Source organism: Microbacterium sp. ZW3a, assembly GCF_057167165.1.
In genome coordinates this window covers 2,675,670-2,791,012 of the sequence record NZ_CM169903.1, presented here as the reverse complement: position 1 = coordinate 2,791,012, position 115,343 = coordinate 2,675,670, and the positions used below count along the sequence as shown (strand labels likewise).

The following is a 115,343-nucleotide window of genomic DNA, read 5'->3' as shown; positions in this document are numbered from 1 at the left end:
CCGATCGCGTTGCTCGACGAGCCCACCGCGAGCCTCGACATTCGTCACCAGCACCGCGTACTCGCCCGCACCCGCGACCGGGTGAACGCCGGGGGAGCCGCGATCGTCGTGCTGCACGACCTGGGCCTGGCCGCCGCCTACGCCGACCGGATCGCGCTCCTCGAAGACGGGCGCGTGGCAGCGGTCGGTCCGCCGCGGGATGTGCTCGAGCGCGAGCTGCTCACGCGGGTCTACCGGCATCCGATCGACGTCGTCGACGGACCCCGCGGAACCCTGCTCGTCCTCGCCGACGCCTCGCCCGTCCCGTCCGCCGACCCCGGAGAACAGCTCGCATGACCCCCCGGCCCCGCCTCTTTCTTGCCACCGTGACCGCCCTGGGGATCACGCTCGCCGGTGCTGTCGTCGCCACGCCCGCCTGGGCCGCGGGGACGGTGTCGGTCGCCGGTCCCGACGGCACGGCGACCGCCGCCGAGGACCACGCCACCGATGTCACGGTGTCGGGGTCGGGGTTCCAATCGATCCCCCACGGGTTCGGCGGCGTCTACGTGCTCTTCGGCTGGGTCGACGACCCCGCGGGCGGATCGTGGCGCCCGAGCGCGGGTGGTGTGGTGGGCGAGGACTACCGCTACGTGCCCGACGCCGAGGCGGCCGACAACAACGGGTACCAGCGCTTCCTGGCCTTTCCCGGCAGCCAGACCGAGAGCTCGGCGAACGGCACGGTCGGCGCTGACGGGGCGTGGTCGGTCGGGATGGTGATCCCCGGCGCGGTATTCGAGAGTCAGGACCGCGACGGTCGCGTCACCTCCGTCGACTGCCGGCGCGTCACGTGCGGCATCATCACGATCGGCGCCCACGGCGTGAAGAATTCCACCAACGAGACGTTCACGCCGATCTCGTTCGCCGCCGTCGAGCCGGCGGCCGAGGGCGCGCCCGGGGTCGCGCCCGAGGTCGCACCCGCGATCCCCGGCGCGGTGCGCGTCGGCGTCGAGTCGGGCACGGTGGCGGCCGGGTCGTCCATCGTCTTCACGGGCCAGGGCTTCACCCCCGGGGAGCAGGTGGTGGCGGCGCTCGACGGCGGCCTGACGGCGGTGGGGCCCCTGACCGCGGGCGCGCAGGGCGAGGTCGCCGCGGCGCTGCCGGTGCCCCGCGACATCCGCAACGGCACCCACCTGATCACGCTGCGTGGCGCCGGTTCGGGCGGCGTCGCCGAGGCCGAGGTGAGCGTCACCGGCGGCACCGCCGAGGTCGTCGCCACCGCTCCGGCGGTCCCGGCCTGGTCGCTCGTGCTGCTCCTGGCCTGCATCGCGGTGTCGGCGGTGCTCGTGATCGCCAGTGTCGTTGCGGCGCTCGTGCGGGCCCGCGCCCGGCGGCGGGCGCGTCGCGCGGCCCGGGTGGCCTCGCCCCCGGGCGTCCCCGCCGAGGCATCTGCCGCCGAAGCATCCGCCGCCGAGGCATCCCCCGCGGAGGCATCCCCCGCCGCGGCATCCCCCGTGGCTGCCGCGCCCGCCGCGGCATCCCCCGCCGCAGCCTCTCCCGCCGGAGCGGCACGATGAGGCCGGGGGCGCTGCTGCGCGCGGGCCTCGCCGTCGCTCTGGCGCTCGTCGCCGCGGGTGGCGCGTCGCCCGCGACCGCGGTGGGGCCGGACGACGTCATCGTCACGGTTCCGGGGCCGGGCGGAACCTCCGGCGCAGACGGCACGATCACGAACGCGCAGCTCCGCTGGGGGCTCAACGCCGAGTCGGGCGGCGGGGCGTTCGCCGGCGGATGCAACTTCTTGAGCGCCGGGCGCGCGGGCGACGCCGGAGGATCCCGGGTGTGGACCCGCGACGACGGCCTGTACCGCGTCGAGGACGGCCGCGTGCGGATCGAGAAGCCCACCGCCGCGGGCGGGTGGACCCCGGCCTCGTGGGAGTCGAAGTGCCTCGACCCGAGCGGATCCGCCGTGTCGGTGGCATCCCCCACCCGGACGACGGGCAACCAGGTCGTCATCGACGGGGGAACCGGTCAGCGTCGCGACGGCCAGATCGACATCCGCTGGTCGGGGTCGTTCACCGTGGCCTTCTACGGCGGCATGACGTACTGGAGCGTGACCGACCCGCGGTTGACCCTCGACGCGACGGGCGCGGGGCGCCTGGTCGGCACGGCGAGCGGATACGGCGCGTCGATGGACGATGTGACGACGTGGACCCCGATCGCCCCGCGCGAGGTCGTCCTCGCCGAGATCCGCTCGGCCGATTCGTCCGCCGACGGCGGTTTCTCGGTCACGCCCGAGTATCTCGGGGTCGCGACGACAGGCGCCGGCCAGGTCGCCCGTTCCGGCGCCAACGCGGCCTTCTGGGGGTCGTTCCCGCAGTCGTTCGTGGACTTTCACCGCCTCACGGGTCAGCAGGGGTACTGGCTCACGACCGGGGGCATTCGGGATGCCGCGAAGCCGGCGACCCCGATCACGGTGAGCTTCGACGCCACCGCGCCCATCGCCGCCCCGGCGCCGAGCGGGGCGAGCGGGGGCGCGCCCGCCGGGGCGCCGAACACTCCCCTGCGGCGCGCACCGGCCGCCGTGGATCCCGCGATGCCCGCGCGCGCGTTCTTCGCCGCGAACACCCCGCTCACGACGCAGCCCGCCGCCCCCGGGCTGGTTCCGTCCGCCGGGGGCGGTCTCCCGCCGGTGGTGCCGCCGTTGCTCGGTTCGGCCGCGGCCCTGAGCGTCGCGATCGTCGCCGTGCTCAGCATGATGCGGGTTCTTCCCTGGCAGCGTCGGTCCGTTCGCTAGCCCGCGCGGGTGGCGGTCGCTTCCGTGCCCGGCGCGGCGTGTCCCGGCTGGACCCGCCCGGCCCGCGGCCCGCGCCCCTAGGGTGAAACCCATGGAATTCGGCATCTTCGTCCCGCAGGGTTGGCGTTTCGATCTGGTGGGCATCGAGCCCGCCGAGCAGTGGCGTGTGATGAACTCACTCGCGCAGAGCGCCGACGAGGGGCCCTGGGCCTCGATCTGGGTCTACGACCACTTCCACACCACGCCGGTCCCCAGCGCCGAGGCCACGCACGAAGCATGGACCCTCATGGCCGCGTTCGCCGCCGTCACCGACCGCGTGCGTCTGGGCCAGATGTGCACGTGCATGGGCTACCGCAACCCGGCGTACCTGGCGAAGGTCGCCGCGACCGTCGACCTCATCTCGGGCGGGCGCGCCGAGATGGGCATCGGCGGCGGCTGGTACGAGCACGAGTGGCGCGCGTACGGCTACGGCTTCCCGCCGATCGCCGAGCGCCTCGGGCGCCTGCGCGAGGGCGTCGAGATCATGCACCAGGCGTGGACGACCGGGTCGGCCACGCTCGCCGGAAAGTACTACGACGTCGACGGTGCGATCGTGCAGCCCCAGCCGCTGCAGGCCGGCGGGGTTCCGCTGTGGATCGCCGGCGGCGGCGAGAAGGTGACGCTCAAGATCGCGGCGCAGTACGCGTCGTACACGAACTTCGGCGGCTCGCTCGAGGAGTTCGACCACAAGTCCGAGGTGCTGCGCGGGCACTGCGAGACCCTCGGCCGCGACTTCGGTGAGATCACCCGCTCGACGAACTTCAACACGATCGTCGCGGCGACCGAGTCCGAGGCCGACGACCGCCTGGCCGCCGTCGTCGCTCGGCTTCGGCCCCACGTCGGCGACGAGCAGGCGGATGCCATCGAGGCCGACTACCGCTCCTCCGACACGTTCGGCACCCCCGAGCAGATCGTCGAGCGTCTGCGCGAGCGCGCCGCTCACGGCCTCGGCTACGCCATCCAATACTTCCCCGAAGCCGCGTACGACACCTCGGGCATCACGCTGTTCGAGCGCGAGGTGGTTCCCGCTCTCCGCGCGTGAGGTGCCAGGTTTTGTCGCCTGCGCGGGCTCGCCGGCGACAAAACGTGGCGACTCACGCGAGCGGGGCGACGTCGGCGTAGGCGTACGGGACGACGGGCGGGGTGGATGCCGGGGCTCCGAACACGCGAGCGCGGCGGGCCCTGGCATCCCAGGTCGGCCAGCCCGGGTCGCCGTCTCGGACGAAGGCGACCGCCGCCGCATGCATCTCGGCGGCGAGGTTCGTCGGCGGCGCGTCGCCGGCGATCGCGGCGACCCCGTCGACGGGAGCCTGGGCGAACGGGATGCCGAGGAACACCGCCGTGCCATCGCGCGCGACCCCGCGCACCGCCCCGCGTGACGTGGTGACGAGGGGAGCGGCATCCATCCCCTCATCCTGCCCTTCTGTGCGCGTGAGTCGCCAAGATCTGTCGCTTCACTCGATCGCCAGGCGACAAATCCTGGCGACTCGCGCGCTCGGCCTGCCGCCTCAGGCGTCGCGGCGGGCGCCCTGCGACGGCGTCACCGTGAAGACGTTCGGGGCGCGGAATCCGGATGCCGCGAACGCGGCGTGCACGGCCTCGGTCGCCGCCGGCACCAGCTCGGTGGGGATCAGGGCGATCGCCGCTCCGCCGAAGCCGCCGCCCGTCATGCGCGCGCCGAGGGCGCCGGAGGACAGGGCCGTGTCGACGGCGAGGTCGAGTTCGGGCACCGAGATCTCGAAGTCGTCGCGCATCGAGGCGTGCGACGCGGTCAGCAGGTCGCCGATCGCGCGCGGGCCGTCGGCGTCGAGGGCGGCGACGGTGTTGAGCACGCGCTGGTTCTCGGTCACGATGTGCCGCACGCGGCGGAAGGTCACGTCGTCGAGGATCTCGGCGGCGCGGGGCAGGTCGTCGACGGTGAGGTCGCGGAGCGCGGGCACGCCGAACGCGGCGGCGCCCTGCTCGCACGAGGCGCGGCGTTCGCGGTAGCCGCCCGAAGAGTGCGCGTGCTCGACGAGGGTATCCACGACGAGGATCGCGAGCCCCGTCTCGGCGAAGCCGAGCGCGACCGGGCGGGTCTCGAGCGTGCGGCAGTCCAGGAACGTGGCCGCGTCGGCCACGCCGAGCATGGATGCCATCTGGTCCATGATCCCGGTGGGTGCGCCCACGGCATCGTTCTCGGCGGTCCGGCCCACGCGGGCCAGCGCGACCTTGTCGAGGCCCGCGCCCCAGACGTCGTTGAGGGCGGAGGCCACGGCCCCCTCGATCGCGGCCGACGACGAGAGCCCGGCCCCCACCGGCACCTCTGATGCCAGGGCGATGTCGACGCCCCGGGGCTCGGCATCCGGAGCAGCCCGACGCAGCGCCCACGCCACCCCCAGCGGGTACCCCGCCCAGTCGAGGCCACCGGCGGCGATGCGGGCGTCGAGGTCGGCGAGCGGCACCTCGACGGCCTCGTCGGCAAAGGTCGAGCGCACGCGGATCACGTCGTCGGAGCGGACGGCCACCGCGGCGGCGGTGCGCTGGGCGATCGCGAAGGGCAGCACGAACCCCTCGTTGTAGTCGGTGTGCTCGCCGATGAGATTGGCGCGGCCCGGAGCCGACCACACCCCCGCGGGGGTGGCATCCGTCAGGGTGGTGAGCAAGGTGCGGGCGTCGTCGACGGCGGTCATGCCGTCACCTCCGGAACGGTGTCGAGGGCGGCGCGCAGGCGCTCGGCCTGGGCCTCGGGGGTCACATCGCCGATCCAGGCGCCCATGGCGGCCTCGGATCCGGCGAGGTACTTCAGCTTGTCGGCAGCGCGGCGGGGCGAGGTGATCTGCAGGTTCAGGCGCACGGCGTCGCGCGCCCGTCCGACCGGGGCCTGGTGCCACGCGGCGATGTAGGGCGTGGGGGTGTCGTACAGCGCGTCGATGCCGCGGAGAAGCCGCAGGTAGAACGGGGCGAGCTCGTCGCGCTCGGCCTCCGTCGTCTCGGCGAGGTCGGCGACGTGCCGGTGGGGGAGCACGTGCACCTCGATCGGCCAGCGCGCGGCGAACGGCACGAACGCCGTCCAGTGCTCACCGCGCAGCACGACCCGCTCGCCCGCGCTCTCGAACTCGAGGATGCGCTGGAAGAGGTCGGGTGAGGTGCGCGCGACCGTGTCGAGCAGGCGGTGGGTGCGCGGGGTGACGTAGGGGTAGGCGTAGATCTGCCCGTGCGGGTGGGGGAGGGTGACGCCGATCTCCTGCCCGCGGTTCTCGAACGGGAACACCTGACGGATGCCGGGAAGAGCCGACAGCGCGGCCGTGCGGTCGGCCCACGCCTCGATGACGGTGCGCGCGCGGGTGCGCGAGAGGCTGCCGAACGAACCCTCGTGCTCGGGGCTGAAGCACACGACCTCGCAGCGCCCCACCGAGGTGCGGGTGCGCCCGAGACCGGGGAACTCCAGGTCGTCGTCACCGCGCGGCGGGTCGATCGCGGCGGGGGCGTCACCGGTGGCCGTGTCGAGCGCGGGGCCGAACGACGGCGACTTGTTCTCGAACACCGCGACGTCGTAGCGCGACGGGATCTCCGACGGGTTGGTCGGCGTCTGCGGAGCCAGCGGGTCGAGGTGCGCCGGGGGGAGGAACGCGCGGTTCTGACGATTGGATGCCACGGTGATCCAGTCACCCGTGAGCACGTCCTGTCGCATCGTCGCGGTGGCGGGGCGCGGGTCGAGCGCGCGCGCATCGACGGAGCGCTCGGAACCCAGCGTCGTGCCGGGATCGTCGAAGTAGATGAGCTCGCGGCCGTCGGCGAGGCGCGTGGGGCGCTTGACGACTCCGGCGCCGAGCGTCACTGCGGGAGGGCTGTCCGTGTTCACGATAACACGCTACAGATCGGGCGTGATATCGTCAACATGGAGGGGGTGGCATGCGCGTATCGATGGCCGATGTGGCCGCAGCGGCGGGGGTTTCCGCTCAGACCGTCTCGCGCGTCGCCAACGGCAGCGCGCGCGTGGATCCTGCCACCCGTGCCCGCGTCGAGAAGGCGATGGGCGACCTCGGCTACCGGATGCACCGCGCGGCGCGAGCGCTGCGCACGGGGCAGACCTCCACGATCGGACTGGTCGTGTCGACCCTGGCATCCGTCGGCAACTCCCGCATGCTGCAGGCCATCTCCGAGGCGGCCGCGGCGCGCGATTACGCCCTCGCCGTCGTGACGGTGGGGGAGCGGGGGGTCCGCGACGCCTTCGCGCGGCTGCGCTCGCAGGGGGTCGACGGTGCGGTCGTGCTCAACGAGGCGACCGAACTCGTCCGTGACACCGACCCGCCGGGCGACCTGCACCTCGTCGTCGTCGATTCGCCGCCCGACGAGCGGTTCTCGATCGTGCATACAGACCACGCCGGCGGCGCCCGCGTCGCCACGGCGCATCTGCTCTCCCTCGGCCACGCGAGCGTGCATCACGTCGCCGGGCCCGTCCGGTCTTTCGCTGCGGCCGAGCGCGAGCGGGGGTGGCGCGACGCCCTCGCCGCCGCCGGGGTGTCGGCGCCCGATCCCGTCCGCGGCGACTGGACCTCGGCATCCGGTCATGCCGCCGCCCTCACGCTGTCGGGGGCGACCGCGGTCTTCGTCGCGAACGATCAGATGGCCCTCGGCGCGCTGCGGGCGTTCGCCGACGCCGGTCGCCGCGTGCCCGACGACGTCGCGGTGGTCGGCTTCGACGACATCGTGGATGCCGCCGAGTACCGGCCCCCGCTCACCACGGTGCGCCAGGACTTCGACGCGCTCGGCGCTCGCGCGGTCGCGGCGCTGATCGACGCGATCGAGGGCGGTGCGCCCGTCGCCGAGGCGGTGCCGGCAGCGTTGGTGATCCGCGACAGCGCGCGCTGATCGCGGCGTCCGGGGCGCGTTCCGTGCGGTGGGGCGGTCATCGAGCACCCCACCGCACGAATCCCGCCCCGAACTGCGCCGACGCGCCTACTCCTCGAGCGGCCCCAGCGCCGGCGCGGCGACGAAGCGGGCCACGGCCTCGAGCGCCTGCTCGAGTTCGAGCACCACGATCTCGTTGTTGCCCGCGCGCGTGGCGGGCCCGGGCACGTACAGCGTTCGCTGCGGCACGTTCCGCCAGTACCGGCCGAGGAAGAAGCCGTTCACGAACGCGAAGCCCTTGCCCCAGGCCGCGGTGTCGAGGAACAGGTCGGCGGGGGCGTCGAGGTCGAAGGTGCCGCGCAGCAGCGCCCGCCCGACGGATCCCGAGCCCGACCCCGAGCCCGAGCCCGACGCCGCGGCGAGGTCGACCGGCGTCGCGGTCCAGCCGGTGAGCGGTGCGCCGTCGAGCGTCGCCCCACCGATGAGCCCCTTGGCCTCGCCGAGACGGTCGGCGTAGTTCACGCGGCCCTGGTCTTCGACGAGCACGGTGAGCCGTGACCCCGCGGGGATCGCGAGCGCCCGCTCGTGCAGGCTGCGTGACAGGCGGCCGACGAACGCGCCGTCGACGTGCACCCACGCCAGGTCGCGCACCTCGCCGAACGCGAGCACGGCGCGGTCGCCGCCCCCGGCGGGCAGGTCGACGTCGTAGCGCACGAGCGCGCCGAGGTGGCCGAGCTCCTCGAAGGTGGCGGGCGCCTCGGTCGAAGAACCGGTGGATGCCGGCATCCACTCGCCCTCACCCGAGAGCGGCACTTCGAACGCGGGGGCGTCCGGACGCGGGACCGGTACGTCGGCGGGCACCGGCGCGTACGTGGCGATGACGTCGCGGAACGCGTGGAACTTCGCCGTCGGGTAGCCCGACTCGTCGATCGGGGCGTCGTAGTCGTAGGACGTGACGATGGGGTCGTACCGGCCCTTGTCGTTCGCGCCGTTCGTGGTGCCGAAGTTCGTGCCGCCGTGCACCATGTAGATGTTCACCGACGCCCCCGCCGCGAGCAGCACGTCGAGGTCGTGGGCCGAGGCCGCCGGGTCGGTGGTGTGGTGGATGCTGCCCCACCAGTCGAACCAGCCGTCCCAGAACTCCGAGCACATGAGCGGCCCGGTCGGCTGGTGCTCGCGGAGGGTCGCCAGGCGCTCGGCCGAGCGGGAGCCGAACGAGCCGGTCAGGTGCAGGTCGGGAAGGCTGCCGTTCTCGAGCATCCACGGCATCGGCTGGTCGACGGTCGTCAGCGGCACGGTGATGCCCGCGTCGCGCGTCACGCGCGCGAGTTCGCGCAGGTAGTCCTTGTCGGAGCCGTAGGCGCCGTACTCGTTCTCGATCTGCACCAGCACGACGTTGCCGCCCCGGTCGATCTGGCGGGGTGCGACGATCTCGTAGACCCGCTCGAGATAGGCCGTCACGGCCGCCAGGTACTGCGGCTCGGATCGGCGCAGGCCGATCCCGGGCATCGAGGTGAGCCACACCGGCAGCCCGCCGTTGTGCCACTCGGCGCAGATGTAGGGGCCGGGGCGCACGATCGCGTGGAGGCCCTCGGCGGCGACGAGGTCGAGGAAGCGTCCGAGGTCGTTCCAGCCCGTGGCATTCCACTGCCCCTGCACCGGCTCGTGGGCGTTCCACGCGACGTAGGTCTCGATGGTGTTCAGGCCCATGGCCTTGGCCGTGCGAATGCGGTCGGCCCAGTGCTCGGGGTGAATGCGGAAGTAGTGCAGTGTGCCGGAGATGACCTGGAAGGGCTCGCCGTCCAGCAGAAAGTCGGTCTCGCCGATGGTGAAGGTGGTCACGGTGTCTTTCGGTATCAGGGGGCCAGCTGAACGCGGACGCGCGCCCAGGCGAGCGCCGGGAGGGTGAAGCGCAGGATGCCGTCGACGACCTCGACCGGGAGGGCCACGGGCGCCACCGGCTCGGCGTCGGCGGAGTTGGTGGTGTGCCGGTCGCCGCCCGGGGGCACGGTGATCACGACGGCGTCGACGGATGCCACGGGGCCGAGGTCGAGCGCGATCTCGGTCGCCGCGTCGAGCGAGCGGTGCGCGAGGAAGACGTGGGCGACGTCGCCGTCGACGGTGGCGATCGCATCCACCGCGTCGACCTCGCCGTGGCGGGCCGTGGCGATGCGAGCGCCGTCGACGCGGACGGGCACGACGCGACCGGTCGCGGCCTCGGCGGTCAGGCGGAAGGGGTGGAACGTCGTCTGGCGCCACGCGGGACCGCCGCCGGGCTCGGTGCGGATCGGGGCGATGACGTTGACCAGCTGCGCGAGGTTCGCCATCGAGACGCGGCCCGCGCGGCGCAAGAGCGTGATCAGGAGGGACCCGACGACGACGGCGTCGGTCACGGTGTAGTCGTCCTCGATGAGGCGGGGCGCCACCGGCCAGTCGCCGGTGAAGACGCGCGGTTTGTCGACCTCGTTCCAGCGGGTCTGGTTCCACACGTTCCACTCGTCGACGCTGATGCCCACCGGCGCACCGCCGGGAGTCCTGGCATCCATGTCGTCGATGAGGTCGACGACCTCGCCGATGTAGCGGTCGAGGGCAGCGCCGCTGGCGAGGAAGCTCTGCGGGTCGGCGGGGTCTTCTTCGTAGTACGCGTGCACGGAAATGTGGTCGACGAGGCCCGCGGTGTGCCGCAGCACGGTGCGTTCCCACTCGCCGAACGTCGGCATCTCGTGGTTGGAGCTGCCGGCCGCGACGAGCTCGACGGTCGGGTCGATGAAGCGCATCATGCGCGCCGTCTCGGCGGCCAGGCGCCCGTACTCGTCGGCGGTCTTGTGGCCGATCTGCCACGGCCCGTCCATCTCGTTGCCCAGGCACCACAGTCGGATGCCGAAGGGCTCCGCGCGGCCGTTCTCGCGGCGGCTATCGCTGAGCGCCGTGCCGGCGGGGTGGTTGGCGTACTCCAGCAGGTCGGCGGCCTCGGCGACGCCCCGCGTGCCGAGGTTCACCGCCTCCATGACCTCCAGGCCCGCGGCATCGGCCCACTCGGCGAACTCGTGCAGGCCCACCTGGTTGGTCTCGGTGCTGTGCCAGGCGGCATCCAGGCGCACCGGTCGCTCGGCGCGGGGGCCGACGCCGTCTTCCCAGCGGTACCCCGACACGAAGTTGCCGCCGGGGTAGCGCGCGACCGTCGCCCCGAGCTCGCGCACGAGGGCGAGCACATCGGAACGGAAACCGGTGTCGTCGGCAGTCTCGTGACCGGGCGAATGGATGCCGTCGTACACACAGCGGCCCATGTGCTCGACGAACGTGCCGAAGAGGCGGCGGGGCACCTCGGCGCCGACCTCTCGGCGGTCGACGGTGATGCGGGTGGGGGAGGTCATGCGGCTCTCCTGGAGCGGGAAGAAAAGGGGGCGGGTCGCTCACTCACGATGCGACCCGCCCCGCTCATCGGCTTACTTGTTGACGCTGAAGCCCTGGTCGTTGCCGTACTGGACGAGCTGGTCCTGCCACGCGGTCAGACCGGCGTTCAGGTCGCCCTGGGTGGCGTAGGCCTGGCCCACGGTGTCGCCGAAGATGCTGTTGGCGTACACCTGGAACGGCAGGTAGCTCCAGCCCTCACGGACCTCGCTCGAGGCCTGCGTGAGCACCTGGTTGATCTGCTGACCGCCGAAGTACTCCGACTCCTGGTCGACGAAGGCGGGGTCGCTCAGCTGGGCCGTGGTGGAGGGGAAGCCGCCCGACTCGGCGAAGATCTCGAGGCTCTCCGGGTCGTTGTTCAGCCACTTGAGGAACCCGGCCGCGAGGGCGGGGTTCTGGCTCTGCTTGGTCACGGCCTGGCCACCGCCACCGTTCTCCGCCGTCACGGGCGTGCCGTCGTAGGTGGGGATGGGCGCGACGGCCCACTTGCCCGCGCCGTCGGGAACCGACGACTCCAGCACACCCGGCATCCAGGCGCCGATCACGAGCGAGGCGATCGAACCGTCACCGAGGCCCTTGAACCACTCGTCGCTCCAGCTGGGGGTGTCCGACAGCAGACCACCCTCGATGAGACGGTTCCAGTTGTCGGCGAAGGCCTTGGAGCCGTCGTCCTGGAGGTCGATCGTGACGTCGGTGCCCGAGGTCTGGAACGGCGTTCCGCCGGCCTGCCAGATCATGCTCGTGGTGAAGCCCGAGTCGCCGGTGTCGGCGGTGATGAACTTCGTGGGGTCGGCAGCGTGCAGCTTCTCGGCCGCGGCGACGTACTCGTCCCACGTCGTGGGAACGGCGATGCCGAACTGGTCGAAGACCTCCTTGTTGTAGAACAGGGCCATCGGGCCCGAGTCCTGCGGGAGACCGTAGATCTTGCCGTCGAAGTCGACCGAGCCCCACGTGCCGGGGCTGTAGTCGCCCGAGAGGTCGCCGAAGCCGTACGGCGCCAGGTCGAGGAGCGAGTCCGAGAGGGCGAACTGCGGGAACGCGTAGTACTCGATCTGCACGACGTCGGGGGCGCCGGAGCCGGCCTTGATCGCGTTCTGGAGCTTGGTGTACTCCTCGGTGTTGGTACCCGCGTTGACGTAGTTCACCTTCACGTTCGGGTACTTGTTCTGGAAGGCCTCGACCTGAGCCTCGGCGGACGGCGTCCACGACCAGTACGTGATCTCGCCGCCCTCTTCGAGCGCCTTCTCGATGTCTTCGGGGCTGCCCCCGGTGCTGCCGCCGCCGGTGCTGCCGCCGGAGCACGCGGTGAGCGCGCCCACGGAGAGCGCGGTGGCGGCCACAGCGAACACGGCCCGCCGGGCGGCGGTGCCCTTGCGCATGAATGTCATCGGGTTTCCTTCACTTCGTTGTTGTGGATGGTGGTGCGGGAGTCCGGGGCAGGGCGCTCCGGGTTTCGGGAGGGAGCTTTCGTCACTGCTTGACGCTTCCGGCGCTGAGGCCGGACTGCCAGAAGCGCTGGAGCACGAGGAACGCCGCGACGATCGGAATGATCGAGAGCAGGGCGCCGGTGATGACGAGGTTGTAGATCGGCTGGGCGCCGACACCGGTGGCCTGGGCGTTCCACTGGTTCAGGCCGACCGTGAGGGGGTACCAGGCCGGGTCGCTGAGCATGATGAGCGGCAGGAAGTAGTTGTTCCAGGTCGCCACGACCGCGAAGAGCAGCACCGTCACGATGCCGGGCGTCAGCAGCCGGATCGAGATCGTGAAGAACGTGCGGAACTCGCCGGCCCCGTCCATGCGAGCGGCCTCGAGCAGCTCGGTGGGGATGGCATCCGTCGCGTACACCCAGATGAGGTACAGGCCGAACGGGCTGATGAGCGAGGGGATGATGATCGCCCAGGGGGTGTTCGTGAGGCCCAGCTGGCTGAACAGCAGGAAGGTCGGGACGGCCAGGGCCGTGCCGGGGACGGCGATGGCGCCGAGCACGACCGCGAACACGGCCTTGCGCCCGCGGAAGTTGTACTTGGCCAGGCCGTAACCGGCGAGGGTGGCCAGCAGCGTCGCTCCACCGGCGCCGACGACGACGTACAGCAGCGTGTTGCCGAGCCAGCGCACGAAGATGCCGTCGCGGTAGGTCAGGGTCTGGACGATGTTGTCGCCGAGGGCGAAGTCGTTGCCGAACCACAGGCCGAACGTCGAGAAGAGGTCGGGCTGGGTCTTGGTCGCGTTGATGAGGAGCCAGAACAGCGGCACGAGCGTGTAGAGGAGGTACAGGCCCATCACGACGCTGAGGACGAGCGACTTCTTGCTCTGCGTCGGCGACGTGCGCGCGAAGCCGCGGTGCGAGCGCGTGCGCGAGGTAGTCACGGCGACGGTGTCGGTGCGGGGTGCGGTCGCGGTGGTCATCGCGCCTCCTGACGAGAGCCGCGCAGCTGCACGACGTAGGCGATGATGGCGGTGATGACGCCCATGATGATGGCGACCGTGGCCGCGTAGTTGTACTGCTGACCGGCGAACGAGAGGTTGTACGCGTACATGTTCGGCGTGAAGAACGTCGTGATCGTGTTCGGGGCCAGGGGCTTGAGGATGTTGGGCTCGTTGAAGAGCTGGAAGCTGCCGATGATCGAGAAGATCGTGGCGATCACGACCGCGCCGCGCACGGCCGGGATCTTGATGGAGAAGATCGTGCGCCACGCGCCGGCCCCGTCGATGGATGCCGCTTCGTACAGCTCACCGGGAATCGTCTTCAGCGAGGAGTAGAAGATGAGCATGTTGTAGCCCACGAACTGCCACGTGACGATGTTCCCGATCGATACCAGCATCCACTCGGGTACGAACGGCTGGATGACCGATCCGCCCAGCAGGTCGTTGAGGTTGCGGGTGAGGCCGAACTGATCGCCATAGATGTAGCCCCACATGAGCACCGCGACCACGGCGGGCACGGCGTAGGGCAGGAAGATCACCATGCGGTAGAAGCCGGCCGCGTGCAGGCGCGCGCTGTCGATGGCGAGGGCTGCGGCCAGCGCCAGCACGAGCATGATCGGCACCTGCACGACGAGGAAGAGCGAGACGCGGCCGAAGCCGTCCCAGAACTTCGGGTCGGAGAACGCCGCGATGTAGTTGTCGAAGCCGACGAAGGCGTTGCCGCCGACGAGCTGGTCGCGGAACAGGCTGAGGTACAGGGAGTACGCCAGCGGCGCGAGGAAGACGAGGGCGAAGACGATCGCGAACGGAGCGACGAAGAGCCACCCGCGATCATCGATTCGTGCGCGTCGCCGGCGGCGCGGCGTGCGCAGGGCGGGCGGGGGTGCCGCGGTGGTCGTCATCGTCCGGTTGCCTCTTCGTTGGTGCACATCTCGGCCGGGTCGCCGCGATGTTGACGTAAACATAACTCGCCGGCGGTTAGCATGTCAACGTCAACACGAGGAGGCAGACGTGAGCGAGACGACCGCGGTGTCGATGCCCGCACGGGGGCGCGGACGACGTCGCGAGGTGTCGATGGCCGACGTCGCGGCCGCGGCCGGCGTCTCCGGCCAGACGGTTTCGCGCGTCGCCAACGATCGCGCCAACGTCGACCCCGAGACGCGTCAGCGCGTACTCGACGCGATGGCCTCGCTCGGCTACCGGCCTAACAGTGCCGCACGCGCGCTGCGCTCCGGGCGCTTCCGCAGTATCGGCGTGATCATGTTCTCGCTGAGTTCCTACGGCAACACGCGCACCCTCGACGCGCTCGCGTCGGTGGCGGCGGCATCCGGATACTCGATCACTCTCATCACCGTGCAGTCGGCCTCCCAGTCCGACGTGTCGGGGGCGTTCCTGCGCCTGCACGAGCACGCCGTCGACGGAATCGTGATTCTCATCGAGACGCATCGGCTCGGTGAGAACGAGCTCTCGATCCCCTCGGGGCTGCCGGTCGTCGTGGTCGACTCCAGCGCCGACTACCCCTACGCGGTCGTCGACAACGACCAGGCGCAGGGAGCGCGGCTCGCGACGGAGCACCTGCTCGATCTCGGGCACGAGACCGTGTGGCACGTGTCGGGCCCGCCGGAGTCGTTCGCGGCCGAACGCCGTCGCGACGCGTGGCGCGCGGTGCTCGAGGAGCGGGGTTGCTCCGTGCCGCCCCTGCAGATCGGGGAGTGGACGGCGGAGTCGGGTCATCGCATCGGTACCGAGCTGGCGCGCGACGCGGGGGTCACGGCGGTGTTCGCCGCGAACGACCAGATGGCCCTCGGGGTGATTCGCGCCCTGCACGAGGCCGGACGTGATGTGCCCGGCGAGGTGAGCGTGGTCGGTTTCGACGACATGCCCGAGGCGGCGAACTTCTGGCCCCCGCTCACGACCGTGCGTCAGCGCTTCGAACGCGTCGGCGAAGAGGCGATGAGCGCGCTGATCGCCGACATCGAGGGTCCCGGAGGCGAACACGCGCGCACGCTCGTGCCGACGTCGCTCGTGGTGCGCGAGAGCTCCGGCCCCCGCGCCTGAACGAGCCGCGGTCCTCGACGCGGGGCGAGCGGAGGAGATCGGGCGAGCGGAGGACCGACGTCTCGGCATCCCTCCTCCCTCCGCCGCTTCTCCTCCGCTGGCCACGCGCGCGGAGCGCCGCGCCCGGGGCTCCACGCCCGGGGGTGAATCGTGGTCGCACGCTCGCGGTGTCGGGCGGGGAGTCCGCCGGCTGAGCGGATTCGAGCGTTGTGCCGCGGAGCCCGACTCCGCTAGGTTCGATGTTGACGTCAACATGTTGACGTCAACATTTCCCCTCACGAGGCCGCAGTGCTGCGGCCGGATCGGAATGACGATGAAGTCAGCTCGACTGCTGTCGATGGCCTGTGCCCTCGCCCTGGCCGCCGGTGGGATCGCGGCGCCCGCTGTCGCGGCGCCCGCTGTCGCGGCGGGGTCGGATGCCGTCCGCATCACCCCGAACCCCGCGTCCGCGGCGGAGCCCTTCGAGGGCTGGGGGACCAGCCTGGTCTGGTTCGCCAACGCCACCGGCAACTACCCCGCCGACGTGCGGCAGAAGCTCTTCGACGCCGTCTTCGGCGAGGAGGGGCTGAACCTCAACATCGCGCGGTACAACGTCGGCGGCGGCAACGCCTCCGACGTGCCGCCGTACCTGCGGCCCGGAGGCGCGGTCCCGGGGTTCTGGAACCCCGATCTCCCGGCCACCGACGCGCAGGGTGAGATCACCTCCACCTACGCCGACCGCGCACGCTACCGCGACGCGTGGAATCCCGACGACCCGACCCACTACGACTTCGACGCCGACTCCGCGCAGCGGTGGTGGCTCGACGCGCTGAAAGACAAGGTCACCCACTGGGAGGCCTTCAGCAACTCCCCGCCCTACTTCCTCACGCAGAGCGGATACGTCTCGGGTGGCATCAACAACGCCACGAGCGAGCAGCTCGCTCCCGCCGACATGGACAAATTCGCCGGGTATCTCGTGAGTGTCGTGGACGAGCTCGAGAAGGAGCACGGCATCCGGTTCGACACCATCGACCCCTTCAACGAGCCCAACACGAACTACTGGTCGACGCAGATCCCGAACGGCGCCACATGGCCCACGGGCGGACGCCAGGAGGGCGCGCACATCGGGCCGCAGGCGCAGGATGCCATGGTGAAGGCGCTCGCCGCCCGTCTCGCGCAGCCCGGGACGAGCACGGATGCCGTGATCTCGGCGATGGATGAGACCAACCCCGGCATCTTCGCGACGAACTGGAACGCGTGGTCGCTGGAGTCGAAGGGGCTCGTGGATCAGCTCAACGTCCACACCTATGGCACCGGCGGGCGGCAGGTCGTCCGCGACATCGCCAAGGCCGCCGACAAGCCGCTGTGGATGAGCGAGGTCGAGGGCAACTGGACGGCCCAGAGCCGCGGATTCGTCACCAACGACATCGAGAACGGTCTGGGCATGGCCCAGCACATCGTCGGCGACCTGCGGGAGCTGGAGCCGGAGGCCTGGGTGTTCTGGCAGCCCGTCGAAGACCTCTACAACATGGAGAAGGTCGAGAAGCTCAACTGGGGCAGCGTCTTCATCGACTTCGACTGCAACGCCGAGGGCAATTCGCTGCGGCGCATCGCCGACGGCGACGCCGACCCGTCGTGCCAGGTGCTGACGAACGAGAAGTTCAACACCGTGCGCAACTTCACGCACTACATCGCCCCGGGTGACCGACTGATGCCGACCGACAATGCGCAGTCGACGGCGGCCATCGACGCGGACGGTGACGGTGCCACCATCGTGCACGTGAACTCCGAGGCCACCGACCGGACCGTGCAGATCGACCTGCGCGACTTCGGCACCGTCGCCCCCGGCGCGACCGTCACCCCCATCGTGACGACGCAGTCCACGGCGGAAGAGCCCTCGATCAACGCCCTCACGGAGGGCGAGAAGGTCGTCGTGGATGCGGCATCCCGGACCGCCACGATCACGGTGCCCGCGAAGTCGGTCACCACGTTCCTCATCGACGGCGTCTCGGGTGTCTCCGGCGACGCCGCCGCCTTCCGGGACGGCGACTCGGTGCAACTCACGGGCCTGCAGAGCGGTCTGGCGCTCGATGGCAGCGAGAGCCTGACGCTTGCCGCGTCCGCCACGACGGCCGACGAGGCGCGGACGCAGACCTGGACCGTTCGCAGCATCGACGGCGAGGGCACGAACCGCCACCGCTTCACGCTGCAGAACGGCGCGGGGGCGTTCCTCGCCTCGCGCAACGGGGGGACCGCGCTGGTCGACTCCGACCCGGCCGCTGCGGCGGCCGACCCGGCCCTCCAGTGGATGGCATCCACGACCGACGGCACGTACTCCTCGGTGCTCAATGTCGCGAGCGAACGGGTGCTGGACGTCAACGGTCAGAGCACCTCGCCCGGAGCCGCTGTCGGGCTGTACACCTCGAACGGCGGCTACAACCAGCAGTGGCGCATCTCGACCTCCCGCATCGTCGGTACCGAACCGCTGTCGGTTTCCACGGCCGTGGGCGTCGCCCCCGAGCTCCCCGGTGACGTCACGGTCCGCTACGCCGGGCGCACGCTGCGGTCGGCTGCGGTGACCTGGCGCCTCGACGGTCTGGACTGGTCGCGACCCGGCACCGTGCAGGTGCGGGGGACGGGCACCGACCTCTTCGGCTCGACGTTCGAGGCGACGGCATCCGTCGAGGTCGGCGCGTACACCGCGACCCGGCCCGCGTCGACGACCGTTCCGGCGGGCAGCGCCCTCGAGACGGTGAAGGGGCTGGGCGACGGGAGTGTGCAGGCCGAGCTGCGTCCGTCGGGGTCGGGCTACTGGATCCCCGTCGAATGGGCGTGGGACGGTGTGACGGACGCCGACTTCACCGAGCCCGGCACCGTGTCGGTCGAGGGTGTGGCGACCGGGCCGAGCGGGGAGCGTCTGGCGGCGACGCTGACGGTGATCGTCACCGAGGCCTCGGAGCGCAATGTCGCTCCGGAGAGCACTCCGTCGGCGACCTTCACCGAGAGCTCCCAGTACAGCGTCGCCAACACGATCAACGGCAGCTCGACCGACAAGGGCTGGTCGAATTGGAGGTCGGGCACCAAGAACGCCCAGGACACCCTGAGCTATGCGCTCGCCCAGCGCGAGACCGTGACGGGTGTGTCGGTGCAGTTCTACCGCGACGGCGGCAGCCTCAGCTGGCCCGCGACGATGCGCGTGGATCACCGTGTCGAGGGCGGCGAGTGGGTCCAGGGCGACGTGGTCACTGTGCCCGAACCCTCGAGCGGGGCTCCGAAGGTCGACGTGCCCGTGGGGGCCGCGGCCGATGAGGTGCGCGTCGTCATGAACGCCCGTTCGCAGACGCACATGATCGTGTCGGAGGTGGAGATCTTCGCCGCGTCGGCCGCCCCGGCCGGTATCGCCGATCTCGCGCGCCTGACCGTGGGCGACGAGCCGGTCGAGGGCTTCGCCCCCGACGTGTTCGCCTACACGGCCGCCTCGACGGGGGCCGCATGGCCGACGCTGCACGCGCTCGCGGTGGACGAGGACGCGAGCGTCGTCGTCACCCCGCCGGGCGACGCCGAGGGCGCCGGATCGGTGCGCATCACCGCACCCGATGGCACCGAACGCACCTACACGGTGACCATCGCTCGCACGGTCGGGCTCGACACCCCGGTGATCGTCGGAGAGCCCCGCGTGGGGTCGACGGTGCGCGCGACGGTCGTCACCGATCCGGACGACGCGGCGCTGGCCTACGTCTGGCTGCGCGATGGCGCGCCGATCGCCGGAGCGACCGCCGACGCGTACGCGGTGACTCCCGCGGATGAGGGACGCCGGATCGCCGTCGAGGTGACCGCGGTCGCCGACGGCTTCGCCGCGGGTGCGGCCCGCTCGTCGGCGATCGTTCCCGCTGCGGCATCCGTCGACCCGAACCCCGGCGGCGGAACCGGCGGGGGTAACGGCTCGGGCGGGGGCTCGGGGGACGGGTCCGGAGCGGGCGGCGGATCGTCGACGGGCGGCGGTTCGGGGGCGGGTCCCTCGGGCCCGTCGACCGGCGCCTCGACGGGTGGTCTCGCGACCACCGGCCTGAACGCCGAGGGCGTCGCGGCCACGGTCGCCGGTGCGGTGCTGCTGCTCCTGCTGGGCGGGGGGCTGGTGCTCCTCCGCCGCCGCCGCCGGACGGAGGCCTGAGCCCTCTCGCCTCACGGGGCCGCGTCGGTCGCCTTCGGGCGGTCGGCGCGGCCCCGTCGTTCTCGGCCCGTCCGAGCGGTCTGCGCGGGGCCGCGCACCGTCAGCGTCGCCGGGCCGCGGGAAGGTCGATCGGACCGGTGACCGACAGCTCGTTCTCCCAGACCTCGATCCCGCGAACCCCGGGCATCCGCGCCTGGGTGAAGACCGGGTCCAGCCCCTCCCGTCGCTGCTGGGTGTAGTCCTTCAAGAGCAGGAAGGCGACGCGCGAGAGCAGGGCGATGGCGACCAGGTTGACGATGGCCATGAATCCCATCGCTCCGTCGGCGAAGTTCCAGACGACGTCGGCCGAGACCAGGGCCCCGGCGAACACGGCCGCGATGGCGAAGAGACGGTAGCCGAGGAGCGCCGCCGGGCTCGAGGTGATGAATTCGATGTTCGTCTGGCCGTAGTAGTAGTTGCCGAGGATCGAGCTGAACGCGAGCAGGAAGATGATCACGATCAGGAGGATGTTCGACCAACTCCCGAGCGCGCTGACCACTGCCCCCTGCGTCAGCCCGATGCCGCGCTCGGCGCCCGCGAGGTCGGGGACCGAGACGAGGATCAGGAATGCCGTGATCGAGCACACCAGGAACGTGTCGAAGTACACGCCGAGGGTCTGCACGAGCCCCTGCTTCACCGGGTGCGTCACGGCCGCACTCGCGCCGGCGTTGGGCGCCGAGCCGAGCCCGGCCTCGTTCGAGAACATCCCCCGCTTGACGCCGGTGAGGATGATGTAGCCGAGCGCGGCGCCGACGACCTCGTTCGGGCCGAACGCGGAGGTGAAGATCAGCGCGAAGACGCCGGGAAGGCGCTCGATGTGGATGGCGACGATTACGAGCCCCAAGAGCAAGTACAGCAGCGCCATGACCGGCACCAACGTCTGCGTGACCGAGGCGATGCGGCGGACACCACCGAAGATGACGAGCCCCATGAGGACCGCCAGAGCCACCCCGATGGCCAGCGGGAGCCACGCCGCAGACTCCTCGCCGAAGCTCCCCGAGATGGTGGCTTGGATCGTGTTCGCCTGCAGGGAGCTGAAGGCGATGGGGAAGCAGATGATCAGGATGACGGCGAACAGCACGCCCATCCACCGTGCGCCGAGTCCGCGCTGCATGTAATAGGCGGGGCCGCCGAGGAATCCGTCCTTGTCCCGCGTCTTGTACAGCTGCGCCAACGACGACTCGATGAACGCCGATGCGCCACCGACGAACGCCATCAGCCACATCCAGAAGATCGCGCCGGGGCCGCCGATCGCGATGGCCGTTCCCACTCCCGCGATGTTGCCGACGCCGACCCGGGAAGCCGCCGAGATCGTGAACGCTTGGAACGACGAGATGGACTGCGGCTCACCGGTCTCGGTGCGCGGCGTCCGGTCCTTCAAGGTGCGGAACATCTCGGGGATCATCCGGAACTGCACGACGCCGGAGCGGACCGTGAAGTACACGCCGAGAACGACGACGATCGGGAGGACGATCCACGTCCAGAGGTTGTCGCCCCAGGTCAGCAGCCACGCATTTACAGATTCCATCCGCACAGTATGGTGACCGCGACCGCCGCTCGCCAGTTCGCCGACGGCGGGAGCACCCATGCGCCCTGCCGTGAGGGGCCCCTCGGACGACGCGAATTCACTGCGCTGGTGGCATCCCCCGTTCGCCGATCTCGCCCTGCGCGCCTCGAACCACGGAAGGATGGAGAGGTTCGACATTCCCCTCTCCGAGGAGCCCCATGCACGTCAACGCTTACGCGGCGTCTTCCGCCACGTCCCCCCTCGAGCCCACGACCATCGAGCGTCGCGACGTCGGCCCCGCCGACGTCCTCATCGACATCGCCTACGCCGGCATCTGCCACTCCGACATCCACACCATCCGTGGCGAATGGGGTGCGGTGCCCTACCCGCTGACCGTCGGTCACGAGATCGTCGGCACTGTTTCCGAGGTGGGCTCCGACGTGACCAAGTACGCCGTCGGCGACCGCGTCGGCGTCGGCTGCATGGTCAACTCGTGCCGCGAGTGCGAGAACTGCCGCGCCGGTGAGGAGCAGTACTGCCTCAACGGCAACATCGGCACCTACGGCGCAATCGACCGCGACGGCACCGTCACCCAGGGCGGCTACGCGCAGAAGATCGTCGTCGACCAGGACTTCGTGCTGCGCGTGCCCGAGTCGATCCCGTACGAGGCGGCCGCGCCGCTGCTGTGCGCCGGCATCACCACGTACTCGCCGCTGAACCACTGGAACGCCGGCCCCGGAAAGAAGGTCGCGGTCGTCGGTCTCGGCGGCCTCGGGCACATGGCCGTGAAGATCGCGGCGGCCATGGGCGCTGAGGTGACGGTGCTCTCGCAGACGCTCAGCAAGAAGGACGACGGCCTCGCGATGGGCGCCGCGCATTACTACGCCACGAGCGACCCCGAGACGTTCGAGACGCTCGCGAACACGTTCGACCTCATCATCAACACCGTCAGCGCCCCGCTCGACCTGAAGCAGTACCTCGGCACGCTGACGCTGGACGGCACGATGGTCAACGTCGGGGCTCCGCCCGAGCCCCTGCCGATCCAGGTCTTCACGCTGTTCACCAACCGTCGCTCCTTCGCGGGGTCGACCATCGGTGGCATCCGTGAGACCCAGGAGATGCTCGACTTCTGCGCCGAGAAGGGCATCGCGCCCGAGGTCGAGGTCATCCCCGCCTCGGCCATCAACGAGGCGTACGAGCGCGTCCTGAAGAGCGACGTGCGCTACCGCTTCGTCATCGACGCCGCGACCCTCGCCTGACCCCGGATGCCACGGCCCCGGCGTTCTTCGGAGCGTCGGGGCCTCGGCATCCGCACAACCGTCTCGATAAACGCGATCCGCGGCGATACACGCGACGTCGTCGCGTTTCCCGCCGCGGATCGCGTTTATCGGATGCCCACGGCCGCGCGCGCAAAAGGGGCGCCGATCCACACGGAACGGCGCCCCTTTTGCGTGCGGGTCAGGCCTGGCCGAGGGCGGCGGAGACGACCGCGCGGGCCTCCTCCTGCACCTCGCGCAGGTGCTCCTCGCCGCGGAGCGACTCGGCGTATAGCTTGTAGACGTCTTCGGTGCCCGAGGGGCGCGCGGCGAACCACGCGGACTCGGTCTGCACCTTGAGGCCGCCGATCGCGGCGCCGTTGCCGGGCGCGTGCGACAGCTTCGCGACGATCGTCTCTCCGGCCAGCTCCGTCGCGGTCACGGCCTCGGGCGAGAGCTTCGACAGCGCCGACTTCTGCGCGGGCGTCGCGGGAGCGTCGACGCGCTGGTAGGCCGACGCGCCGAACTGCGCCTCGAGCTCGGCGTAGCGCTGCGACGGCGTCTTGCCGGTGACCGCGAGGATTTCGGCAGCGAGCAGGCACAGCAGGATGCCGTCTTTGTCGGTGGTCCAGACCGTGCCGTCTTTCCGCAGGAACGAGGCGCCGGCCGACTCCTCGCCGCCGAAGGCGACCGAGCCGTCAAGCAGCCCCGGCACGAACCACTTGAAGCCGACCGGAACCTCCAGCAGGGTCTTGCCGAGGGCGGATGCCACCCTGTCGATGATCATCGACGACACGAGGGTCTTGCCCACCGCGGCATCCGCGGGCCAGCCGGGACGGTGCGAGAAGAGGTAGTCGATCGCGACGGCGAGGTAGTGGTTGGGGTTCATCAGCCCCGCGTCGGGGGTGACGATGCCGTGGCGGTCGGCGTCGGCGTCGTTGCCCGTGAGGATGTCGTACTCGGCACGCGCGGCGACGAGCGAGGCCATCGCCGAGGGCGACGAGGGATCCATGCGGATCTTCTCGTCCCAGTCCAGCGTCATGAACTTCCAGGTCGGGTCGACCTCGGGGTTCACGACGGTGAGGTCGAGGCCGTACACCTCGGCGATGAGCGCCCAGTACTCCACCGACGCGCCGCCCAGCGGGTCGGCGCCGATGCGGACGCCGGCGTTCCTGATCGCGTCGACGTCGATGATGGATGCCAGATCCCGCACGTACGCGTCACGGAAGTCGTACTGGCCGAGGCTGTCGAGGTCGATCTCGGTGTGCGGCGTGCGCTGCACACCGGTAAGGCCCGCGGCGATGAGCTCGTTCGCGCGGTCGGCGATCCAGCCCGTGGCGTCGGTGTCGGCCGGCCCACCGTGCGGGGGGTTGTACTTGAAGCCGCCGTCGCGCGGCGGGTTGTGCGAGGGCGTCACGACGATGCCGTCGGCGCGGCCCGGGTCGTCGCTCGCGCGGCCGCGGTTGTAGGCGAGGATCGCGTGGCTGAGGGCGGGGGTCGGCACCCACGAGTCGCGGGAGTCCACCCGCACGTCGACCCCGTTGGCCACGAGCACTTCGATCGCGCTCCGCTCGGCGGGGAGGGACAGCCCGTGCGTGTCGCGCCCGAGGAAGAGCGGTCCGGTGATGCCCTGCGCCGCGCGGTAGTCCACGATCGCCTGGGTCGTGGCGAGGATGTGATCCTCGTTGAAGCTGGTGCTCAGCGACGACCCGCGGTGGCCGCTGGTGCCGAATGCGACGCGCTGGCCGGGCACCGTGGCATCCGGCTTGCGGTCGTAGTACGCGGCGATCAGTTCGTCGATGTCGATGAGATCGGATGCCTCGGCGGGCTGTCCTGCGCGACTGCTCATGCCCACAGTCTGCCCGCTGTGGCGCCTGTGCGCATACGCGCGGGCGCATTCTCGGCACCGAATTGCCTGAATGTGCGGCGAGCGAAATGGCCGGGCCCGGTCGAGGCGGGGCGGGGAGCCGTCATCTGCGGCCCTCGGGTGCGCGGGGTGGATAAAGTCGAACAGGGGAGGGCACTCGTGAAACGCATCGGTGTCGTCGATGACCACGACCTGGTGGGACTGGCGTTGCAGAACCTGGTCGCCACGTCGTCCAGGGTGACGTTTGCGCGCCACGAACACACCGTTCCCGCGATGATCCGCGAGGCGCGCGACGCCGACCTCGTGCTGCTCGACCTCAGCCTGCGCGACGGCACGACGCCGCAGGAGAACGTCGACGCTCTCCGGCGGTGGGGGGCGCACGTCCTGGTGTTGAGCTCCGCCGAGAACCCGTTCCTCGTGCGCGAGGCCTCGCGCACCGAGGCGTTGGGCATCGCGCGCAAGTCGCTGCCCAGCGACGACCTCCTCGCGGCCATCCTCGAGGCGTCCGACGGACAGCACGTGCCCACGACGGAGTGGGCGTCGGCGCTGGATTCGGATCCGGGTCTCACCGCGGCGCCGCTGACCGACCGCGAGCGGGAGGTGCTTTCGCTGTACGCCTCGGGGATGGGTGCACGCGAGGTCGCGGCCGCGCTGTGGGTGAGCGAGAACACCGTGAACGACCACCTGCGCCGGATCAAGGCCGTGTATCAGCGCCTCGGCCGCCCCGCCCCGAGCAAGGTGGATCTGTACCGGCGGGGGATAGAAGACGGGTTCCTCCCCGTCCCGCGCCGTGACTGAGTCGCGCGCCGCTGGCGCCGCCGTAGAAGCCACACAGCGCGTGCTCTTGCTCGCGGTGGCCGTGTCGATCGTCGTCTCCGGCGCGGCGGCCGCCCTGGTGGTCTCGACCGTGAACGACGCCGCCGCGCCCGGATGGTGGACGGCGCTCGTGCTGGGGGCCTTCGGGGCGCTGCTGCTGGGCGGAGCGATCGGGCCGGTCCTCGGCCCCCGCGCCGGTCGGCGGGTTGCCGGGACGGCCTCGGTGGTCTTCGCCGGCGCGGTCTTCGCCTACCCGCTGGCGGGGCTGGCGCAGGTTCAGGCAGGTCACGACGGCACGATCCCGTGGTTGCTGACGGCGGTGTCGGCTCCGTCGCTGGCGGCTCTGGTCGCGGGGGGATGGCGGTGGGTGGCGGCGCTGCTGTCGCTGTGGACGGTGGTGGTGGTGTTCTCGCGCACCCTGCTCGGCGGTTACTCGCTCACCGGGATGGCCAACGACACCCAGGCGCTGCTCTCGGCGGTCACCACGTGCGCCGTCGCCGCGGCGGCTCTGCGCACCGCCGCACACGTGGATCGCACCGCGGAGCGCGCCGCCGCGGCCGCGTCGGTCGAGGCGGGGGAGCGCGCGCGGCTGTCGGCGCGCTCGCGCGCGGCCGCGTTCGTGCACGATGAGGTGCTCGCCGCCTTGCGCGGGGTCGCCGAAGCCCTGCCCGGCGCGGAGGGCGCCGTGCTGCGCCAGGCCGAGCGTGCCACGGCCACGGTGCGGGCGCATCCGCCCTCGCCCGATCTGATCGCCCGGATCGCTGAGCTCGCCGCCGAGGCCGGAGCCGCCCTCGAGACCCATCGTGCGGCGGACGCGGCGACGTGCCCGCCGGAAGTCGCCGACGCCCTCGTCGCCGCCACCGCCCAGGCCCTGCAGAACACACGCCGCCACGCTCCGGGTGCCCGCAGCCGGGTCCGCGTCGAGATCGACGGTGTGGGAGGGCGGATCGAGATCGCCGACGATGGCCCGGGATTCTGCCCCGATCGCGTGGCTGCGCAGCGTCTGGGATTGGCCACCACGGTGTTGGGGGTTCCCGGGGCGATCCCCGGGGTGCGGGCCGAGGTCGACAGCGCCCCCGGGGAGGGCACGCGGGTGCATCTGCAGTGGAGCGTGCGCGACCCCCTCTGGGAAGAGCCGGAGGTGGGGGGATGGAGCCTGCGCACTCGGGAGCGTCTGGTCGGTTCGCTCTTCCTCGTGACGCAAGTCGCTGTCGCCGTCGTCGCCGCGGTGCACGGTGGTTCCGCAGGCGCAGGAGCGGTGTCGCTGGGGATGCTCGGTGTCCTGCTCGTCGTGGCGGCCCTGGTGGGGCGACCCCGCGGGGAGATCACCCGCACGCGTGCGGGCGTGGCCCTTGCGGTGCTGTGCGGCGGCGTCGCTCTCGGGCTCGGCGTCCTCCCCGTGCCCGTCACCTACGGGTCAGCGTGGTTCGTCACCGCTTCGGCGTTCGTGCTGGTCTCGCTGACCCTGCGCGCCCGAGCCGGCTACGCGCTCAGCGGGGCCGGCATCCTGCTCGCTCTCCTCGGCGTCGACGCGCTCACCCGTCAGGGGGATCTGCCGCAGATGATCGGGATCGGGTCTCGGGTGGTGACGGTGGTGGGCTTGAGTGTCGTCTTCATCACCGTGCTGACCCGGTTGCGCCGGTCGGCGGCGGCCCAGGCCGACCGTCGCGTGTGGTCGGCGCGACGAGCGGCGTGGGATGCCGCCTCCCATGCCGAGCTCCTCGCCCACCTCACCGAGGTCGACGCCTACGCCCGGCCGCTCCTGGAGCGGGTGGTGCGGGCGGGCCGGATCACCGACGAGGACCGCGCCGAAGCGCTGGCCGTCGAGGGGCGGCTGCGCGACGGCTATCGCGCCGGCCGGCTGCACGGTCACGGAATTCCGGATGCCGCGATGCGGGCGCGCCTGCGGGGCGTCGACGTCGTCCTGCTCGATGACGGTGGCGCGACAGGCCCGTCCGAGACCTGGCTGCCGGGCCTGTCCGACCTCGTGCGAGATCGTCTCGCGGCGGCGGAGCGCCGGGTCGTGGTGCGTCTGCTCCCGCCCGGGCGCCCCGCGCTGGCGCACGTGGTGACGGACGGGAGGCTGACGGCCTACCCGCCCGCGGCGCTCTCTGCGGCCGGGTCCGGCTCGATCGGCGTCCACGGCGAATAGTCGCGGTCGAGGATCGAGCGGTCCGGACGCTGCCCCCGCGACCACCACCGGGCCTCGTACCCCGTGCCGTCGAGCAAGACGCGGTCGCCCTGGTTGTAGAGCACGTCCACCGCCCACTCCGGGTAGGTTCCCTCCGGCAATTGCGGCAGACGGAAGGGCTCATCGGATGCCAGGACCGGACCGAGATAGCTCCAGGCCGAGGCGCCGGTGTCCAGCGTCGGATCGTCGGGCGGCGTGCCCCCCTCGTTCCACCATTTCGACACGTACACCGAGCCGTGCCACACGACCTTGATCCCGCGCGAGTAGAACGAGGTCGAGCTCCACACCGGGTAGGGGCTGGTCTTCGGATCATCGTCGACCACCGGTTGCTCCGCCGGGGGAACCGCGGCGTCGACGCGACCGAGGTAGCCCTCCGACAACACGTCGGCGAAGGATTCGCCCGCCTGTTCGATGCCGCTGCACCGGGCCGAAACGGTTCCGGTGAACGGATAGTTCGACCCGCACGTGTGATCGCGATTGAGCGACCACATCGACAACCGCGCGAGTCCGCGCTCGCTCGCGAAGGAGCGGAGGGCGCGCGCGTCGTCGAGGCTGAAGACCTCGGACGGGACGTCATTGCGCCCGATCATGGGGGTCGCGCCCATCAGCGTCGTCACCCCGCCCGGGGGAAGGTCGCGTCCCGCCCCGTCCCAGAGGTCGCGAAGCTGGGAGGCCATGGCATCCAGGGCACGCTCGGAGACGGCGACGAGGTCGCCGGGGTTCTGGATGCCGTAGTTCATGGTCATCGCGTTCACTCCGTCGACCTGCACCCCGGCGTCGAGCATGCCCGAGATCAGGTCCAGCCCCTCGTCGGTCAGCCCCTCGGGGGCGATGGGCAGAGTCAGCCAGACCTCGAGCGGGTCGTCCGCGGGGCGCGACCGCTGGAGGAGGGCGACGGCGTCGGCGCGTCGAGCCGACGCCGCGCGGTCGGAGAGCATCTCGCCTTCGATGTCGAGGTCGATCGTGTCGACTCCGTAGCGATCGATGACGGCGGCGTAGGCCTCGGCGAGACTCTGCGGGGTCGTGCAGGCCCCGGCGAGCTCGGTGTTCGCCGCCCCACCGAACGACACCGCCACGGGCCGGCCCTCGCGATGCAGCCGCTCGATGCGGCGGTCGAGGTCGAAGCGGGTCGCCGCGTCGTCGAGCGAGTACGCCTTGCCCCACGTGGGTACGCAGGCGGTATCGGAGGCGGCCACCACGAAGGCGAGCACGGCGCCCCCGGGCGCGGTCGCCAGGGCGGTCTCGGCGAGCTCCGCTCCCTGATCGAGGGTGACGTCGTAGTATCCGGCGAACCATCGCTGATCCAGCGGCGTCCCGGTCACCGGGAGAACGGGCGGCGGCGCGACCGCGGCGACCCCGACCCCTACCAGCGCCAGAGAACCCAGCACGCTCACGGCGACCCGTGCCCACGACACGCGCCGTCCCGAGAATCGCTGGCGCACCCGGGGGCTCATCCGGTCACCGGTTCGATCAGGCCGTCGTCGAGGACGCGGCGCCACGCGGGGACGGTGCTCACCGGCGCCGTGCTCGTCCGCGGGTGGACGGGGACCCAGATCCACTCGAGCCAGCCGTTCCACAGGTCGGCGGCGGCGGAGCGGAGTCCGATGAGGCGGACCACCGCGCCGCTCACGCAGACGGCGGTGAACAGGGCGAACAGGGCGGCGACCCACGACTGCTCCCCGACCGAGCGCACGACGACGATGATCGACGCCGCGGCGATGACGAGGGGCGCGAGCACGAGCAGTGCGCCCGCCGGTGTGCGCGTCCCCTGCTTGGGCGTGCGGGCGAAGGCCATGCGGTGCCCGGTGAAGGCCTGGGCGAGGGATCCGATCGTCCCCGCGAGATTGACCGCCAGCAGCAGCAGGTTCAGGCCGTACACCCCCAGAATGTCGCGGCGGCGGTAGCCGAGCATGCGGAGGTCGTGCGCCATCTCGACGAAGTAGGGCAACGCCATCAGGATGAGGACGACGCTCACGAGCTCCCCGTTGAGCGGGACGATCGTCAGCAGCACGAGCAACCCGGCCGTGACCCAGGCGATCGAGCCGAGGTAGTTCGTGCGGAGCATCACCTCGGCGACGCGCATCGGGTGACCCGCCGCCCGACGGGCGGCCGCTGTGCGCCAGAGCGCCGGCAGCACCAGCAGCCCGCCGTTGGCCCAGCGGCGCCGCTGGACGACGAGAGTGCCGTAGTCGGGCGGGGTGGCGCTGTAGCTCAATCGCTCGGGATAGTTCACCAGCTCCCACCCGTGGGCGACGACGTCGATGCTGGCCTCCGTGTCTTCGATCACCGTGCGGCCGCGCACGAATCGGACGACCTCTCGCCCGTCCACGGTGTCGACGGTGCGCAGGTCCTCGAGCAGGGCCCAGCGGATCACCGCGTTCGCCCCGACCCAGAACGTGGCGTCGAAGGCCGTCAGACCCTGATGGACCAGGTGCTGGAGATCGGTGGTCGCCCCGGCCAGACGCTCGATGGTGCTGCGCCGGCCGCGGTAGGCCGAGTACGGGGTCTGGATCACCCCGATCCGCTCGGAGCCGGGCTGCTCCAGCGCGTAGACGAGCCGCGCGGCGTACTCCGGCAGCAGCATCGAGTCGGCATCCAGGGTGATCACCGCGTCGCAGGCCGCGACCTCGACGACGTGTTCGACGCCGTCGAGGTCGCGCAGCTGGTGGGTGCCGCCCACCAGCGCGAGATAGGTGTTCAGGTTCGCCGCCTTGGTGGGTTCGTGCGAGAGGGCGGCGTATCGCTTGCGCTCGAACACGTCGATCTCGGCGGACAGGATCCGGGTCAGGCGCCGAGCGAGCGATCGCACCCGCGACGGAGTCAGCTCCTCCTCCCCGGCGTCGCCGGCCTCACCGAGGGCCTCGGCCACCGCGCGCAGCTCGTCGGCGAGGGCCCCCAGCACCCGTTCGGCGAAGAACGTCCGCACGTGGTCGTCTCCGGGCTCGAGAGCGGCGAGATCGCGAGCCCAGCGCGCGACCGCGTCGTACGCCTCGGCGACAGCGCGGCGCGCATCGGGCGCGGGGAGCTCGGCCGCCGCCTCCAGCGTGGCCCGCGCGTGCTCCCGGGGGACGGCCAGGACGCTGCGGATCTCATCGGCGATCGCGCGGGTGCGAGAGAGGCGGTCGACGACCACCGGGTCGTCGCTGGGCGGGTCGTCCAGCAACAGCACCACGCGCAGGTGAGGGACCTCTTGAAGCGCCACCGACCACAGGGCCATGCGGACGTAGACGGGGTCTTCGCCGTACGAGGGCAGCAGGGCGAGGACCCGCAGGTCGTCGCGATCGAACCGGTCGTCGATCTCCGCCCGTCGGGCGCGACGGTGAGAGGCGAGCCGGGGGAGTGCTCCGACGCGCGCCAGCAGATACATGCTCGCCGAGAACGTCAACGCCGTCACCGAGACCAGGAACACCAGTGTGCCGAGGAGATGCCAGACGTCCACGAGCGCTCCACCGCGGGACAGCGTGACCACGACGGTCGTCATGTACAGCAGCCACAGGGTCGCGCAGGTGACCAGCGCCACTCGCGAGCGCACGATGCTCGCCGCGGACGGGCGAGGGTGGAGGGCGCCGGGAGTGGCGTCCCCGCGCCGCGCTCGCGAGCGGTGGCGCGGGGGTCTTGTGCGGGCGCGGCTCATCATTGATCAGGCCTCCTTGCTCGCGCGGTGCTGACGCGTGTGGGCGTGCGCGATCCGCCTTCGGGTGGCGGTGGACTTCATTGTGGCGGGTCGCCCTCCTCCCCGGAGGGCTCGAGAGCCCCCTATTCCGGTGGTTCTGCGGCCGGAGAGGGGCCGCCCGGCGCAGAGGGCTAGGCTGGGCCGGTGCTGCCCGACACAGAAACCGTGCCCGCCCGTCGTACCTACAGCTACCTGGGCCCGGCCGGCACTTTCACCGAGGCGGCTCTCGCGCAGGTCCCCGAGGCGCGCGACCAGATCTGGCGGCCGGTGCGCAACGTCGGCGAGGCGCTCGCCGACGTGGTCGAAGGGCGCTCGGATGCCGCGATGATCGCGATCGAGAACTCGGTCGACGGCGGTGTCTCGACGGCGCAGGACGCCCTGGCCACGGTCCCGGGTCTGCGCATCGTGGGCGAGTACCTCGTGCCGGTCAACTTCGTGCTGGTGGGTCGCCCCGGGGCGACGATGGCGGAGGTGTCGCTCATCGCCGCGCACCCCGTCGCCTACGGGCAGTGCCTGGGCTGGCTCCGCGACCACGTGCCCGCGCACGCGCACCTCCCCGCGGCGAGCAACGTCGCCAGCGCGCTGGGCGTGCTCGACGGGTCGAGCGGAGCGGATGCCGCGATCGCGGCGCCCGGCATCGTCGCTCATCACGAGGTCGAGGTCCTCGCCGAGAACATCGGCGACAACGCCAACGCCGTGACCCGCTTCGTGCTCGTCAGCCGCACCGTCGCCCCCGCCCCGCCGACGGGAGCCGACAAGACCTCGCTGATCGTCGAGCTCCCCGAAGACCACCCGGGTGCGCTCCTCGAGCTCCTCGAGCAGTTCGCCACGCGCGGGATCAACCTGAGCCTGTTGGCATCCCGCCCGATCGGCGACGCGCTCGGTCGCTATCGCTTCGTGATCGACGCCGACGGCCACGTGCACGACGAGCGGATGGCCGACGCCCTGCTGGGTCTTCGTCGATTCAGCCCGAAGGTGATCTTCCTCGGCTCGTACGCGCGCGCGGACCGAGCAATCGTCCGCTACCCGCAGCGCTACTCCGACGACGTCTTCGTCGAGGCCCGCGACTGGCTGCGCGGCCTATTGAGTGGCGAACCCGAGGCCTGACCGGCATCCCCCAGCCGCGCCGGGCCCGGGTGGGCCCGGTCGCGACGACGGGGTGAGTGGATGCCGGGACCCCGCGCCCCGGCCGAGCGTCAGGCCGCGACGGGAGTCGTCGACGCCACGAGCTCCAGGGTCTGCGCCCGAGCCTCCGACGTTTCCATCGGCTCGCCGTCGTAGGCTCCTGCGACGGGCGAGAGCATGATCTCGTCGACGCCGTGCTGCGCCGCAAACGCCGTGAGTTGCGCCCGCACGTCGTCGCCCGTGCCGACGAACCACTTCTGCCGGGTCGAGGCCATGATCGACTCGGCCAGGGCGTCAAACGGGTCGGCCTGGGCCTGCTCGACCGTCTCCATCGGTACGAGGGGGCGGTTCGTGCGCAGCCGCGCCATCATGCGCAACTGCGGGAGGGCGCGTTCCTCCGCCTCGGCGGCGGTGGGAGCGGCCACGACGTTCGCGGTGACGAAGGTGCGCGGCCCCGCGCCGGACTCGTTCGGCTGGAACTGGTCGCGGTAGAGCCGCAGTGCGTGCTCCAGGCCCTCGCCGGCGAAGTGGTTGGCGAACACGTACGGCAGACCGAAGCTCGCCGCGAGTTGCGCGGAATAGTCGCTCGAGCCGAGGAGCCACACCTGTGGCATCCCGGATGCCGAGGGTGTCGCCTTCACCTGATACTCGGTGCCCGAGGTGAAGCGCACGGTCGCCCCCTCGGGGGAGGTGAGCGCGAGGATGTCGGTGATGTGGTCGGGGAAGCGCGAGACGTCGCTGGTCGTCCCCGAGCGGTGCAGCAGTTGCGTGATGACGGGGTCGCTGCCCGGAGCGCGCCCGATGCCGAGGTCGACGCGGCCGGGGGCGAGGGCCTCGAGGGCGGCGAACTGCTCGGCCACGATGAGCGGCGAGTGGTTGGGGAGCATGACGCCACCGGAGCCGACGCGGATGCGTTCCGTTCGTGCGGCCGCCGCCGCGATGAGGACGGGCGGCGTCGTGGAGGCCACCGCGGGCATGTTGTGATGCTCGGCGAACCAGTAGCGGCGGTAGCCGAGGCGGTCGGCCCGGGCGACGAGGTCGAGAGAGGCGGCGACCGCCTGTGCGCTGGTCTGCCCGGCCCGCACGGGGACGAGGTCGAGCACGGAGAGGGAAGGCATCGCGTCGGTCACTCCGGTGACAACGGGCTGTGCGGCGCACGTATTCCACCGCCGGAGGGTCGACAACCCCCTTCGCTGAGAAGCCGGGGGGCCGTACGGTTTCGCGAAGCGCTCGGTCCCCGCGAGCGCCGAAGGCCCCACCGAGGAATGGAGGACGCTCATGAGCGACAACACCACAATGCTCCGTACCCACCTGGCCGTGAACGAGGCGGTGTTTCCCCTCGCACAGGGGCAGGATGTCGACGGCCTCAAATCTCGGATCGAAGACGCCGTTCGCGCGGGGGGTCGCTTCGAGTCCTTCACGGTCGTCGGCAACCGGGAGGTGAGCGTGCTGTTCTCGCCCCGAACGTCGGTGACGCTCTCGGTCGAGACGGTGTCGTTCGATGCGCGCGACACGGGCGACGCGGGCGAGCCGTTCGGCGGGTTCTTCGACTTCTGATCACGGTTTCCCCACACTCAGCTTTCTCTCAGCGGGATCGCGTGACGAATGGGGCGCGGCGAGCGTCTTCCCTATGACCTCGCGGAACACACGGTTCCGGACACACATGGAAGGAAGCGACATGGCTGACAAGACCAACGCCACAACCACCCCCGCTCTGAAGGGCGACGGCAAGACGGTCATCGTCGACGCCGTGGTCGGTAAGGTCGCCGGTATCGCGGCGGCCTCCGTTCCCGGCGTGCACGCCCTCGGCGGCGGTGCAGCCCGCGTGATCGGCAACATCCGTCAGGCCGTCGGCTCGAAGGACCACGCCCAGGGCGTGAGCGTCGAGGTGGGCGAGACCGAGGTCGCCGCCGACATCGCGATCCAGGTCGACTACCCCGAGCAGCTGCAGGTCGTGGCATCCAATGTTCGTGCCGCGGTGCGCGACGCGATCACGGAGCTCGTCGGCATGAAGGTCGCCGAAATCAACGTCACGGTTGTCGACGTCTTCATCCCGGGCGACGACGACGACGAAGACACCACCGCCGACGCGCGCGTCAGCTGATCCCCGCAAGAGGAGGGGCGCCGATGTGGGTCGGCGCCCCTTTTTCATGCCCGGATGCCGACCGCGCGGCGGTCAGCCGCCGTTGCGGACCCGGTCATAGGCGTCGAGCGCCCGCTGGCGCGTCTCCTTCAGATCGACCATCGGCGCGGGGGCCCCACCGTCGAGGTGCTCGGGAGCCCACCGGCGGATGTACTCGTCGTGCGGGTCGAACTTGGTGCGCTGCGTCTCGGGGTTGAAGACGCGGAAGTAGGGGGCGGCGTCCGCGCCGGAGCCCGCGACCCACTGCCAATTGAACGGGTTGCTCGCGGCGTCCGCGTCGACCAGGCAGTCCCAGAACCACTGCTCGCCGTATCGCCAGTCGATCAGCAGGTTCTTGGTGAGGAAGGACGCCGTGACCATGCGCACGCGGTTGTGCATGACCCCGGTGTGCCAGAGCTGCTTCATGCCGGCATCCACCACCGCGATTCCGGTCTCGCCGCGCTGCCATGTCTCCAGGTGCGCCCGGTTCAGGCTCGGCCACGGGAACGCGTCGTATTGTGCGCGCCAGTTCTTCGTCGCGAGGTCGGGGGAGTGGAACAGCACGTGCCAGGCGAACTCGCGCCAGATGACCTCGGAGAGGAAACCGGCGGCCGACTCCGCGTGTGCGCCCGACCCGCGGTGCTCGATCGTGTCGTGCCACACCTGGTAGGGGCTGATCTCGCCCCACCGCAACCGCGGTGACAGGTTCGAGGTCGCGCCTCCCGCGAACGCGTCGCGCGAGAACGCGTAGTCGCCGAGGTCGTCGTCGAGGAACTCCCGCAGCCGTCGTTGCGCCGCGGGTTCGCCGGGCTCCCACGTCTCGCGCAGGCCCCCGGCCCAGTCGGGTGTCGTGGGCAGAAGCCCCCAGTTGGCGAGGTCGTCCGAGTCCGGCCGTGACGACGGCCCGGGCACGGTCTGCGCTTCGGGGAGGGGCGGTCGAGGCGCCGGCATCTTCTCCACTGCGCGGCGGAACGGGGTGTACACGCCGTACGGCGTGCCGGAGCCGGTGCGCACCGTCCACGGTTCGAAGAGCAGGTTCGCCGCGAACGACGCCGCCGTCACCCCGTCGCCGCGCAGCGCCTCTTTGATGCCGGCGTCGATCTCGCGCTCCGCCCCGCCGTAGCGGCGGTTCCAGAACACCGCGCCGGCGCCGAGCTCGTCGACGATCGCCGGGAGCACCTCGGACGCCCGTCCGCGGCGCAGCACGAGCACCGAGCCAGCTTCCCCGAGACGTTCCCCGAGGGATGCCAGGGAGTGGTGCAGCCACCACCGAGCCGCCCCGCCGAGGGGGCGCACGCCGTCGGACTCCTCATCGAGCACGTACAGGCCGATGACCGATTCTCCGCGGTCGATCGCGGCCCGGAGCGCCGGATGATCGGCCAGCCGCAGGTCGTCGCGGAACCACACGAGAGACGGAGAACCCATCCTCCGACGTTATCCAGCCTCCGGGCCGCTTCGCCGGGCTTGACACGCCCGGCCCGCCCGGCGCGGCCCCGGCCCGCCCGGCGCGGCTCGAGGTCACACGTTCCGCACGAACGCACACGGTACGGCCGGCCATAACGTGTGCGCTCGACCCGAACGTGTGCTTTCGGTCGCGGCTACAGCGACGACGTGTCGTGGTCGGCGGGGAGGGCGATCGCCAGGCCGCCCTCGACGATGCGGGTGTAGATGCGGGTGGCGTCGCCGAACTCGTCGCCGTCGAGTTCGATCGGCTGTGCGGGCGACGTAGCCAGTTCGATGCCGTGGCCGCGCAGGTACCGCACCGACGAGTCCTTGCGCCGCTCCAGCACGCGGCGACCGGCGCGGAAGCGGCGCAGCACCGAGTTGTCCCACCAGATCTTGCGCCACACGCCCACCCAGCCCAGGGGGCCGGTCGGCTGGATGATGGCGACGTCGAGCAGGCCGTCGGCGATGGATGCCTCGGGGATCAGCGCCACACCGCCGGGGAGCGCGCCGCAGTTGGCGAACAGCACGCTCTGTACCTTGGCCGAGTGCAGCCGGTGCCCGTCGAGCTGGTACATCACGCGGAACGGCTTGGCGTTGACGAGCGACCGAGCCGCGCCGTCGACGTAGGCCACCCACCCGACCGACTTCTTCAGCTGGGGGCGGGTGTTCTGGATCATCGCGGCATCCAGGCCCATTCCCGCCATCACGACGAACCCGTGCTCCTCGACTGTGCCGTCGGCGCGGCGGATCCGGGCGACCCCGGTGTCGGTGGGGTGGACCTTGCCCTCGAAGGTCGCGCGGATCATCGCGTCGGCGTCGTCGAGCGGCAGGTTGAGGTTGCGCGCCAGCAGGTTGCCGGTGCCGCTGGGGACGATCGTGAGGGGCACGCCCGTGGAGGTGAGCGCCTCGGCCACCGCGCGCACCGTGCCGTCGCCGCCGGCCACGAGCACGGCATCCACGTCTTCTTCGAGGGCGGCGCGGGCGGCGTCGTCGCCGAGGTCGTCGACGGTGGTCTCGTAGAACAGCGGCTCGTCCCAGCCGGCTTCGGCCGCCAGCTCGCTCACGCGGGCCCGCAACACGTCGGCGTCGACCTTGATGGGGTTGTACACCAGCGCGGCGCGCTTGCCCGGGGTCGGCTCGGCGTCGATGGGGGCGTCGTCGCCGTCGGGCGAGACCCGGCGGGCCTCTCCCTCTTCTCCGTCGGCCGTGTCGGGTTCGACGTCTTCCGGCTCGCGGATGACGTCGTCGGGGGATGCCGCGGCCTTGGGGTCGGGGTCGTCGACGACGTCCTCACCCTTCAGGCTCGACTCCTCGAAGTGCTGCTGCGACCCTTCCGAGGCCAGTTCGTCCTTCTCGGTCTCGGGCGAGGAGGGGACGTCGTTCTCGGGGGCGTCCGCGTCGTCGCGCGGTTCGTCAGGGGCGGCCATGGCATCCACCCTAGGACCGCGACCTCGCGCGCCCGTCCGCGCGAGTGGGGGTTGACCGCCGACCGGCGGGGTGTGTCGAGCGTTGAGCGTTCACGATGCGGCCCCTCACCGTTCCCCCCACGGGGCTAGCGTTCGCTCGTGACGCTGTTCGAGCAGCCGCCGCATCGGGCCCCGCGCCCGGTCGATGACGGCCCTTTCGCCGCTCTCGCCCGTGCGCGCCGCCGCCGACGGTCGTGGTGGGTCGTGGGGATCGCGGGCGCCGTGCTGCTCCTGCTCACCGGTCTCGCAGCGGGCACCGGTGGTCTCGGCATCCCGCAGGTGATGGCCGCACTGGGGCCCAAGACGCTTCCGGCCGCCATCGCCGCGGTGGCCGATCGCGCGTACCTGACCGAGGAGGGGAGGGAACTCCTGACTCAGGTGGGTGCGCGCGATGCTCGGGGCGACGACCTGAACGACGCGTGCGGCGGAGACGACCGCAGCGGGGATCACGCGACCTACGGCTGCTACTCGCGCGCCGGGATCGTCGTCTTCGTCCCCGCCGACGCGCGCGTGGCGGATTCGGCCGTCACGACGCTCGCGCACGAGCTCCTGCACGCGGCATTCGATCGGCTCGGTGCGGGCGAGATCTGGCGCGTCAAAGATCAACTGCACGCGGCGATGGAGCGCGTGGCTCCGGACGATCGTGTGCGCCAGCAGATCGAGTGGTCGATCGACGGGCACGAAGAGTCCCGCGACACCGAGCTCTTCGCCTACCTGGGATCGCAGGTGTGGCCGGACGGAGGGTTCTCCCCCGAGTTGGAGGCCGTGTACGCGCGGTACTTCACCGACCGCGCCGCGCTCGTCGCGGTCGGTCATCGCGTGGAGGGAGACGTGGAGCGCCTGCTGGCCGATTACGAGAGCGCCGTCGACGACCTCACGCGGGGCACGGCGGATGCCGCGAACGAACGCGCCCGGCTCGAGGGAGATCGACAGATGTACGAGGTCGATCGTCAGAGCTACCAGCAGGATGCCGATCGGTACAACGCGCTCGACCCCGTCGAACGGGGGCGCTGGACGGTGAGCCGGTCGGACTCCACGGGCTCGGTGTACACGGGGACGTGGCAGGACGCCCTCGCCGCCTGGCTGGCCGATCTCGACACCCGGCGCGCGGACCTCGACGCTCGCATCGCCGCCGTCGACGCGGCTGACGCGGCTGCGGCGGCGCGGCTCGCCGAGATCGAGGCGCAGTACGCCGATGTCGTGACCGTGACGCGGGCGCTCGACCCCACGGCGCCCGGCGCCTGAGGCGCGGGAACACGCCCGGCGCCGACCGTAGGATGGACGCGTGATCGACCTGACTCTGCTGCGTGAAGATCCCGAACTGGTGAAGCGCTCCCAGATCGCGCGCGGGGAGTCGCCCGACTCCGTCGACGCGGCGATCGACGCCGACCGTGACCGCCGCGCGGCCATCACCTCCTTCGAAGAGCTGCGGGCCGCGCAGAACGCGCACGGCAAGCGCGTCGCCCAGGCCCCGAAAGACGAGAAGCCGGCGCTCGTGGCCGAGGCCAAAGAGCTCAGCGAGCGGGTCAAGGCCGCGCAGCACGCCGTGACCGAGGCCGAAGAGGCCGCCGCGCAGGCCCTCGCGAAGATCGAGAACATCGTGCTCGAGGGCGTTCCCGCCGGTGGCGAAGACGACTTCGTCACCCTCCGCACCCACGGCGACGTGCCGTCGTTCGACTTCGAGCCGCTCGACCACCTCGCTCTCGGCGAGAAGCTCGGCGCGATCGACATGGAGCGGGGCACGAAGGTCTCGGGCAGCCGCTTCTACTTCCTCACGGGCATCGGCGCGCGGCTCGAGCTCGCCCTCATGACCCTCGCGCTCGACCGGGCCCTGCAGGCCGGGTTCACCCCCATGATTCCGCCGACGCTCGTGCGTCCCGAGGTCATGCGCGGCACCGGTTTCCTCGGCCAGCACGCCGACGAGGTGTACCACCTGCCGAAGGAAGACCTCTACCTCGTCGGCACGAGCGAGGTGCCCCTCGCCGGCTATCACATGGACGAGATCCTCGACCTCGAGCGCGGTGCCAAGCGCTACGCCGGCTGGTCCACCTGTTACCGCAGCGAGGCGGGCTCGTACGGCAAAGACACCCGCGGCATCATCCGCGTGCACCAGTTCAACAAGCTCGAGATGTTCGTCTACACCGACCCGGCCGACGCCGAGGCCGAGCACGACCGCCTCGTGGCGATGCAGGAGGGCATGCTGCAAGACCTCGGGCTCGCGTATCGCGTGATCGATGTCGCCGCCGGCGATCTCGGCTCGAGCGCCGCGCGCAAGTTCGACATCGAGGCGTGGGTGCCCACGCAAGACGCCTACCGCGAGCTCACCAGCACGTCGAACTGCACCACCTATCAGGCGCGTCGCCTCGACACCCGCTTCCGCCCCGCCGACGGCGGCAAGACGCAGCCGGTCGCAACGCTGAACGGCACGCTCGCCACGACGCGCTGGATCGTCGCGCTGCTGGAGACCCACCAGCGCGCCGACGGGTCGGTGACGGTGCCCGAAGTGCTGCGACCGTACCTCGGCGGACTCGAGGTCATGGAGCCCATCGCATGACCGACGAGGCCGCCCTGCCCCGCATCGGAGACGTCGAGGCAGAGTCGCAGAGCGAGGCGGCCGAGGTCATCGACGAGGTCGCTCAGACCGCGCCGGTCGGGCGCATGCTCATCGCCCTCGACATCGACGGCACCGTCCTCCTCGAAGACGAGACGCTGAGCCCCGGCATCGTCGAGGCGGTCGCGCACGCGCAGCGCGCCGGCCACGAGGTCATGCTCGCCACCGGGCGCAGCTGGGACAGCACCTTCCCGATCATGGAGCGCCTCGGCATCCATCCCGAGTACGCCGTCTGCTCGAATGGCGCGATCGTCATGCGACGGGTGGGCGGGCCGGATGCCACCGAGTACGAGCGCGCGCATGTCGAGACGTTCGATCCGTCCGAGGTGCTGGCGCTGCTGGGCGAACACCTCGGCGACGCGCACTTCCTCGTCGAGCTCCCCGACGGGCAGCGCAACTTCACCGATTACCTCGACGACTGGAACCTGCAGGGTGCCAACCAGGTGACGTTCGCGGAGCTGTCGCACCAGCCGGTGTGCCGTGTGGTCGTGGTCGCGCCCCAGCAGACCGATCAGGACTTCCTCGAGCTGGTCGAGCGCATCGGACTGAGTCAGGTATCGTACGCGATCGGCTGGACGGCGTGGCTTGACATCGCCCCGCAGGGGGTCAACAAGTCCACCGCCCTCGAACTCGTGCGGGAGTGGCTCGGCATCCCGCCCGCTCACGTGCTCGTCATGGGCGACGGCCGCAACGACATCGAGATGATGCAGTGGGCTGTCTCGCACGGCGGGCGCGCCATCGCCATGCAGCAGGGCCCGCCCGAGGTGCACGCGGCCGCCGGTGAGGTCGGGCTCTCGGTCAGCGAGGGCGGCGTCGCTGCGGTGCTGCGCGCTCTTTAACCGCCCGGGAACCCTCGGGGTCTGTGGCGCGCGGTCGCTGACACGCCATCGAAACGTCACGTAACTTGTCTGACATGCTCACCTGCCAGGGTCGGGGAACCCCCACGATCGCGCGCCGAGAGGCCCGTGCGGCTCACGATCGTGCTCTCCCTATCCCGAGGAGCCTGAATCGCGCATGTCTGCACACACCCCCGCTTCACCCCCGAGAGCGGCGCGCCGCCTCGGGGCCGCGCTCGTCGCGGCTCTGGCCCTCTTCGGGCCGCTCGCCGTCGCGCCGGCGGCGCACGCCGCCCCGCCCGCGGCGACTTTTACTCTCGAACTGACCCCCGCCAGCGCGACCGAGGGTGACACGATCGTCGCCACCGTCACCGGCGCGGGCATCAGTGACCTTTTTGCCTATGACCTCGTGTTCGCCGTCACCGACGGTGTGCTCGAGGCCGCGGATGACCTCCCGACCGGACCGGAAGGCGGCTTCACCTCCGCCGTGGACGGCCCCGGCACGGTCACCGTTTCGCACACCCGCCTCGGCACCTCGCCGGGCCTGTCGGGCAGCGCCGTCCTCGCGACGGTGCCCCTGCACACGATCGGCTCCGGCACGGCCCGCGTCGAGCTGACGTCGGTGCGTCTGGTGTCGTCGACGGGCGAGACTGCGACGCAGACCGCCGTGGCATCCGAAACGGTCGACCTCGCCGCTCTGCCCACGCCGACCCCCACGCCCACCCCGTCGGCGACGCCCACCCCCTCGGTGTCGGCCTCGCCGTCGGCGTCGAGCGCGCCCGCCACGACCGGCTCGAACGACCTGGCGACCACCGGCGTTGACGCCACGCCGTTGCTCATCTCGGGTGCCGTCGCCGTCGCCCTCATCGCCGCGGGAGCAGTGTTCGTCGCGCGCCGCCGTCAGGGGGTGCGCGAATGATCTCGCCCGCCTCGTCTGCCACGACTCGTGAAGGATCGCTCATGACCCCCCTGTCCCGCCGTGCCTTGGCCGTCGCCGCGACCGTCGGCGTGGTCGTCACCGGTGCGCTCGTCGCCCCGGCCGCGGTTGCTGCCCCGGCGCCGGCCGCTGCCCCCGCGACGGCGCCGTTCCTCGCCCCGTACTACACCGAGCTCGACCTGACGAACGATTCCCAGGTCACCACGGCCGACCTGGAGGTGCTCGCCGGGGAGATCGGCGAGACCTCGGCCGGTGCGGGCTGGGCCGAGATCGCACCTCTCGACCTCGACGACGACAAAGCGATCACGGCCTCCGATCTGGCCCTGCTCGCGGAGCGCATCGTCTACGACGACGGCCCCTTCCAGATCGTGGAGGCCGACACGCTGTCGATGCAGGCCGCGATGAACGCCGGTGTGCTGACCTCGGTCCAGCTGACCCAGCAGTACCTCGACCGCATCGCCGCGTACGACAAGGTGGTGCGGCAGGAGGGCGGCCGTGCACTGAACTCGATCATCACGACGAGCGACGTGGCGTTGAAGGCTGCGGAAGCGGCCGACGGAATCCGCGCCGAGAAGGGCATGACCAGCATGCTGCTCGGCATCCCGGTCGCCCTGAAAGACAACTACAACACCGTCGACATGCCGACCACGGCCGGGTGTGGATGCTGGAACCAGAACCAGACCACGACGGATGCCTCGATGGTGAAGGGCCTGCGAGCCGACGGCGCGGTCATTGTGGCCAAGGCCAGCATGGACGAGTTCGCCATCAACCTGTCGTCGCAGTGGTCGGCGTTCCAGCCCGACGGCACCGCGCTGACGGTGTCGAGCCCGTACGACACGACCAAGAGCTCGGGTGGGTCGAGCGGTGGCACGGGGGCCGCGATCGCGGCCAACCTCGCCGGCATCGGCTTCGGCACCGACACTGGGGGATCGATTCGCATCCCCTCGACCTACAACCAGGTCGTGGGTGTTCGCCCGACCGTGGGGCTTGCCAGCCGCGACGGCATCGTGCCCCTCGCGCTGTCGCAGGACACCGGCGGCCCTATCGCCCGATCGGTGCTCGACGCTGCGGTCGCCCTCGACGCCGTCGTGGGTGAAGACGCGGGCGACCCGATCACGGCTCGCTCGGCAGGTCAGATCCCCGAGAGCTACACGGCGTACCTCGATGCGGGCTCGCTGAAGGGAAAGAAGATCGGCTACATCTCGTCGATGGTCGGGTCGAACTCCATCACGCAGCGGCTGTTCGAAGAGGCGCGCGCGACGTTCGAGGCGCAGGGGGCCACGCTCGTCGAGGTCGCCGCGCCCGAGGGATTCGCCGCGATCGTCGGCGAGGGGAGCGGAAGCGGGCCGGAGTTCGGTCACGACCTGAAGGACTACATCGCCAAGTACCTCAACCCGGCGGTGAGCGCGAACAGCCTGCTCGCGATCTCGCAGTCGCCGAACATCGTGCCGGGCCGCGCGACCAACCCGTATGGTCAGCGCGCCGCCGTCACCGAAGAGGCGTACCAGGCCTGGGCGGGTCCGGAGGGCTCGCACACGCTGCAGCTGGCCAAGGGCAAGCAGATCATGACCGCCCTGATGAATGATCAGGGCCTGGATGCTCTGGTCTACCCCACGGCCAACCCGTACAGCCTGATCGGGACCAACATGCGCCTGAGCCCGAACACCGGTCTGCCGGCGGTCACGGTTCCGATGGGGCAGGGAGTTGACGGTGAGGCCTCGACCGGAGGCGTGAACCTGGAGTTCCTCGGTCGCGACTTCGCCGAGGGTCCGCTCCTGGGCCTCGCGTACGGCTTCGAGCAGGCGACGCACGCCCGCACCACGCCGGCCGCCTACGGTCCGCTCGGCTGATCCTGACGCGGCGGCGGCTCCGGACTCACGGGTCCGGGGTCGCCGCCGTCGGCGTGTTCGGGGGCTTCTCCTCCGGGAGTGCTCGGCGAGGGCGGTGCTGCGCGCGCTCTACGCCGCGATCCCCGCCCACGCCTCGCGCATCGACGAGCGCAGCAGCCGCACATCGTTCCGGTCGAGGTCGCGCCGACTGCGCTCGAACGCCGCGCGGGAGGCATCCCGGAAAACGTCGGCGTGCCGGGGAGCGGATGCCGCGAGCGAGGCGAGGCACTTCTGCAGGCGCACCTGTACCTCGATGTGGGGCGCACCGTCGCGGGCGAGGGGGCGGAACGCATCGGCGACGATGTCGCGCAGCTCGGCGGGCTCCAGGAAGACGCGCCCGTACTTCACCTCGTCGTCGGGCTCGGTGGTGATCGCCCGGGTCAGCACGCGTTGCAGGGCGGCGATGACCTCGATCGCGGTGCCGGGGTCGTTCGTCGCGGGGGAAAGGGCGCGGCTGCCGATCTCGGTGAGCGCGATCACGCCGAAGCGCGGGTCCTGCTCGTAGGTGCGGTGATTCTCGATCCGGAAGGCGCCGCGCACCGCCTTCGTGAGGTCGTCATCGACCGGTCCGGCGACGCGGACGAGGGGGATGCGGGCATCGGCGACCCGGCCGGGTGTCGCGTCGACGTAGATGCGCACGTCGCGGTCCTCGGCGACACGGTTGAGCGCGGCGACGTCGACGTGAGTGACGTAGCCGACCTGGTCGGTGTGCACGGACCGGACCCCCAGGGGCACGGTCGTGAGCGTTCGTGCGCCGAGAGCGGGAGAGGTGGCGTGCATCTCGAGTGCGGTGGTCGCCGCTTTCTCGACGCGGTCGATCACGTCGGCCATCCGGCCGAACGTCGCCAGGTGCGAGATCCATCGCAGCAGCGTGAACACGACGATGCTGATCACCACGAGCGTGCCGACGAACAGGATCGTCCGCCCCTGCTCCGTGTAATACGGGGTGGAAAGGGCGACGATGCCGACGAGTGAGTAGGTGAACGCCCCCACGAACGTCGACACCGCGTTCTGCGAGGTCGTGTCGGCGATGAGCAGGGGAGTGGATCGCGGCGTCGCCGTGGTCGTCGCCGCCGAGAACGCGGTGACCATCGCCGTCACCGAGAAGGTGCTGACGGTGAGCATGGCCGTGGCGATGATCTGCAGGAGGGAGCCGACGGCGTTCTGGCCGAGGTCGATGGTGACGCTGAACGGGAGGAACGGGCCGAGGAACCCGGCAACCAGGGCGACCGCAATGCCGATGAGGGTGAACAGCGCGGCACGCGCCCACACCTTCTTGCCCAGCCGGAGGAAGAAGGATGCCAGTGACCCGCGGTTCGTCGTCATCCCCCGACGCTAGCGGCCTCGCCCTCGCGAGCATCCCCGGTTGCGGAACGTTCCCGTCCGGGTCGACTGCCCCCGGTGGGCACGGTCATCCGGGGAGCGTCAGCCGATCGTGGACAGGAGGATGTTGTCCGACCCCTCGGGGCTCCGGAAGAGAGGGGCGCAGTTCGCGTCGATCGTGACCTCGGTGTCGTTCGCGCCGGGGGTGTGGCGCAACTCCAGCGGACCGAGGTCTCCCGGCGGCAACTCCACCGTGTAGGAGACGGTGCGCGTCTGCCCCTTCTCGAGCAGCAGCGTCCTGCTCTCGGCGGGGTTCGAGTGATCGGAGCCCGACCGGTCGCGGAACCTCGGATCCCACCAGTCGCCCTCCTCGGGCTCGACGGACAGGATCTCCCCACCGGGAGGGGCGAAGAACAGCACGTCGAGCATCATCGTTCTCAGGTCGATCCCGCGTTCGATGTTGCGAAGGCCCAGGGTGTACCCGCTCTTGATGTCGTCGGTGATGCTGTTGTGCAGCTCCATCGACACGGTGATCGTGCGGTTGTCGACATCGCACGTCGCGCGCTGCGAGTACGAGAGGTGGTACTCGAGCTTCCCGATGGAGTAGTCGTTGAAGTAGATGCCGAGCTGGGTGGCTTCGGTCGTGTCCTCGCGCAGCGCGCCGTCGAGACCGTACTGGTGGGCGAGGGCCTCGAGGCCGGGATCCTCGAACCAGGCGAAGATGCGACCTTCCTCCGCACTGCGCACGATCTGGCCCCACATCGCGCCGATGTCCCACTGGCGACTGGTGAGCTTGGCGAACATGCTCGAGCTGACCTCGTTGAAGTATCGGTCCATGGCCCCGTTGTCCATGCCGAATCGCTCGTACGGCGCGCTCATGAGGACGGATGCCGCATTGTTGGCGTCGACCGTCTCGCCCGAGGCAAGCGTGAGAGGGCCGGTCGCGGTGAGGAGGTGGGCGAGGACAACCGGGTCGATCGAGATCGCGCCGTCGAAGGGCGGCTTGTCCGTCCACTCGCGCGTCTTCTGGAAAAGCTCGACCGTGGTCGGGAAGTGCGGCGTCATGTTGAAGTTCGACGACCAGCTCGTCAACTCCTGCGGGTAGAGCTCTCTCGTGTCGGCGGGAAGCCTGATGAGCGAGCCGTTCTCGGTGTCGAAACCCCGCGCGGGAAGGTCGACGTACATCAGATCCGTGCCGGTGTCCTGGCTGAGGAGTTCGACTCGTCCTTCGTCGACCTTGAGCACCAGCCACTGCGCGATGCCGCCACCGGTCGCTCGGATCTCCGCCGGGGTCTGGATCATGAGCTGGTACAGCATGGGTCGGTCGGCGCCCGCCGCGTGGAGGAGAGCGGGAAGATGCTCCTCGACCGTCTTCAGAACCGGGGTGGCCTGCTCGATGAGCCGCGTGAGCTCGTCGACGGGGGCGGAGATCTGGGGAAGCACGTCGGTGCGATCCATGGATGCCGCGATGGCGGATGCCTCGTCGAACGAGGTCAGCACCGTGGGGATGACCGTCCCGGCGTTGAGGAACGGTTTCATGTTGATCCCCGTCCCGCCGGGTGCGTCGTTGCTCGCCTCGGACATCATCGTCATGACCGGAGGAATCGTCTGCGAGGTGATCGTGTGGGCGATGTCGGTGACGGCCCGCACGGCGAGCACGTTGTTTCGGGCTGCGGGGATCTGCGCCGCGAGATCCCACAGAGGGCCCTGAGTGGTGTCGTGCGCCCGTTGCGCACGGGCGACGATGTCCGCGCCGGAACGCTCGATCTCCGCGGCGTCACCGCTGGCGGCCGCCTGCACGAGCACCTTCGACTGAGCCAGCGCACCCTCGAGATCGTCGCGCACCTCGACCGCCTGCCAGGCGAAGGCGCCCGCGGCGGTGAGGACGGCGAACGCGATCACCGAGAGGGGGCCGCCGACGAGAGCCACCACGACGGAGGCCTGGCGGAGCCACTTCTGTGCTGTGGTCTCGGCGGCGGCATGTCGAGCGAACGGCTGTTTCGGCGTCAGCCCGCCGGCTCGCAGGTCGTCTACCGACGCGCGTCTGCTCGCACGGGTCTGCTCGTGCGCATCCAGCCCGGTCCCCACTGTCACCCGCAGATCGTAACCGCACGAGGTGACAGTCTTCTCACACCCCTGTGAACTCTGTGGGCAGACGGCATCGTCCTGCCCGCCGCTCGGTCGCGACGTTCGCGTTCTCGGTGGATGGAGTCGCGGCTGGGTAGACTCGCACGATCGGGAGGGTTGTCCGAGCGGCCGATGGACCTGGTCTTGAAAACCAGTGGGCAGAGATGTCCCGTGGGTTCGAATCCCACACCCTCCGCCAAAAGAAGGTGGGCTCCGCAGGGGCCCGCCTTCGGCGATTCAGGAGTGCGCTGCCCGCTAGCCCAGGACCTCGTCGACCACCCGGACACAGTAGGCTTCCGCGGTCTGCGGATTCGTGGTGGGCGAAGGCGCGAGTGCCATGAGCGTGCCTACGAGGACCGCGCCGGTGATCGCGAGCACGATGGTGTCGGGGTCGCGGTCGGGCGCCAACTCGCCGCGCTCGATCGCCGCGAGCACGAGCGACCGATTGTGGGAGTGGATGACGCTGCGGAACCTCTCGAAGTAGCGGTCGAACATGCCCCCTCCGGAGCCCCTCTCTGAGCTGACCCGGAGGGCGAACGCACCCGCCTCGGAGTGGGAGAGGCGCAAGGTCGCCATGGCGATCTCGACGAGTTGTTCGCGGATGCCGCCCGAAGACGCTTCCGCGGGCACGAGGGCGTGCGATCGGAGCACGTCTTCCATCAGGTCGTCCGTCGATTTCCATCGCCGATAGAGCGCCGGCTTGCCGACACCCGCCTCGCGCGCGATGGCCTCGAACGTGAACCCCTGCAGCCCGCTGGCCAGGTAGACGCGCTGAGCCGCCAGAAGCACTTTCTCCCTGATCAGGGGGTCGCGCGGTCTGCCCTTGGGGCGAGTCTCCGCGTCGACCACGACCGCACCTGCCTTTCGCGCTCCAGCCTACAGATCTGCCCTTGCGGCGAAGACCGGGGCGACCTAGTGTGTTTGCGTACTAAGTCCGTACGAAATAGACAAAGGAGTCTCCATGTCCACACCCACCGTTTCCGGTGACCGCAAGATCCCCGTCATCACGAAGGACCTGCTCGACGGCGACGTCAACAGGTGGCGCCGCTTTGGCGAGGTGGTTCCCGCGGGCCAGTCCTTCCGATCGGATGGCACGCCGGACTATGGCCTCTTCGGCCCGGGATCCGTGACGTGGGAGGTGATGCTGCACCCGGCGACGATCGTCTTCGAGTCGGCGGCCCAGGGCGGCATCCAGTTCCTTTACAAGCCGATCACGGCAGGGATCCGCGACGCTGATCCGATGAGCCGCAAGGCTCGTGCCGGCAGGTTCACCATGTTCGACTTTTTCGAGCGTCTGCAGCGCAACTCCGGTATGCACGCACCGATGTGGTTGGGCGACACGGCAACGGCCACCAGCATGGCCGCGCATCTCCACCGCATCCACGGTCACGTGCAGGGCCCGGTGATCGATCCGGAGGATCCGTCGATCGGCGGGTACGCGGCAGCCGAGCCGCGCGATGCGATGTGGGCCGCGATCACCGAGATGCACGGCATCCTTGGAATCTACGAGAACCTCGCATGGCACGGGGAGGAGCCTCCGCGGCCGTTGACCGATGCCCAGCGCGACCAGTATGTCCTCGAGATGGGCCCGTATCTGCGGCTCGTGGGTGCGGAGGAGTCCGAGATCCCGACCACCATGGCCGAACTCGACGCGCTGTACGAGAAGTACTGGCCGTACTTCGGCCACTCGAAGAGCGTCTTCCGTGACCTGGAGACCGGAGTCGACATGATCGAGCAGTACTACGCGGTCGGGCGGGAGAACTGGCATCCGAGCCACACCATCGTGGTCGAGGCGCTCGAAGAGGTCTACCAGCAGTGGATCGAGGTCATGGATGCGATCCTCCCCCGGCGGCTGCAGGAGGCGGCGGGTCGCTCGCCTGAGACCATCGCGGCTTCGTCGGAGATCATTCGAGCTCGGGAGGCGGAAATCCGAGAGATCCAGAATCCGGTGAACGAAGCGCGTCTCATGCGCCTCTTGTGGGGACCGGACGGCGTCGATCTCATCCACAATGCCCGCCGCCTGCAAGAGGCTGCTCCTCACCTCTAAATCCTCGACGAGAGTCGTCAGCGGTCAGGCGACGCACGCTCGAGGATTCGAGCCGGCGTGCGTCTCTTGACGGATCTCATGAACGGTCGAATTTAAGAGTCAGCAAGGGGCGCTCATCTACGGCTGGATGAAGGGCACGTTACCGACCCGCAGGAACTTCATCTCCGGGTCCCGACAACCCGAACTTCGTGCGCGACGGGATCGCGTTCGCCGACTGGGAGAATGCGTCGAACGTGGACAGGTCGCTCGCGGTCATCGGAACCCTTTGACTTGACGGCGCAGGTCACACACCAGGCGGGAAACAGTGCCGTGATCACCTTCACCGCGACCAACTCAACCACTCTGGGGTCTGAGCTCGGGTGGACCAGTGAGGAACGCGCTTTGCCGAATTCTCTGCCCGGCGGCCGTGGCCCGTTCTCGGAAGTGTCCCAATCGTGCGCCTGGACCGAGCCCTACCCGGGTGGGTGAGTACGTGAAGGTTAGGTTGATATGGGGCACGGTTTGGGGCTGACATCGATGCTCATTCTTGCCAGTTGCGCTGGCAATATTGCCGCGAGTGTCACTGATGAAGATCTGATCGCGTCGGAACCGCGAGAGCTAGCCGGTAAGTGGCAGTCCTGCGGTGGGGACCTGAACTATCAGGTCAGCCTGACGTTTGACCCGGGTGCGTGTACTCAGGGAGGAGCATTTGCGTTCGTCTGGCGCGTGCCCAGCGGTGGGCTTCAACTGTGCGTCAAGATTCCACGCGACGCCCCGCTGGACAGCTTGCGCAAGGACCAGTACTTCGTTCTGAACGTGGGGACGTCCTCTGCACCGATGCTGTCGAACGCATGCGCTTGAGACGGCGCTCAAATTGGAGGGGGAAGAGCCGCTTATCTGCCGAGGCGCTCGCGAGCAATGGTGACAATGAGATTTGATGATCTGTCGGATGCGACGGCTGTCCTTTCGAGCCTCGTCCGCGATGCGACTGTCGTGTTCCCGGACGAGATCCAATTGTTTGGTGCCTGGGTAGAAAGCCCGACAAGCGTGTGCGTGGTGTGGAGCAGAAGCATCGACACGGATCTTGTGTTTGGGCGGCGCATCAGCTTCCCCCCTCACGCCGTCGAAGGGGATCCCAGATCGACGGGTGCCGATGTGGCGCAGTCTCTCCTTGAGCCGCCTGGTGACGCCGCGAACAGTGCTCACCATGCCGATGGTGTGATGTGGTTATGGATGCGCCCGGGCGAACCAGTACCGAGGTGGCCTTTTTCGTCGTAGGCAGCATGTCGTCGACCAGATGGTCCTGGTCGGTGGTCGGCACGCGCTCCTCAGATGGAATACGGACGGTTGCTTTGGTCGATCCGGGAAAGGCTGACTAGCGTCTTTTGCATGGCCACCAATTGGTTCTAGGCGCCCGACCGATGACGTGAAGCTACCCAGTCCAGCAGCCGCTTCTTCTCGCACGAGGGGTCGAAAGCCATCGCGCAGGTTCCGCACCGAAGGAAGCGGCTCCCGCAGGGGTGGCCGCTTCCGTCTCATTCACCCGCGCCACGCGCCGCAGTGCTCTTCACGCAGTTCACAGACGAATCTCCTTAAACTCGTCCCCGACCTGCGCTTCGTCGCGGTCATGACGTGCCGATGGTGGCATCCGTCGTCTCGAAAGGACCCGAGTGAGCAAGACCACGACCCCGCGCGGGCGCAAGACCGTCGCGCGTCACGGGCGCCTGCGATCCGTCGGCCCGATCGCCCAGCTCTTCCGTGGCCTCGCCGTCGCCATGGCCGTTCTGCTCGTCGCCGGTGCCGCGGTCACCGCGTATGCCGTGTACGACCTGTCGTCGAGCTTCACCGCCGACGCCGTCGAACTGAAGAACCAGCCTGCCGTGCCGCCGGACATCGGCGAACTCCAGGGCGGCGTCAACCTGCTCCTCGTCGGTACCGACGAGTGCGAACCCGAGTTCGCGCAGTACTTCGGTGACCGGTGCAGCGGACCCGACGCCGAGGGCAACCTCAACGACGTCAACATGCTCGTGCACATCTCGGACGAGCCCCGCCGCGTCACCGTCGTCTCGTTCCCGCGCGACCTCATGGTGCCGATCCCCTCGTGCATCGACGCTGACGGCAACGAGACCTCGGCGATGTACAAGCAGCAGATCAACAGCGCCTTCATGTACGGCGGTCTGCCGTGCGTGGTCGAGACCATCTCCGAGCTGAGCGGGCAGGAGATCCCCTTCGCGGCGAAGGTGAGCTTCGGCGGCGTCATCAACATCACGGATGCCATCGGCGGCGTCGACGTCTGCATCGCCAACGGCATCAAAGACCCGTACACCGGCATCGACTGGCCCGCCGGCATGCGCACGATCAAGGGCCTCGATGCCCTGCAGTTCCTGCGCACCCGTCACGGGGTGGGCGACGGCGGCGACCTCGGGCGCATCTCGAACCAGCAGCAGTACATGTCGCGGCTGGCCACGAAGCTCAAGAGCGAAGAGGTGCTGTCGAACCCCGCGACGCTGTACAAGCTCGCCTCGACCGCCCTGCGCAACGTCGACCCGTCAACGTCGCTCACCAACCCCCTGACGCTCGTGCAGATCGCGATGGCGGTGAAAGACGTGCCGTTCAACGAGATCGTGTTCGTGCAGTACCCCACCTACCCCGACCCCGCCGACTCCAACCGCGTGGTGCCCGACACCGAGGCGGCCGACGTGCTGTGGGCGGCGCTCGCGGCCAATCAGCCGATCCAGCTCTCGGGCGACCTCAGCGGCGGCGACGGTGTGATCGTCGACGAGAACGCGCAGCCGGCTCCGGCCGAATCCGCGGCGCCCGCCCCGGCTCCCACCGAGAGCGCCGCACCATCACCGGAGCCCTCGTCGAGCGCCATCACGCTCCCGTCCGAGATCGCCGGGCAGACGGCCGCGCAGGCCACCTGCTCGAACGGCAACGTCCGCTGATCGCCGGGGCGTGGCATCCCGAACTCGGATTCGGATGCCACGCCCCGAGCGGCTACTATGGACCGGTGTGCTCGCGCCTCGGCGTCGATCACCTGGAGACGTCGCATAGTCAGGCCTAGTGCACCACCCTGCTAAGGTGGAGTCCCCGTAAGGGGACCGAGGGTTCAAATCCCTCCGTCTCCGCCAAGAATCCCCCGGTAAATCGGGGGATTTTTTCGTGGATCGCGGGGTTATCGGGGGGTTATCGGCCAAAAAGTGTGTATGGGTCGGGCGTGTTAGCCGCGTCCTGCCCATCCGGTTCGGGTCCAGAGGCCTTCCTCGGGGTTGAGGGCGGTGTCGTAGAGGGCGGGCCCGAGGGGTTCGTCGACGTGCGCTGCGGGGATGGGGGTCTCGGTGGGGCGTGCGAGGTCGAGGGCGTGCTCGAGGGGAAGTTCTCGGAGGGTGAGGAACCATTCGACTGCGCGGCGGCGGTGCTGTTCGCTCATTCCGCGGTGTCGGCGTATCAGGTCGCGGATTTGGGCGTTGAGGCTCTCTAACGCGGAGGTCGTGCGCGGGGTGCCGTAGACGATGTGAGTGAACAGGGTCTGACGGCGTGTGACCAGGCGCATCAGTAGCCAGGCTTTGCGGAGGCGGTCGTGGGTGAAGCCCCACTGTCCGTTGCGGAACATGGTGCGTTCCCGGGTGAGGTGACCGAAGGCCTGCCACCATTGCTCGAGGCGAAGCTGCCACTCGATCGCGGCGGTTTCGTCGCGGACGGCGCTGAGGTCCATCACCAGGCGTCGTAACGCTTTGCCGGCGGTAGTTCGCGGGTGTCGCGTCAGATGGCGGGTGATGTTCATTTGCAGGTGGAAGATGCAGCGTTGATGCGCGGTCTCTGGCCAGCATCGTCTGAGCGCGCTGGGTAGACCGGAGCCGCCGTCGGAGACGAGGACGGCGGGCGCGGGAACCTGTTCCACCAACGCAGCCCACGCGGCGGTCGATTCGCGGGCGCACCACTGCCAGGCCAGGACGCGTCCGGTGTCGCTGAGAGCGATCAGTAGGCACCACGTTCCTACCCAGACACCGTCGACGAGGACGGCGTGGTGGACCGTCTCGACTTTCCCGAGATCGGGAACCAGCTCCCAACACCACGCAGACCGGCGGCGGAAGGATCGTCCCGACGCCGTCCCATCTGTTTCGGCTTGGGTGCTCTTGCCTACGATCCAGTTCACGAACCGGCGGAGCTGTTCTCGACGCGCGACGTCGGGACGGCGCCTGGTCGACGATGCTCCGCACGACGGGCACCGCCACCGCTGCGTCCCTGCCGACGTCCGCCCGTTCTTCACCAGCAGCGACCCGCATACCAGACAAGTCGTCGAGTTCGTCGGAAGGTCCACGACTAAGGGTCGCGGACCATACCGATCCCCGATTCACCGCGAAATCACGCGGCTAAACGACCATCCCATACACACTTTTTGGCCTATAACCCGGATCGCGCGCTCGACGACACGGGTTGGCGGACAGCTGACGTGAGTCCAGGGTGCGTGTCACGATTCGGCGGAAGCGAGTTCGTCGAGGTGGCGCGCGAGTGTCGTGAGCATCTGACCCGATCCGTGCGGATCTCCGCTCCACAGGCCCTGCATGGCGATTCCGTCGAGTAACGCTCGCAGCCTCCGCGCCTCGTATTCAGGGTCGCGCCCGGCGTCGAGTTGGCCGACTGCCGTAAGAATCTCGATCGCGATTCGACACGCTCTGCTCACCGCTGCGTTGAGTCTGGCGGCGGCCGGGCGAAGACTGCTATCGCTGAGGGAGAGCACGCCGAGTTGTACTTGCGCGATCAGCTCAGAGCGCCGCTCATCGTCCAGGGGAAGCAGCTGCACGAGCAGCGCATCCGCCAGCGCGCGGCCGGTGAGGTCGAGCGAAGTGATCCTGCTCGTCGCTCGTTCTTCGATGAGTTCAAGGCAGTACTCCCGAAGAGCGTGCTGGGAAGGAAATGCTCTCCGCAATGACGCGGCTGCGATTCCCGCCTCGGCTGCCACCCCCCGCACCGACAAGCCGGTGAGTCCGTCGCGTCCGAGGACACGCAGAGCCGCCGCCGCGATCTCGGCGGTACGTGCCTCTGCATCGATTCTCCGCGGCATGGACTAGGCGGACGGGGCTCTCTGTGCCACGCCGGTAGGTCTCCTGGGCCAGATCGTGTAGCTGAGCGCCCAGACGAGATCGATGGCGAAGATGATCCCGAGGATGCCGAAGTACCCCGAGAGTGCCGAGGTGCGCGCGGGGTCGTTCACGACGAGGATGATCGCTCCGAGGATGGCCGCGGCGATGACGACCGCGAGACCGGTGAGAAGCACGTCCCGCCAACACTTGACGGTGTAGCGAGCCCCGACGAGACGCTCCGGCGCAGGGCCACCGGCAAAGCGACGCTGGAAGCGCGCGTCAGCCCACGCGACCATCCGCTTGCCGTACGCGACGGAGATGCCGATATAGATTGCGGCCAAGCCGTGCTGCCAGGACGCTGTTCCGCCACCGAGCAGGTCGACGGCGACCAGCACAAGAAGGACGACGTCGATCACGGGGGCGAGGATGAGGAGCGCTGCGCCGAGGCGAGGGCGGCGTAGGAGATACCGTGACGCGAGCCCCGCAAGAATCGCCACCCAGAATGCGATCTCGCACACCACGATCGCGGCCAGAATCATGTCCCCTCCTCACCCGTTCCGTTCGTCTTATGAGTACGAGCGTACTCAAACGGCCTTGCGTGTTCTTCCCCGCCGGGCGCGAAACATGATCTTCTCGCCGGGAAAACTGATTGACATCCGGTCGGAACCAACCCGAAACGGGGTGCTCTCGATACTGGGGTCATGAGCCCCGCTGACTCGGTATCCACCCGCGTGAACATCGCCCTGCTCGGTGTCCGCAGCGACGCCCCCGTTCGTCGCACGGGCGGCGCCGGCCCGAGCGACGACGGTCACTTCGTCATCGGCGGAGAGGGTGCCGCCATTCCGCTGAACCCCGACAGTCCCTACGTCATCCGCTCCGGGCGGTTGACTCTCGGCGGTGCCGACCTGGGCCTCGACGTCCAGCCGGTGCGGCGGCCGAAGTTCTACGACCTCGAGACCGCCGACGGCACCGGCTACGAGAAGATCGCCAAGCTGCACGGCCGGGACATCCTGGCCACGACCGTCGTCCAGACCTGCGTCCGGTACGACGAGAGCGAGCGCTGCCGCTTCTGCGCGATCCAGTCTTCCCTCGAATCGGGCGCGACCATCGCGGTGAAGACGCCGGCGATGCTGGCCGAAGTCGCCGAGGCGGCGGTGCGCCTGGACGGCGTGCGGCAGATGGTGATGACCACCGGCACCTCGAATGGCTGGGACCGCGGGGCCAAGCACCTCGCGCGCTGTGTCGCGGCGGTCAAGGCCGTCGTTCCCCAGCTGGAGATCCAGGTGCAGTGCGAGCCGCCGGCCGACCTGCGGGCGATCACCGACCTGTACGACGCGGGTGCTCGCTCGATCGGCATCCATGTCGAATCAATGGATGACGAAGTGCGGCGCCGCTGGATGCCCGGCAAGTCGACCGTGTCGATGGACGAGTACCGCGCAGCCTGGCGTGAGGCGGTGCGCGTGTTCGGCTACAACCAGGTCTCGACCTACCTGCTGGTCGGGATGGGGGAGGACCCCGACGAGCTCGTCGCTGGGGCGCGCGAGCTGATCGAGATGGGCGTCTACCCGTTCGTGGTTCCGTTCCGCCCGCTCAAGGGCACGCTCGCCACCGACGTCGACAAGGTGCCCGCGCCGGATCGGCGCGTGCTGCACGACGTGACCACGCGGGTGGCCGAGCTCCTCACCGCCGCCGGGATGCGCGGCGAGGACCAGAAAGCCGGGTGCGCCGCGTGCGGCGCGTGCGGCGTGCTGAAGACCGCGGGAGCCTGAGGTGCTCGACGTCACGGTGCTCAGCGGCACACGCACCGCGGTGCCCACGACGTGGTCGATCGTGCGGGCCGACGCCGCGCAGGCCGCTGCCTACCGCCGCATCCGCCGTGACGTCTTCGTCGACGAGCAGGAGCTGTTCCGCGGCGACGATCGCGACGCCGTCGATGACGACGGCCGGACGATCGTGCTCGTCGCGGTCGGATCCGACGGCACGGTGCTCGGCGGGGTGCGCCTCTCTCCCGCCGTCGCCGGGCGGGACATCGGCTGGTGGAGCGGCAGCCGCCTGGCCGTGGCGCGCGGCGCGCGTCGCGCCGGCGGGATCGGCCCCGCCCTCGTGCGCGAGGCGTGCGCGACAGCCCTGGCCATCGGGGTCTTGCGATTCGAAGCGACCGTGCAGCGCGCGAACGTCGAACTCTTCCGCCGGCTGGGCTGGATCGAGTGGGGCACGCAGGTCGTCGCCGGGGTGGACCACGCGCGGATGCGGTGGCCCATCGACCGGATCGCCGCCCTCGTCGCCGCGACGAAGGCTCCGCTCGGTGACACCATCGGCATGTTCGCTGCCGACGGCCCGTCAGCGCTCGGCGGCGCCGGCTTCATCGGCGACGACGGCGCACCGGTGCCCGGCACGGAGGTCGTCGCCGCGTGCGATGCGATCCTGCCCGCCCTGCTCATGCGCGACCCCGAGTGGGCGGGGTGGTGCGGCGTGCTGGTCAACGTCAACGACCTCACCGCGATGGGCGCCCTGCCTTCGGGCCTGCTCAACGCCGTCGCCGCGCCCACCGCCTCGTTCGCGCGGCGCGTGCTGAACGGACTCCGCAGCGCGGCAATCGCGTGGGACGTGCCCGTCCTCGGCGGGCACACGCAGGTGGGCTCCGCCGCGCCGGCCCTGACCGTGACCGCGCTGGGACGGACCGCTCATCCCGTCCCCGGCGGGGGCGGTCGCCCCGGTCACGAGCTCTCCCTCACGACCGACCTCCGCGGTCGTTGGCGCCGTGGGTTCGAAGGTCGCCAGTGGGACTCGACTTCGACCAGTGCCGGGACGGAGTTGCGCGCGATGGCCCGTTCGGTGCACGACGCACGTCCCGAAGCGGCGAAGGACGTGAGTATGGCCGGCATCGTGGGCACGGCGGCGATGCTCGCCGAGGCCTCCGGTGTCGGGGCGACGATCGATGTCGCCGGTATCCCCGTGCCCGAGGGCGCGGCGATGGGCGACTGGCTGACGTGCTTCCCCGGATTCGGGATGTTGACCGCCGATGCGCCCGGCGGTAGCCGCATGCACGCCGGCCCCGCTCACACGGCTGCGATCGGTCGCCTCGACAGCAGGGCAGGCGTCCGCCTGCGCTGGCCCGACGGGGTCGAGACCGACGCCGTCGGCTCCACGGCGACCGGGCTCGGGCCCGCCGCCGCCACGATCTCAGGCGCGCGCGCCTGACCACGGAGCGCCCGCCCGCCGGGCGTCCCACCGCCGTTCCGGCACCACCTCGAACCACCGAAACGACAGGAGAACACCATGAGCACCGCACACTTCGACGACGAGATCGCCGCGAACATCGAGAAGTCGCTGAACGAGATCCCGCACCCCTCGCTTCCCAAGGGCAGCAACCTCTACGGCTCCACCAAGGTGTTCCCCGACTACCAGGCGGAGAACGGCGAGGCGTACTTCACGCTGGTCCACGGCATCCCGCACGAGTCGTCGGTGAGCTTCGTCGCCGTTCTGCAGGCCACGCGCGCGCTGCGCAAGGGGTTCGAGTCTGCGATCTACTTCTACGGCCCCGGCACCCTCGCCGCGATGGCCACGCGCGGGTTCCCCACGACGGGCGACGCCGGCTTCCCGGGCGAGCTGAACATGAACGGCTCGATCGAGACGTTCATCAAGGAGGGCGGCACCGTCTTCGCCTGCCGCTTCGGCATGGCCCTGCACGGACTGCGCGAAGAAGACCTCATCGAGGGCGTCATCCCGTGCCACCCGCTGGACGTGCAGGACGCCATCATCCACTACGCGCGGAAGGGCGCGATCATCAACTCGACCTACAACCTGTGAGGCCCGCCATGCCGGTCACCGTTGCCGCCGTTGCGGCGAATTTCACACGCGATCTCGATCAGAACTACGCGCTCATCGCCGATCTCGTCGCGCAGGCGCGCGAAGCGGGGGTGCAACTGCTCGCTCTCCCGGAGGCCGCGATCGGCGGGTACCTCTCGTCGCTCGGCAACCACGGCGACACCGTGAAGACGACGAGCCGCTCGCTGCCGCCCGCGATCCGCCTGGACGGCCCCGAGCTGCGGCGCGTGCAGGAGATCGCGGGCGACATGATCGTCGTCGTCGGATTCTGCGAGCTCGACGACGACGGCGAGACGCGGTACAACGCCGCGGCCTGCCTCGACGGCTCGACGATCTATGGGTCGTACCGCAAGGTGCACCAGCCGCTCGGCGAGAACATGTCGTACTCGGCGGGCGACCACTACGCCGCCTTCGACACCCCCGTCGGGCGCGTGGGTCTGCAGATCTGCTACGACAAGGCCTTCCCGGAGGCGGCGCGTTCCCTGGCGCTGGACGGGGCCGAGATCATCGTGAGCATCTCGGCGTGGCCGGCAGCGCGCACCGCAACAGCGGAGAACCTCCAGGAGGATCGCTGGACGTACCGGCACAACCTCTTCGACATGTCACGCGCCCTCGACAACCAGGTGTTCTGGATCGCGTCGAACCAGGCGGGGACCTTCGGTTCGCTCCGCTACGTCGCCAACGCCAAGGTCGTGGACCCCGGCGGCAACGTGCTCGCGACGACGCTGCTCGATGCGGGTCTCGCCGTCGCGGAGATCGACGTTGCGGGCACGTTCCAGGCGATGCGCGGCGGGATGTTCCACCTGCGGGATCGTCGGCCCGACGCGTACGCGCCCGATCTCGTCACCGCTCGGGGGGTGCTCGTCGATGCCTGAGATGCGTTTCGCGGTGCGCTGGCCCGATGGGTCGGAGACCGATCACTACTCTCCGAGCCTGGTCATGCACGACCACCTCGCCGTCGGGGAGACCTACCCCGTCGCCGACTTCCTCGCGCGCACGACCCGGGCGCTGGGTGAGGCGAGCGAGCGCGTGCGTGCCCGCTACGGGTTCGCGTGCACGTCGGCGATGGCCGAGGAAGCCGCGATCGCCGAGGCGGCGAAGAGCCGGGGCGACGGAGCGGTGCTGGTGCTGCGGATGGAGCCGCCGCTGGCGAGATCGGGGGCGGCCTCGTGATCCCCGTCACCCTGAGCCCGGGGGATTCCTTCGACACCGTCATCGTCGGCGGCGGCCAAGCCGGCCTCTCGGTCAGCAAATACCTCGTCGACCGTGGCATCCGGCACGTCGTGATCGAGCGGGACACGGTCGCGCACGAGTGGCGTGACGGCCGGTGGGACAACTTCACCCTGGTGACGCCCAATTGGCACTGCACACTGCCGGGCTTCCCGTACGACGGGGACGAACCCGACGGCTTCATGAAGCGTGACGAGGTCTACGCCTGGGTGCGGCGCTTCGCGGACTCGTTCGACGCGCCCGTGGCCGAGGGGGTCGCGGTCACCGCGGTGCGGCGGGAGCCCTCGGGGCGCTTCACGGTGGAGACCTCCCGCGGCGTCCTCACCGCGACCACCGTTGTCGCGGCGGTGGGCGGATATCACGACCCCGTGGTGCCGGCCTGGGCGGAGGCCATCCCCGCGCACGTGCATCAGGTGCACTCGCACGAGTACCGGAATGCCGCGTCGCTGCCCCCGGGCCCCGTGCTCGTGGTCGGCACCGGTCAGTCGGGCACCCAGATCGCGGAGGACCTGCACCTCGAGGGCCGCGACGTGCATCTGGCGGTGGGCCGAGCGCCGCGCGTGGCGCGGTTCTACCGGGGTCGGGACTGCATGACGTGGCTGGCCGACATGGGCGTCTACGACGTGCCCGTCAGCACGGTGGGTCTGGCCAAGCGCGAATCGACCAACCACTACGTCACGGGCCGCGATGGGGGCCGCGACATCGACCTGCGCGCGTTCGCGGCGGCGGGCATGCGGCTGCACGGGCGTGCGCTCGGGGCCGACGGCGACGGCATCCGTTTCGGTGACAACCTCGCCGCCGATCTCGACCACGCCGACTCGGTCGCCGAATCGATCAAGCACGACATCGACGCGTACATCGCGAGGGAAGGGATCGACGCACCCGGCGAGGAGAGGTACCGGCCCGTGTGGCTGCCGTCGGGGGGCGAGGATGCCGTGGCGTTCGACGACATCCGGACCATCGTGTGGGCCATCGGCTTCCGCGCCGACTGGTCGTGGGTCGGGCTCGACGTCTTCGACGTCGAGGGACACCCCGCGCACGTGCGTGGCACGACCACCGAGCCCGGCTTCGCGTTCATCGGCCTGCCGTGGATGCACACGTGGGGCTCGGGGCGATTTCTCGCCGTGGCCGACGACGCGGAGCACGTCGCCGCCACGGTCGCCGCCCACGTCGGCGACCAGTCGCTCGCTCGGCTGGCGGGGTGACCGGCCTACGCTGGATGGCATGTCCAGCCTGACGATGGGTGCGGTCGCGGCGCACTTCGGTCGCGACGTGGGCCGCACCCTCGTCAAGCTCCCCGGCATCCTCGAGCACGCCCGCGCGGCGGGTGTCGAACTGCTCGTCCTGCCCGACGCCACGATCGGCGGGTATCTCCTCGACCTGCACCACCCGGCCGACAGTGCCGACGGCATCCCGCCGGCCATCGACCTCGAGGGGCCGGAGGTGCAGGCCATCGCGGATGCTGCGGGCGACATGGTCGTCTGCTTCGGCATTGCCGAGCGCGTGCGCGACGAGGCTGGCGAGCACCGGTACAACACGGCCGTGTGCGTGAGCGGTGGCGAGGTGCTCGGCACGCATCGCAAGGTGCACCTGCCGCTCGGCGAGTCCGACGCCTATCGGGCGGGCGACGGGTTCGCCGCCTTCGACACCCCCAAGGGGCGCATCGGCATGCTTATCGACTTCGACAAGACGTTCCCCGAGAGTGCGCGGTCGCTCGCGCTGGACGGCGCCGACATCCTCGCGTGCCTGAACGCGTGGCCCGCGAGCGTGACCGACCGCTCTGACCGCATGCGCAACGACCGACAGGCGCACCTGTTCGACCTGTATGACTGCGCGCGGGCGGCCGAGAACCAGGTCTTCGTCGTGTCGGCGAACCAGACGGGCGTGCTGGGTGGCCTGCGCTTCCTCGGTCAGGCGAAGGTCGTCGATCCCGCCGGCGAGATCATCGCGAAGACCTGGGCCAAGGGTGGGCTGGCCGTCGCGACAGCCGACGTCTCGGCAGACGTCGCGCGTGCTCGGCGATCGCTGAACCACCTGAGCCAGCGACGGCCCTCGGCCTACCGCGGGAGCTGAGCGTGCGCATCGAGCTGATCACCTACTCGACGAAGCCGCGCGGCGGCGTCGTGCACACGCTCTCGCTCGCCGAAGCGCTCGCCCGCCGTGATCACGACGTCACCGTCTGGACGCTCGGTCGCGGCGGCGACCAGGCGTTCTTCCGCCCCGTCGACCCCGCCGTGCGCGTCCGGGTCGTGCCCTTCGCGCCGCGGGACGACGAGAGCGTGGGCGCCCGGATCGAGCGTTCGATCGTCACGATGCGCGCGGAGTTCGCGGCACCGGCCGGCGCCGTCGTGCACGCCCAGGACTGCATCTCGGCCAACGCCGTGGGCCCCGCCATCCGCACCATCCACCATCTCGACGCCTTCGAGACGCCGCGGCTGATCGAGTGCCACGAGCGCGCCGTCGTCGAGCCGATCGCCCGCATCTGCGTGTCGCGGGCCGTCGCCGCCGAGGTGCGCGAGAAGTACGGACTCGGTGTCACGGTCATCTCGAACGGGGTGGATGCCAGCCGCTTCGCGGCCGCCGCTTCGCCCGGGGCAGCGGCGCTCCGCGATCAGTGGCGGGAGCGGCTCGGGCGCTACGTGCTGGCCGTGGGCGGCATCGAACCGCGGAAGGGGAGCATCGACCTGCTCGAAGCCTTCGCGCGGGTGCGCGACCGGCATCCCGAAACGTCACTCGTCTTCTGCGGGGGCGAGACGCTGTTCGACTACCGGGACTACCGCGCGCGATTCGATGACCGCGCCGAGGAACTCGGCATCCGTCCCGTGGTGCTCGGCGCCCTCGCCCACGAGGAGGTGCCGCCCCTGGTGGCCGCCGCCGGGGTGTTGGCGTTCGTCTCGACGAAGGAGGGGTTCGGGCTCGCCGCGATGGAGGCGCTCGCCGCGGGGACCCCGGTCGTGGCGCGCGACCTTCCGGTGTTGCGCGAGGTCTTCCGCGACGCCGTCCGGTTCGCCGACGGAACCGACGTCATCGCGGGCGAGCTGTCGGCGGCGCTGGAGGGTGATCACGTCCCGGCGGAGGTCGGTGTCGCGGTGGCGCGCTCTTATTCGTGGGATGCCGCGGCGGAACGCCACGAGCGTTTCTACCGTGCCGTCCTGCGAAACGGGGGTGATGGCGGTGCGCCGATCGATCTCGCGGATCTTCGCTGACGCGGCGGCGGACGATCCCTCGCGCGTCGTCCTCGTCGACGCCGACGGGGAGGTGACGGCCGCGGCGCTGGACGCGGCGGCGAGCCGTCTGTCGGCGACGCTGCGGGCGAGCGGGGTGGGTCGCGACGACCTCGTGGCGATCTCGCTCCCGAACGACCGCTCGTTCGTCGTCGCGGCCGTGGCTGTCTGGCGCGCGGGCGCCACCCCGCTGCCGATCGCGCCGCATCGCTCCGACGAGGAGCGCGCTGTGCTCGTCCGTGCCGCCGGGCCGACGGCGTTCGTCGGCGACGGTGCGGTCGACGCCTCCATCGCGACGGTGCCGTCGGCCCGGGTCGCGTCCGCGTGGGTGGGTGCGCCGGTGCCGCCGACGGAAGACGTGTGGGCCGCGCACTGGAAGGCCGTGCCGTCGTCGGGAAGCACCGGTGAGCCCAAGATCGTGCTGGCCGCCGGACCCGCGCTGTTCGATCCGACCCGCCCGGTGGCCGACTTCCTTCCGCGTGAGGCGGTGCAGCTGGTGTCGGGTCCGCTGTGGCATTCCGCCGTCTTCACCTACGCGATGCGGGGGCTCCTGACCGGGCACCGCCTCATCGTGCTGCCCCGCTTCGACGAGCGCGCCTGGCTCGAGGCTGTGGCACAGCACGGCGCGACGTGGGCGTTGGCGGTTCCGACGATGATGCACCGGCTACTGCGGGAGCCCGCCCATGCCACCGCGGACGTCTCGAGCCTCGAGACCGTCGTGCACATGGGTGCGCCGTGCCCCGTCGCCCTCAAGGCGCGGTTCCTCGAGTGGCTCGGTCCGCAGCGGGTCATCGAGGTGTACGCCGGCAGCGAGTCCAACGGTCTGACGATGATCGGCGGCGAGGAATGGCTGCGCCACCCCGGCAGCGTGGGGCGACCGATCGGCGGGACCGAGGTGCAGATCCGGCGCGGTGACGGAACCCTCGCCGGGGTGGGCGAGGTCGGCGAAGTGTGGATGCGGCGCGGCGCCGACCCCGCCTACCGCTACCTGAACGCCCCGAGCCGCCGAGACGCGAAGGGCTGGGACACGCTGCGCGACCTCGGCGCACTCGACGCCGACGGCAGGCTCTTCCTGCGGGACAGGGTTGACGATGTCATCGTGCGCGGGGGAGTGACCATTGCTCCCGCCGAGGTGGAAGCGGCCCTCGAGAGCCATCCGTCGGTGCGTAGCGCTCTCGCGTTCGGGCTTCCCGATGGGCGAGGAGGCGAGGTCGTCGCCGCGGTCGTCGATGTCGCCGATTCGCCGGTCGACGAGGGCGAACTGGACCGCTGGGCGGCGCAGAAGGTCGACCCGGCCCACCGGCCGGTGCGGATCCACCTCGTCCGGGAACCTCTGCGCAACGATGCGGGGAAGGCCAGCCGGGGCGCGTGGGCGCGTCGGCTGCGCAATGCGTGAGGGGTGACTTCCCGACGCCGCCGGTGTTACGTCGCCCGCGGCGGCGCCGTCGACTCCCGCACCACGAGCTCGGCCGAGAGCTGTACGCGCCGGTTGGCGATGGTCTCGCCGCGCGACATGGCCAGGGCCAGACGGGCCGCCTCGGATGCCATGCCGGCCAGCGGCTGATGGACGGTGGTGAGCTGCGGGTTCACCCAGCGGCACAGGTCGACGTCGTCGAAGCCGACGACGGAGAGGTCTTCCGGCACACTCAGCCCCCGTTCGCGCGCCGCCAGGTAGATGCCGTAGGCCTGCTCGTCGGAGCCGCTGATGATCGCGGTCGGGCGATCGGCGGAGTCCAGCAGCTCCCCGCCGAACCGGATGCCGCCCGAGGTGAGCGAATCACCGATCCGCACCAGTGACGGATCGGGCGTGATGCCCCGGCGTCCGAGCGCGGACATGTAGCCGTCGAGCCGGTCCTGGTGACACTCGAGGTTCAGGGGACCGGTCACGAACCCGATGCGCGTGTGTCCGAGATCGAGCAGGTGGTCGGTGGCATCCCGGGCACCCGACCAGTCGGCGGCCGACACGGTGACGAACGACTCGGTGTCGGTGCCCACGGGGTCGACCAGAACCACCGGCACGTTCAGGCGCGTGAGTTCGTCGCGCCCGACGGGGTCGATCTCGGTGACGACGATCACGATCCCGTCGGTTCCCCGCCCGGCGACGCGCTGCAGCCACTCGGGGGAGCCGGCCGGCGACCCGTCGGTGGCGGTGACGACGAGGTCGGCGCCGGCGCGCGCCGCTTCGGCTTGCGCCCCGCGGAGGAGCTCGGTGGCCCACTGAGTCTCGAGGCTGACGATGACGAAATCGAGCAGGGAAGTTTCGCGGCGCGCCTTTCGGCGTTCGTAGCCGCGCTCTTCGAGCAGTTTCTCGATCTCTTCGCGCTTGGGGGCGGAGATGCCCGGGCGTCCGTTGAGGACGCGCGAGACCGTCGGCACGGAGACTCCGGCGACGTGGGCGATCTCCGCCAACGTGGCGGTGCGCTGCGACATGTGCTCCCTCTTCCCGTCCGACGCCCCCCAGGGCACTTGACCGCGGAGCGGCGGTGGATCTACTATAACCATCACGCAAGTTGCGCAACAAGTTGCTTCCAGTGTCGGTAAAACTTGCGATGCAAAACGTGCGCCATGCAACGATCGCTGGCGCACCACACCTGCAGCACAAGAGGAGAAAATCCATGTCAAAGAAGACATCGTCGTGGCGCCGCGTCGGCGCGACGGCTGTCGCAGGAATCGCCCTGCTGTCCCTCGTCGCCTGCTCGGGCGGCGGATCCGGTGGCAGCGACTCGGGCTCGGCGACCGAGGGAAACCTGGTGTGGTGGGGGTGGACGCCTGACAAGCCCGTCGCCGACCAGCTGATCGCGGCGTTCAACGAGGAGTACCCCGACATCACGGTCGAATTCGTCTCGAAGCCGATCGACAACTACGACTCGGTCATGGGCCCGGCCATCACCTCGGCCGACGGCCCCGACATCTTCAACGTCGCTCCCGGCTCGGCCAATGGTGGCGTCGAGACCTTCCAGGCCGGCGCGATCGACCTCGGTCCGGTGGTCGAAGAGTCGCTCGGCTCGGATTGGCGCGAGAAGCTCTCGGCATCCGGGGTCGAAGGGCTCGTCGTCGATGAGAAGGTCGTCGGGCTCTCGGCGGGTTCGGTCTACTCGGGGAGCCTCTGGATCAACAAGGACATGTTCGACGCGCAGGGCCTGACGCCCCCGACGACGCTCGAGGAGTGGAAAGAGGTCTGCGCCGCGTTCCAGGCCGCGGGCCAGGGCTGCTTCGTGCAGGGCGCGGGCCAGTGGGCGTTCGACATGGACACCTTCGAGGCGATCATGGAGAACGTCGAGCCCGGCGCCTACGTCGAGGCCTCGCTGGGCGAGCGCTCCTACACCGACCCCGCCTTCGTCGAGGGCATGGAGATCTGGAAGTCGCTGTTCGACGACGGGATCATGCAGGAGGGTGCGGTCGGCCTGCAGCAGTACCCCGACGCCAGCAACGCCTTCATGTCGGGCCAGTACGCGATGGTCATGATGGGCACCTGGTACACGCAGTACACGGTGCGCGACACGATGATCGGCGCGATGGAGGCCGCGGGCGTGTCCAACCCCGAGCCGTTCACGATGATCCCCATCCAGTTCCCCGATGTCGCCGGCACCGGCAACACCGGCAACATGTTCGGTGACGCCGACTACGGTCTGGCCATCAGCGCCCAGTCCGACCAGCAGGCTGCGGCCAAGACCTTCGTCACGTGGCTGACCACGACCGAAGCCGGTCAGCAGACGGTCGCCAACACGCTCAACGACATCCCGTCACTGCTGGGCATCCAGCCCCAGTGGGACGAGATCGACCTGGTCAACGCCGAGGTCCAGCTCGAGGCGCTCCAGGAGTACACCGACGTTGCGGCCTCGTCGTCGCAGCCGCGGTTCGCCACGGTCTCGGCCGATCTGAACTCCGCGTTCCGCGATGCGCTGATCGGTGTCGCCACGGGTGACGTCACGATCGACGACGCCCTGGCCGGCCTGCAGGCCGTCGTCGACGCGCAGAAGTAACCAGCGCCACCCCTTCGTGGGCGGGATCCCCTCCCGCCCACGAAGGGCCCCCTGCCTGACTCAAGGAAGAGCACATGAGCACCCTCACCGAAACACTCGTGACCGCCGGCCGGTCACGACGCAGCGCGAGACGTGTCCCGCGCACCGGGCGCAAGTCCCCCTACCCCGGCGGTCTTCCCTGGATCCTGCCGGCTCTCGCCCTGGTCGTCGGGATGATCTACTTCTCGATCGGCTACACCGGCTACGTCTCCACGCTCGACTGGAACGGCTTCATCCTCAGTCCGTCGGAATCCGTCGGAGCCGACAACTACGTCGCCATGTTCGGCGACGAGGTCTTCTGGCAGGCCATCTGGCACACCGCGATCTTCTTCGTCGTGACCTTCACCGCGCAGACCGTCATCGGCTTCGTGTTCGCGGCGATCATGCACTCGCGCATCCACCTGGCGCCGGTCTACAAGGTCATCATCTTCGTCCCCACCGTCCTCGCCCCGGCGACGATGGCCCCCGTCTTCCGCCTGATCTTCGACGCCAACGGGTCGCTGAACGGCATCCTTTCGGCGATCGGCCTCGGGTCGCTCACCCAGCCCTGGCTCGCCGGTAACGTCACCGCGATGCTGGTCGTCATGCTCGTCACCATCTGGCAGTGGACGGGTCTGACCTTCATCCTCTTCTACGCCGCGATGAGCCAGATCGAGCCCGAGATCCTCGAGGCGGCACGGGTCGACGGGGCGGGCAACATCCGTACGCTCTGGTCGATCGTTTGGCCGATGTGCCGCGGCACCGCCGTCGCCCTCGCGGTGCTCGGAGTCATCGGCGCGCTGAAGACGTTCGACGTGCCGTACCTCGTGACCAAGGCCGGGCCCAACCACGCCACGGAATTCCTCGGCACCTACATCTTCCAGACGATGGTCCAGGAGAAGCACTTCGGATACGCCGCAGCCATCTCGATCGCCCTCCTCGTGCTGGCGATCGGCGCCGGTCTGCTGATGAACCGGATCAACCGACAGTCCGAAGGAGCCTGATCCATGTTCGACATCCGCTCCCGATCCTCGCGCTGGGGCCTGCAGCTCCTCGCCACTCTGATCGTGCTGCCGTACCTGTTCCCGCTCATCGCGATGGTGCAGGGGTCGCTCGCCGGCCAGGGCTTCGGCAACTACGCCAAGGTCTTCGCCACCGGCATCGTGCACACCTACTTCCTGAACAGCATCATCATCGCCGCCTCGACCATCGCCCTCGTCTACGTGTGCACGATGCTCGCGGCGTTCGGCTTCGCGAAACTCCGCATCGCGGGCAAGGAGATCTGGTTCTGGCTCCTGCTCGTCGCGCTGACGATGCCCGAGGCGGTGCTGCTGACCCCGCTGTTCGTCACCGCGTCGACCTTCGACATGTACAACGAACTCATCGCCGTGATCCTGCCGCTCGCGGCCCTGCAGGTGCCCTTCACGGTGCTCCTGGCGCGCAGCTTCTTCAACGGCATCCCGACCGAACTCATGGAGGCGGGCCGCATCGACGGCGCGAACATCGTGCGGGTGTTCTGGCACATTGTGCTGCCGCTGACCCGCCCGATCGCCGGCGCCATCGTCGTGCTGACCCTCATCAACAGTTGGAACGCGTACCTGCTGCCCCTGCTGATGCTGAACGACCCGAACAAGCAGGTGGTGACGTTGCTTCCGACCTTCTTCATGAGCCAGTACACCAACGACCAGACGGGTGTCCTGGCGGCGGCGGTCATCACGGCCGTGCCGGTGATCGCGGCCTACCTCCTCCTGCAGCGCTCGTTCGAGCGCGGCCTCGCGGCGGGAGCCCTCAAGTGACCCGCGGGCTGCTCACGGGCCAACTCGCCGTGGTCACGGCGGGCACGTCCGGTATCGGTCGCGCTGTCGTCGACCGCTTCCTCGCCGAGGGGGCCGACGTCGTCACGACCGGCGTCACCGCGGCACGTATCGCCGAGGCGCGCGAGGCGTGGGGCACCCGGGTCCGCGTCCTGCGGGCCGACGCCAGCAGCCTCGACGGCCTCGACGACCTCGCCGCCGAGGTGCGCGCGATGGGCCGAGGCGTCGATGTGCTGGTCGCCAACGCCGGGCGCGACGTCGCGTCGACCCCGATCGCCGACATGGATGCCGCGGCTTTCGACTTCGTGAGCGATCTGAACTTCCGCGGAACGTTCTTCACGGCGCAGCGGTTCGCACCCCTGCTCAACGATCACGCCCGCATCGTGCTGGTGTCCTCGATCGCCGGGACCAACGGCGGTCCGGGCCACGCCGTGTACAACGCGTCGAAGGCGGCGGTCCGCTCCCTCGCCCGCACGCTGACGGCGGAGCTCGGGGAGCGCGGCATCCGGGCCAATTCGGTGAGCCCCGGCCCCACGGCGACGGCGGGTTTCGATCAGTTCACCGGAGGCTCCGAGGCGGTGGCCGCCGCGGTGGCCGAGATGGTGCCGCTCCGGCGGATCGGCCGGCCCGACGAGGTGGCCGCGGCCGTGGCGTTTCTCGCCAGCGCCGAATCCAGCTTCGTCGCCGGTGTCGACCTCGTCGTCGACGGCGGTATGAGCCAGGTCTGACCCTTTCGCCCGTTCCCCTTTCGTTCTCTCGTTCATCCCCCAAGAAGAAGGACTCCTCTTGAGCACTCCCCTGAAGTTCGCTGTCGTCGGCACCGGTTGGCGATCCGATTTCCACATCCGCATGGCCGCCGCCGCGCCCGACCGGCTGGAGGCCGTCGGCGTCCTCGCCCGCAGCGACGAGGCCGCCGAGCGCATGGCCCAGCGATGGGGGATCCCCGTCGTCCGCACGATCGAGGAGATCCTCGCGCTCGAGCCCGACTTCGTGATCGCGTCGGTCTCGTGGCCGTCGATGCCCGGTGTCGTGACCGAGCTCGTCGAGCGCGGGGCCAAGGTGCTCGCCGAGACCCCGCCGGCCCCGACGGCCGATGGCTTGCGCGACCTGTGGGCGGCGGTCGGCTCCTCCGGACGCGTCCAGGTCGCCGAGCAGTACATGCTCATGCCCGGTCACGCCGCTCGCCTGGAGGTCGTGCGGTCGGGCGCCATCGGTCAGCCGACGGCGGTCGAGGTCGCCTCGACGCACCTCTATCACGCGACGTCGATCATGCGCGCCTACCTCGGTGCGGGAATGACGGATGCCGTCGTCTCGGCGCGCACGTTCACGGCCCCGCTGGCCGATCCCCTCACGTTCGACGGCTGGGTGGAGAACCCGCAGCCGCAGCCGCGCACCACGACGATCGGCACGATCGACTTCGGTGACGGCCGCATGGGGCTGTACGACTTCGTCGACAACCAGTGGTGGAACCCGCTGCTGGCCCGGCGCCTCGTCGTCCGCGGCTCGCTCGGCGAGATCGTCGACGACGCGGTCACGCGCCTGTCGAGCGAGGGCGTGCTGACGTCGCCGATCACGTACCGCCGCACCGGGGTCGACATGAACCTCGAGGGCAACGAGGTCGTCTCGGCCGCGTTCGAGGGGCGCATGGTCTACCGGAACCCCTGGGTGGGCAGCCGCCTGTCGGAAGACGACATCGCCGTCGCCTCGTTCCTTGAGCTCACCGGGCGCTGGGCGCGCGGCGAAGCCGAGGGCCCCTACTCCCTGGCCGACGCGTGCCAGGACCATCTACTCGGACTCGCCATCGAAGAGTCCGCTCGCAACCGCGCCGACGTGCGCGTCACCAAGGAGGTGTGGGCCTGATGCCCCTCATCACGATCGAAGTTTCCGAGACCGTCCCCGTCGCCACGCGCCTGGCATACGCCGAGGCCGTGCACCAGGGTCTCGCCGAAGGCCTGGGCATGGACATCGAGGACCGCTTCCAGGTGATCCACCCGCTCCCGGCCGATCACATCATCGCCGACCCGCACTACCTCGGTGGCGAGCGTCGCGACGTGCTCTACGTCCGCATCCTCATGGTGAGCATGTACGACGACGAGACCAAGGCCCGCGCGTTCCGCGCCATCGCCCGCCGCCTCGAGGCGGAGGGCGTGCGCCCCGATGACGTGTTCATCGCGGTGACCGAGAACACGATTCCCGACTGGTACCCGGGTGCACGAGGGGAGTCCGCGACCGATGACTGATCTCTCGCAGCGCCGCGTCGGGGGACGCGTGCGCCTCGTCGACCGGTCCGGGCGTCCCCTCGCGGGGGCCCGGGCCCGGGTCGAGCAGACGGCGCACGCGTTCGGCTTCGGCAACATCGGGTTCGACTTCATCGAGTGGATCGCGGGTGAGCCCGACATCGAGGGGGCACGTGAACTTCAGCACTTCGGCGGAGCGCTCTCGCTCGACCCGGAGCGCCTGGCCGCCGACTACCTCGACCTCTTCAACGCGGTCACCCTGCCCTTCTACTGGCGCGGGTACGAGCCCCAGCGGGGGCAGACCGACGAGGTCCGGCTGAAGCGGACCGCCGAGTGGTTCGCCGCGCGCGACGTCCAGATCAAGGGCCACCCCCTCGTCTGGCACACGCTCACGCCGTCGTGGCTGCTCGACCTGAGCGACACCGAGGTCGAGGACGTGCTGCGCGACCGCGTCCGCACCACCGTGGCGAACTTCGCCGGGGTGATCGATCTGTGGGATGCCATCAACGAAGCGGTGATCCTGCCGGTGTTCACCGCCGAAGAGAACGCCGTCACGCGGCTGGCCCAGTCCAAGGGACGCGTCGAAATGGTCAAGCTCGCGTTCGAGTCCGCCCGCGAGGCGAACCCCGATGCCCGCCTCGTGCTCAATGACTTCGATCTGTCGGCGGACTACGAGCGCCTCATCGCGGACTGTCTGGATGCCGGCATCCAGATCGATGCGCTCGGGGTGCAGACCCACATGCACCAGGGGTTCCGCGGCGAGGAGCAGATCGCGCAGATCCTGGAGCGCTTCGCCGCGTTCGGGCTGCCGCTGCAGATGACCGAGACCACGCTGCTCTCGGGCGAGATCATGCCGCCCGAGATCGTCGATCTCAACGACTACATCGTCGACGAGTGGCCGAGCACCCCCGAGGGGGAGGCACGGCAGGCCGACGAGATCGTGCGTCACTACCGCACGGTGCTCGCCAATCCCGCGGTCGAGTCGCTCACGTACTGGGGCATCACCGATCACGGCGCCTGGCTCGGCGCGCCCGCCGGCCTCCTCCGCGCCGACGGCACCCGCAAGCCCGCGTACGATGCGCTGCACGCGCTCATCCGCGGCGAATGGTGGATGGGGCCGACCGACCTCACCGCCGACGCCGACGGGATCGTCGCGATCGACGGGTTCGCGGGCCGGTATCGGGTGGACACCGGCGCGGCATCCGCCGTCGTCGAGGTGTCGGACTCCACGCCGATCGAGATCGTGGTGGATCCCGATGCCCGGTGAGGCAGCAGAAACCACACGCGTCGGCGGCGGGGTGAGCGACGTCGTCGCCCTCGCCGCCGGCGCGGCCCCGGTCCTTCGCGCCGCGAGCCGCGAGGCCCGGGCCGGCTGGCTGCGCGCTATCGCGGGGGCGGTGGATGCCGCGGCGGACGCGCTCGTCGAGATCGCTGACCGCGAGACGCACCTGGGCGTCGAGCGCCTGCGTGGCGAGGTGGCCCGCACCACCGGGCAGCTGCGGCTGTTCGCCGGAGTGATCGAGGAGGGCTCGTACCTCGAGGCCATCGTCGACGCCGCCGACCCCGGCGCGGTTCCGCCGCGTCCGGAACTGCGCCGCCTGCTGCGGCCGCTCGGCACGGTCGCCGTCTTCTCGGCGTCGAACTTCCCCTTCGCGTTCTCGGTCGCCGGCGGCGACACCGCCGCCGGCCTCGCGGCGGGATGCCCCGTCGTGGTGAAGGGGCACTCCGGCCACCCGGAGCTGTCGCGGGCGACCGCGCGGATCGTGACCGACGCGCTCGCCGCCGCCGGTGCGCCGGCGGGGGCCTTCGGCCTCATCGAGGGGCGCCAGGCGGGACTCGATCTCGTGCGGGCACCGGCCGTCCGCGCCGCGGCCTTCACCGGCTCCCTCGCGGGGGCGCAGGGGTTGATGGACGAGATCGCCCGGCGCCCCGACCCGATCCCGTTCTTCGGCGAGCTCGGGAGCACGAACCCGGTCGTGGTCACCCCCGGCGCGATCGCCGCCCGGGGCGACGCGGTCCTCGACGGGCTCGTCGCGTCCGTCACCCTCGGCGGGGGACAGTTCTGCACGAAGCCGGGACTGGTCTTCGTGCCGCGCGGGGTCGCGGACGACCCGCGCCTGCGGGCGCGCGTCGCGGAGCGCCCCGTGTTCACCCTGCTCACCGATCGCATCACGGAGGCGTTTGCCCCCGGGGTGGATCGGCTGCGGGAGGAAGGGGCGGCGCGCGTCGTGGCGGGCGAGGCCTCGGAGGCGTCCGGCCCCGTGCGCGCGGTGGTCGTCGCGACCGACATCGCCACGTTCCGCGAGCGGTCCGACGTGCTGCTCGAGGAGTGCTTCGGCCCCGTCACGGTGCTCGTGGAGTACGACGCGATCGAGGAGGTCGTCGCCGCCCTCGCCCGGGTCGGCGGCTCGCTCACGGGCACGCTCCACGCGCAGCCGGGCGAGGCGATCGACGCGGTCGTCGCGGCCCTGGAAGAGCGGGTCGGACGCGTCGTCTTTGACGGCTGGCCCACGGGCGTCGCCGTCACCTGGAGTCAGCACCACGGGGGGCCGTGGCCGGCGACGACGAACACGTACACCTCGGTGGGAGCCACCTCGATCCGTCGGTTCCTGCGCCCCGTCGCCTACCAGCAGGCGCCGGACGCGGCGCTCCCCGCCGACCTGCGCGACGAGGCTCTGGCGGGCATCCCGCACCGTCGCGACGGCGAGCTCGTCCTGCCGTCCCCGAACAGAGGAACCACCCCATGACCGACCACGCACCCGAGGGCGGCCGGCGCAGCGCCGAGTTCTACGGCGGCGATGACCGCAATGCCTACCTCCACCGCGCGTGGATGCGCCGCGGCGTGCCGGACCACGCCTTCGACGGACGTCCGAACATCGCGATCGCCAACACCGCGTCGGAGCTCACCCCGTGCAACTCGCACCTCGACGAGGTCGCGCAGAGCGTCAAGAACGGTGTGTACGAGGCCGGCGGCATCCCCTATAACCTGCCGATGGTCTCGATCGGTGAGACGACCGTCCGCACGACCGCGATGCTGTGGCGGAACATGGCCGCGATGGCGGCCGAGGAGTTGCTGCGCGCCAACCCCGTCGACGCGGTGGTGCTGCTCGGCGGATGCGACAAGACCATCCCCGCCCTCCTCATGGCCGCCGCGTCCGTCGGCATCCCGGCCATCGTCGTGCCCGGCGGGCCGATGCTCAACGGCACGTTCCGCGGAAAGCCCCTCGGGTGCGGCACCGATGTGTGGAAGCTCAGCGAAGAGGTGCGCGCCGGTGGGCTGGCGAGCGACGTCTTCCGCTCGACGGAGTCGTCGATGATCCGCAGCCGCGGGCACTGCAACACGATGGGCACCGCCTCGACGATGGCGTTCATGGCCGAGGCCCTGGGCATGACGCTGCCCGGAATCGCCGGCATCCCAGCGCCCGACAGCCGCCTGCTGGAGTACTCGCACGCGACCGGCCGCCGCATCGTCGAGCTCGCGCGCGAGGGGCTCACCCCCGCGGATGTCATGACGAAGGCCTCGTTCCACAACGCGATCGTCGCGCTCGCCGCGATCGGCGGATCGACCAACGCCGTCGTGCACCTGCTCGCGATCGCCGGACGCGTGGGCGTCGACCTCACGCTCGACGACTTCGACGCGATCGGCGAGAGCGTGCCCCTGTTGGTCAACCTCCAGCCCGCCGGGACGTATCTGATGGAAGACCTCTTCCGCGCCGGCGGCTACCTCGCGGTCCTCCGCGAGGTGCGGGACCGCCTCGACCCCACGGCGATCACCGTGGCCGGCCGTCCGTTCGTCGACGAGCTGGATTCGCACGAGGTCTGGGACCGCACCGTGATCCGCCCGGCGGACGAGCCGCTGCTGCCGGATGCCGGAATCGTGGTGCTGCGCGGAAACCTCGCGCCGTCGGGAGCGATCATCAAACCCGCCGCGGCCACTCCGGCGCTGCTGCGCCACCGTGGCCCGGCCGTCGTGTTCGACTCCGTCGAAGACATGCGGGCCCGCATCGACGACCCCGACCTCGTCGTCGACGAGAACTCCGTGCTCGTGCTGCGCGGGTGCGGACCGCGGGGCTACCCCGGGATGCCGGAGGTGGCGAACATGCCCCTTCCGCGGAAGCTCCTCGAGCGCGGGGTGCGCGACATGGTCCGCATCTGCGACGGTCGCATGAGCGGAACCGCGTACGGCACCGTCGTGCTGCACGTCGCCCCCGAAGCCGCCGCCGGCGGCCCCCTCGCCCTCGTGCGCGACGGCGACCTGATCGAACTCGACGTGGCGGGCCGGAGCCTGACGATGCTCGTCCCCGACGACGAGCTGCGCGCGCGCGAGCCAGCGCAGGCCGCGACCGCCGCGTACGCCTCGCCGCGGCGCGGCTGGGAGCAGCTCTACGTCGACCACGTTCAGCAGGCCGATACCGGTGCCGACCTCGACTTCCTCGTCGGGGCAACCGGACCGGCCGTCCTGCGCGAGTCCCACTGACCATGAAGGAGCCCCGATGTCGTCCCTGATCCACGCCGCCGTGCTGCGAGAGCCCGGCGAACCCCCGCGGATCGAGCAGATCGAACTCGCCGACCCCGGTCCGGAGGAGATCCTCGTCGAGATCGAGGCGGCGGGCGTCTGCCACTCCGACCTCCACTACCTCCGGGGAGAGCTGCGGTGCCCGCTCCCCGTCGTGCCGGGGCACGAGGGCGCCGGCCGTGTGCGGGCGGTCGGCGAGCGCACGAGCGGCGCGATCCGTGTCGGTGACCGGGTGGCCCTGCTGTGGCGCCCGAACTGCGGGCGCTGCCGCCAGTGCATGGTCGGAGCCCCGATCATGTGCGAAATGGGCGCGGTCCAGGCTCAGTCCGGCGGCCTGCTCGACGGCACGACGCGCATGAGCGACACCGACGGTCCCGTGCACCACCTGCTCGGGGCGTCGAGCTTCGCCGAGCGGGTCGTCGTGCACGAGCGCAGCGTCGTGCCCGTGCCCGACGACATCCCCGCCGAGATCGCCGCGATCGCGGGGTGCGCCGTGATCACCGGTGTCGGGGTCGCGCGCAACGTCATCGGCCGGTGCCTGGGCGACCCGGTCGTCGTGATCGGGGCGGGCGGTGTGGGGCTCGCAGCGATCATGGGGGCGAAGCTCTCCGGCGCCTACCCGCTCATTGCCGTCGACGTCGACGAGAACAAGCTCGCGCTCGCCCGTCGCCTCGGGGCCACGCACACGGTGCTCGCGGGGGAGGGCGACCCGGTCGACGACGTGCTCGCGATCGCGCCGGGCGGGGTGGCCTGGGCCATCGAGGCCGTCGGCCGCCCGCAGACTCTCACCACCGCGGTCCGGATGCTCCGGCCGCTCGGCACCGCGGTCGCGGTCGGGCTCGGTGCCGTCGGGCAGACGTTCGACGTGCCGATCAACGAGCTGGTGCAGCGGCAGAAGAAGATCGTCGGGTCACTGTACGGCTCCTCGGTTCCGGCGCTCGATCTCCCCGCGATCTTCGAGCTCTACCGCGCGGGGCTTCTTCCTCTCGACGACCTCATCGGCACCCGCTACCCGCTCGACGGCGTGAACGAGGCGTTCGCCGCGCTCGCCGCCGGTGCGGTCGGGCGCGCGGTGATCCTGCCGGGAGGTGTTCCGGCATGACGTACGCGAGCTACCCGAGTCTCGCGGGACGCGTCGCCGTCGTGAGCGGCGGCGCGACCGGCCTCGGCGAGGAGATCGTCCGCCAGCTCGTCGCGCAGGGCGCCCGCGTCGGGTTCGTCGACATCGACGTTCCGGCGGCGGAGGCGCTCGCCGCCGAGCTCGGCGGGGCCGCACGGTTCCTCCCGTGCGACGTGCGCGACATCCCCGCGCTCGAGGACGCCATCGCGCGTTTCGCCGACGAACTGGGTCCCGTGCAGATCCTCGTCAACAACGCCGCGCACGATCTGCGCCACACGATCGACGAGCTCGACGTGGCGTACTGGGACGACCGGCAGGCCGTGAACCTCCGCCACCACTTCTTCGCCGCGCGGGCCGTCGCCCCGATGATGCGGGTGGCGGGCGGGGGGTCGATCATCAACATGGGGTCGATCAGCGCGCACATCGACCTGCAAGACCTGGTCGGCTACATCACCGCCAAGGCCGGCATCGAGGGACTCACGCGCACGCTCGCCCGCGAGCTCGGGCCCGATCGCATCCGCGTGAACTGCGTCATTCCCGGGTGGGTCATGACGGCGCGGCAGGTGCGTGACTGGGTGACGCCCGAGGCGGAAGAGCACATCCGGCGCAGCCAGAGCCTGGAAGACAAGGTGTACCCGGCCGACGTGGCGCGCATGGTGCTGTGGCTGGCCGCCGACGATTCCGAGATGTGCACGGCGCAGAAGTGGGTGGTCGACGGTGGGTGGCTCTGACCTGACTCGTCCGGCCGGGGTCCGCTGGATCGGCGACCCCGCGGTCGACCACGGCGAGGGCGCCTTCTGGGATGCCGCGACGCGCACGCTGCGCCACGTCGACATGCTCGCCGGCGACCTCATCACCGTCGCCGGCGAGGGGGCATCCGTCGATCGCACGCCCATCGCGGACGTCTTGAGCGTGATCCGGCGTCGTCGTGACGGCGGGTTCGTCGCCGCGGTCGAACGCGGTTTCGCGCTGCTCGACGACGACCTCGCCGTCGTGGGGAGGATCCCGGTGTTCGACGACCCCGCGGTGCGCATGAACGAGGGCGCGTGCGACGCGGCGGGGCGCTTCTTCTGCGGCTCGATGGCGTACGACATGCGACCGGGCGGTGGGCGGCTGTACCGCCTCGACCCCGACCTGAGCGTGCACGTCGCCCTCGAGGGGGTGTCGATCCCGAACGGACTGGTCTGGACGGATGCCGGGACCACGGCGCTCCACGCCGACACGCTGTCCCGCGAGATCCGGGCCTACGACTACGACGCCGATCGCGGCACGTTCGGCGCCTCGCGGGTGTTCGTGCGGATGGAGGACGACGCTCCGGGGTCTCCCGACGGGATGGCTCTCGACGCCGAGGGTGGCCTGTGGGTCGCGATGTGGGGTGGGGCCGCCGTTCACCGCTACGACTCCGACGGGCGACTCGATCAGGTGCTGCCGCTCCCCGTGACGAACCCGACGTCGTGCGCGTTCGGCGACGGCGATCATCCGGTCCTGTACGTCACGACCTCGCGTCAGGGGATCGCGGCGGGGGCGGAGCCTCACGCGGGTCGCGTCGCCGCGGTGCCCTCGTCCGTGCGCGGAGCCCCGGTCTTCGCGTTCGGCGGCTGACGGTGTCCAGTGTCGGTTCGGGGTACGGACGGTGACGCTACGCCCGCCGCACCTCGAGCGCGTCGATTCCCGGCATCCCGAACCACGACCGTCCGCCGGCGGCATCCACGATCGTCATCAGCACGGCGTCGCACGAGCGGCAGCGCGCGACGGCGCCCATGGCGCTCACGTACACCGCTACTCGGGCGACGGCACCCCCGTCTCCGCACGCCCGGCAGCGGACGAGGGAGTCGGTGGCATCCCACCCGAGGAGGTCGGCCAGGCGGCCGGCGAGCGCGTTTCCGTCGAGTGCGGTCATCACGAGCCTCCGAATCGCTCGGTGCGGATGTCGCCGGGTCGGTGCCCGGCATCCAGGAGCCAGCGCGCGACCGCCTCGACGAACGGAGTCGGTCCGCAGACGTACACGCGGGGGTTCTCGTCGGCCGGAACCACCGCGTCGCGGAGGCGATCCGCGGTGAGCCGCCCCGGCGGCACGGTCGCCCCCGGCGGAGCGCTGCGGGTGTAGACGGGGTCGTACCGGAGGGTTCCGGATGCCGCGAGGAGGGCGAGCTCGTCGGCGAAGAACACGTCCTGGGGCGTGCGCACCGAGTACAGCAGGCGGAACTCGCTCGTGTCGCCGCTGTCGGCGTGCGCCCGCGCCATCGCGAACAGGGGCACGACGCCCGAACCGCCGGCGATCAGCTGTACCGGGCGGGGGTCGGGGTCGGGTGTCGGCGTCCAGATGAAGAACGCCCCCAGCGGCCCGTGCACCTCGACCTGGTCGCCCTCCCGCAGGTCGTGCACGAGGAAGGGCGACACTTCGCCCTCGGGCACCTCGTCCACGGCGAGCGTGAGGCGGGTGCCCTCACCCGCGGAGGCCAGCGAGTACGAACGGGTCGCCTGGTAGCCGTCGGGCGCGGTCAGACGCACGTCGACGTGGGCGCCGGCGTCGTTGCCGGGCCACGTCGGGGCGTCGAGCTCGATCCGCCGCGCCGTCGCCGTCTCGGCGCGGGAGGCGATCACGGTCGCGATGTGCCAGCTCGCGGGCCGCCGCGTCACCAGTACCGCTCCTCCTGCCACGGGTCGCCGTGCAGGTGGTAGCCGTTCTGCTCCCAGAAGCCGGGATCGTCGTCGGGCATGGTCACCAGGCCCCGCAGCCACTTGGCGCTCTTCCAGAAGTACAGGTGCGGAACGAGCAGGCGCGCGGGCCCGCCGTGCTCGGGCGTGAGCGGCTCACCGTCGGCCTCGAAGGCGATCCAGCTCTTGCCGTCGAGCAGATCCTCGAGGGGAACGTTCGTGGTGTACCCGCCGTACGAGTGCGCCATGACGAAGTCGTGCGCGGTCTCGACCTCCTCGAAGACGCGGTCCAGCGACACCCCGCGCCACGGCATGTCGAGCTTCGTCCAGTGCGTGACGCAGTGGATGTCGACGGTGATGTCTTCCATTCCGAGCGCCTGCAGCTGCGCGGCATTCCAGCGGTGGTCGCCGTTCTCGGTGCGGACGACGAACTCCCAGGCGTCCGCCTCGATCTCGGGCGTCGGGCCGGCCGACAGAACGGGCCAATCGCCGACCAGGGTCTGCCCCGGGGGGAGGCGCGGATCGCGCTCGGCCCGGCGTCCGGAGAAGCCTCGGGTGATGAACGACATGGATGCCTCTTTCCTCCCGGAACCCGACGAGTTTCACCCTAGCTACGTCGGGGGAGCGGCGACAGAGACGAATGTCGAGGCTCGCGGGCCCGGCGTGCTCAGTTCGTCGAGGTCCCCTCGGTCGGGCGTGCGTCCGCGGCCGCCGCGAGCACGGTGTCGACGAGGGACGCGGTCTCCTCCCCGCCCACGGCGATGGGCAGGAGCAGATCGCCCGCGGTGGTGAGCAGCACCCCCGCCGGCCGGTCGCCCGGGATTCCGAGGGCGAGAGCGAACTGGCCCGACGCGTCAGCGTGCAGTCCGCCGGCGTCGTCGAGCGCCGAACCGTCGCCGACGGCCACGATCAGGCGCACGTCGACGAGCGACTCGAGGAGCGCGCGATCCCACGTCATCCGGTCGATGAGGTTCTCGCACGAGCTGCACCCCCGGCGAACGAACAGCAGCAGCTGCGCACGGCCGCGCAGGGCGCGCTGGCGCGGGACGACGACGGCGCCGTCAGGGGACATCAGGGCGGCGTCGGGCGCGGTGCCGTCCGCGGCGGGGCGCGATCCCGTGGGGCGCAGCGACGCCCCGATGAGCGCGATCGCGAGGCCGACCAGCACGACCCCCGCGCTCGCGACCGGCTGCGCGATCACAAACGTGAGGAGGGGGCGTGCGGTCGGTGCCTCGAACACCCCCGCGACGACGACCCCGCTTACGGCGACCAGCGCCGCGTTCCGCGCGGTCATCCACGGCCCGACCCGGGTGGATGCCACCCGCCCGAAGCACCCGCACTCGTCGGTCGAGTGCCGCGCCTGCGCCCGCAGCCCGACGGCCAGGAAGAGGAGCGAGAGCGCGAGCGCGGAGAGCGCCGCGGTGACGACGACGGGTCCTGCCCCGAACAGCAGGCCGACCGTCGTGAGGATCTCGGTCACCGCGACCGCGACGACGACGGCACGCGGTGGGAGATGCTCGATGCGCAGGGCGCGGAGAGTGACCGGGGCCGAACCCAGGTCGAGGAGTTTGCCCGCGCCGCTGACGGCGAAGGTGGCGGCGGGGAGCAGAACGAGCCCGGGCATCCCCCCAGGATCCCCCCGCGCGTCCACTCCCTTCCGGGCTCGCGGGGCGGGTTAAGTCGGTCAGGAGCCCGTGGGTGCCTGGTGGTGGCAGCAGGCCGGAACGCCGAGGGTCCGCAGCGCGGCGAAGCCGGCGGCATCCACCTGACCCGAGGCGGTCGCGAACGCGTCGAGGTCGATGCGCTGACCTCCCAGCCACGTTCCTTGGATGCCGATCGCGCCGATGCGGGCGGGGTCGACCTCGGCAGGGTCGGCGTCGAGGGCGACGAGGTCGGCGAGCTTGCCCGGAACCAGCGACCCCACGTCCGAGTCGGTGCCGAGGGCATACGCGCCGTTGATCGTCTGGGCGGCGATCGCCTGGTCGAGGGTCGTCGCCTGCGCCTCCCCGCGCACCGTGCCGCTGGAGGTCCGTCGCGTGACCGCGGTCTGGATGTTCAGCAGCGGCGTGGGCGGGCTGACGCTGCCGTCGTTGTGGAACGACGGTTTCAGTCCGGCCTCGAACGCGTCGCGGAAACGCTGCCATTCGGCGCCGATCGCCGACTCGAACATCTGCCCGTCGAGCAGATCGCCCCAGTAGTAGAACTGGAACGGCCCCATCGAGGGGACGACGCCGAGGTCGGCCATGCGTCGGAACTGATCGCGGCGCGCGCCGCCGATGTGCTCGACGCGCCACCGGTGGTCGGTGCCGGTGAGGCCGTGCTTCTCCAGTGCCCGGCTGAAGGCGTCCATGACGATGTCCAGACCGATGTCGCCGTTGACGTGGAAGGCCATCTGCCACCCCTCCGGCGCGTGCGCGTCGAGCAGCGCGTCGAGCTGGGTGCGGGAGTAGTTCATCGGCTTGTCGCCGGTGACCCCGGCCGGGATGCCGGCGGCCCGGGTCGCGGCGGTGTCGAGGTACGGCTCCGACATCGCGACGTTCCCCACCCACGGCGATCCGTCGGCCCAGAGCTTGATGCCCTGCTTGTGCAGCATCGTGGCCGGGACGTCCGAGACGAAGGGCTCGCCACAGTCGGCCTCGGTGGACATGTGGTACAGCGTGATGCGCAGGGGAGCGCTCGGCAGGGTGGCGAGCGTCTCGTACGCGCCCTTGAGGGGCGTCTTGTACGTGAGCTCCGACGTCGAGGTGATCCCCGCGCTCGCCATGAGCATGTAGTACTCGACGGCGCCCTGCAGCGGCGTGGCGCTCGCGGCAATGGCGCTGAGCACGGGGGCCGCGAGCGCCATCGCCGCCGGCACCTCGGTGGCGCGTCCGTTGAGGGCGCCGTCGGGCGTGCGACCGAAGAACCCTCCCACCGGGTCGGCGGGGGGCTGGTCGAGCCAGCCGAGCGCGCGGATCACCGCCGTGGTCACGTACGAGGTGTGGCCCGAGTTGCCGAAGACGAGCACGAGGCGGTCGCCGAAGATCTCGTCGAGCACCTCCGCGGTCGGTTCCTCGTGCTGCTGCAGCAGACCGTCGAACCCGAAGAACGACAGGGGCGTGCCGGGCTCGGTCTCGGCGATCGCTTTCCGGAAGACCTCGACCACGTCGTCCCAGGTCGGAGCGAACCAGGGGGCGATCCAGTACGACGGGTACATCGTCGCCATGCCGCTGAGGACCGGATGCGAGTGCGAGTCGATGAACCCGGGCAGAAGACACGCGGCTCCGGTGTTCTCGACGGTGGCCCCCGGGAGCGCCGCACGGCAGTCGTCGAGCGACCCCACCGCCACGATGCGGTCGTCGCGAATCGCGATGGCCGATGCCCGGGGCTGCGTGGGATCCATGGTGATGATCGTCTCGGCGGTGAGAATTTGCTCCATGGCCCGATTCTGCTGCCCCGCGCCGGGGCGGCGATAGTCCCGAGTCCCGGTCGTGTCGTGCGGGTGTGTGAAGATGGCGGTCTGCCTACCCAGCCAGAGGAGCACGCATGTCGGTCGGTCTGCTCGCCGTCGTCGATGACATCCTGAGCGCCGCCCTCAAGGCGAGCGCGAAGACGGCGGGTGTCGTGATCGACGACGCCGCCGTGACGCCCCAGTACGTGCAGGGCATCACGCCCGCCCGCGAACTGCCCGTGGTCTGGAAGATCGCGCTCGGCAGCATCATCAACAAGTACGTCATCATCATCCCGATCGCGCTGCTGCTGACCGCGTTCGCTCCGGCGGTGCTGCCGTACCTGCTCCTTGTTGGCGGAGGGTTCCTCTGCTTCGAGGGCGCCGAGAAGGTGCTCGAGTGGTTCGGGGTCGCGCACGGTCACGAAGACGACGGGCCGCGTGACGAGAAGAAGCTCGTCCTCGGCGCGGTGCGTACCGACCTCATCCTCAGCACCGAGATCATGCTCATCGCGCTGGCGAGTCTCGACCCCGACTTCGGCATCTGGATGACGCTCGGTGCGCTCCTCGTGATCGGCGCGGCGATGACGATCGTCGTCTACGGCGCCGTCGCGCTCCTGGTGAAGATCGACGACATCGGGCTGCGGTTCATGAAGAGTCCCGCGCGCAGCGTGCGGCGTTTCGGCGTGCGGGTCGTGGCATCCATGCCCGCGGTCTTCCGGGTCATCAGCGTGATCGGAACGGTCGCAATGCTCTGGGTCGGCGGGCACCTCGTGCTGCAGAACCTGGCCGAGACCCTCTGGGCCGGCCCGTACGACCTGGTGCACGTCGTGACCCACGCCATCGAGGCTGCGGGGCCCGTCGTCGTGTGGATCGTGGAGACGGCGATGTCGGCGGTGTTCGGGTTGATCCTGGGCCTGGTCATCGTGGCCGTGATCACCGGCATCCGACGGGTGCTTCCGGGCAAGACGACGGAGGATGCCGCGCACTGACGGCAGCGCTGAGGCTCAGTCGAGCCGCGAGTGCTCGCCGAGTCGGTGCCACGTGCGGTTGTGGTACACCAGGGCGGCGCCGGCTTCCCCGGGCTCGAGGTCGCGCTCGACGTCGACCTGCAGGGCCTGAGCGGCGATGACGGTTGAGCCGCCGGCATCCATCCGGCTGACGATGGCGCACCGGAGCCACGCGCGCACACCGTGGTACACCGGCTCGCCCGTGGGCAGGCGCGACCAGGCCGACGTGTCGGCGAAACGGTCGAGGCCGCTGGTGGCGCCGGCGCGGGCGAGGCCGATGTCTTCGGCGTCGAGCAGGTGCACCACGATCGTGGACGCGGCCACGATCGTCGGGGTCGCCGACGACATGCTCGACACCGAGAAGATCAGCAGCGGCGGGTCGGCCGAGACCGACGACACCGACGAGGCGGTCAGGGCCACGGGGCCGTGCTCGCCGTACGCGGTGATGACCGCGATTCCCCCGGGGTGGCCGCGGAACGCGCGCTTGAAGTCGTCGGCCGAGACCGACGTGCCGATGGCGGGAGTGCTTGCGGGTCGCTCCTGCGGGAGAGAAGTCATACCTCGACGGTAACTCGCGCCGGCCGACCCGGCGCCGGAATCCGCAACGCGGCGACACACGCCGGGGGTTCGCCGGCCCGGCCCCGATCTGTGTGAACTCGGCGTTTGTGAGGCCTCACATTCGGTGGACGCCGCAAATTGGTGACCTTTTTGCCGCAGATAGTGCTTGACAGCAGAGGAACTGTGAGCGCTAACATTCAGGAGTCAGCCCGCCCGAGGGGCTGCATCACATGATCCGGCGACGCAGCCGGCGAAACGAGGAGGTTTCAACATGAAGGCGAAGAAGACTGCCGCCGGAATCGCGCTCCTGAGCGCGATCGCGCTCACCGCGGCCGGCTGTGCCGGCGGTGGCTCGGCGGCCGGTGGGGGCGAAGACGACGTGATCACCGTCGGGTTCGCGCAGACCGGATCCGAGAGCGGATGGCGCAGCGCCAACACCGAGTCGATGAAGGAGGCCTTCTCCGAGGAGAACGGCTTCAACCTCATCTTCAACGCGGCCGACAACAAGCCCGAGGCGCAGATCGCGGCCGTCCGCAGCTTCATCAACCAGGGCGTCGACGCGATCGTGCTCGCTCCCATCGTCACCGACGGCTGGGACGACGTGCTCCAGGAAGCGAAGGATGCCAACATCCCCGTGATCCTCGAGGACCGCACGGTCTCGGCCCCCGAAGACCTGTACGCCAGCTGGATCGGCCTGGACTTCGAGAAGGAGGGCGAGACCGCGGGTGCCTGGGTCGCCGAGAACTTCGGCTCGCAGCCTACGAACCTCGTCATCCTCGAGGGCACGACCGGCTCGTCGGCCGCGACCGACCGCGCCACCGGTTTCGCGAAGGCCATCGAGGGCACCGACATCACGGTCCTCGACTCCCAGACGGGTAACTTCACCCGCGCGGAGGGCAAGACCGTCATGGAGGGCTTCCTCCAGAAGTACGGCTCGCAGATCAACCTGCTCTTCGCCCACAACGACGACATGGGTCTCGGCGCGCTCGACGCGATCAAGGCCGCGGGCCTCACGCCCGGCACCGACATCAAGATCGTCACGATCGATGCGGTCAAGGACGGCATGACGGCGCTGGCCGAGGGTGAGTTCAACTACATCGTCGAGTGCAACCCGCTGCTGGGTGAGAAGACCGCTGAGGTGGTCAAGAAGGTCGTCGCCGGCGAGACCGTCGACAAGCAGTACATCGTCGAGGACCAGGCGTTCGACCAGGAGCAGGCCAAGGAAGCCCTGCCCGACCGCGCGTACTGACCCCGCCGCGGACGCCCGAGCGTCCGTTCCCCGGGTGTGCGGGGCCGTTCCGGCCCCGCACACCCTCCGCTCACCCTCCCCGAGAAAGCGATCGAGCATGACATCCGAACGTGCTGCCGTCGTCGCGATGCGCGGCATCAGCATCTCCTTCCCCGGAGTGAAGGCGCTCGACGGCGTGGACTTCACTCTCTACCCCGGCGAGGTCCACTCCCTCATGGGAGAGAACGGCGCCGGAAAGTCGACCCTCATCAAGGCGCTGACCGGCGTCTACGGCATCGACTCCGGCACCATCCGGGTCAAGGGCGAGGAGCGCCTGTTCCGTTCCACCGCCGACGCCCAGGCGGCGGGCATCGCCACTGTGTACCAAGAGGTCAACCTGTGCCAGAACCTCTCCGTCGGAGAGAACGTCATGCTCGGCAACGAGGTGCGGCGTGCTGGCCTGGTCGACTGGCGCGCGACCCACGCCGCCGCGGCGACGGCCCTGGCCGAACTGGGCCTGCACATCGACACCCGGTCGATCCTCGCCAGCCACTCCATCGCGGTGCAGCAGCTGGTGGCCATCAGCCGCGCGATGGTGGTCGACACGAGCGTCCTCGTGCTCGACGAGCCCACCTCCAGCCTCGACCGCGGCGAGGTCGAACAGCTCTTCGGTGTCATCCGAGACCTCCGCGACCGCGGAGTGGCCATTCTCTTCGTCTCGCACTTCCTCGATCAGATCTACGAGATCTCCGATCGCCTGACGGTGCTGCGCAATGGCACGCTGGTCGGGGAGTACCCCGTCGCAGAACTCGGTCGCGAGCAGCTGGTCGCCCAGATGATCGGCCGCGAACTGGGCGAGTTGGATGCCATCTCCGCCAGCGCGGAGCGCCCGATCGACCGGTCGGGCACCCCCGTGCTGCGCGCGGTCTCGCTCGCCCGGAAGAACGCTCTGGAACCCGTCGACCTCGAGGTCTACCCCGGCGAAGTCGTCGGTCTCGCGGGACTCCTGGGCTCCGGTCGAACCGAACTCGCCCGCCTCATCGCCGGCGCCGATCGCGCCGACCAGGGGCAGGTGGAGGTCGACGGGAAGCCGTCGCGCCTGGGATCGCCCCGGCACGCGCTCGACCGCGGCATCGCCTTCTCGTCCGAGGACCGTCGCGCCGAGGGCATCGTCGGAGACCTCACCGTCGCCGAGAACATCATCCTCGGCGTGCAGGCCCGTCGCGGTGCGCTGCGCAAGGTCGGCTCCGCCGAGATCCAGGCCATCGTCGAGGAGTACATCACCGCGCTCGGGGTGCGCCCCGCCAACCCGAACGCCCTCATCCGCAACCTCTCGGGCGGCAACCAGCAGAAAGTGCTCCTCGCGCGCTGGCTGGCGACCGCCCCCGAACTGCTCATCCTCGACGAGCCCACCCGCGGCATCGACGTCGGAGCCAAAGCAGACATCCAGCGCAAGGTCGCCGAGCTCGCCGAGCAGGGACTGTCGGTCGTGTTCATCTCGTCGGAGCTCGAGGAGGTGCTGCGCATCGCCCAGCGTGTCGCCGTGCTGCGCGACCGTCGTAAGATCGGCGAGCTGGCCACCCGGGACGTCGACCTCGACGGCCTCGTGACCTACATCGCCGAGGGGCAGCCCGAGACAACGTCGTCCGATCGGGAGAAGATCGCATGAAGAAGTTCCTGTCACACCGCCTCGTGTGGCCGATCGCCGCGCTCGTGGCGCTCATCGCCATCAACACGATCTCGCGGCCGTCGTTCCTCAGCATCACGGTGCAGAACGGCCAGCTCTACGGCTCGCTGATCGACATCCTGCGCAACAGCGCGCCGCTGATGCTCGTCGCCCTCGGCATGACGCTCGTCATCGCCACGCGCGGCATCGACCTGTCGGTCGGCGCGATCATGGCCGTCTCCGGGGCCGTCGCGCTCACGATCATCGAGGCCTCGCCCGACCCGGGCAACCTCGGTGTCGTGATGGTCGCGATCGCCGGGGCCGTCGGGAGCGCGTTGCTCCTCGGCGTCTGGAACGGCTTCCTCGTGTCGGTGCTCGGCATCCAACCCATCATCGCCACGCTCGTGCTCATGCTCGCCGGCCGCGGCGTCGCCCTGCTGATCACGAAGGGGTTCATCACCACGATCAACAGCGACCCGTACCAGTTCATGGCGCAGGGATACGTGCTGGGTCTGCCGTTCGCGTTCTACGTCTCGATCGTGGCGGTCATCGTCGTCGGCGTGCTCGAACGCCGCACGGCGCTCGGCATGCTCACCGAGGCGGTGGGCATCAACCCCGAAGCCAGCCGGCTCGCGGGCGTCCGCTCGCGCGGCATCATCTGGGGCGCCTACATCGCCAGCGGAACCCTCGCGGGTATGGCCGGCATCCTCTACAGCTCGAACATCATGGCCGCCGACGCGAATGCCGCCGGCCTCTACATCGAGCTGGATGCCATCCTCGCGGTGGTCCTGGGCGGCACGTCGCTCGCCGGGGGCAAGTTCAGCCTCGCGGGCACCGTCGTGGGCGTGTTCACGATCCAGACCCTGAAGAGCACGATCACGTTCCTGGGTGTCCCGCCCGCCGTCAGTCCCGTCTTCATGGCCGCGGCCGTGCTGATCGTGGTGCTGCTGCAGTCGCGCCGGTTCCGCGCGTTCTTCCAGACCGCGGGCCGTTCGGCGCTGCGTCCCCTCACCCGACGTCCTGACGCAAAGGTGCTGTCCTGATGGTCACTCTCACCGCCGAACGCGGCCCCGTCGCCGCGACCACCTACCGCCGCTTCCTCAGCCGCCACGTCTCGTGGATCCCGGTGTTCGCCGCGGTCGCCATCCTCGTGATCATGATCGCGGGCTCGATGGCCTACTTCCCGAACTTCCAGCTCCCGCGGATCCTGTCGGCGATCCTGCTCGACAACGCCTATCTGCTCGTCCTCGCGGTCGGGATGACGTTCGTCATCCTCACCGGGGGCATCGACCTCTCCGTCGGAGCGGTCATGGCCTTCACCGGCATCCTCTGCGCGAAGATGCTCTCCGACGGGGTGCCCGTCGCGGTCGCGGTCCCGACGATGATCCTCATCGGCGCCGCGATCGGGCTCCTCATCGGGGTGCTCGTGCAGTTCTTCGACGTGCAACCGTTCATCGCCTCGCTGATCGGGATGTTCCTGGCGCGCGGTCTGGCGTTCGTGGTGAGCCTGGAGTCGATCAAGGTCGAAAACGATGGTCTGCTGTGGCTGCAGTCCACCCGGTTCTCCTTCGCCGGCTGGTACATCACTCCGACCGGCATTATCGCCCTGCTGACGGTCGCGCTCGCCGCGTTCGTGCTGCGGTACACGCGCTTCGGCCGCACCGTCTATGCGGTGGGCGGCAACGAGCAGTCCGCGCGGCTCATGGGCCTTCCCGTCGTCCGGGCGAAGCTCTCGGTCTACGTCGTCAGCGGCGTGTGCGCGGGGCTCGCCGGCATCGTGCTGACGGCGTACTCCGGGGCGGGGTATCCGCTCAACGGTGTGGGCACCGAGCTCGACACGATCGCGGCGGTCGTCATCGGGGGCACTCTCCTCACCGGCGGCAGCGGGTTCGTGCTCGGGTCGATGATCGGGGTGTTCGTCTACGGTCTGATCCGCACGATCATCTCCTTCTCGGGGGCCGAGCAGTCCTGGACCCGGATCACGGTGGGCGCGCTGCTGCTGTTGTTCGTCGTCGTGCAGCGCATCATCGTGTCGCGGTCCGCGCTCAGTCGGTGACGCGCCCGTCGCCGATGCGTGCGTTGCCGAGAGGCCCGGTGCATGATTGACCCCATGTCCGCCGTCGCCCCGCCCCTCCTCGAGGTGCGCGGGGCGACGGTGCGGTTCGGCGTCGAATCCGCCCTCGCCGACGTCGACTTCCGCTTGCGCCCCGGCGAGGTGCACTCGCTGATGGGCGAGAACGGCGCTGGCAAGTCGACGCTCATCAAGGCGATAACCGGTGCTCTCCGGCTCGATGCGGGTGAGATCGTGCTCGAGGGGCGCGAGATGCGTTTCGGCTCACCCGCCGACGCGCAGGCCGTCGGGATCTCCACGGTCTACCAAGAGATCGACCTCCTGCCGAACCTCACGGTGGCCGAGAACATCTCACTCGGCCGCGAACCGCGTCGATTCGGGGTCATCGATCACCGTGCCATGCGGGAGCGGGCCGCCGAGGCCCTCTCGGCGCTCGGCGTCGACGTCGACCCGTCGTCGGTGCTCTCGTCGCACCCCCTCGCCGTGCAGCAGCTCGTCGCCATCGCGCGCGCCGTATCGATCGATGTCAAGGTGCTCGTGCTCGACGAGCCGACCTCGAGCCTGGATGCCGACGAGGTCGCCGAGCTGTTCCGGGTCATCCGCGACTTGAAGTCGCAGGGCATCGCGATCCTCTTCGTTTCGCACTTCCTCGATCAGGTGTACGAGATCTGCGACCGTGTCACCGTACTGCGCGGAGGACGCCTCGTGGGGGAGTACGGCACGCGCGAGCTCCTGCGCATCGATCTGGTCGAGAAGATGCTGGGTGCCGCGGCCGAGGCTCTCGCCCCCCTCGGTCTGCGCGCGCCCACCCCCGCGGAGGGGCCGTCGGTCATCAGCGCCCGAGGTCTGGCATCCGGACCCCGTCTGCGCGAGGCCGACGTCGACGTCGGCGAGGGCGAGGTCATCGGCGTCGCGGGTCTCCTCGGATCGGGGCGTAGCGAGCTGGCGCGCGCGCTCACCGGGGTCGACCACCCCGACGGCGGCGAACTGCGCATCGATGGCGAGCCCGTGCGCCTGGGGTCGCCGCGCGAGGCGATCCGTCAGCGCGTGGCGTACTCGTCCGAGAACCGGCGCACCGAGGGGATCATCGGCGACCTCAGCGTGCTCGACAACATCACTCTCGCCCTGCAGGCCCAGCGCGGGATCTTCCATCGCCTGAGCACGGTGCGCCGGCGCGAGCTCGCGGCCAGCTGGGTGGAGGCGCTGCACATTCGTCCGACCGACATCGATCGCCCCGTCTCGACCCTCTCGGGCGGCAACCAGCAGAAGGTCCTGCTGGCGCGGCTGCTGGCGCTGTCGCCGCGCGTCATCGTGCTCGACGAGCCGACCCGCGGGATCGATGTGGGCGCCAAAGCCGAGATCCAACGATTGGTGGGGGAGCTCTCCGACAACGGGCTGTCGATCGTCTACATCTCGGCCGAACTCGACGAGGTGCTGCGCGTCGCGCACCTCGTGGCGGTGATGCGCGACGGCGTGCTCGCTCAGATCCTTCCGGCTGCCGAACTGACCTCCGACGCCCTCCTCGCCCTCGTGGCCAAGCCCGCCGCGGCGGACGAGGACGCCGCCGATGGCTGACGACAAGTCCTCCCGCACCGCGAACATCTTCGACGTCGCCCGCCTCGCCGGGGTGTCGCACCAGACGGTGTCGCGCGTGCTCAACAACATGCCGAACGTGCGCCCCTCTACGCGCGCGCGCGTGGAGCAGGCGATCGCGCAACTGCGCTACAGCCCGTCGCCGGCGGCTCGCGCCCTCGTCACCCGGCGCACGCGCACCATCGGCCTCGTCACGCCGGGAACCGTTGACTACGGCCCGTCGTCGATCGCGACGAACTTCAACTTCGCCGCCCGAGCGGCGCGGTACAACGTCGACGCGATCAGCTCGCCGCAGAACGATGTCGCCGCGGTCCGCGCGGCGATCGACGGCCTGTTGAAGCAGCGGGTGGATGCCATCGTGCTCATCGTCATCGATACCGAGGTGCTCGCGGCGGTGCAGGCGCTCGAGATCGACGTGCCGATCGTCGCGGCGGCCACGACCAGCCGCCCGCACCCTCGTCTGGTCGCGATCGATCAGTATCGCGGGGCGCGAGCTGCCGTGCGGCATCTGATCGAGGCCGGGTATGGGACCGTCCGGCACCTCGCTGGCCCCGCGCGCAACCCCGATGCGGTCGAGCGTATGCGGGGCTGGCGCGAGGAGGTCGCCTCCGTGCGCGCGCAGTCGACGCCCCCCGTCTACGGGGACTGGACCGCGGCCAGCGGCTACCGCCTCGCCGCCGAAGCCGACATCTCGCCCGGAGAGGGCATCTTCGTCGCGAACGATCACATGGCCATCGGCGTGCTGTCGGCCCTGCGCGAGCGCGGGCTGCGCGTCCCGGAAGACGTCGGCGTCGTCGGGTTCGACGACGTGCCCGAGGCGGCGTACCTTCACCCCTCGCTGACGACCGTGCGGCAGGACTTCGCCGCGCTCGGCGAGATCCTCATGCAGAAGGTGCTGCTGATGGTGGAGGAGCCCGACACCGTCAGCGAAAGCACACCCTTGCCGACGCGCCTCGTCGTGCGCGACTCGGCGCCGCTGCGCCGCTGACGACCCGCCGTCCGCGCGCCATCGCCGCTGCCCATCGCGTCACATGCTGGCGCAATTCGTCCTGTGAGCGCTAACATCGCGTCAGCCGTCGTGGAAGACGGCGTCATGCAATGTCGCATTCACGAGAGGACCCGCACCCCCGTGCCCACGCTAAATCGGACGGTTCGCCCACGCCGTCACCGCTCCTGGACGCTCGCCGTCCCCGTGGTCGCCGCGCTCGTCGCGGCGCCGCTCACCGTTCCTTTGGTCGCCGCGGCCGACGTTCCGTCCGCGGGACTCGTCGTGGCCTACCCGCTCGACGAAACGTCGGGCACCGTCGCGCGCGACGTCTCCGGCAACGGCCACGACGCGGCGTACGTCGGTAGTCCGACGCTGGCGGGCGCCGAAGGCGTTCGCCTCGACGGCGCCGACGACTATGTGAGCGTTCCCAACGACATTTTGGCGGGGCTCTCCTCGATCACTGTCAGCACCGATGTGATCGTTCGTTCGGAGCAGTCGGGCAACTACTTCATCTGGGGCCTGGGCAACACCACGGACTGGTTCGGAAACGGCTACCTCTTCGCCACCGGCACCCCTGCGCGCGCCGGCATTGCCAGCGGCAACTGGACGACCGAGCAGGAGACCCGCGGCTCGGCGAACATCGAGCGCGACGTGTGGAAGACCCTCACGTACACGCTCGACGCCGGAAGCACGACGGCGCGCCTGTACCTGGACGGCGTTCAGGTCGCCGAGAACACGACCACCACGACGACCCCCGGGTCGCTGGGCAACGGCACCACGACGGCCAACTACCTCGGCCGGTCGAGCTACACCCCCGACAAGCGCCTGGCCGGGAGCCTGCGTGACTTCCGCCTCTACGATCGTGCGCTTTCCGCCGACGAGGTGAAGAGCCTGGTCAAGACCCCCGAGGATCGCGAGGCTGCGCAGGCGGCGCTCGACGCCATCTCGGTCACCAACATCGACGATGTGCGCGGCAACCTCACCCTCCCCGCCTCGTCGCAGGGGCTGGACGTCACGTGGTCGTCCGCGAACACCAACGTCATCGCCGCAGACGGCGTGGTCACGCGGCCCGACAGCGACACGACCGTCGCGCTGACGGCATCCGTCACCAAGGGCGCCGTCACGTTGAGCCGGTCGTTCTCGGCTGCCGTGCGCAAGGCCGCGAACATCGGACCCTTCGAGGGCTACACGTTCGCGTACTTCACAGGCAACTCCGTCGCGGGCGAGAACATCTACTTCGCCGCGAGCAACGGCAACAACGCCCTGTCGTGGACCGAGCTGAACAACGGCCAGGCCGCCCTCACCTCGACCTTCGGCGAGAAGGGTCTGCGCGACCCGTTCCTCATTCGTTCCCCCGAGGGCGACACGTTCTACCTCATCGCCACCGACCTCTCCATCGGTCGCAACGGCGACTGGGACCGCGCGCAGCGCCAGGGGTCGAAGTACCTCGAGGTGTGGGAGTCACACGACCTCGTCACCTGGAGCGAGCAGCGCCACGTGAAGGTCTCGCCCGACACGGCCGGCAACACCTGGGCGCCCGAGGCGTACTGGGACGAGACGCTCGGCGAGTACGTGGTGTTCTGGGCGTCCAAGCTCTACGCCGAGAACGACACGAACCACACCGGAAACACCTACAACCGGATGCTGTACGCCACCACGCGTGACTTCGTGACCTTCAGCGACACGAAGATCTGGCAGGACGGGATGTCGCGGATCGACTCGACCGTGATCAAGGCCGACGGCGTCTACCAGCGCTTCACGAAGGACGAGGGTGCCGGCACGACCGGCTGCAGCGACATCATTCAGGAGAGCTCACCGGTGCTGACCGCCACGCTCGACAAGTGGGAGCCCGTCACCTCGTGCATCGGCAAGAAGGCCGGTACGGGTGCGGTCGAGGGGCCGAGCATTTTCAAGGCCAACCCGGGCGACGTCAACGGTGACAAGTACTACCTCTTCGTCGACGAGTACGGCGGGCGCGGGTACATCCCCCTCGCTACGACCGACATCGCGAACCCGGACTGGAAGGTGCCGGCGAGCTACCGCCTGCCCGCCAGCCCGCGGCACGGCACGGTCATCCCCGTGACGGCGGACGAGCTGTCGGCGCTGCGTGCCAACCTGCCCCAGCCGGTCTCGGCCAACGAAGACGGTGAGATCCTGCGCTACGACTTCAGCGACGCGTCGGGAGCGGTCCTGCACGATCGTTCGGGCGCCGGACGTGACGCGCAGATCCAGGGCGGTGCGACGTTCTCGGACGGTGCGCTGACCTTCGACGGGACGAACGACTACGTCGACCTTCCCGACGACGTGCTCGCAGGCGTCAACGACTTCACCGTCGAGACCGAGCTGCTCCTCGACCCCGCTCAGCGCACGCCGTACTTCCTCTACGGCTTCGGCAACACCGGCGGCGACGGGGCCGGAAACGGCTACCTGTTCTCGACCGGTGACGGTCAGTACCGCGGCGCGCTCACGACCGGCAACTGGAGCGGCGAGCAGAACACCGGCTCGGGTTCGGCGCTTCCCCGCAACACGTGGGTGCACCTGACCTACACGCTGAGCGGGAGCACGGCGCGCCTGTTCCTCGACGGCGTTCAGGTCGCCGAGAACCGCAACGTCACGGTGCGTCCCGGCGACATCGGTGGCGGTCGCACGGCGGCGAACTACATCGGCAAGTCCGTGTACAACGCCGACAACCTGTTCCGCGGCAAGGTGCGCGAGTTCGCCCTGTTCAACCGGGCGCTCTCGCCGACGGAGATCGTCGAGCAGTCGGGCAACCCGACCATCCTCGGGGCCGTCAGCCTCCAGGATGCCAGCGCGCTCAAGGTCGCCCCGATGGTCGACGGTGCCACGCGTTCGGTGGTGTTCCCGGTGAAGCCCGGCACCGACCTGACGAAGCTGCGTCCGACGTTCGCCACGGCGACGGGCACGACGGCGACCCCGGCCTCGGGAACCGTGCGGAACCTCACCTCGCCGGTGACGGTGACGCTGAAGACCGAGGGACAGGCCGACACGGTCTGGACGCTCTCGGCGGTCGAGATGAAGAGCCCGGTCCTGCCGGGGCTGTACGCCGACCCGAACATCGCGGTGTTCGGAGACACGTACTACATCTACGCCACGACCGACGGCGTCCCGGGCTGGGGCGGCAACGCGTTCTACGTCTGGAGCTCGAAGAACCTCGTCGACTGGACGCGCTCGGACGAGCCCATTCTGACGCTGGACGGCGCGAACGGGAACGTCCCGTGGGCCACCGGCAACGCCTGGGCGCCGACGATCATCGAGAAGGGCGGGAAGTACTACTTCTACTTCAGCGGCCACGAGCCCAACGCCAACCGCAAGATGATCGGCGTCGCCGTGGCCGACAGCCCCGAGGGGCCGTTCACCGCCGAGGCGCAGCCGATGATCACCAACGCCGAAAGCGTGAACAGCGGTCAGGCGATCGACCCGGCGGCGTTCACCGACCCGAAGACCGGCACGTCGTACCTCTTCTGGGGCAACGGTCGACCCGTCTACGGTGAGCTCTCCGACGACATGAAGAGCATCAAGGCGGGGACGATCAGGTCCATCAGCGGTCTGACCGACTTCCGCGAGGGGCTGTTCGTCAACTACCGGGAGGGGATGTACCACCTGACGTACGCGATCGACGACACCGGGTCGGAGAACTACCGCGTCGGATACGCCACGTCGACGAGCATCAACGGACCGTGGACGTACCGCGGCATCCTGCTGCAGAAGGACGCGTCGCAGGGCATCCTCGGCACGGGCCACAGCTCGATCATCACCGTGCCCGGAACCGACGAGTGGTACATCGCGTACCACCGGTTCGCGATCCCCGGCGGGAACGGCACCAACCGTGAGACGACGATCGATCGACTCGAGGTCGGGCCGGACGGGTACTTTACGACCGTGAAGCCGACGCTCTCCAGCGTCGAGCCTCGCGAGGTGCCGGACACCCCGGACCCGACGCCCACTCCGACGCCGACCGCGACGCCGACCGCGACGCCGACGCCGACGCCGACGCCGACGGCCACGCCGACGCCGACCGCGACGCCGACGGCTACGCCGACGCCGACGCCGACTGCGACGCCGACTGCGACGCCGACCGCGACGCCGACGCCGACCGCTACGCCGACCGCGACGCCGACGACGGCGCCCGGTGTCACTCCGGCCGTGTCGGTCTCGACCACCACGGTCGAGCGTGGGGGCGTGGTGCGGGTCACCGTCGCCGGCCTCGACGCCGGTGAGCAGGTCACGGCGGAGCTGCGCAGCGACCCGATCCGTATTGCGGGCATCCCCGTCGCGGACGCGAGCGGCCGCGTCGTGTTCGACGTGCGCATCCCGGGCGACCTGGCCGCCGGAAGCCACTCCATCGTGGTCTACGGAGCTGACGGGGCGGTGATCCAGAGCGTGCCGATCACCGTCGTGGCATCCGGCCAGCTGGCCACCACCGGTGCGCAGGCGCCGCTGGGTGCTGCCTTGCTCGCGGTGTTCCTGCTGGTGGCAGGAGCCGTGGTCTGGACGGTCCGCCGTCCGCGCCGCGCATAACGGCATCCCGCTCCCACGGCGGTGCGGCGGCTCTCTTCGGAGAGTCGCCGCACCGCCGCTCTGTGCCAGCGAACCCGCGATAAACGCGATTCCCGGCGAGAAACGCGTTGTCGTCGCGTTTACCGCCGGGAATCGCGTTTATCGCGGAGGGGGCGGGGAGGGCGGAGCGCGCTCAGCTCTCCAGAACCGCCCAGCCGTGCGGCGGGAGGGCGATGCGGCCATCCTGCAGCGCGCCGTCGCCGGCGACGACGGAGGCCGCGTCGGCGGCCGGGAGCGTCACGGGGGCGTCGTCGAGGCTCAGCGCCACGACGACCGCGTCGGCGTCCACGGCGGTGCGCAGCACCAGCGTCGTGTTGGTCACCTCGACCACGTCGGTGCGGGCGCGCCAGAGCCAGGGATGCCGTCGGCGCAGGGCGATGAGCGCGCGATGCGCGTTGAGGATGCGGTCATCGACGCCCGTCACCTCGTCGGGGGTCGCCGGGAAAGCCGGGCGCACCGCGTCGTCGCCGCCCTCGCGCTCCTCCTTCACCGCGGTCCAGCCGAACTCGTCGCCGGCGTACACCGAGGGGGTGCCGGCGACGGTGAACAGGACCGCGAGGGCGTGCGGCACGAGCTCGCGGCCGACGGCCGAAGCGATGCGGGTGACGTCGTGATTGCCGACGAAAGTCTGCGGCACGAAGGTGGCCAGAAGCTCGCCGTGCCGCTCGATCGCGTGGCTCAGCTCGAAGAAGTTGCTGTCGGCGATGCCGTGCCAGATCCCCTGCCAGAGCTCGTACTGTGTGAGCGCGTCCATCGTCGAGGCGTCGACGATCGCCGGTCCGTCACCGTGGATGACCTCGCCCACGAACCACGCCTCGGGGAACCGCTCGCGCACACGCGGGAGCACGCGGGCCCAGAACTCCGGCGGCACCGCGTACGCGGCATCCAATCTCCAGCCGTCGATCCCGCGCGCGAGCCAGTGGCACATGACGTCGGTGACGAGGTCGACAGTGGCATCGGAGGAGTGGTCGAGCGCGACGAGCGCGCCGTGCCCCTCGAACACGTCGGCCTCGAACCGCCCGTCGACCCAGCGGCCGCGGAAGAGGTCCGCCGCGCCGCCGTCGCCGTCGAGAAGCGCACGGAACGCGGGGTGGGTGCGACCCACATGGTTGAAGACCCCGTCGAACAGCACCCGGATGCCACGCGCTTTCGCCGCGGCCAGGAGGCGATCGAGGTCGGCGTCGTCCCCGAGCCGCGGGTCGACGCGGTAGTGGTCGACGGTGTCGTAGCCGTGGGTCTCGGACGCGAAGACGGGGCCGAGCAGCAGACCGTTCAGGCCGAGCTCGATGACGTGGTCGAGCCACGGCTCGAGGCGCTCGAGGCGGTGCACGGGTTCCGCGCCGGGATCGACGCCGTCGCGGATCGGGGCACCGACGAACCCGAGCGGGTACAGGTGCCACCAGAAGACGTGTTCGGGCCAGCGGGGCATGGGCCGAGGCTATCCCGCGGCGTACGGGTGGGGCGACGGGTTGCGCTGCGCCGCTCGCTGCGTCATCAGGCCCGCACGCGCTCGGCGGGGAGGGTGAACATCGGCAGGTCGATCGCGCGGGTCCGGGCCGCGTCGATCGCCGCGGCGACCGCGCCGATCGAGACGATGTCGGCGCCCAGCGGCGAGGCGACGATCTCGGGAGCGGGCAGGTCGAGGGTCGCCGGCAGCGCATCGACGGCGGCGGCGATGATCGGCGCAGCGCCAGCGGCGATGGCACCGGAAACGATCACGCGCGTGACGTCGAACATGCTGCCGAAGACACCCGCGACCACCGCGAGTGCCTCGCCCGTGCGATGTGCTGCGGCGAGGGCGCCCGGATCGCCCCGACCGGCGAGGGCGAGGACGGTCTTGGCATCCAGCTCGGCGGGGTCGAGCGTCGCCAGGGCGCTCCCGGCAGAGAGCGTGCCCGCGGCGATCGCGTCGCGCGCGAAGCGCACGCACCGGGGTGCGAGGCCCTCCGCGCCGTCGATTCCGTCGATGCGGTCGAACACGATCGTCTCGCCGGCGCCGCCGTGCGCCCCTCGCAGGAGGCGGCCGTCGACCCAGAGTCCCGCGCCGAAGCGCTCGCCGGCCAGAAGGGCGACGAAGTCGTCGCAGCCGATCGCCGCGCCGGACGTGCGCTCGGCGACGGCGGCGAGAGCGGCGTCGTTCTCGACGCGGACGACGGGCGCCCACGGGGCGAAGGTCTCGATGAAGTCGGGGTTCATTCGCTGCCAGAAGCCGTCGTGGTGCGCGGGGGAGCGGCCAGCGCGGTCGACGGGGGCGGGGACGCCGACACACAGAGCGACGAGATCGTCACGCGTGGCGCGGGCGCGAGTCAGCGTCGCCTCGACGACCTTCTCGGCGGCGCGGCGGCGGCGCTCGGCCGAATCGAGCCCGGGGTCGATCGCCACGCGCGAGGTGGCCACGGGGGTGCCGCGCAGATCGGCCACGGTTGCCGTGACGTGCCCGCGTCCGGCGTCGACACCGACGACGAGGCCGGCATCGGCGCGCAGGGCGAACCGGCGCGCGGGGCGTCCCTTGGAGTACTCGCCCACGACGCGGGAGTTGGGCATCTCGACCAGGAGCCCGCGCTCGACTAGTTCGTCGAGGACGTCGATCGTCGTCGAGCGGGTGAGGGTGACCGCGGCCATGACATCGCTCGCGGTGAACGCCTCCGCGTCCCACGCGTAGGCCAGGACTGCGTCGAGGCTGTGGCGGCGGAGCGAGGGCGCTGCGGGTGTGGCATCCGTCATCGGATCTTGACCCCCCTTCGTGTCTCCTGCAATACTGCCGTTCATCGGATTGATTCGTCGAATAGATTTAATCCCCGATTCAAGATCGCAAGGACGCGAGGAGGAAACGGTGTCAGGGAAGACGGCAACGATGCGGCGAGGGGTCGCCGCGTCGGCGGTGACGATACTGGGGGCCGCACTGCTGGCGGGCTGCTCCGCCGACGGTCGCGAGACGATCCGGTTCACGTTCAGCAAGCGCGAGGCATTGGCCTTCATGGACCAGGTGGTCTCCGACTACAACGCCTCGCAGGATCGCGTGCGCGTCGAGATGGACACCTCGGGCGTGGACGTCGTCTCGGCGAGCTTCGTGCGCGGCAACCCGCCCGACATCATGCTCGCGAACTACAACTACGAGGTCGCCCGGTTCGTGCAGCGGTGCGCGCTCACCGATCTCTCCGACACGCGGGCCGCCGCGAGTGTGCGCGACGATCTGCAGCCCCTCATGGATCAGTACGGCGTGTGCGAGGGCCGCACTAGTGCCCTGCCGTATTCGGTCATGGCGTCGTCGGTCATCTACAACACCGAGATCTTCGATCAGTTCGGCCTCGAGGTGCCCACCACGTGGGACGAACTGATCCAGACCGCCGAGACCCTCCAGGCCGGTGGAATCACCCCCTTCTACGGCACCTTCAAAGACGACTGGACCGTCGGTCAGGGGTGGTACGACTACGCCGTGGGTGGGTCGCTGGACGTTCTCGACTTCTTCGACGGCCTCGCCGCCGAGGGCGATCAGGTGGGGCCGGATTCCACGGTGTCGTTCGAGAAGGACTTCGTCGATCCGATGGATCGGATGCTCGAGCTCGCGGCGAACTACACCAACCCGGATGCCGAGAGCCGGGCGTACGGCGACGGAAACCTGGCCTTCGCCCAGGGGCAGGCCGCGATGTACCTCCAGGGACCGTGGGCACTCGGCGAGATCGCCAAGACTTCCCCTGACCTCGGCGCCGGCACCTTTCCGCTCCCCATGACCGACGATCCCGACGACCTCGCCGTGCGCGTCAACATGGACCTGGCCGCCATCATCCCCGAGGGGTCGCGCCACCCGGAGGCCGCCCGCGACTTCCTCGAGTACCTGTACCAGCCGGAGATCATCGAGGCGTACAACGAGTCGCAACTGGGGTTCGCGCCGACGAAGGATGCGCCGTCGCCGAGCGACCCGCGCGTCGCGGGGATGATCCCGTACTACGACGAGGGGCGCATCTATCAGGGAGCCTCCGTGCTCGTCCCGAAGACGATCCCCGTCTTCAACTACGCGCAGGCGATGATCTTCGGGGCCTCGCCCGCGAGCACGCTGCGCACCATGGACCGGGACTGGTCACGCCTGGCGTTCCGCCAGCCGGCCGCGTCGACCACCGACTCTGTCGAGTCCGCCGCCGAGGGAGACGTGCGATGACCACCACCACGACCATCGTCACCGGGGGCAAAGCCGCGGCGCGCCGCAGCACCCGCCGGGTCGAGCCGATCTACTACTTCTTCCTCGTGCCCACGCTGGTGCTGTTCACGCTGGCGATCACCGTGCCCGGCATCATCGGGATCTTCTTCAGCTTCACCGACTCCATCGGCATCGGCGAGTGGAATTTCGTCGGGCTGACCAACTACGTCGCCCTGTTCAGCGACCCGGCCATCCTCCAGGCGTACCTCTTCACGTTCGGGTTCTCGGTCGCAACGGTCATCGTGGTCAACATCGTGGCGTTCCTGCTGGCGGTCGGGCTGACGGCGCAGATCCGCTTCAAGAGGGCGCTGCGCACGGTCTTCGTCATCCCGATGGTGATCTCGGGCATCATCATCGCCTACGTCTTCAACTTCCTCTTCAGCAATTCCGTGCCGCAGGCAGGTTCCGCTCTCGGCCTCCCCTGGCTGGAGACCAGCCTGCTGGCCAACCCTGATCTGGCCTGGGTGGCGATCGTCATCGTCACCGCGTGGCAGGCGATCCCCGGGACGCTCCTGATCTACATCGCGGGGCTGCTCTCGGTGCCCGGTGACGTGTACGAGGCCGCGGGCCTCGACGGCGCGAGCAAAGCGCAGCAGCTTCTGCGCATCACGCTCCCGCTGGTCGCCGGGTACGTCGTCATCAACGTGATCCTCGGCTTCAAGGGGTTCCTCAACGCCTACGACATCATCGTCGGCCTCACCGGCGGAGGCCCCGGCACCGCGACCCGCAGTGTCGCGATGTCGATCATTCTCGGATTCAACGGCGGCGACTACGCCTACCAGATGGCCAACGCGGCCCTCTTCTTCATCGTTGCGATCGTCATCTCGCTCCTGCAGCTCTCGCTGACCCGCGGAAGGAACACCCTGTCATGACCGCTCTGAACCAGCCGGCGCTCGCGTTCGAGCAGGCCGACCTCGCCCTCCCCGATCAGCGCCGCACCGCACGTCGCCCCCGCCGCGTCGGCGCCGAGCGCATCACCTGGTCGACCACGACGATCCTCCTCCTCTGCTCGGTCACGGTGCTGCTGCCCCTGTACGTCACCGTCACGATGGCGCTGAAGAGCGGAGCGCAGGTCGTCGACGGCAACGCCTTCTCGTTCCCGACGCCGATCAGCGTCGACGGTTTCGTGCAGGCCTGGACGCTCACGAGATTCCCCGTCGGGCTCGGCATCTCGCTCCTGGTCACGGCCGGAACCGTCGCGGCGACCATCATCCTGGCCGCGTTCGCCTCCTACGCGATCGCCCGCAACTGGGACCGCAAGCTCTTCCGGTACTCGTTCTTCTACCTGCTCGCGGCGATGTTCATTCCGTTCCCCGTCGTGGCCCTGCCGCAGATCCAGCTCACCGGCCGGGTCGGGCTCGACAACCCGTTCGGCGTGATCATCCTCGCCACGATGTTCCAGCTGAGCTTCAGCGTGCTGCTGTTCACCGCGTTCCTGCGCTCGATCCCGCTCGAACTGGAAGAGAGTGCGCGCATCGACGGCGCCACGACGTGGCAGACCTTCTGGCGGCTGATCTTCCCGCTGCTCGCGCCGATGAGCGCGACCGTCGGCATCTTCGCCTTCCTGTACGCGTGGAACGACTTCATGATGCCCTCGCTCATCATCAGCGACCCGGCGATGCAGACGCTGCCGGTGCGTCAGAACCTCTTCCAGACGCAGTTCAGCAACAACTACAACGTCGCCTTCGCGTCGTACCTCATGGCCATGGCCCCCGCGATCGTCGCCTACCTCTTCACCCAGCGATGGGTGATGGCCGGTGTCACGCAGGGTGCCGTCAAGGGCTGACCCGACCTCCCTCGAAAGGACCCGTTCCCGTGACCACCGCCGCACCCTCCGTGCACGCCCGCGAACTCTCCACCAGTCCCGATTGGTGGCGTCAGGCCGTGGTGTACCAGGTGTACCCGCGCAGCTTCGCCGACAGCAACGCCGACGGTCTGGGCGATATCCCCGGCATCACCGCGCGCGTCCCGTACCTGGCCGAGCTGGGGGTGGATGCCATCTGGCTGAGCCCCTTCTACCCCTCGGCGCTCGCCGACGGCGGGTACGACGTCGCCGACTACCGTGACGTCGACCCGCGCCTGGGGACCCTGGCCGACATGGACGAGCTCATCGCACGGCTGCACGCCCAGGGCATCCGGGTCGTCGTCGACATCGTGCCCAACCACACCTCGGACGACCACGCGTGGTTCCAGGCGGCGCTGGCCGCCGGCCGTGGCTCCGCTGAGCGTGACCGCTACATCTTCCGCGAGGGAACCGGGCCCGACGGCGCCGAGCCGCCGACGGACTGGCAGTCGGTGTTCGGCGGCCCCGCGTGGGAGCGCGTCGCGGACGGGCAGTGGTACTTCCACAACTTCGACGTCGCGCAGCCCGACCTGAACTGGGCGAACCCCGAGGTGCGCGCGGACTTCGTGAAGACCCTGCGGTTCTGGAGCGATCGGGGCGTCGACGGCTTCCGCATCGACGTGGCCCACATGCTCACGAAGGACCTCACCGAGCCGCTGCCCTCGGCCGCCGAGCTCGCCGCGATGCCGCAGGACGGCAGCCACCCGCTCCTCGACCGCGACGATGTGCACGAGGTCTACGCCGAGTGGCGGGCGGTGTTCAACTCCTACGACCCGCCCCGCACGGCCGTTGCCGAGGCGTGGGTGCACCCCTCCCGCGTACCGCTCTACGCGAGCATCGAGAGCCTGGGGCAGGCGTTCAACTTCGACCTGCTCGAGGCCGACTTCGACCCGGCGCAGTTCCGCCGCATCGTCGCCGACAACCTCGCGCTCGCCGCCCGCTCGGGCTCCTCGACGACGTGGGTGCTCTCGAACCACGACGTCGTGCGTCACGCCACGCGGTACGGCCTGCCCGACGCCGAGCGCGGCGCGGACGGGCGCCCGACGCTCAAGCACGGCAACCGGTGGCTCCTCTCGGGCGGGGTCGCGCCGACCCTCGACGCCGAGCGCGGCGAGCGTCGCGCCCGCGCGGCCGCCCTGTTCGTGCTGGGGCTTCCGGGCTCGGCGTACCTCTACCAGGGGGAGGAACTGGCGCTGCACGAGGTCGCCGATATCCCCGACGCCGCGCGCCAGGACCCGACGTTCTTCCGCAGCCCGGGGGTCGACCCGGGGCGGGACGGATGCCGCGTCCCGCTGCCGTGGACGGCCGAGGGGCCGGCGTTCGGTTTCGGTGACGCGGGCGCGCACCTGCCGCAGCCGGAGTGGTTCGCCGCGTACGCGGTCGACCGCCAGGACGGCGACCCGGCCTCGACCCTGTCGCTGTACCGGCGGGCGCTCGACCTGCGGCACGAGCTGCAGACGGGCGAGGAGCTGGAGTGGCTCGACCTTGGCCGGGAGGATGTCGTGGCCTTCGCCCGCCCGAACGGGTGGACGATCGTGACGAACTTCGGCACCGAGCCGGTGGCGCTCCCCGCGGGCGAGGTGCTCCTCGCGAGCGCCGACGTCGCGGACGGCACGCTCCCCGGCGAGGCGTCGGCCTGGCTCCGGAGCGCGTAGTCCCGGCATCCGTGCCCCTCGAGTGTCCAAGACACGCCGTATCGCCCCCGAGAGCAACGGCGTGTCTTGGACACTCGGGGATTCGGAGCGGCGGTGCGGGGAGGCGCGGGCGCGGTCAGGCGGCGGTGGGCGGGACGCGCACCCACGCGTCGCCGCGGCGCTCGATCGCGCCGGCGGCGGCGAAGGCGTCGAGCCAGCCGCGCATGGGCCAGGTTCCCCAGCGGCGGTGGAAGGTCGCGCCGTTGCGGAGAATGTCGTCGAGATGCTGCCAGGGCGGCGACGACACCGGATGCCACTGGTGGTAGGCATCCGCCCCGCCCGTCCACACCAGCGGAACACCCGCGGCCCGCGCCGTCCACGCGAGGTCGGTGTCTTCGGCGCCGTACCCCTCGTACCCGTCGTGGAACCCGCCGAGCCGCTCCCACGTCGCCGGGGTGACGGCGAACGACAGCGACCAGAAGAGGTCGTACTCCCCGGCGGTCGCCACGCGCGTCGCTCCGGGCGGCAGCGCTGGGCGGGCGCGGTGCGGACGCGTGAGGAAGGGCAGATCGTCGGTGCGGGGCCGCTGGACGCTCGCGAGGTAGGTCACGGGCCCTGCGAGGATCGCGACGGGGTGCGCCTCGGCGGCGGCGGCGTACCGGGGGAGGAGCTCGGGGCCCGGCAGGCAGTCCACGTCGAGGAACACCAGCAGCTCCGCGCCGTCGGCGATCGCGGCGGCCGCCGCGGCGTTGCGCCCGGCCCCCACGCGCATGCCGTGCGGGCCCGGCGAAACGTGGAGCGCGAGACCCCCCGCCGGCGCCGGTGGTGTCGCGTCGAGCCCCACCTCGACCCGCTGCGCACCGCTCGCGACGTCGGCGAGCACTGCGCGCTGACGCTCGAGGTGGGCGCGGCGGGCGTCGGAAGAGACGGTCAGGGTCGCGATCCTCACGGCACCATCGCCTCGACGGCCTCCGCGGCGCGCCGAGCGGCGCCGGCGACCTGCCAACGAGACCAGTCGGGGGCATCTCCCGCCGCGGCCTCGACGAGCGCGACGATCCCCGCGGCGTCGACGTCGTCGGGGGCCACGCGCGCGAGCGTCCAACGCTCGAGGGCGTCGGCGGTGGCGCGCTGCTCGTCGAAGGGGCGGTCCTGGGCCACGACGACCGCCCGCGCCCCCGCAGCGGCGAGGTCGGCAACGCTGTTCTGGCCCGCCGCGCTGACCACGACGGTGCTCGACGCCAGGAGCGGCCACGGGTCGTCGATGCGGGAGGCGGTGTCGTGGCCGATCGCGCGGACGCGCCACCCGTCGGCGGTGAGGCGTGCCACGGCCTCGGCGCGGACGCGGTCGTCGAGCGCGCGGCCGAGGAAGAGCACCGACCGGTCGGCGCGGGCGTCGTCGGCGGTCCGGCCGTCGTAGCGGGAGATTCCGCCGGTCCACACCACGCGGTCGGCCCGCGCGGCGAGCGCCGTGGCGGACACCGCCCCGTGCGCCCACGGCGCGAGGATCCGGTCGGCGAGGTCGTACGCGAGCGCGTGGGCGGCGTCGGTACGCTCGCCCGGTTGCGTCACCGCGAGGGTGCGCAGCCCGAGTAACCGCGCGAAGGCGACCACCTCGGCGCTGACGTCGACGACGAACGCGCGCAGGTCGGCGGAGCGGGACGCGATGGTCGCGAGCCGGGCCCGGTGCCCGGGGTGGTCGTGCGGGGCCCAGTGCAGCGCGCCGCGGACCGTGGGGTCGCCCGCGCGCGGGTCGCAGACCGAGCCGTCTTCTTGCTCGACGGTGTCGGCATCGTGGGGCAGCACGACCCACTCCACGCGCTCCTCCAGTTCTGCGGGGCGCGGGAGAGAGGAGAACACGCGCACGTCGCGGTGCAGGTGCGGCTGCACGGCCCGGAATCGCGCGACGTGACCGTACCCGTGGTGGTGCACGTACCAGCCGATCACCACGACACCGCCGGGACGCGGCGCACCGCCACGGGCTGCGCGGAGTAGGCGAGGACGCGCTCGATCTCGCGGTAGCGGTGCGTCAGCGCGTGTTCGCGCACGGCCGCGCGTCGCGTCCGCACGCGAAGGAGGGGGTCGCGCTGGCCCTGCCGGGCGAGATCGCTCGCGGCGTGGGCGAGGGCGGTGACGTCGCCGGGCATGACCGCGGCGGTCCCGGGCATGCCGGCGAGCACCTCGGAAACGCCGCCGATGTCGAAGGCCGCGACGGGGGTGCCGGTGGCGAGCGCCTCGGCGATGACGAGACCGAAGGGCTCGTCCCACATCGGCGTCACGAGGGCCACCGCCGACTCCCCGACCAGCCGGCACAGATCGCTCTGGTGCAGCGCGCCGACGTACCGGGCGTGCGCGCCCAGGCGCGGGGCGACCTCCTGCTGGAAGTAGTCGACGTCGCCGATGCGGCCTGCCAGCACGATCTCGGCGCCCGCGGTGCGCGCAGCCTCGATGGCCAGGTGAGGCGCCTTCTCGGGCACGATCCGGCCCGACCACACCCAGCGGGATCCGCCGGGGCCATGTCTCCAGCGCTCGGTGTCGATCCCGTTCGGAAACACGAACGCGTCGACGCCCTCCGCCGACCATGCGCGCGCCGTCGCCTGGCTGACGGCGACGAAGCGATGCGCACTCCCGCGGGCGTAGGCCGCCGCGTCGAGGAGCGGTTCGAGCGGCGGGGTGTGCAGGGTCGTCACGACGGGGATATCGGCATCCCGGCTCCAGCGGATCGGGGCGGGGTGCAGGCTGTGGTTGTCGATCACGTCGTACAGGTGCCGGTCGGCGCGCAGGCGTTCGAGGGCGACAGCGTGCGCCCCCTCGGTGGCGGCCGCGTACCCCTCGGGGTACACCGTGTCGGAAGCGTCTTCGACGCGGGCCCACTCGGGCGAGCGGAGGGCGAACTCGGGCGTCTCCCCGAGGAAGTCCGACCCCTCGGCAGCGCACAGGGTGACCTCGTGTCCGCGGTCGCGCATCCATCGCACGCGGTCCCACACGGTCGCCTCGAGACCACCCGCGTGGGGCTGGCGCAGCGGGTAGCGCGACGGGGCGACGACGAGCACGCGCAACGGCGTGAACCCCCGGGTCATGCGGCGTCCGGCATCTGCAGGGCGCGCCGGTACAGCGCGACGTGGGCCGCGCGCACCGCGTCGCGTTCGACGACACGCTCCGTCCGGCGACGGGCCACCTCGGCCGCACGCGCCGCCGAACCCGGCACGGACCAGCCCGGGGTCGTGGCATCCACGATCGCCCGCTCCAGTGACACCGGATCGCCCACCCGGAAGGAGTGGAAGTCGCCGGGGTGCTGGGCAGCGATGTGCCCCACGCGTGTGCCGACGACGGGCACGGCGAGGTCGTAGCAGAGCTCGGCCCACCCCGACTGGGTGCCGTGCGTGTAGGGCAGCGCGCAGGCGTCGAGGTCGGCGAGCCACGCCGCGAGGGCGTCGTCGTCGAGGCGCGCGGAGCGTTCGAGTGTCACGCCGTCCGCGGCCCGGGCGAGGGCCTCGATGGATGCCGCGGCGTCGGTGTCGCGGACGTTCTCATTGATCCGCACGACGGCCTCGACCGCGGCCCCCTCCGCGCGCAGGGCGGCGACAGCGCGCACGAGCGTCGCGGTCGTGCCGACCCCGTCGATGTTGGGACGGAGGTCGCGCAGGTGCACGCCGATGCGGGTGGCCGGATGCCGCCGCCCCCGGGGCGGAGCATCGACGTCGAGAAGGGTGGGGTGCGGGATCACGGTGCTGGAGCGGTCGAAGTCGCGCCGCACCTCTTCGTCGGTCGGGCCGGTCAGGGTGATGAGCGCATCGGCACCGCGCACGAGCACGTTCAGGGCCGCGCGGTGCGCGCCTTGCGACACCAGCTGCGGGTTCTCCAGGTCATGCACCGTGTAGATGAGGGGCCGCCCGAGGCGCCGCAGCGCGCGGACGGTCTCGGTGAGGTCTTCGGCGGTGTACGACTCGATGCCGAAATGCAGGTGGACCAGGTCGATCTCGTCGGCGTTCGCGTCGAGCCACGCCGGCAGCAGCACCTGGGGCGGCCACCACTGCCCGGGGCGGGCGCCCGGGGGCGGCGGGTCGGGGAGCAGATCGATGACGCGCTCGTCGCTGATGGCCCGCACGTAAGGGTGCCCCGAGGGGACCGCGGCAACACGGATACGTGGGATGGGTGCAGCGTCGATCGTCATTCCTCCAAATGTGCGGCGGTCGTGTCGCGTATCGCATCGACGAAGGCATCGCAAGGCAACGCAACGGTGGGAAGTCGAGGGCGCCGACGGCGTACCTTCACATCATGGGCGGCAGACACGACGGTTCGGAATGCCTTGCGGACCACGCGACGGCGGTGATAGCGCGGCGTCGGCACTACGCGGAGTTCTTCGGTGACGCGCCCCCGCCGGAGGGATACGGGGTCGTCGTCGGCAACTGTCAGGCCGAGTCGATCCGCCTGGTGATCTCCGGCGGAAGCCACCCCGCGGTGCGGGTGCCCGCGGTGCACGAAATGGATGCCGAGGACGCCCGGCGCCTCCACCGCTTGCTGGCGGGCGCGGCGTTCCTGGTGGCCCAACCCATCCGCGACGACTACCGCAACCTCCCCCTGGGCACGGCGCAGGTGCGTGCGGCACTCCCGGCCGGGGCGCGGACGGTCGTCGTGCCGTCGCTGCGCTACGGCGGACTGCACCCGTTCCAGGCCGCGATCCGCGTCCCCGGGATCGACGAGGACCCGCCCGTCGTGGCCTACCACGACGTCCGCGTGCTCGCCGAGGCGGCGGGGCTGCCCGTTGCCGCGCGGCTTCCCGCCGCCGCGGTGCGCGCGGTGGCCGAGGACTCCCTCGTCGAGCTGCGTCGCCGCGAGGAGATCGGTGTCGACGTCGTGGCATCCGATCTGTACACCCCCGTCGTTGCCGACCTCCACCGCACGGTCAACCACCCGGGGAACGCGGTGTTCCTGCCCCTGGGGGAGCGGATCGTCGCCGCGCTCGGAGCGCCGGGCACCGCCGTCGACCCCGGACGCCCGATCCTCGCCGGCGTGCAGGCGCCGCTCGAGGAGGGGGTGGTCGAGGCCTGGGGGCTGGATGCCAAACCCCGGGCCGACTGGATCGTGGGCGGTGAGCGGGTCGAGGTCGCCGCCGTCGCCGAGGCGCACCGCCGGTGGTACGCGGACCACCCCGCGTTCGTGGCGGCCGCGGTGGAACGCCTTGCCCCGCTCGTGCATCGGTGGCGCGCCGCGTGAGCGCGCTGCCCGTCCTCCTCGTTCCGCCCGGTCCGCACGGGGTGGCGGGGTACGCCCGCGACATCGCCGACGCGGTGGACGCGATCGCCCCCGGAATCCGGCGCGTGACGCCCGACGAGCTCGCCGCCCTCACCTCCGGAACGCCGCTGCACGTGCACGTCACCGACCGCATGTGGGGGGCCTCGCCCGAGGAGGCGACCGAGCGGATCACGGCGCTGGCGGCACGGCATCCGCTCACCGTCACGCTGCACGACGTGCCGCAGGCCTCGGACGGGGAGCGCAACCGACCCCGCCGCCGCGCGTTCTACGCCGCCGTGGCGAAGGCGGCGCGCGCGGTCGCGGTCAACAGCGCGCATGAGCGGGCACTCCTGGCCGAGGAGGGCGTGTGGGACGGGCCGGTCGCGGTCGTGCCGATCCCGGTGGACGCCCCGGCCCCCGCGACTCGGCCGCACCCCGACGGTGCGATCGGGGTGCTCGGCTTCTTCTACCCCGGCAAAGGGCACGACGAGGCGCTCGCCGCCGCCCGGGAGGCGGGGATCGCCCGGCTCACCGTGCTCGGCCGGGCGTCTGACGGGCACGCCGCCGACCTCGAGGCGTTCGTCCGTCGCGCCGCCGACGCGGGGGTCGCGGTAGAGGTGACGGGATGGCTCGACGACGCGGCGATGGCCGCGCGCGCCCGGGCCATCTCGGTGCCCCTCATCGCGCACCGCCATGTCTCGGCGTCGGGGTCGCTCGCGTCGTGGATCGGGTGGGGCCGGCGCCCGATCGCGGTCCGCAACCGCTACGTCGACGAGATGGACGCCCTGCGGCCCGGTACGCTCCACGTCGTCGAGCCCGACGAGCTCGCCGACGCCGTGCGCGCGGCCATGCGAAACGCGGATGCCACCTGGCACGGCATCCATCCCGTCCCCGCCGGGCGCACCGACGCCGCCCGCGCGTATGTGGAGTGGTGGGCGGGTGCGGCGCCGTGGGGTGCTGCAGCGCCGGGTGCGGCGCCCTCTTCCGGTGAGTGTCCAGAACACGCCGTTGAGGCGCCGGGGGATGCGGCGTGTCTTGGACAGTCGGCGGGCGTGGGCGCGGGGGCGGGCGTGGGTGTGGGGGCGTGGGTCGTGGGGAATAGGTGGGACCTCGTCGCGGGGCGGGAGCCGGAGCTGCCGCGCGTCAGCGTCGTCGTGACGCACTACGACCAGCCCGAGGAGCTCGCCCGCACCCTCGCGGCGCTGCGCGGACAGGACTACCCGAGCGACCTGCTCGAGATCGTCGTCGCCGACGACGGCTCCCCCGAGCCGCCGATCGTGCCCGCGGGCGCGCGCCTCGTGCGGCAGGCCGACCGCGGGTTCCGCGCGTCCGCCGCGCGCAATCTCGGCGTGGCCGCGAGCACGGGCGACGTGCTGTGCTTCCTGGATGCCGACACGACCCCCGAACCCGGCTACGTGCGCGCGCTCACGCGCCTGCCCGCCCTGCTGCCCGAGGCCGTGACCGTCGGACGCCGCCGCCACGCGGATCTGGCCGGGCTCGGCCCCGAGGTGTCCGTCGCCGAGGCGGGCCCCGCGCGGGCGCTCGCCGAACCGGGATGGCTGAGCGAGGAGTACGCGCGCACGGGCGACCTGCTGCGCGCCGACGACCGTTCGTACCGCTTCGTCATCGGCGCCGTGATGGCGTGCTCGCGGGCGCTGTTCGACGAGGTCGGCGGTTTCGACGAGTCGTTCACCGTGTACGGCGGCGAGGACTGGGAGTGGGCGCATCGCGCCTGGCAGGCCGGCGCCGTGCTCGCCCACGTGCCCGACGCGGTGGCCTGGCACGACGGCCCCGACTGGTCGGGCCGCGACCTCGATCGCGCGCGCGAGGGCAACCGCCAGACGCTGCGTCTGGCGGCCGACATCCCCGTCGCCGGGTCCGCCGGCCGGGGCCTCCTCCCAGCGACCCCCGACCTGGTGGTACACCTCGCGGGGGAGCACCCCGAGGCGGCGATGTTCCTCTGCGTCGACTCCGTGCTGGCCGCGTTCCCCCGGGCCGTCGTCGTGCTCGACGCGCCGCCGTCCGCCGCCGCGCTCGCCGCCGACCCGCGCGTACGCGCCGGGGCGGTGCCCGACGCGCGGGTGGTGTGGCGCCTCGACCGCCCCGTGCTCGTGCAGGACACCGACGGCCTCGCCGCGCGGCTGACGGCACTCGGCCAGGGCGAGGAGGGGCGCCTCGACGTCCGCGCCGCCCACGGAACGCCGGTCGGCGCCGCCGTCGCGCGCCGCGCCCGTCGCCGCGCCGAGCGCTGGGGTGCGCCGGTGGGGTTCACGGCGGGGGAGGTCGTGGCATCCGGGATTCATCTGCTGCGCGACGAGCCGCACCTCGAGGCGTGGGTGGGCGGCTGGGGCGGGCTCGACCGCTTCACGTGAGCCCGCCGGGCGTGCGGCAGCGGCGGGGGCGGCGTGGCTCCCCCTCCTCTTCCTGATAAACGCGATTCCCGGCGAGAAACGGCGGCGCCGCGCGTTTCTCGCCGCGGATCGCGTTTATCGCGGGCGGGCGGCGGCGGCGGCGGAGCGGCGGGGCGGCGGCGGGGCGGCGCGGCGGGGCAGCGGCGCGGCGGCGGCGGGGCTCCTTCCCCTGCGGCGAGGCTCCTTTCCCTCCCGATAAACGCGATTCCCAGCGAGAAACGGGGGCGCGGCGCGTTTCTCGCTGGGAATCGCGTTTATCGCCGCTCGGGTGTGGGCCGCTCGGCTGCTGCACGCTGCACGCTGCTGCTCCCGCACGGCTGCTCGGGCGTGGGCGACGTACCGACACCGCGGCCCGGCCCTGGAAGAATCGGGGGATGACCGCCACGCTCGTCGCCCAGGGTCTCGCCGGCGGCTACGGACACCGCACCCTCTTCGACGGCGTCGACCTCACGGTCGCCCCGGGTGAGGTGATCGGCGTCGTCGGGGCCAATGGCGCGGGCAAGTCCACGCTGCTGCGCCTGCTCGCCGGCGTCGACGAGCCGCAGGCGGGATCGATCGCGCTCGCCCCGGCCGATGCCTTCGTCGGCTGGCTGCCGCAGGAGCACGAGCGCGTGCCCGGTGAGTCTGTCGCGCAGTACCTCGCCCGCCGCACCGGGTGCGCCGAAGCGACGCGCGAAATGGATGCCACGGCCGCCGCCCTCGGCGACCCCGACGCCGTGGGAGCCGATGACGCCTACGCCACTGCCCTGGAGCGATGGCTCGCGAGCGGCGCCGCCGACCTCGACGAGCGGATGCCGGTGGTGCTCGCCGACCTCGGGCTCGACGTCGGCCCGGACGCGCTGATGACGGGCCTGTCGGGCGGGCAGGCCGCGCGCGTGGGGCTGGCGGCGCTGCTGCTCTCGCGCTTTGACATCGCCCTGCTCGACGAGCCGACGAACGACCTCGACCTCGACGGCCTCGAGCGTCTCGAGCGGTTCGTGACGGGGCTGCGCGGCGGTGTCGTGCTCGTCAGCCACGACCGCGAGTTCCTCGCCCGGTCGGTCACTCGCGTGCTCGAGCTCGACCTGGCGCAGAACTCCCATCGCGTCTACGGCGGCGGCTACGACGCCTTTCTCGAGGAGCGCGCGACCCTGCGGCGTCAGGCGCGCGAGAAGTACGACGAGTTCGCCGAGACGAAGGCCGACCTCGTCGCCCGCGCCCGTACCCAGCGGGAGTGGTCGAGCCAGGGCGTGCGCAACGCGATGAAGAAGTCGCCCGACAACGACAAGATCCGCCGCAAGGCATCGATGGAATCGAGTGAGAAACAGGCGCAGAAGGTGCGGCAGATGGAGAGCCGGATCGCGCGGCTCGATGAGGTCGAGGAGCCGCGTAAGGAGTGGAAGCTGGAGTTCACGATCGGCTCCGCGCCCCGCTCGAGCTCCGTGGTCTCCACACTCTCGAGCGCGGTGTTCCGGCAGGGCTCGTTCACCCTGGGACCGATCTCGCTGCAGGTGAACGCGGGGGAGCGCATCGGCATCACCGGGCCGAACGGTGCCGGGAAGACGACGCTGCTGCGTGGCATCCTGGGTCGTCAGGCGCCCGACGAGGGCTCGGCGAGCCTCGGCACGAGCGTCGCGATCGGCGAGATCGACCAGGCGCGGTCGCTGCTGGTGGGGGAGCGCCCGCTGGCCGAGATGGTCGAGGCGCTCGTTCCCGAGATGACCGCGGCCGAGGTGCGCACGCTGCTGGCAAAGTTCGGCCTCGCAGCCGCGCACGTGACGCGGCCCGTCGACGGCCTCTCGCCGGGCGAGCGCACGCGCGCGGGGCTGGCGCTGCTGCAGGCGCGCGGGGTGAACGTGCTCGTGCTCGACGAGCCCACGAACCACCTCGACCTGCCCGCGATCGAGCAACTCGAGCAGGCGCTGGAGTCCTACACCGGCACGCTGCTGCTGGTCACGCACGACCGCCGCATGCTCGACGCCGTCCGCACCGACCGCCACTGGCGCGTCGAGTCCGGTCGCGTGACGGAGGCGTGACGGGGCGTCGGCGTCCCCTCCTCCGTCGATAAACGCTTGCGGCGCCGGCAAACGCGGGCTGCGCGCGTTTCTCACCGCGGGCGGCGTTTATCGCCGGATGCCGGATGCCGGATGCCGGGTGCCGGATGCCGGATGCCGGATGCCGGGTGCCGGGTGCCGGGTGCGGGCCCCGGAGCGTCAGCGCCCCTGGCGCTTCTTGTACGGCTTGGGCTGACCCTTCACGATCGGGGCGCGGCCCTTGCCCTTCGATGCGCGCGCCTTGCCGCCCTGCGGCTGGGGCGCCGTGGCGGCCTGTGGAGGAGCGTCGGCGATACGCGCCCGCGCCTCGTCGAGCAGCAACACCCCGGCGGGCGTCAGGAGCGTGGGGGGCGTCCGCGACACCAGCGGCTGCCCCACTTCCTCCTCGAGCTTGTCGATCGTCGTGTACAGCGAGGCGAGAGGGATGCCGAGTTGCTCGGCCGCGCGCGGGAAGTGCAGTTCCTCGGCGAGGACGGCGAACCGGACGAGGTGCGCGAGCTTCATGGCATCCATTCTCTCCCGCGCCTCGCCGGTTGCCGGCCGCGCGCGGTGCCGAGAGCACACGTTCGGGACGAAGCCCCACGTTCCAGACGTCCGCAGCGTGTGCGTTCGACCCGAACGTGTGTCCTCAGCGCGGGCGCCAGCCCCCGCCGCGCGCGGCCTCAGGCCGCGAGGAAGCGGTCGGCGGTGCGCAGCGACAGGGCCATGATCGTCAGCGCGGGGTTCGCGGCCAGGGCCGAGGGGAACACCGAGTTGTCGCAGATCCACAGGTTCGGGATCTCGTGCGAGCGCCCGTCGGCATCCACGACGCCGTCGTCGGGATCGGCCGACATGCGGCACGTGCCGACGGTGTGCGCCGAGCGGGAGAGCACCAGGGTCTCGCGCGCGCCCGCCGCCTCCATCACCCGCTGCAGGAAAGCGGTGGCGTGCCGGTCGAGCGCCTTCTCGTTCGGCCCGGCCGTGAAGTTCACCCGAGCCAGAGGAATGCCGACCTCGTCGGTCTCGTCGGCGAGCTCGAGGCGGTTGCCGTCCGACGGCAGGCACTCCCCGTTGATGCCGATCCCCGCCATGTGCTGCGCCTGGTCGAGACGCTGCATCAGCTCACGGCCCCACAACCCGCCGCCCCGGGCGACCGTCGTCGCGAAGGTCAGGGGCATGACGCCCAGGCTCTGCACGAGGTATCCGCCGGCGAAGTCGGCGTCGTCCGGGCGCAGCATGTCCTCGGTGATGACCGCGGAGGGATACCCGCGGTGCCCCCGGACCGGCTCGTCGAACCGGCCCCACACCTGCGTCGCGCCGTGCGCGAGGAAGTTGCGGCCCACGTGCCCGCTGCCGTTGGCGATCCCGGTGTGCAGCAGCAGGCGGGGGGTCTCGACGCCTCCGCCGGCGAGCACGAGCGCACGGCAGCGCTGGCGCACGTCGACGCCGCCCTGCCGGTACACGACCGCGGCGACGTGCCCGCGCGCGTCGAGCTCGATGTCGTGCACCATCGCGCCGGTGCGGATCTCGGCCCCCTCGGCCACCGCGGCCGGGAGGTAGGTGTTGGCGGTGGTGGCCTTGGCATCCGTTCGGCACCCCTGGTGGCACGCGCCGCAGTTGACGCACGAGCCGCGCTCGCCGTGGTGGTCCTGCAGCCGCGCACGGGTGAGCACGGCGGCGGGCGCGTCGGCCCACCGGATGCCGAGGGCCTCGCACCCGCGGGCGACGAGGTTCGCCGACGCATTGCGGGCCGGCGGGGCGTAGGCGTACTCGCGCGTCGGATCCCACGGGTACGGCGTCGGACCGGATACCCCGATGTCACCCTCGACCCGCGCGACGTACGAGAGAAGCTCGGCGGGGTCGAGAGGCCAGTCGCGGCCTTCGCCGGTCTCGGAGCGCAGCCGCAGGTCGCGCGCATCGGGGCGCGGGCTGAACGCTCCCCAGTGCAGGGTGGATCCGCCCACGCCCCGGCCGCTGTTGTTCGCCCCGAACGCGACCGGATCCTCGCCGCCGCTCAGCCGCTCCGACATCCAGTTGATCTCGAGCGCCTCGATCTCGTCGGCGGTGAGGTCGTCGAGCGCGAAGTCGCGGCCGGCTTCCAGCGCCACCACCGACAGCCCCCGCCGGGCGAACTCGGCGGTCAGCGGCGCACCGCCCGCTCCCGTGCCGACGACGACGACGTCGACGATGTCGTCGGCGCCGTAGGTGCGCATTCCGTCCAGGTTCACGCGGGGTCTCCCGTC

At 70.7% G+C, this 115,343-nt stretch carries 93 protein-coding genes and 2 tRNA genes (2 of these 95 cut by a window edge); 58 read left to right on the top strand and 37 right to left on the bottom strand.

Annotation, left to right across the window (positions count from 1 at the left end):
• The 4 genes from ACU6WY_RS13055 to ACU6WY_RS13040 form a co-directional block, all read left to right on the top strand.
• A protein-coding gene (locus tag ACU6WY_RS13055) for a heme ABC transporter ATP-binding protein (protein WP_483820068.1) crosses the window boundary here: on the top strand, positions 1 to 336 show its 3' end. The gene continues 471 nt to the left of window position 1, outside the view; only the last 336 of its 807 coding nucleotides appear in the window; the start codon falls outside the window, past its left edge; its stop codon occupies positions 334 to 336.
• Positions 333 to 1,553 carry a hypothetical protein gene (locus ACU6WY_RS13050; protein WP_483820067.1) on the top strand — a complete coding sequence of 407 codons (1,221 nt, stop codon included), beginning with the start codon at positions 333 to 335 and terminating at the stop codon, positions 1,551 to 1,553. Before ACU6WY_RS13055 ends, ACU6WY_RS13050 begins: the two co-directional genes overlap by 4 nt.
• Complete coding sequence (locus tag ACU6WY_RS13045) at positions 1,550 to 2,770, top strand: hypothetical protein (RefSeq protein WP_483820066.1); 1,221 nt, start codon at positions 1,550 to 1,552, stop codon at positions 2,768 to 2,770. Before ACU6WY_RS13050 ends, ACU6WY_RS13045 begins: the two co-directional genes overlap by 4 nt.
• Before the next feature lie 91 nt (positions 2,771 to 2,861).
• Complete coding sequence (locus ACU6WY_RS13040; protein ID WP_483820065.1) at positions 2,862 to 3,851, top strand: LLM class F420-dependent oxidoreductase; 990 nt, start codon at positions 2,862 to 2,864, stop codon at positions 3,849 to 3,851.
• Between the two features lie 52 nt (positions 3,852 to 3,903).
• Here ACU6WY_RS13040 and ACU6WY_RS13035 read toward each other — a convergent pair whose 3' ends face one another.
• The 3 genes from ACU6WY_RS13035 to galT form a co-directional block, all read right to left on the bottom strand.
• Entirely contained in the window at positions 3,904 to 4,215 is a 312-nt protein-coding gene (locus tag ACU6WY_RS13035; RefSeq protein WP_483820064.1) for a hypothetical protein, read from the bottom strand.
• 102 nt (positions 4,216 to 4,317) lie between these two features.
• Positions 4,318 to 5,481: a galactokinase gene (galK, locus tag ACU6WY_RS13030; protein WP_483820063.1), complete on the bottom strand. Its 1,164-nt coding sequence runs from the start codon at positions 5,479 to 5,481 to the stop codon at positions 4,318 to 4,320.
• A complete protein-coding gene (gene galT / locus ACU6WY_RS13025) occupies positions 5,478 to 6,653 on the bottom strand; it encodes a galactose-1-phosphate uridylyltransferase (RefSeq protein WP_483820062.1) in 1,176 nt (391 codons plus the stop codon). The genes galK and galT overlap by 4 nt, the downstream gene beginning before the upstream one ends.
• Positions 6,654 to 6,703: 50 nt before the next feature.
• Here galT and ACU6WY_RS13020 point away from each other — a divergent pair, with 50 nt between their 5' ends.
• Complete coding sequence (locus ACU6WY_RS13020) at positions 6,704 to 7,663, top strand: LacI family DNA-binding transcriptional regulator (protein WP_483820061.1); 960 nt, start codon at positions 6,704 to 6,706, stop codon at positions 7,661 to 7,663.
• An 87-nt stretch (positions 7,664 to 7,750) separates the two neighbouring features.
• Here the strand turns inward: ACU6WY_RS13020 and ACU6WY_RS13015 are convergent, their stop codons facing one another.
• From ACU6WY_RS13015 to ACU6WY_RS12995, 5 genes are all read right to left on the bottom strand, one after another.
• Positions 7,751 to 9,484 carry a glycoside hydrolase family 35 protein gene (locus ACU6WY_RS13015; RefSeq protein ID WP_483820060.1) on the bottom strand — a complete coding sequence of 578 codons (1,734 nt, stop codon included), beginning with the start codon at positions 9,482 to 9,484 and terminating at the stop codon, positions 7,751 to 7,753.
• 14 nt (positions 9,485 to 9,498) lie between these two features.
• The gene (locus ACU6WY_RS13010; RefSeq protein WP_483820059.1) at positions 9,499 to 11,016 is read right to left on the bottom strand and encodes an alpha-N-arabinofuranosidase; all 1,518 of its coding nucleotides are present in this window, start codon (positions 11,014 to 11,016) and stop codon (positions 9,499 to 9,501) included.
• Between the two features lie 72 nt (positions 11,017 to 11,088).
• The gene (locus ACU6WY_RS13005; protein ID WP_483820058.1) at positions 11,089 to 12,441 is read right to left on the bottom strand and encodes an ABC transporter substrate-binding protein; all 1,353 of its coding nucleotides are present in this window, start codon (positions 12,439 to 12,441) and stop codon (positions 11,089 to 11,091) included.
• 82 nt (positions 12,442 to 12,523) lie between these two features.
• Positions 12,524 to 13,333 (bottom strand): carbohydrate ABC transporter permease, encoded by an 810-nt coding sequence (locus ACU6WY_RS13000; protein ID WP_483821927.1) that lies wholly within the window; start codon positions 13,331 to 13,333, stop codon positions 12,524 to 12,526.
• A gap of 122 nt (positions 13,334 to 13,455) precedes the next feature.
• Complete coding sequence (locus ACU6WY_RS12995; RefSeq protein ID WP_483820057.1) at positions 13,456 to 14,379, bottom strand: carbohydrate ABC transporter permease; 924 nt, start codon at positions 14,377 to 14,379, stop codon at positions 13,456 to 13,458.
• Positions 14,380 to 14,551: 172 nt separating this feature from the next.
• Here ACU6WY_RS12995 and ACU6WY_RS12990 point away from each other — a divergent pair, with 172 nt between their 5' ends.
• Both ACU6WY_RS12990 and ACU6WY_RS12985 read left to right on the top strand, forming a co-directional pair.
• On the top strand, positions 14,552 to 15,535 hold the full coding sequence (locus ACU6WY_RS12990; protein ID WP_483821926.1) for a LacI family DNA-binding transcriptional regulator: 984 nt from the start codon (positions 14,552 to 14,554) through the stop codon (positions 15,533 to 15,535).
• 313 nt (positions 15,536 to 15,848) lie between these two features.
• Complete coding sequence (locus ACU6WY_RS12985; RefSeq protein WP_483820056.1) at positions 15,849 to 19,685, top strand: glycoside hydrolase; 3,837 nt, start codon at positions 15,849 to 15,851, stop codon at positions 19,683 to 19,685.
• A 100-nt stretch (positions 19,686 to 19,785) separates the two neighbouring features.
• On the opposite strand, the gene ACU6WY_RS12980 is transcribed toward ACU6WY_RS12985, so the two are convergent.
• Positions 19,786 to 21,252: an alanine/glycine:cation symporter family protein gene (locus ACU6WY_RS12980; RefSeq protein WP_483820055.1), complete on the bottom strand. Its 1,467-nt coding sequence runs from the start codon at positions 21,250 to 21,252 to the stop codon at positions 19,786 to 19,788.
• Positions 21,253 to 21,449: 197 nt separating this feature from the next.
• Between ACU6WY_RS12980 and ACU6WY_RS12975 the strand changes: the two genes are divergently transcribed.
• Positions 21,450 to 22,490: an NAD(P)-dependent alcohol dehydrogenase gene (locus ACU6WY_RS12975; RefSeq protein ID WP_483820054.1), complete on the top strand. Its 1,041-nt coding sequence runs from the start codon at positions 21,450 to 21,452 to the stop codon at positions 22,488 to 22,490.
• A gap of 199 nt (positions 22,491 to 22,689) precedes the next feature.
• Here the strand turns inward: ACU6WY_RS12975 and pgm are convergent, their stop codons facing one another.
• Positions 22,690 to 24,336: a phosphoglucomutase (alpha-D-glucose-1,6-bisphosphate-dependent) gene (pgm, locus tag ACU6WY_RS12970; protein WP_483820053.1), complete on the bottom strand. Its 1,647-nt coding sequence runs from the start codon at positions 24,334 to 24,336 to the stop codon at positions 22,690 to 22,692.
• Positions 24,337 to 24,513: 177 nt separating this feature from the next.
• Between pgm and ACU6WY_RS12965 the strand changes: the two genes are divergently transcribed.
• Both ACU6WY_RS12965 and ACU6WY_RS12960 read left to right on the top strand, forming a co-directional pair.
• Positions 24,514 to 25,152, top strand: coding sequence for a response regulator transcription factor (locus ACU6WY_RS12965; RefSeq protein ID WP_483820052.1), 639 nt, complete (start codon positions 24,514 to 24,516; stop codon positions 25,150 to 25,152).
• Positions 25,145 to 27,322, top strand: a complete 2,178-nt coding sequence (locus ACU6WY_RS12960) for a sensor histidine kinase (RefSeq protein WP_483820051.1) — start codon at positions 25,145 to 25,147, stop codon at positions 27,320 to 27,322. The genes ACU6WY_RS12965 and ACU6WY_RS12960 overlap by 8 nt, the downstream gene beginning before the upstream one ends.
• Here ACU6WY_RS12960 and ACU6WY_RS12955 read toward each other — a convergent pair.
• Together ACU6WY_RS12955 and ACU6WY_RS12950 are read right to left on the bottom strand one after the other, a co-directional pair.
• Positions 27,262 to 28,815: a chitinase gene (locus ACU6WY_RS12955; protein WP_483820050.1), complete on the bottom strand. Its 1,554-nt coding sequence runs from the start codon at positions 28,813 to 28,815 to the stop codon at positions 27,262 to 27,264. The genes ACU6WY_RS12960 and ACU6WY_RS12955 overlap by 61 nt on opposite strands.
• Positions 28,812 to 30,881, bottom strand: coding sequence for a glycosyltransferase family 2 protein (locus ACU6WY_RS12950; protein WP_483820049.1), 2,070 nt, complete (start codon positions 30,879 to 30,881; stop codon positions 28,812 to 28,814). The genes ACU6WY_RS12955 and ACU6WY_RS12950 overlap by 4 nt, the downstream gene beginning before the upstream one ends.
• A 297-nt stretch (positions 30,882 to 31,178) precedes the next feature.
• Between ACU6WY_RS12950 and pheA the strand changes: the two genes are divergently transcribed.
• Positions 31,179 to 32,141, top strand: a complete 963-nt coding sequence (gene pheA, locus ACU6WY_RS12945) for a prephenate dehydratase (RefSeq protein WP_483820048.1) — start codon at positions 31,179 to 31,181, stop codon at positions 32,139 to 32,141.
• An 89-nt stretch (positions 32,142 to 32,230) separates the two neighbouring features.
• Here the strand turns inward: pheA and ACU6WY_RS12940 are convergent, their stop codons facing one another.
• Complete coding sequence (locus ACU6WY_RS12940; RefSeq protein WP_483820047.1) at positions 32,231 to 33,277, bottom strand: LLM class flavin-dependent oxidoreductase; 1,047 nt, start codon at positions 33,275 to 33,277, stop codon at positions 32,231 to 32,233.
• 160 nt (positions 33,278 to 33,437) lie between these two features.
• Here ACU6WY_RS12940 and ACU6WY_RS12935 point away from each other — a divergent pair, with 160 nt between their 5' ends.
• Positions 33,438 to 33,716, top strand: coding sequence for a hypothetical protein (locus ACU6WY_RS12935; RefSeq protein ID WP_483820046.1), 279 nt, complete (start codon positions 33,438 to 33,440; stop codon positions 33,714 to 33,716).
• Between the two features lie 121 nt (positions 33,717 to 33,837).
• The gene (locus ACU6WY_RS12930) at positions 33,838 to 34,263 is read left to right on the top strand and encodes an Asp23/Gls24 family envelope stress response protein (RefSeq protein WP_483820045.1); all 426 of its coding nucleotides are present in this window, start codon (positions 33,838 to 33,840) and stop codon (positions 34,261 to 34,263) included.
• Between the two features lie 72 nt (positions 34,264 to 34,335).
• Here the strand turns inward: ACU6WY_RS12930 and ACU6WY_RS12925 are convergent, their stop codons facing one another.
• Entirely contained in the window at positions 34,336 to 35,706 is a 1,371-nt protein-coding gene (locus ACU6WY_RS12925) for a cryptochrome/photolyase family protein (RefSeq protein ID WP_483820044.1), read from the bottom strand.
• A 173-nt stretch (positions 35,707 to 35,879) separates the two neighbouring features.
• On the bottom strand, positions 35,880 to 37,154 hold the full coding sequence (locus tag ACU6WY_RS12920) for a diacylglycerol/lipid kinase family protein (RefSeq protein ID WP_483820043.1): 1,275 nt from the start codon (positions 37,152 to 37,154) through the stop codon (positions 35,880 to 35,882).
• 138 nt (positions 37,155 to 37,292) lie between these two features.
• Here ACU6WY_RS12920 and ACU6WY_RS12915 point away from each other — a divergent pair, with 138 nt between their 5' ends.
• The 5 genes from ACU6WY_RS12915 (at position 37,293) to ACU6WY_RS12895 (ending at position 43,427) form a co-directional block, all read left to right on the top strand.
• Positions 37,293 to 38,438: a hypothetical protein gene (locus ACU6WY_RS12915; protein WP_483820042.1), complete on the top strand. Its 1,146-nt coding sequence runs from the start codon at positions 37,293 to 37,295 to the stop codon at positions 38,436 to 38,438.
• Positions 38,439 to 38,478: 40 nt separating this feature from the next.
• Positions 38,479 to 39,747 (top strand): serine--tRNA ligase, encoded by a 1,269-nt coding sequence (serS, locus tag ACU6WY_RS12910; protein ID WP_483820041.1) that lies wholly within the window; start codon positions 38,479 to 38,481, stop codon positions 39,745 to 39,747.
• Positions 39,744 to 40,643, top strand: a complete 900-nt coding sequence (locus ACU6WY_RS12905) for an HAD family hydrolase (RefSeq protein ID WP_483820040.1) — start codon at positions 39,744 to 39,746, stop codon at positions 40,641 to 40,643. Before serS ends, ACU6WY_RS12905 begins: the two co-directional genes overlap by 4 nt.
• Before the next feature lie 175 nt (positions 40,644 to 40,818).
• A complete protein-coding gene (locus ACU6WY_RS12900; RefSeq protein WP_483820039.1) occupies positions 40,819 to 41,559 on the top strand; it encodes a cohesin domain-containing protein in 741 nt (246 codons plus the stop codon).
• A 41-nt stretch (positions 41,560 to 41,600) separates the two neighbouring features.
• Complete coding sequence (locus tag ACU6WY_RS12895) at positions 41,601 to 43,427, top strand: amidase family protein (protein ID WP_483820038.1); 1,827 nt, start codon at positions 41,601 to 41,603, stop codon at positions 43,425 to 43,427.
• Positions 43,428 to 43,535: 108 nt separating this feature from the next.
• Here the strand turns inward: ACU6WY_RS12895 and ACU6WY_RS12890 are convergent, their stop codons facing one another.
• Both ACU6WY_RS12890 and ACU6WY_RS12885 read right to left on the bottom strand, forming a co-directional pair.
• Positions 43,536 to 44,792, bottom strand: a complete 1,257-nt coding sequence (locus ACU6WY_RS12890; RefSeq protein ID WP_483820037.1) for a DUF2254 domain-containing protein — start codon at positions 44,790 to 44,792, stop codon at positions 43,536 to 43,538.
• Positions 44,793 to 44,891: 99 nt separating this feature from the next.
• The gene (locus ACU6WY_RS12885) at positions 44,892 to 46,883 is read right to left on the bottom strand and encodes a DUF4012 domain-containing protein (protein WP_483820036.1); all 1,992 of its coding nucleotides are present in this window, start codon (positions 46,881 to 46,883) and stop codon (positions 44,892 to 44,894) included.
• A gap of 144 nt (positions 46,884 to 47,027) precedes the next feature.
• Between ACU6WY_RS12885 and ACU6WY_RS12880 the strand changes: the two genes are divergently transcribed.
• Positions 47,028 to 47,115 (top strand) — tRNA-Ser (locus ACU6WY_RS12880).
• Positions 47,116 to 47,171: 56 nt separating this feature from the next.
• On the opposite strand, the gene ACU6WY_RS12875 is transcribed toward ACU6WY_RS12880, so the two are convergent.
• A complete protein-coding gene (locus tag ACU6WY_RS12875; RefSeq protein WP_483820035.1) occupies positions 47,172 to 47,705 on the bottom strand; it encodes a TetR/AcrR family transcriptional regulator in 534 nt (177 codons plus the stop codon).
• A 172-nt stretch (positions 47,706 to 47,877) separates the two neighbouring features.
• Between ACU6WY_RS12875 and ACU6WY_RS12870 the strand changes: the two genes are divergently transcribed.
• The 3 genes from ACU6WY_RS12870 (at position 47,878) to ACU6WY_RS12860 (ending at position 52,073) form a co-directional block, all read left to right on the top strand.
• Positions 47,878 to 48,963, top strand: a complete 1,086-nt coding sequence (locus ACU6WY_RS12870; RefSeq protein ID WP_483820034.1) for an oxygenase MpaB family protein — start codon at positions 47,878 to 47,880, stop codon at positions 48,961 to 48,963.
• A gap of 1,649 nt (positions 48,964 to 50,612) precedes the next feature.
• Positions 50,613 to 51,887: an LCP family protein gene (locus ACU6WY_RS12865; protein ID WP_483820033.1), complete on the top strand. Its 1,275-nt coding sequence runs from the start codon at positions 50,613 to 50,615 to the stop codon at positions 51,885 to 51,887.
• A 94-nt stretch (positions 51,888 to 51,981) separates the two neighbouring features.
• Positions 51,982 to 52,073: transfer RNA gene (locus ACU6WY_RS12860), tRNA-Ser, on the top strand.
• An 89-nt stretch (positions 52,074 to 52,162) separates the two neighbouring features.
• Here the strand turns inward: ACU6WY_RS12860 and ACU6WY_RS12855 are convergent.
• The 3 genes from ACU6WY_RS12855 to ACU6WY_RS12845 all read right to left on the bottom strand — a co-directional run bounded on the left by ACU6WY_RS12855 (position 52,163) and on the right by ACU6WY_RS12845 (position 54,565).
• Positions 52,163 to 53,212 (bottom strand): IS1249 family transposase, encoded by a 1,050-nt coding sequence (locus ACU6WY_RS12855; protein ID WP_483821918.1) that lies wholly within the window; start codon positions 53,210 to 53,212, stop codon positions 52,163 to 52,165.
• A 201-nt stretch (positions 53,213 to 53,413) separates the two neighbouring features.
• Positions 53,414 to 54,007: a TetR/AcrR family transcriptional regulator gene (locus tag ACU6WY_RS12850; protein WP_483820032.1), complete on the bottom strand. Its 594-nt coding sequence runs from the start codon at positions 54,005 to 54,007 to the stop codon at positions 53,414 to 53,416.
• Positions 54,008 to 54,010: 3 nt separating this feature from the next.
• Entirely contained in the window at positions 54,011 to 54,565 is a 555-nt protein-coding gene (locus tag ACU6WY_RS12845; protein WP_483820031.1) for a hypothetical protein, read from the bottom strand.
• A gap of 162 nt (positions 54,566 to 54,727) precedes the next feature.
• Here ACU6WY_RS12845 and ACU6WY_RS12840 point away from each other — a divergent pair, with 162 nt between their 5' ends.
• The 9 genes from ACU6WY_RS12840 (at position 54,728) to ACU6WY_RS12800 (ending at position 63,704) form a co-directional block, all read left to right on the top strand.
• The gene (locus ACU6WY_RS12840; protein WP_483820030.1) at positions 54,728 to 55,795 is read left to right on the top strand and encodes an MSMEG_0568 family radical SAM protein; all 1,068 of its coding nucleotides are present in this window, start codon (positions 54,728 to 54,730) and stop codon (positions 55,793 to 55,795) included.
• Between the two features lies 1 nt (position 55,796).
• Positions 55,797 to 57,227, top strand: a complete 1,431-nt coding sequence (locus ACU6WY_RS12835; RefSeq protein WP_483820029.1) for an MSMEG_0567/sll0787 family protein — start codon at positions 55,797 to 55,799, stop codon at positions 57,225 to 57,227.
• A gap of 78 nt (positions 57,228 to 57,305) precedes the next feature.
• Positions 57,306 to 57,836, top strand: a complete 531-nt coding sequence (locus tag ACU6WY_RS12830) for an MSMEG_0572/Sll0783 family nitrogen starvation response protein (protein WP_483820028.1) — start codon at positions 57,306 to 57,308, stop codon at positions 57,834 to 57,836.
• A gap of 8 nt (positions 57,837 to 57,844) precedes the next feature.
• On the top strand, positions 57,845 to 58,729 hold the full coding sequence (locus tag ACU6WY_RS12825; protein WP_483820027.1) for a carbon-nitrogen hydrolase family protein: 885 nt from the start codon (positions 57,845 to 57,847) through the stop codon (positions 58,727 to 58,729).
• Complete coding sequence (locus ACU6WY_RS12820; protein ID WP_483820026.1) at positions 58,722 to 59,027, top strand: MSMEG_0570 family nitrogen starvation response protein; 306 nt, start codon at positions 58,722 to 58,724, stop codon at positions 59,025 to 59,027. The genes ACU6WY_RS12825 and ACU6WY_RS12820 overlap by 8 nt, the downstream gene beginning before the upstream one ends.
• Entirely contained in the window at positions 59,024 to 60,289 is a 1,266-nt protein-coding gene (locus ACU6WY_RS12815) for an MSMEG_0569 family flavin-dependent oxidoreductase (RefSeq protein ID WP_483820025.1), read from the top strand. The genes ACU6WY_RS12820 and ACU6WY_RS12815 overlap by 4 nt, the downstream gene beginning before the upstream one ends.
• Before the next feature lie 19 nt (positions 60,290 to 60,308).
• Positions 60,309 to 61,157, top strand: a complete 849-nt coding sequence (locus ACU6WY_RS12810; RefSeq protein ID WP_483820024.1) for a carbon-nitrogen hydrolase family protein — start codon at positions 60,309 to 60,311, stop codon at positions 61,155 to 61,157.
• Between the two features lie 2 nt (positions 61,158 to 61,159).
• On the top strand, positions 61,160 to 62,290 hold the full coding sequence (locus ACU6WY_RS12805; protein WP_483820023.1) for an MSMEG_0565 family glycosyltransferase: 1,131 nt from the start codon (positions 61,160 to 61,162) through the stop codon (positions 62,288 to 62,290).
• Positions 62,253 to 63,704, top strand: a complete 1,452-nt coding sequence (locus tag ACU6WY_RS12800; protein WP_483820022.1) for an AMP-binding protein — start codon at positions 62,253 to 62,255, stop codon at positions 63,702 to 63,704. Before ACU6WY_RS12805 ends, ACU6WY_RS12800 begins: the two co-directional genes overlap by 38 nt.
• Positions 63,705 to 63,730: 26 nt before the next feature.
• Here the strand turns inward: ACU6WY_RS12800 and ACU6WY_RS12795 are convergent, their stop codons facing one another.
• Positions 63,731 to 64,738 carry a LacI family DNA-binding transcriptional regulator gene (locus tag ACU6WY_RS12795; protein WP_483820021.1) on the bottom strand — a complete coding sequence of 336 codons (1,008 nt, stop codon included), beginning with the start codon at positions 64,736 to 64,738 and terminating at the stop codon, positions 63,731 to 63,733.
• A gap of 185 nt (positions 64,739 to 64,923) precedes the next feature.
• Between ACU6WY_RS12795 and ACU6WY_RS12790 the strand changes: the two genes are divergently transcribed.
• From ACU6WY_RS12790 to ACU6WY_RS12735, 12 genes are all read left to right on the top strand, one after another.
• Complete coding sequence (locus ACU6WY_RS12790; protein ID WP_483820020.1) at positions 64,924 to 66,291, top strand: ABC transporter substrate-binding protein; 1,368 nt, start codon at positions 64,924 to 64,926, stop codon at positions 66,289 to 66,291.
• Positions 66,292 to 66,365: 74 nt separating this feature from the next.
• Positions 66,366 to 67,313: a carbohydrate ABC transporter permease gene (locus ACU6WY_RS12785; protein ID WP_483820019.1), complete on the top strand. Its 948-nt coding sequence runs from the start codon at positions 66,366 to 66,368 to the stop codon at positions 67,311 to 67,313.
• 3 nt (positions 67,314 to 67,316) lie between these two features.
• Entirely contained in the window at positions 67,317 to 68,105 is a 789-nt protein-coding gene (locus ACU6WY_RS12780) for a carbohydrate ABC transporter permease (RefSeq protein WP_483820018.1), read from the top strand.
• Positions 68,102 to 68,851: an SDR family NAD(P)-dependent oxidoreductase gene (locus ACU6WY_RS12775; protein WP_483820017.1), complete on the top strand. Its 750-nt coding sequence runs from the start codon at positions 68,102 to 68,104 to the stop codon at positions 68,849 to 68,851. Before ACU6WY_RS12780 ends, ACU6WY_RS12775 begins: the two co-directional genes overlap by 4 nt.
• Before the next feature lie 58 nt (positions 68,852 to 68,909).
• A complete protein-coding gene (locus ACU6WY_RS12770) occupies positions 68,910 to 69,983 on the top strand; it encodes a Gfo/Idh/MocA family protein (protein ID WP_483820016.1) in 1,074 nt (357 codons plus the stop codon).
• Complete coding sequence (locus tag ACU6WY_RS12765; protein ID WP_483820015.1) at positions 69,983 to 70,363, top strand: tautomerase family protein; 381 nt, start codon at positions 69,983 to 69,985, stop codon at positions 70,361 to 70,363. The genes ACU6WY_RS12770 and ACU6WY_RS12765 overlap by 1 nt, the downstream gene beginning before the upstream one ends.
• Positions 70,356 to 71,627, top strand: coding sequence for an endo-1,4-beta-xylanase (locus tag ACU6WY_RS12760; RefSeq protein WP_483820014.1), 1,272 nt, complete (start codon positions 70,356 to 70,358; stop codon positions 71,625 to 71,627). The genes ACU6WY_RS12765 and ACU6WY_RS12760 overlap by 8 nt, the downstream gene beginning before the upstream one ends.
• Positions 71,617 to 73,107 (top strand): aldehyde dehydrogenase family protein, encoded by a 1,491-nt coding sequence (locus tag ACU6WY_RS12755; RefSeq protein ID WP_483820013.1) that lies wholly within the window; start codon positions 71,617 to 71,619, stop codon positions 73,105 to 73,107. Before ACU6WY_RS12760 ends, ACU6WY_RS12755 begins: the two co-directional genes overlap by 11 nt.
• Positions 73,104 to 74,837, top strand: a complete 1,734-nt coding sequence (locus tag ACU6WY_RS12750; RefSeq protein ID WP_483820012.1) for an IlvD/Edd family dehydratase — start codon at positions 73,104 to 73,106, stop codon at positions 74,835 to 74,837. Before ACU6WY_RS12755 ends, ACU6WY_RS12750 begins: the two co-directional genes overlap by 4 nt.
• 16 nt (positions 74,838 to 74,853) lie before the next feature.
• Positions 74,854 to 75,978 carry a zinc-binding dehydrogenase gene (locus ACU6WY_RS12745; protein WP_483820011.1) on the top strand — a complete coding sequence of 375 codons (1,125 nt, stop codon included), beginning with the start codon at positions 74,854 to 74,856 and terminating at the stop codon, positions 75,976 to 75,978.
• Entirely contained in the window at positions 75,975 to 76,727 is a 753-nt protein-coding gene (locus tag ACU6WY_RS12740) for an SDR family NAD(P)-dependent oxidoreductase (protein ID WP_483820010.1), read from the top strand. Before ACU6WY_RS12745 ends, ACU6WY_RS12740 begins: the two co-directional genes overlap by 4 nt.
• A complete protein-coding gene (locus ACU6WY_RS12735; protein WP_483820009.1) occupies positions 76,714 to 77,598 on the top strand; it encodes an SMP-30/gluconolactonase/LRE family protein in 885 nt (294 codons plus the stop codon). Before ACU6WY_RS12740 ends, ACU6WY_RS12735 begins: the two co-directional genes overlap by 14 nt.
• 37 nt (positions 77,599 to 77,635) lie before the next feature.
• Here ACU6WY_RS12735 and ACU6WY_RS12730 read toward each other — a convergent pair whose 3' ends face one another.
• The 5 genes from ACU6WY_RS12730 to ACU6WY_RS12710 form a co-directional block, all read right to left on the bottom strand.
• Entirely contained in the window at positions 77,636 to 77,896 is a 261-nt protein-coding gene (locus ACU6WY_RS12730) for a DUF6510 family protein (protein WP_483820008.1), read from the bottom strand.
• Positions 77,896 to 78,636 carry an FAD-binding oxidoreductase gene (locus ACU6WY_RS12725; protein WP_483820007.1) on the bottom strand — a complete coding sequence of 247 codons (741 nt, stop codon included), beginning with the start codon at positions 78,634 to 78,636 and terminating at the stop codon, positions 77,896 to 77,898. The genes ACU6WY_RS12730 and ACU6WY_RS12725 overlap by 1 nt, the downstream gene beginning before the upstream one ends.
• Positions 78,633 to 79,223: a molybdopterin-dependent oxidoreductase gene (locus tag ACU6WY_RS12720; protein WP_483820006.1), complete on the bottom strand. Its 591-nt coding sequence runs from the start codon at positions 79,221 to 79,223 to the stop codon at positions 78,633 to 78,635. The genes ACU6WY_RS12725 and ACU6WY_RS12720 overlap by 4 nt, the downstream gene beginning before the upstream one ends.
• A gap of 98 nt (positions 79,224 to 79,321) precedes the next feature.
• Complete coding sequence (locus ACU6WY_RS12715) at positions 79,322 to 80,278, bottom strand: MauE/DoxX family redox-associated membrane protein (protein ID WP_483820005.1); 957 nt, start codon at positions 80,276 to 80,278, stop codon at positions 79,322 to 79,324.
• A gap of 60 nt (positions 80,279 to 80,338) precedes the next feature.
• On the bottom strand, positions 80,339 to 82,072 hold the full coding sequence (locus tag ACU6WY_RS12710; protein ID WP_483820004.1) for an amidohydrolase: 1,734 nt from the start codon (positions 82,070 to 82,072) through the stop codon (positions 80,339 to 80,341).
• A gap of 107 nt (positions 82,073 to 82,179) precedes the next feature.
• Here ACU6WY_RS12710 and ACU6WY_RS12705 point away from each other — a divergent pair, with 107 nt between their 5' ends.
• Entirely contained in the window at positions 82,180 to 83,073 is an 894-nt protein-coding gene (locus ACU6WY_RS12705; RefSeq protein ID WP_483820003.1) for a DUF808 domain-containing protein, read from the top strand.
• Between the two features lie 15 nt (positions 83,074 to 83,088).
• On the opposite strand, the gene ACU6WY_RS12700 is transcribed toward ACU6WY_RS12705, so the two are convergent.
• A complete protein-coding gene (locus ACU6WY_RS12700) occupies positions 83,089 to 83,649 on the bottom strand; it encodes a flavin reductase family protein (RefSeq protein ID WP_483820002.1) in 561 nt (186 codons plus the stop codon).
• A 271-nt stretch (positions 83,650 to 83,920) separates the two neighbouring features.
• Between ACU6WY_RS12700 and ACU6WY_RS12695 the strand changes: the two genes are divergently transcribed.
• From ACU6WY_RS12695 to ACU6WY_RS12665, 7 genes are all read left to right on the top strand, one after another.
• Positions 83,921 to 84,898 (top strand): ABC transporter substrate-binding protein, encoded by a 978-nt coding sequence (locus tag ACU6WY_RS12695; RefSeq protein WP_483820001.1) that lies wholly within the window; start codon positions 83,921 to 83,923, stop codon positions 84,896 to 84,898.
• 97 nt (positions 84,899 to 84,995) lie between these two features.
• A complete protein-coding gene (locus tag ACU6WY_RS12690) occupies positions 84,996 to 86,546 on the top strand; it encodes a sugar ABC transporter ATP-binding protein (protein ID WP_483820000.1) in 1,551 nt (516 codons plus the stop codon).
• Positions 86,543 to 87,586, top strand: coding sequence for an ABC transporter permease (locus ACU6WY_RS12685; RefSeq protein ID WP_483819999.1), 1,044 nt, complete (start codon positions 86,543 to 86,545; stop codon positions 87,584 to 87,586). The genes ACU6WY_RS12690 and ACU6WY_RS12685 overlap by 4 nt, the downstream gene beginning before the upstream one ends.
• A complete protein-coding gene (locus ACU6WY_RS12680) occupies positions 87,586 to 88,599 on the top strand; it encodes an ABC transporter permease subunit (protein ID WP_483819998.1) in 1,014 nt (337 codons plus the stop codon). The genes ACU6WY_RS12685 and ACU6WY_RS12680 overlap by 1 nt, the downstream gene beginning before the upstream one ends.
• Positions 88,600 to 88,641: 42 nt before the next feature.
• Positions 88,642 to 90,189 (top strand): sugar ABC transporter ATP-binding protein, encoded by a 1,548-nt coding sequence (locus tag ACU6WY_RS12675; protein ID WP_483819997.1) that lies wholly within the window; start codon positions 88,642 to 88,644, stop codon positions 90,187 to 90,189.
• Positions 90,182 to 91,195 (top strand): LacI family DNA-binding transcriptional regulator, encoded by a 1,014-nt coding sequence (locus ACU6WY_RS12670; RefSeq protein WP_483819996.1) that lies wholly within the window; start codon positions 90,182 to 90,184, stop codon positions 91,193 to 91,195. Before ACU6WY_RS12675 ends, ACU6WY_RS12670 begins: the two co-directional genes overlap by 8 nt.
• Before the next feature lie 204 nt (positions 91,196 to 91,399).
• On the top strand, positions 91,400 to 95,734 hold the full coding sequence (locus ACU6WY_RS12665) for a family 43 glycosylhydrolase (RefSeq protein WP_483819995.1): 4,335 nt from the start codon (positions 91,400 to 91,402) through the stop codon (positions 95,732 to 95,734).
• Positions 95,735 to 95,906: 172 nt separating this feature from the next.
• Here the strand turns inward: ACU6WY_RS12665 and ACU6WY_RS12660 are convergent, their stop codons facing one another.
• Complete coding sequence (locus ACU6WY_RS12660; RefSeq protein ID WP_483819994.1) at positions 95,907 to 97,202, bottom strand: alpha-amylase family protein; 1,296 nt, start codon at positions 97,200 to 97,202, stop codon at positions 95,907 to 95,909.
• 65 nt (positions 97,203 to 97,267) lie between these two features.
• Positions 97,268 to 98,497, bottom strand: coding sequence for an ROK family protein (locus ACU6WY_RS12655; protein WP_483819993.1), 1,230 nt, complete (start codon positions 98,495 to 98,497; stop codon positions 97,268 to 97,270).
• A gap of 130 nt (positions 98,498 to 98,627) precedes the next feature.
• Here ACU6WY_RS12655 and ACU6WY_RS12650 point away from each other — a divergent pair, with 130 nt between their 5' ends.
• The 4 genes from ACU6WY_RS12650 to ACU6WY_RS12635 are packed head-to-tail and all read left to right on the top strand — an operon-like array spanning position 98,628 to position 103,466.
• Positions 98,628 to 99,929, top strand: coding sequence for an ABC transporter substrate-binding protein (locus ACU6WY_RS12650; RefSeq protein WP_483821925.1), 1,302 nt, complete (start codon positions 98,628 to 98,630; stop codon positions 99,927 to 99,929).
• Positions 99,926 to 100,840, top strand: a complete 915-nt coding sequence (locus ACU6WY_RS12645) for a carbohydrate ABC transporter permease (protein WP_483819992.1) — start codon at positions 99,926 to 99,928, stop codon at positions 100,838 to 100,840. The genes ACU6WY_RS12650 and ACU6WY_RS12645 overlap by 4 nt, the downstream gene beginning before the upstream one ends.
• Entirely contained in the window at positions 100,837 to 101,754 is a 918-nt protein-coding gene (locus tag ACU6WY_RS12640; RefSeq protein ID WP_483819991.1) for a carbohydrate ABC transporter permease, read from the top strand. The genes ACU6WY_RS12645 and ACU6WY_RS12640 overlap by 4 nt, the downstream gene beginning before the upstream one ends.
• Positions 101,755 to 101,783: 29 nt before the next feature.
• Positions 101,784 to 103,466: a glycoside hydrolase family 13 protein gene (locus ACU6WY_RS12635; RefSeq protein ID WP_483819990.1), complete on the top strand. Its 1,683-nt coding sequence runs from the start codon at positions 101,784 to 101,786 to the stop codon at positions 103,464 to 103,466.
• A 115-nt stretch (positions 103,467 to 103,581) separates the two neighbouring features.
• Here ACU6WY_RS12635 and ACU6WY_RS12630 read toward each other — a convergent pair whose 3' ends face one another.
• Genes ACU6WY_RS12630 through ACU6WY_RS12615 form a run of 4 tightly spaced genes read right to left on the bottom strand, consistent with a single transcriptional unit; the run spans position 103,582 to position 107,616 of the window.
• Positions 103,582 to 104,394, bottom strand: coding sequence for a glycosyltransferase family 2 protein (locus tag ACU6WY_RS12630; RefSeq protein WP_483819989.1), 813 nt, complete (start codon positions 104,392 to 104,394; stop codon positions 103,582 to 103,584).
• On the bottom strand, positions 104,391 to 105,392 hold the full coding sequence (locus ACU6WY_RS12625; RefSeq protein WP_483819988.1) for a glycosyltransferase: 1,002 nt from the start codon (positions 105,390 to 105,392) through the stop codon (positions 104,391 to 104,393). Before ACU6WY_RS12625 ends, ACU6WY_RS12630 begins: the two co-directional genes overlap by 4 nt.
• Positions 105,386 to 106,522, bottom strand: a complete 1,137-nt coding sequence (locus ACU6WY_RS12620; RefSeq protein WP_483819987.1) for a glycosyltransferase — start codon at positions 106,520 to 106,522, stop codon at positions 105,386 to 105,388. Before ACU6WY_RS12620 ends, ACU6WY_RS12625 begins: the two co-directional genes overlap by 7 nt.
• Positions 106,519 to 107,616, bottom strand: a complete 1,098-nt coding sequence (locus tag ACU6WY_RS12615) for a glycosyltransferase (RefSeq protein WP_483819986.1) — start codon at positions 107,614 to 107,616, stop codon at positions 106,519 to 106,521. The genes ACU6WY_RS12620 and ACU6WY_RS12615 overlap by 4 nt, the downstream gene beginning before the upstream one ends.
• A gap of 155 nt (positions 107,617 to 107,771) precedes the next feature.
• On the opposite strand from ACU6WY_RS12615, the gene ACU6WY_RS12610 reads away from it, so the two are divergent.
• From ACU6WY_RS12610 to ACU6WY_RS12600, 3 genes are all read left to right on the top strand, one after another.
• Positions 107,772 to 108,659 carry a WcbI family polysaccharide biosynthesis putative acetyltransferase gene (locus ACU6WY_RS12610; RefSeq protein ID WP_483819985.1) on the top strand — a complete coding sequence of 296 codons (888 nt, stop codon included), beginning with the start codon at positions 107,772 to 107,774 and terminating at the stop codon, positions 108,657 to 108,659.
• Positions 108,656 to 111,049, top strand: a complete 2,394-nt coding sequence (locus ACU6WY_RS12605; protein ID WP_483819984.1) for a glycosyltransferase family 2 protein — start codon at positions 108,656 to 108,658, stop codon at positions 111,047 to 111,049. The genes ACU6WY_RS12610 and ACU6WY_RS12605 overlap by 4 nt, the downstream gene beginning before the upstream one ends.
• Positions 111,050 to 111,462: 413 nt before the next feature.
• Positions 111,463 to 113,103 (top strand): ABC-F family ATP-binding cassette domain-containing protein, encoded by a 1,641-nt coding sequence (locus ACU6WY_RS12600; protein ID WP_483819983.1) that lies wholly within the window; start codon positions 111,463 to 111,465, stop codon positions 113,101 to 113,103.
• Positions 113,104 to 113,280: 177 nt separating this feature from the next.
• On the opposite strand, the gene ACU6WY_RS12595 is transcribed toward ACU6WY_RS12600, so the two are convergent.
• The 3 genes from ACU6WY_RS12595 to ACU6WY_RS12585 form a co-directional block, all read right to left on the bottom strand.
• Entirely contained in the window at positions 113,281 to 113,625 is a 345-nt protein-coding gene (locus ACU6WY_RS12595; protein WP_483819982.1) for a LysR family transcriptional regulator, read from the bottom strand.
• Positions 113,626 to 113,783: 158 nt separating this feature from the next.
• A complete protein-coding gene (locus ACU6WY_RS12590) occupies positions 113,784 to 115,328 on the bottom strand; it encodes a GMC family oxidoreductase (RefSeq protein ID WP_483819981.1) in 1,545 nt (514 codons plus the stop codon).
• Positions 115,325 to 115,343, bottom strand: partial view of an alpha/beta fold hydrolase gene (locus ACU6WY_RS12585; RefSeq protein WP_483819980.1) — the 3' end only. The gene runs 1,376 nt beyond the window's last position; 19 of the gene's 1,395 nt are visible here — the last part of the coding sequence; the start codon falls outside the window, past its right edge; it ends in the stop codon at positions 115,325 to 115,327. The genes ACU6WY_RS12590 and ACU6WY_RS12585 overlap by 4 nt, the downstream gene beginning before the upstream one ends.

Coding starts and splice junctions, on each gene's coding strand:
- ACU6WY_RS13000 (WP_483821927.1), bottom strand. CDS start 13,333: ATGGGCCTGTACCTCCTCTACACGCTCGTGCCGCTGTTCTGGCTCCTC.
- ACU6WY_RS12940 (WP_483820047.1), bottom strand. CDS start 33,277: ATGCCTTCCCTCTCCGTGCTCGACCTCGTCCCCGTGCGGGCCGGGCAG.
- ACU6WY_RS13010 (WP_483820059.1), bottom strand. CDS start 11,016: ATGACCTCCCCCACCCGCATCACCGTCGACCGCCGAGAGGTCGGCGCC.
- ACU6WY_RS12975 (WP_483820054.1), top strand. CDS start 21,450: ATGCACGTCAACGCTTACGCGGCGTCTTCCGCCACGTCCCCCCTCGAG.
- ACU6WY_RS12720 (WP_483820006.1), bottom strand. CDS start 79,223: ATGTCGTTCATCACCCGAGGCTTCTCCGGACGCCGGGCCGAGCGCGAT.
- ACU6WY_RS12690 (WP_483820000.1), top strand. CDS start 84,996: ATGACATCCGAACGTGCTGCCGTCGTCGCGATGCGCGGCATCAGCATC.
- ACU6WY_RS12820 (WP_483820026.1), top strand. CDS start 58,722: ATGCCTGAGATGCGTTTCGCGGTGCGCTGGCCCGATGGGTCGGAGACC.
- ACU6WY_RS12660 (WP_483819994.1), bottom strand. CDS start 97,202: ATGCCCCGCTGGCCCGAACACGTCTTCTGGTGGCACCTGTACCCGCTC.
- ACU6WY_RS12670 (WP_483819996.1), top strand. CDS start 90,182: ATGGCTGACGACAAGTCCTCCCGCACCGCGAACATCTTCGACGTCGCC.
- ACU6WY_RS12740 (WP_483820010.1), top strand. CDS start 75,975: ATGACGTACGCGAGCTACCCGAGTCTCGCGGGACGCGTCGCCGTCGTG.
- ACU6WY_RS12900 (WP_483820039.1), top strand. CDS start 40,819: ATGTCTGCACACACCCCCGCTTCACCCCCGAGAGCGGCGCGCCGCCTC.
- ACU6WY_RS12890 (WP_483820037.1), bottom strand. CDS start 44,792: ATGACGACGAACCGCGGGTCACTGGCATCCTTCTTCCTCCGGCTGGGC.
- ACU6WY_RS13045 (WP_483820066.1), top strand. CDS start 1,550: ATGAGGCCGGGGGCGCTGCTGCGCGCGGGCCTCGCCGTCGCTCTGGCG.
- ACU6WY_RS12935 (WP_483820046.1), top strand. CDS start 33,438: ATGAGCGACAACACCACAATGCTCCGTACCCACCTGGCCGTGAACGAG.
- ACU6WY_RS12795 (WP_483820021.1), bottom strand. CDS start 64,738: ATGTCGCAGCGCACCGCCACGTTGGCGGAGATCGCCCACGTCGCCGGA.
- ACU6WY_RS12730 (WP_483820008.1), bottom strand. CDS start 77,896: ATGACCGCACTCGACGGAAACGCGCTCGCCGGCCGCCTGGCCGACCTC.
- ACU6WY_RS12990 (WP_483821926.1), top strand. CDS start 14,552: ATGGCCGACGTCGCGGCCGCGGCCGGCGTCTCCGGCCAGACGGTTTCG.
- ACU6WY_RS12695 (WP_483820001.1), top strand. CDS start 83,921: ATGAAGGCGAAGAAGACTGCCGCCGGAATCGCGCTCCTGAGCGCGATC.
- ACU6WY_RS12895 (WP_483820038.1), top strand. CDS start 41,601: ATGACCCCCCTGTCCCGCCGTGCCTTGGCCGTCGCCGCGACCGTCGGC.
- ACU6WY_RS12710 (WP_483820004.1), bottom strand. CDS start 82,072: ATGGAGCAAATTCTCACCGCCGAGACGATCATCACCATGGATCCCACG.
- ACU6WY_RS13040 (WP_483820065.1), top strand. CDS start 2,862: ATGGAATTCGGCATCTTCGTCCCGCAGGGTTGGCGTTTCGATCTGGTG.
- ACU6WY_RS13035 (WP_483820064.1), bottom strand. CDS start 4,215: ATGGATGCCGCTCCCCTCGTCACCACGTCACGCGGGGCGGTGCGCGGG.
- ACU6WY_RS12685 (WP_483819999.1), top strand. CDS start 86,543: ATGAAGAAGTTCCTGTCACACCGCCTCGTGTGGCCGATCGCCGCGCTC.
- ACU6WY_RS12620 (WP_483819987.1), bottom strand. CDS start 106,522: ATGACCCGGGGGTTCACGCCGTTGCGCGTGCTCGTCGTCGCCCCGTCG.
- ACU6WY_RS12655 (WP_483819993.1), bottom strand. CDS start 98,497: ATGACGGATGCCACACCCGCAGCGCCCTCGCTCCGCCGCCACAGCCTC.
- ACU6WY_RS12825 (WP_483820027.1), top strand. CDS start 57,845: ATGCCGGTCACCGTTGCCGCCGTTGCGGCGAATTTCACACGCGATCTC.
- ACU6WY_RS12810 (WP_483820024.1), top strand. CDS start 60,309: ATGTCCAGCCTGACGATGGGTGCGGTCGCGGCGCACTTCGGTCGCGAC.
- ACU6WY_RS12700 (WP_483820002.1), bottom strand. CDS start 83,649: ATGACTTCTCTCCCGCAGGAGCGACCCGCAAGCACTCCCGCCATCGGC.
- ACU6WY_RS12830 (WP_483820028.1), top strand. CDS start 57,306: ATGAGCACCGCACACTTCGACGACGAGATCGCCGCGAACATCGAGAAG.
- ACU6WY_RS12995 (WP_483820057.1), bottom strand. CDS start 14,379: ATGACGACCACCGCGGCACCCCCGCCCGCCCTGCGCACGCCGCGCCGC.
- ACU6WY_RS12925 (WP_483820044.1), bottom strand. CDS start 35,706: ATGGGTTCTCCGTCTCTCGTGTGGTTCCGCGACGACCTGCGGCTGGCC.
- pgm (WP_483820053.1), bottom strand. CDS start 24,336: ATGAGCAGTCGCGCAGGACAGCCCGCCGAGGCATCCGATCTCATCGAC.
- ACU6WY_RS12955 (WP_483820050.1), bottom strand. CDS start 28,815: ATGAGCCCCCGGGTGCGCCAGCGATTCTCGGGACGGCGCGTGTCGTGG.
- ACU6WY_RS12750 (WP_483820012.1), top strand. CDS start 73,104: ATGACCGACCACGCACCCGAGGGCGGCCGGCGCAGCGCCGAGTTCTAC.
- ACU6WY_RS13050 (WP_483820067.1), top strand. CDS start 333: ATGACCCCCCGGCCCCGCCTCTTTCTTGCCACCGTGACCGCCCTGGGG.
- ACU6WY_RS12780 (WP_483820018.1), top strand. CDS start 67,317: ATGTTCGACATCCGCTCCCGATCCTCGCGCTGGGGCCTGCAGCTCCTC.
- ACU6WY_RS12985 (WP_483820056.1), top strand. CDS start 15,849: ATGAAGTCAGCTCGACTGCTGTCGATGGCCTGTGCCCTCGCCCTGGCC.
- ACU6WY_RS12790 (WP_483820020.1), top strand. CDS start 64,924: ATGTCAAAGAAGACATCGTCGTGGCGCCGCGTCGGCGCGACGGCTGTC.
- ACU6WY_RS12755 (WP_483820013.1), top strand. CDS start 71,617: ATGCCCGGTGAGGCAGCAGAAACCACACGCGTCGGCGGCGGGGTGAGC.
- ACU6WY_RS12745 (WP_483820011.1), top strand. CDS start 74,854: ATGTCGTCCCTGATCCACGCCGCCGTGCTGCGAGAGCCCGGCGAACCC.
- ACU6WY_RS12850 (WP_483820032.1), bottom strand. CDS start 54,007: ATGCCGCGGAGAATCGATGCAGAGGCACGTACCGCCGAGATCGCGGCG.
- ACU6WY_RS12920 (WP_483820043.1), bottom strand. CDS start 37,154: ATGGCCGCCCCTGACGAACCGCGCGACGACGCGGACGCCCCCGAGAAC.
- ACU6WY_RS12705 (WP_483820003.1), top strand. CDS start 82,180: ATGTCGGTCGGTCTGCTCGCCGTCGTCGATGACATCCTGAGCGCCGCC.
- ACU6WY_RS12800 (WP_483820022.1), top strand. CDS start 62,253: ATGGCGGTGCGCCGATCGATCTCGCGGATCTTCGCTGACGCGGCGGCG.
- ACU6WY_RS13020 (WP_483820061.1), top strand. CDS start 6,704: ATGCGCGTATCGATGGCCGATGTGGCCGCAGCGGCGGGGGTTTCCGCT.
- ACU6WY_RS12840 (WP_483820030.1), top strand. CDS start 54,728: ATGAGCCCCGCTGACTCGGTATCCACCCGCGTGAACATCGCCCTGCTC.
- galK (WP_483820063.1), bottom strand. CDS start 5,481: ATGACCGCCGTCGACGACGCCCGCACCTTGCTCACCACCCTGACGGAT.
- ACU6WY_RS12980 (WP_483820055.1), bottom strand. CDS start 21,252: ATGGAATCTGTAAATGCGTGGCTGCTGACCTGGGGCGACAACCTCTGG.
- ACU6WY_RS12765 (WP_483820015.1), top strand. CDS start 69,983: ATGCCCCTCATCACGATCGAAGTTTCCGAGACCGTCCCCGTCGCCACG.
- ACU6WY_RS12870 (WP_483820034.1), top strand. CDS start 47,878: ATGTCCACACCCACCGTTTCCGGTGACCGCAAGATCCCCGTCATCACG.
- ACU6WY_RS12675 (WP_483819997.1), top strand. CDS start 88,642: ATGATTGACCCCATGTCCGCCGTCGCCCCGCCCCTCCTCGAGGTGCGC.
- ACU6WY_RS12600 (WP_483819983.1), top strand. CDS start 111,463: ATGACCGCCACGCTCGTCGCCCAGGGTCTCGCCGGCGGCTACGGACAC.
- ACU6WY_RS12905 (WP_483820040.1), top strand. CDS start 39,744: ATGACCGACGAGGCCGCCCTGCCCCGCATCGGAGACGTCGAGGCAGAG.
- ACU6WY_RS12930 (WP_483820045.1), top strand. CDS start 33,838: ATGGCTGACAAGACCAACGCCACAACCACCCCCGCTCTGAAGGGCGAC.
- ACU6WY_RS12785 (WP_483820019.1), top strand. CDS start 66,366: ATGAGCACCCTCACCGAAACACTCGTGACCGCCGGCCGGTCACGACGC.
- ACU6WY_RS12650 (WP_483821925.1), top strand. CDS start 98,628: ATGCGGCGAGGGGTCGCCGCGTCGGCGGTGACGATACTGGGGGCCGCA.
- ACU6WY_RS12680 (WP_483819998.1), top strand. CDS start 87,586: ATGGTCACTCTCACCGCCGAACGCGGCCCCGTCGCCGCGACCACCTAC.
- ACU6WY_RS12715 (WP_483820005.1), bottom strand. CDS start 80,278: ATGCCCGGGCTCGTTCTGCTCCCCGCCGCCACCTTCGCCGTCAGCGGC.
- ACU6WY_RS12645 (WP_483819992.1), top strand. CDS start 99,926: ATGACCACCACCACGACCATCGTCACCGGGGGCAAAGCCGCGGCGCGC.
- ACU6WY_RS12845 (WP_483820031.1), bottom strand. CDS start 54,565: ATGATTCTGGCCGCGATCGTGGTGTGCGAGATCGCATTCTGGGTGGCG.
- ACU6WY_RS12760 (WP_483820014.1), top strand. CDS start 70,356: ATGACTGATCTCTCGCAGCGCCGCGTCGGGGGACGCGTGCGCCTCGTC.
- ACU6WY_RS12615 (WP_483819986.1), bottom strand. CDS start 107,616: ATGACGATCGACGCTGCACCCATCCCACGTATCCGTGTTGCCGCGGTC.
- ACU6WY_RS12595 (WP_483819982.1), bottom strand. CDS start 113,625: ATGAAGCTCGCGCACCTCGTCCGGTTCGCCGTCCTCGCCGAGGAACTG.
- ACU6WY_RS12640 (WP_483819991.1), top strand. CDS start 100,837: ATGACCGCTCTGAACCAGCCGGCGCTCGCGTTCGAGCAGGCCGACCTC.
- ACU6WY_RS13005 (WP_483820058.1), bottom strand. CDS start 12,441: ATGACATTCATGCGCAAGGGCACCGCCGCCCGGCGGGCCGTGTTCGCT.